This window comes from Nonomuraea sp. NPDC050556, from assembly GCF_044457355.1.
Classification (GTDB): Bacteria; Actinomycetota; Actinomycetes; order Streptosporangiales; family Streptosporangiaceae; genus Nonomuraea.
Map to the genome: position 1 here is coordinate 20,910 of NZ_JBITGU010000002.1, position 114,530 is coordinate 135,439.

Here is a 114,530-nt window from a genome sequence, read left to right on the forward strand (position 1 = left end):
CGCCCTCGTAGACCCGGTACTCCTTGATCGTCCCGCTGTTGTCCGTCGAGGCGTTCCACGCCAGATCGATCGTCGTGTTGGCCTGCGCGGTCGAGCGGAGGTTACCGGGGACGGTGGGTTTGACGGTGTCGCCGCCGGTGTTGGTCGTCGTCGCGGTGACCGAAGCGCTCTTGTCCGACTCGTTGTTCGACGGATCGACCGCGGTGACCGTATAGGTGTGCGACGTGTTCGGCGACAGACCCGTGATCTGCGTCGAGGTACCCGTGACGGTCTTAACGACCGTGGTGCCCTCGTAGACCCGGTACTCCTTGATCGTCCCGCTGTTGTCCGTCGAGGCGTTCCACGCCAGATCGATCGTCGTGTTGGCCTGCGCGGTCGAGCGGAGGTTACCCGGGACCGTCGGCTTGACGGTGTCGCCCGGCGAACTGCCCAGGTTCTTCCACAGGGCGGGCACGTTCGGGGGTTCCCAGCCCGGTTGGGAGGTGTGGGGTTGCCAGCACTCGTAGTCGACACCGTTGTAGGTGACACGCGTGCCCGCCGTGTAGGCCGTCCAGGGCGCCCAGGCGGGATAAGCGGCCATGACGGTGGTCGAGGCACTGGAGGCGTTGGTGGGGGCGGTGGTGAGGAAAAGGCTTGCCAGAACTGTCAGAACGACAAAGGGAATGCTACGCCGCATGATCGCTCCCGTGGGTGGGGAACTCTGGGGGGTGGTCGGCGTCCCGGCTGGCCGGGGCGGCGGAGGTACTGGTGTTTCCGCAGCTTGCAAGGGGGGTCTATGGCGGCTCGCGTGCCATGGCTGTCCTGGTTCATGATTTCTTTTAGGAAAGTTTCCTAAGAGTTGCCGCGATCGTAGCCTTGACACTCACCCCTTACAAGACCCAAAACCCACCTGGCCGCCAACCCGTTTCCGGGCCTCAATCACGCTTGCCGTACGGCTCAGGCCGTGCCGGTGAGGGTGTCCAGCAGGGATCGGGCGAGGACGGTCGCCGCGCCGATCCTGGTGTCCTCCCGCTCGTCCCCGGTGACCTTGCCGATCACGGCGTCGCGCACCGACCCCGAGATGTCCCGCCCGCCGTACAGCTCGGGGAAGGACAGCGCCATCACGCACACGCCCACGTTCGCGGACAGGATCGACTGGGCGGCCAGCTCCGGCGTCGTGCGCAGCCGTCCCACCTCGCGGCAGCGCTCCACGGCCGCCAGCAGCATGGCCTGCGCCTCCTTGATCGCCTGCGGCTTGGTGTCGCCCGTCGGGGTGAACATCAGCCGGTAGAGGTGCGGGTTGCGCAGCGCGAAGGCGACGTGGCTGTCCCAGGCCGTGCGCAGGTCGGCGACCGGATCGGCGGTGAGCGGGTTGCGCCGCTTGTTGTCCAGGAACCGCTGGAAGCCGACGTCGGCCACCGCCGCGAGCAGCCCCTGCTTGTCGCCGAACTGCCGGTAGATCTCGGGCATGCCGACGTTGGCCCGGTCACAGATGGCCCGGGTCGAGATCGCCAGCGCGTCCTTGCCGGCGAGCAGCTCGGCCGTGGCTTCCAGGATGCGCTCTCGTGCGGTCGACATGGGTCCCATGGTAGCAACGCTAACACTGTTGTTAGCATCGCTATCAAGATGTGTTAGCGTTGAACACATCGCCTCTAGAGAAAGAGCTGGTTACACCATGAAGCGTTCGACTTTCCTCCGCGCCGCCTCGGCCACCGTCACCGGTGCGACCCTTCTGGGCGCTAACATCGGCCCGGCCTCCGCCGAGGCCAAGCCCGCCTTCGCCGTCACGCACGTCGGCGGGCCGACCACGATCCTCGAGGTCGCCGGGTTGCGCATCCTGATCGACCCGACGTTCGACCAGCCGAAGAAGTACCCGAGCGGACTGGAGAAGATCCAGGCGCCCGCGCTCGGCGTCGACCAGATCGGCGAGATCGACGTCGTGCTGCTCTCCCACGACCAGCACGACGACAACCTGGACGACAGCGGCCGCGAGCTGCTCAAGCGCGTGCCCGTCGTGCTCTCCACGCCGGGCGCGCACAAGCGGCTGGGCGACCACGTCACCGGCATGAAGAGCTGGGACTCCAAGGACCTCAAGACCCCGCGCGGCACCGTCAAGGTCACCGCCGTGCCCGCGCTGCACGGGCCGGACGGGGTGGACCGCGGCGCCGACGGCGAGGTCACCGGCTTCGTGCTCAGCGGCAAGGGCGTTCCCACGACCTACATCTCCGGCGACAACGCGTCGGTCAAGGTCGCCAGGAAGCTCGGCCACCGGGTCGAGAAGGAGATCGGGCGCATCGACACGGCCATCCTGTTCGCCGGGGCCGCACGCACGCCCGCGATCCTCGACAACGCCCCGCTGACCCTCACCTCGGAGAACGCCGCGAAGGTGGCGAAGGACCTCGACCCGCGCAAGGTGGTCGCGGTGCACACCGACAGCTGGAACATCTACTCCGAGGACATGAAGTCCCTGGTGAAGGCGTTCAAGCGCCAGGGGATCGCGGACAAGCTGGTCGACATGGAGCCCGCGGGTTCTAGGACGGACCTGTCCTAGGCAGCAGCAGGCTGACCGCCGCGATGGCCACGCCGAGCCCTGCGGCCACCAGGAAGACGTGGTCGTAGTCGGCGAACGTCGCGAGCACCGCCAGGCCCACCGACCCGCCCACCTGGCTGGCCGTCTGGGCCAGGCCGCCGACGGTTCCCGCGTCACCCTCGGGAACGTCGGCGGTCGCGGCCGCCATGAGGGTGGGGAAGGTCAGCCCGATGCCGACCGCGATGAGCAGGGTCGGGCCGAGCACGCCGGCGAGGTAGCCGCTGGTCGCGTCGGCCTGGGCCAGCCAGCCGAATCCGGCCAGGAAGCAGGCCGATCCGGCCAGCAGGAGGGACCGCGCGCTCACCCGCGGCACCAGTCGCGCGACCACCATGAAGGTCACCGCGGCCGGGGTCTGCCCAAGTCCCGCCTGGAGCGCGCTGAAGCCGAGCGTGTTCTGCAGGAACATCGAGGAGAAGTACCACATCGCGATGGCGATCCCGCCGAACAGCAGGAGCAGCCCGCCGCCGACGGCGACCCCGCGGATCCTGAACAGCCGCAGCGGCATCATCGGCTGCCTGGCGAACCGCGCCTCCACCACGACGAACGCGGCCAGCAGCACGAGACCCGCTCCCACCGACCAGAGCGCGCCCTGCATGACCCCGTAGATCAGGGCGGCCAGCCCGGCCGTCCCGGTGACGGCTCCGGCGAGGTCGAGGGACTCCCGGCGTACGGCCCGCGTGCCGTACAACGAGGTCATGGCCACGGCGATCAGCACCGCGCCGATCGGCACGTTGATGAGGAACACCCAGCGCCACGACAGGCCGGTGGTGATGGCGCCGCCCGCGAGCGCGCCCGCCATCCCGCCGACGCCGCCTGAGGCGGACCACGCGCCGAACGCCCGCGCCCGCGCGGCGCCCTCGGGGAAGCTGGTGTTGATCACGGCCAGCGTCGCCGGGGCCAGCATGGCGGCCCCGGCTCCCTGGACGAGGCGGGCGGCGACGAGGATCTCCGGCGCGGTCGCCAGGCCGCCGACCAGGCTCGACGCGGAGAAGAGGAACAGTCCTGCGGTCAGCATCCGGCGATGGCCGAACAGGTCGGCCGCGCGTCCGCCGAGCAGCATGAACCCGGCGAAGGTGAGCAGGTAGCCGTTCACCACCCAGGCCAGGCCGGTGGTGGTGAAGCCGAGGTCGCGCTGGACGGTGGGCAGGGCGACGTTCACGATGGACGCGTCGAGGATCACCATGAACTGGCAGGCGCACGCCAGCGCCAGGATCATGAAGCTTGGTCTGGTTTCGGTCTTCATGCGAGCTGCGCGACCCGGTCGTTCAGCCGGATGGTGACCTGGGCCAGGCGGCGGCCCTGGTACCTGGCCGCGTCGAGCGCCGCCGCGTCGGGGCCGCCGTCCGTTCCGCTGGCCACGAACGACGTGCCGTACGGATTACCGCCGGCGGCGTAGACCGCCGGGTCGGTGTAGCCGGGCGGGACGATCAGCGCACCCCAGTGGTAGAACACGTTTCCCAAGGAGAGGAGGGTGGCCTCGCTGCCGCCATGCCTGTTGTACGCAGAAGTGAACGCGGTCACCGGCTTGTCGGCGAGCCCGCCTTCCTTCCACAGCGCGGCGGTCTGGTCGATGAACTGCTTGAGCGGGGCGGCGGGGGTGCCGAACCGCGTCGGCGTGCCGAAGGCGAAGGCGTCGGCCCACGCGAGGTCCTCGACGGTGGCTTCGGGGATGTGCTCGTGCCACTCGTGGATCGCGCTGTCGGGCGCCAACTCGGCGACGCGGCGCAGCCGTACGTCTGCTCCGGTCTCCTTCGCGCCGTCGGCGAGGGCCTGGGCGAGGGCGTGCACGCTGCCTGTGGCGCTGTAGTAGATGACGGCGACCTTCACGGTCATATCCGGCTCCTGTGTTGTAAGATTAGTTATGCGCATAATGTTATGTGCGTAACTAATCTGTCAAGGAGGGGTCCGTGGACTTCGAGCAAGCCGACGCCGTCAACCAGGCCATCCGGCTGTTGAGCCTGCGCCACCGGGCCAGGGCGGCGGCGCTATTGACCCCGCTCGGGTTGCATCCGGGGCAGGAGGCGTTGTTGCTCGAACTGGCTCGGACGGGGCCGATGATCCAGGCGCAGTTGAGTGAGGCGCTGGGGTGTGAGCCGCCGAGCGTCACTTTGATGACCCGCAAGCTGGAGGCCAGCGGGCACATCCAGCGGAGGCCTGCTCCGGGGGACAAGCGCGCGAGCATGGTGGAGCTGACGTCCAGTGGGGAGGTGCTGGCTGAGCAGGTGAAGGACCTGTGGTGCGCGCTGGCCGAGGAGACGGTGGCAGGCCTTCCCAGCGAGACGGTGGCCGAGCTTCCGGGCATCCTGAAGACCCTGACCAGCAACGTCGACACCCGCCGCCCCCGCCGCTAACCCCCGCCGCCTGGCCTGCGTGGTGGTTGTGTTGGGTGATGCGAACCCCTGCGCCTGCGTGAGCCAGCGCCCGCGGGGGTGCAGGCGCAGTCCCCGAAACCCAGCAAGAGCGGGAGCGGCAGCCAGCTGGTTCTGAGCGGCGTGTGGTGTGGCGAGAGCGACCTCGCCTCGGAGCGGGTGCCGAGCGGGACTTGCGCCACGGCCGGGATGAGCGCGATTACGTCCCCTCGCCCTGCCACACGCTGTCTGGTATCTGCGGGCGGCGGGTCGTCTCGGGGGACCAGCCCCGACGCCAACGACGTCGAGAGCGCCGTTGTCCGGCTTGGCAGCAACCACTCACGGAGGGGCACTGCCAGAGGTGGCCAGCCCGTGCGGGACCAAGGGCAGGTGGGTGGGCGGGCGGAGGGCGGGCAGGCGGGCGAGTGGGTGCTGGAGGGAAGGGGAGGTGGGTGGTGGAGGGCGATGAGGGTGGGATGGAAGGGGACGGCCGCCGGGTTGCGGTGGCCGTCCCCTGGTGGGTTCTACTGTTGGAGGATCTTGACGTCGTCTACGCCGGCCTCCACCAGCGAGGCCGTTGACGCGTCCGCTGCCTCGATGACGATGCGGACCGTCTGCCCCGCGAAGGACGAGATGTTGGCCGTCGCCGTAGCCCAGGAGCCGTTGCGGTTCGAAGCCGCACCAAGCTGCTGGAACACCTGGCTCGTGCTACTACCCACCACCTTCACCCGCAGGTAGTCAGCAGTAGACGCGTTGGAGCCATGAGCCAGATACCACGAGAACGACAACGTCAGGGTTCCCGAGGCGGGCAACGTGATGGCGGGCGACTGGATGGACGTCTGGCCGCCGTCTATGTCGTTCTCACCGGCCGAAGCGCCGGCCAGACGACCCGTCACCAGGTCGTTCACGCCGCTCACCGTCGTCCCCAGTTGCTTCGCGCCGCTGGACGTCGTCGCCTCGGGGTCGCCGCGCTCCCACAGACCGGTGGTAGCGGTGTCCGACAACGTCGTCCACCCAGTACCGGTCTCGAAGGTGTCGGAGTACACCGTCGTCCCGCCACCCGTCCCGCAGTACTGCTGCTCCTTACCGATGATCCGGTAAACACAGTCCCCGTACTCCAGGAACCGCAGCACAGCCTCCCTGTTACGCGTGGTCTGCGGCACGATGGCCTCGTCCGGCGGGTAGAAGCCGGGGCTCGCCGACGTCGGGTACATCTCGAACGTGAAGCTGAAGATCTTGTAGACCCCCCACATCCAGTCGTCGATCGTCCCGTCGGTGATGTAGAGGTCGCTGGCCTGTTCAGGGGTGTAGCTGTTGGTCGAGGCCATGTTCTGGCCGAGGGTCGCGTGCGCGTCCCTGTCGTCCTGGGTCAGGCCCGGCGCGGTGTCGTTGAACGTGAACCCGTACGGCCACAACACGAGCTCGCTGTAGGTGTGCCAGTCGATGTGCGCCTTGAGCTGCTGCACGCCGCCGACGACCCTGCTGCGTACCCAGTCCGCGGTCGCCTTGACCTCGGGCGCCGACTCAGCGGACGCGCCGCGGTAGGTCTCGCTGGAGGTGGAACCGGAGGAGCCGCCACAGCATCCCCAGTTGTAGTTCCAGTTGCGGTTCTCGTCGGTGCCGACCGACGAGGAGCCGGCGTTGGGCTGCCGGTTCTTGCGCCAGGAGCGGTAGCTGCCGGTGGCGATGTCGTACTCGCCGCCGTCCGGGTTGAGGTCGGGCAGGATCCAGATCTCCCTGGTGTTCACCAGGCCGGTGATCCTGCTGTCCGTGCCGTAGTTGTCGGCGAGCAGGTGCGCGATGTAGAGCGCCATCTCGACCGTGAGGTGCTCGCGGGCGTGCTGGTGCGCGGTGAAGAGGATCTCCGGCTCCGACTCGTCGGTCCCGACGTTGTCGCTGATCTTGATGCCGACCAGGTCCCTGTTCTCGTACGACTTGCCGTACACGAACTTCTGGACGAGGGCCGGCTTCGCCGCGGCGAGCGCGTTGAGGTCGGCGTTCATCTCGGCGTAGTTGTGGTAGCCGGAGTCCGACGGCGGGAAGTCAAAGGCAGTGACGCCGCCGGACGGGGATAACGGGCGCGGCAATTCCGTGACCTGGTAGCCGAGCTTCTTGATCGCCTGGACCTCGGCGGCCGTGGCGGTGATCGTGACGGAGTCCGCCGCCACCTCCTCGATCGCGGCGCCGGTGCGGGATACCGCGGTGCGCTGCTGGGCGTTGGCCGGTCCTTGGACGCGGTACTGCTTGTTGGCCGGCGGTTCCGCGCCGGCTCCCGCCCCCTGGATGCCGGTCAGGCAGAACAGTCCCAGGACGGCCAGCAGAATGGTTAATCGGCGTCTCACGAGGTGCCTCCTCAGTGCTTGACACGCGCCTGCACCGAGAGTGAAGACTTTCGCTCAGCTGGAGAAGGCCCAATTTATCCGGGCAAGATCCAACGGCTTGCGCACGATGTCGGGCACCTCGGCGTCACCTGCCGCGTAGCCGACGGGGAAGAGGATGTACGGCCGCTCGTTGCCGGGCCGCGCGCAGATGTCGCTGAGGAACGCCATGGGGTTGGGCGTGTGCGTCAGCGTCGACAGTCCCATGCTGTGCAGGGCGGTGATGAACAGGCCGCAGGCGATGCCGACGCTCTCGTTGACGTAGTAGTGCTTGACCCGGGTGCCGTCGGGCCGCACGCCGTACTTCTCCGCGAAGCACACCACCAGCCAGGGGGCGACCTCCAGGTACCCCTTGTCCGAGGTGGTCTCCAGCGGCGCCAGCGCCTCGCGCCACTCGGGCGTCAGCCGTCCGCCCTCGTAGTTCTGCCGCTCCTCCACCTCGGCCGCGTCGCGGATGCGCGCCTTGGTGTCCGCGTCGCCGATCACGACGAACTTCCACGGCTGCTGGTGCGCGCCGGAGGGTGCGGTGTTGGCCGCCATCACCGCCAGGTCGATGCACTCGCGCGGCACGGGTTCTTCGGAGAAGAACCGCACGCTGCGCCGGCTGTCGACCAGCTCGAAGAACTCACGGCCCCGCCGCAGCATCTCCTCGGGCGAGTAACGCACAGGACGGTAAGGGACGAAAGGATATTTGTGCTCCATAGGCCGATAAGTCTCGACACGCCTGCCTGGAGTGACAACACCACGCCTTCTATGCTGCCAAACAGACAGATAAACCGGGCGAAGAGAGTCGAATATGCCAGCCAAACGCACCGGCCTGGACGATCTCGATCGGGACATCCTGCGCCTCGTCGGGGAGCGGCCGCGCACCGGGCTGCTGGAGATCGCGCGGCTCCTGGGCGTCGCGCGGGGCACCGTACAGGCCAGGCTCGACCGGCTCACGGCCGACGGCGTGATCACCGACTTCGGCCCCAACCTGTCCGCCCGCGCCCTCGGCCACCCCGTGCAGGCCTTCACCACGCTGGAGGTCGAGCAGACCTCCCGCGAGGACGTCTCCAAAGCCCTGGACGCCATCCCCGAGCTGCTGGAGGCCTACATCGTCACCGGCCCTGGCGACGTCTGGTGCCGTATAGCCGGGCGCGACCACGAGGACATCCAGCGCGTCATCGACCTGATGCTGTCCATAGACGGGGTACGGCGGAGCAGCACGGTCATCACGCTCTCCACTGTCGTGCCGTACCGGGTGCTGCCATTGGCTGCCAGGAGAATGCCAGAACGCTGACAGCGCCCCCCGCGACCGTAGGGGCATGACCTACGCGATCGAAGCCGAAGGGCTCGTCAAGAAATACGGTGAGAAGGTCGCGCTCGACGGCGTCGACCTGCGCGCCAGGGAGGGCGCGGTCCTCGGCGTGCTGGGTCCGAACGGCGCGGGCAAGACCACCGCCGTACGGATCCTGGCCACCCTGATCGCCCCCGACGCGGGCACCGCCAGGGTCGGCGGCCACGACGTGGTGACCCAGGCGAAGAAGGTCCGGGAGCTCATCGGGCTGACCGGGCAGTACGCCTCGGTCGACGAGAAGCTGACCGGCAGGCAGAACCTCGTCATGATGGGCCGCCTGCTCGGCCTGTCCAGGGAGACAGCGCGTGGCCGCGCGAAAGGGCTGCTGGAGCGCTTCGGCCTGACCGACGCGGCGGACAGGACGGCCGAGGGCTACTCGGGCGGCATGCGCCGACGCCTCGACCTGGCCGTCAGCCTGGTCAGCAGCCCGCGCATCCTCTTCCTCGACGAGCCGACCACCGGCCTCGACCCGCACGCGCGCAACGAGCTGTGGGAGGTCGTCAGGGAGCTGGTCGCCGACGGGGTGACCGTACTCCTGACCACGCAATATCTGGAGGAGGCCGACCAGCTCGCCGACGACCTGCTGCTCATCGACCGCGGCAGGGTCGCCGCCTCGGGCCGCCCCGAGGAGCTGAAGGCCAGGGCGGGCGGCCACCGGCTGGACGTCAGGCCGCTCGACCCGCGCGACCTGGACAAGGCCGCCGTGCTCGTCGGCGCGCCGGCCGACGAGCGGGGCGTGCTCAGCCTGCCCATCCACGACCTCGAAGAACCACCGCGCATCCTGCGCAGGCTCGACGACGCCGGGATCGTGCTCAGCGAGCACGCCCTGCGCCTGCCCAGCCTCGACGACGTCTTCCTCGCACTCACCGGAGCAGCCAGATGACCACAGCCGTCTCCCAAGGACTCACCCTCGCCTGGCGCAGCCTCGTGCCGCTCAAGAACAGCCCGGGCCAGCTCGTCGGGATGCTGATCCAGCCCGTCTTCATGATCGTGGTCTTCGTCTACCTGTTCGGCGGCGCGGCCTCGGGCAACAGGGACGAGGCCGTCCTCTACATGCTGCCCGGTGTGCTGGTGCAGGTGTCGCTGATGGCGACCATCGGCACCGGGCTCAACCTGGCCACCGACATCGGCAACGGGGTGTTCGACCGGTTCAGGACGATGCCGATCGCCAGGTCGGCGCCGCTGGTCGGGCGGATCCTCGCCGACCTGTTCACCATGCTGATCACGATGGCCATGTCGGTGCTCGTCGGGTACGGCGTGGGCTTCCGTGTGCAGACCGACCCGCTGAGCGCGCTGGCCGGGCTCGCCGTCGTACTGCTCTTCACCGCCGCGCTGAGCTGGGCGTCGGCCTGGATCGGGCTGGTGGCCAAGAACGTCACCGCGATGCAGGGCATGTCCACCGCCGTCCTGCTCCCCCTCACGCTCGGCAGCAGCGCCTTCATCCCGTCCACGAACATGCCCGGCTGGCTGCAGTGGTGGATGGGAGTCAACCCGGTCTCCCACCTGGCCGGGGCGCTGCGCGGGTTCATGGTGGGCAACCTGCACGCCGCCGATGTCTGGATCTCCCTGGGCGGGGCCGCCGCCCTGTTCGCCGTCTTCGTTCCGCTGGCGCTGCGCGCCTACAACAGAAGGGTTCGCTGATGTTCACCCGCGATGGAGTCGAGCTGGCCTCGACGGTGTATCTCCCCTCCGGCGGCGGCAGGCATCCCGTCCTGCTGGCCCGCACGCCGTATGACAGGAGGCAGGTGCCTGGACCGGCGCTCAGGCTCGACCTGGACCGCCTGGTCGAGGCCGGGTATGCCGTGGTCGTCCAGGACGTGCGCGGCACCGGTGAGTCCGGCGGCGAGTTCCGCTTCTTCACCGGCGAGGCGGAGGACGGCTATGACGCGGTGCGCTGGGCGGCCACCCAGCCCTGGTCGGATGGAAATGTCGGCATGTTCGGCGACTCCTACCTCGGCTACACCCAGCTCCTCGCCGCCCGCGAGCGGCCCGAGGGCCTGCGCGCCATCGCCCCCTCGGTGACCCCGGCCGGGCTCTACGAGACCGTCTACTCCGGCGGCGTGCCCAACCTCAACGTGGTCCTCACCGTCTGCGCCATCGTCTTCGGCGGCCTCCCGCCGACCGAGCTCGGCGCCATGATGGAACGGCTGCCGCCGGGCGACCAGCCGCTGCTCGACGACCTGGTCCCCTTCTACCGCGCCTGGATGGAGACCACGGACCCGGCGGCCGAGCTCTGGCGGGAGCCGGTGATCGACCACTCCAGGATCGAGGTGCCCGCGCTGGTCAGCACCGGCTGGCACGACTACTTCCGCGACGCGTCCATCGGGCACTACGAGCGGCTGCGCGGCGACTCACGGCTGATCGTCGGCCCGTGGACGCACTTCACCCAGGACCGGGCGATCTTCGACCGCGACTACGGCGACCGGGCCAGCCAGGCGGCGATCGACTGGACGGGGATCCACCTGGACTGGTTCGATCACTGGCTGCGCGGCGAACCGCTGCGCGACGACGCCAGGGTGCGGATCTTCGTCATGGGCACGGACGAGTGGCGCACCGAGCGGGACTGGCCGCTGCTCGACGCCAGGCGCGTGCCGTACCACCTGGGTGAGGACGGCTCGCTCGGCGCGGCCCCGGCCGCCGGTTCCAGGGAGTTCACCAGCGACCCCTACGACCCGGTGCCGACGCTGGGCGGCGCGGTGATGATGTTCGACGCGTTCGGGCCGCTCGACCAGCGGCCGCTGGACGGGCGTCACGACGTGCTGCGGTACGTGGGCGAGCCGCTGGAGCGCCCGCTGGAGGTGACGGGCGAGGTGGAGCTGGTGGCGACCGTGTCGAGCACCGGACCCTCGGACCTGACCGCCAAGCTCGTCGACGTGTATCCGGACGGCAGGGCCGAGCTGATCACCGACGCGGTGGCCAGGTTCGACCGGGACGGCGAGGTGCGGGTCAGGCTCGGTGCGATCTCCAACGTCTTCCGCGCCGGTCACCGGATCAGGCTGGATGTCGCGGCGACGAACTTCCCGAAGTACGCGCGGCACCCGGCCGTGGAGAAGGCGACGGTCACCGTGCACGCCCCCTCCTACCTGGTGTTGCCCGTCGTCGAGCGGGCCAGCGCGTAGACCTCCTGCCTGGAGAGCGCCGCCCCGCGCGCGAAGGCCGCGGCGAACCGCGCCGCGCCGAGCTCGGCGCGGCAGGCGGCCGTCGCCTCCGCCGTGTCCGGGTCGAACGAACCGTCCGTCGCGTAGATCGCGCTCGCGCCGCCGAACAGCTCGGCGGCGCGTTCCGCGTGTCCCGCCGTCTGCGCCTCGATGGCGAAGCCGGACACGACGGTGGCCAGGACGGGCAGGTCGGGGGCGGCGTCGAAGGTGTCCATGGCGGCCAGCAGCTGCTCCCGCGCTGCCTCCCGCTCCCCCGCGGCGATCAACGCCCTGCCGTACGACGTGCGGGCCATGGCGATGAGCTGCGGGATCATCCCCTTGGCCGCGGTGAGCTGCTCGACCGCCTCGGCGAACCCGGCGAGCGCGCCTGGCAGGTCGCCGCACCGCCTGGCCAGGTCGGCCTCGCCGGTGCGCAGCTGGATGAGCGTGTGGGCGTTGGTCTCCCCGGTCACCCGCGACCTGGCCTCTGCCAGGTCGGCCGTGGCCCCGTCCAGGTCGCCGCCCTGGGCGCGCAGCGACGCCATGTGCACGAGTGTGGAGATCGACTCCTCGGGCGCGACCCAGGGGGCGGTGAGCTCGGCCGCCTCGGCCAGCAGCTCGGGCGAGTGCACGCCCTTGGCGGCACGCACGGAGGCGAGGTTCAGCACGGCCTCGGTCAGGCCCCAGCGGTCGCCGAGCCGCCTGAACCCGTCGACGGCGCGCTCCAGGTCCCCCTCTGACCTGCCCTGCCTGGACAGCCAGCTCCCGCGCAACATCAGCGCCGAACTCACCAGCCACGGGTCGTCCGAGGCGACGTAACGTTCGAGCAGCTCGGCGAGGAAGTCGTCCTGCTGGGTCATCGCGGCCAGCACGGCCCTGGCGACGAGCAGCATCGGGTGGGTGGGACCCTCGCGCTCCGCGTCGACGAGCAGCACGTCCATTTCGGTCATCAGCGCCCGCATCGTCTCCGGCTCGTTCATCACCCGGCCCACGTCGGCCATGCCCTGGGCGAACCTGCACGCCGCGTAGGCCCTGACCAGGCCTTCCGGCGGGGTGTCCCCGGCCAGCGCGAGCACCTGCCTGGACCAGTCCTCCGCCTCGGCGTGGTAGCCGCACATCCACCAGTACCAGTTCAGCGCCCCGCACAGGCGCAGCGCGATCTCCACGTCGCTCACGTCGACCGCCCAGCGCATCGCGGCGGCGAAGTTGCCGCGTTCCGCCACGAACCGCTCGATCCACTTCACCTGCTCGCCCGTGCGCAACGCAGGCACGGCCCGCTCGGCGAGGTCGAGGAAATGTACGGCATGCCGCCTTCGGTAGGCCTCGACCTCGTCAGCCGCCAGCAGCCGTTCCATGGCGTAGGCGCGGATCGTCTCCAGCATCGAGTAGCGCCCGTCGGCCTGGACCAGAGACTTGTCCACCAGGGCGCCCAGCGCGTCGAGCGCTGCGGCCCCGCACACCGCCTCCACGCTCTCCAGCGCCGCGCCGCCCGCGAAGACGGCCAGCCTGCGGGCCAGCGTGAGCTCCTCCTCGGTGAGAAGGTCCCAGCTCCACTCGACGACCGCGCGCAACGTCTGCTGCCTGGGCAGCGCCGTACGGCTGCCGCCGGTCAGCAGCCTGAACCGGTCGCCGAGCCGCTGGACGAGCTGTTCGGGGGTCATGCTCCGCAGCCTGGCGGCGGCCAGCTCGATCGCCAGCGGCATGCCGTCCAGGCTGCGGGTCAGCTCCCCCACCTGGCCCGCGTTGCCCTCGTCGAGGACGAACCCGGGGCGTACGGCGGAAGCCCGGTCGACCAGCAGCTGTACGGCGGGCGAAGCAGCGACCCGCTCGGGCCCGACCCCCACCGGTGGCGGTTCGAGCGGCGGGATCGGCGCCAGCCGTTCGCCTGGAACGCCCAGAGGTTCGCGGCTGGTGGCCAGGATGCGCAGGCCGAGGCAGGAGGTGAGGAGCCGCTCGGCCAGCACGGCCGCGGCGCCGATCACGTGCTCGCAGTTGTCGAGGACGAGCAGCGCCTGCCTGCCGCCCAGCCACTCGGCCGGGTCCTGGACCTCGTCGCGCAGGCCCAGCGTGTCGACCAGCGCGCCGGGGACGTCGGACGGGTCGGCCACGCTGGCCAGCTCGACCATCCACGCGGCCGTGTCCGCGCGCAGGGCGGCCTCGGTGGCGAGCCGCGTCTTGCCCGCGCCGCCGGGACCGACGATGGTGACCATCCTGGCGGTGCGGAGCAGGGTGGTGAGCTGGTCGAGCTCGTCCTCCCTGCCGATGAACGAGGTGAGCGGGGCGCGGAGCTGGGACTTCTGGGGTTGGGCGGCCTGGACGCCGGACAGGACGGCCAGGTGGGCGGCGCGGAGGTCGGGGCCCGGGTCGACGCCGAGCTCCTCCGCCAGGGTGTGGCGGGTGCGCTCGAACAGGGTGAGGGCTTCGGCCTGCCTGCCGGTGGCGGCCAGGGCGCGCATGGCCAGGGCGGCCAGCTTCTCGCGCATCGGGTGCTCTTTGACCTCGGCGAGCAGGGTGGCGACCTGGTCGGGGGCCACGCCGCCGGCCAGCCGTACGGTGGCCTGGGCCTCGATCGCGGACAGGCGGTCGTCTTCGAGGCGGGTGGCGATGTTGGCGAGTTGCCCGAATCCGGTGAGGCCGGTGAGAGCGGGGCCGCGCCAGAGGGCGAGCGCCTCGTCGTAGTCGTGCTCGGCGACCCTCCTGGCGAACTCCGCCGCGTCGACGTCCGCCTGGAGCGCGTAGCCGCCCTGGGCGCTGGTCACCGCGCCTGAGCCGATGGCCGCTCTCAGCCGTTTGACGAGGGTTTGGAGGGCGTTGGTGGCGTTGGCCGGTGGGGCTTCCGCCCAGAGGGCGTCGATGAGGCGGTCCTGGGAGACGGGCGCGCCGTTCTCCAGGGCCAGGAGGGCGAGGAGGGCGCGCACGCGGGTGCCACCGACCTCGATCGGGCCCTCGTCGCCCGTGACGACCAGAGCCCCCAGCACACCAACCCGCACCCACCCATCCTGCCCCACCCACCGACCGAACAGCCCTCCCCGCCCCGGCTGCCACCCGTGAACGGCCTGAGAACACCCAACTCCCTCAAAGGAGAGAGAGGTACAGCGGGAGGGTCTCCCCTCTCTGGGCTTTCTGGGCGCTCTCGAGGTGAGATTCCTCCTGTTAGGAGCTCCAAGGCCCGGGTGATCACCTGCCCCGCGGAGGACTTCCGGGATTCCTGCGAGGCACCACCAAGGGGCGCTTGGGCGGGGGGAGGGTCGCGGCGGTGGGGGCGCCGCGACCCTCGGGTTTCCTCGGGGTCAGAAGTCGTCAGGCGTGCGGACCCGGTCGCGGATCCACTTGCCCGCCTCCTTCAGCCGGGTCGTGCCGGTGAACGGGCCGTTCGGGCAGGTGCCCGTGGTGAAGACGGCGCCGGTCCTGTTGTCGTTGGAGTAGTTCCAGTTCGTCCAGCTGATCTTCTTGGCCGCCATCAGGTCGAGGTACTGCTGCGACATCGTGAAGTTGTTCGACCCCTCGCCCTCGTAGTTCTGCGTCCCGAACTCGGTCACGAACATCGGGATGCGGTCGGCGGCCCGGCTGAGCGTGTTCAGGTACTCCGAGCCGTGCGAGGCCGCGTAGAAGTGGAACGTGTAGAGGATGTTCGTCGCGTTGACCGGGTTGTTGATGACCTCGGTCTCGTTGGAGTCCTCGGAGACACCCAGCGAGGACCACCCGCGCGTCCCGACCAGGATCGGGCTCTCCGGGTCGTTGGCGCGGATCACCGGGATGATCTGGTGCGCGTAGTCCCTGATGCGCGACCACGAGACCCCGCTCGGCTCGTTCATGATCTCGTACAGCAGGTTCTTCTTGTTGTTGTGCCGCTGCGCGATCTCGGTGAAGAACGTCTTGGCCTTGGCCAGGTTGTTCATGGCGAACGGGTCGCCCGGGTTCAGCATGTGCCAGTCGACGATGGCGTACATGCCGCGCGCCGAGGCCATCTCGATCAGCTGGTGCACCCGGTCGGTGAACAGCCGCGGGTTGGTGTCGTAGCCGTCCTCCTGGATGTACATCGAGATGCGCAGGATGTCGGCCTTCCAGTCGACGGCCAGCGCGTCCAGCGAGGCGGCGTTGTAGCAGGACCACTCCCACTGCAGCCCGTGCGTGCTCATGCCGCGCAGCTGGATGGCCTTGCCGTGCTCGTTGCACAGGTGCACGCCGCAGACGGTGAGCTGGCCGTTCGCCTCGACCGGGGTCCCGCCGCCGCCGCCCGTCTGGGTGGTGGCCGTCACGGTGGCGCTGCGCGCCGACTCGTTGTTGGAGGGGTCCCTGGCCGTGACGGTGTAGGTGTGGGTGGAGGAGGCGGCCAGGCCGCTGATCGTGGCGGTGGTCGAGGGTACGGTGGCCACGACGGTCTCGCCCTCGCGCACCTGGTAGTCCTTGATCGTCCCGCTGTTGTCCGTGGAGGCGTCCCAGGCGAGGCTGATCGAGCTGGACGTGGTCGCGGTGCTGCGCGGGTTGGCCGGAACGGTCGGCGCCTGCGTGTCCGGCGGACCGGAGACGCTGACGGTGAGCCGGTCGAGGTTGGGCCCGCCGTTGGCGGTGGTCGCCGTGGCTCTGACCGTGTTGGCCCCGGCGTTCAGCGCGGCGCTGACGGTGGCTTCCTGCCAGGTGGTCCAGGCGCCGGTGCCCTGGAAGTCCTTGGCGATCCCGGCCGCGCCGTTCACGCTGATGGACATCGGGCGGTTGGTCGTCGTGCCGTTGGCGAAGCGGAAGGACAGGGTCGCGGTGCCCGCTGCCGCCGCGTTCACGTTGAACTCGACGTAGGACCCGGTGACGTTGGTGTAGTCGACGAACCCGGTCCCGGTGTATCCGGCGTGCTTGGTGTCCACGATGCCCTGCGAGATCGTGGCGTTCTCCGCCTGGTACTCGTTGGACGGCGCGGCCACGTCGACGTCGATGTAGTCGAGGTTGGGGCCGCCGTTGACGGTGGTGGAGGTGGCCTTGACGGTGTTCGTTCCGGCGTTGACCGGCGCGGTGATCGTGGCGGACGCCCACGTGTCCCAGGTGCCGGTGCTCGGGAAGTCCTTGGTGACGGCGGCGCCGCCGTTGACGGCGATGGACATCGGCCGGTTGGTGGTCGTGCCGTTGGCGTAGCGCAGGGTGATCGTCGCGGTGCCCGCGCTGGCGGCGTTGACGGTGGTGGTCACCGAGCTGCCGGTCACGTTGTCGTAGTTGACGAAGCCGGTGCCGCTGTAGCCGGTGTGGTTCGACTCGACCACGCCCTGGGAGATGGCGGCCGACTCTGACTCGTACCTGGTGGCCGCCGCCTGGGCGGACAGGGTTGGTAAGGCGGCCAGGACGAGCGCCGCGAGCGCGGCCACTCGGAGGGAGCGATGCATGGGGGGTGAGCTCCTACTCGTTAGGAAACTTAACTAACCAGTAGGCCCTCAGACATCGGATGTCAAGGCCCAATCTGCGCACGCGAATGGCCGGAGGGCCCACCCCGCCCCTCCGGCCACGCGTCCTCGCAGGTCGATCAGTCGACGTAGATCGACTTCCACTTGCCGCACTTGAAGGTTCTGTCGTTGGCCTCGTCGTAGACGCAGACCTTGATGTCGACGGCCTTCACGCCCGAGTCGTCGATCTCGATCTTGCCGTAGCCCGTGCCGCAGTGGGTGAACTCCTGCTCGTCAGGGCTGTTGGTGGTGACCTTCACGACCGCGATCGCGCAGTACTTCTTCACCTTGTCGTACAGCCTGCCGTCGAGGGAGAGGTCGCCCTTGTCGACCTCGACATGGCCCTTGGCGTAGTTCTTCACGGTCTTGTAGGCGCCGGAGTAGAAGTTGCCCCAGTCGTCCTCGAAGACGGTGTCGGCCTTCTCGTAGATGTCCTTCCACGCGCTGCAGGAGCCCGCGATCGGCGTGGTGTTCGTGGCGGACTTGCTCATGCACACGCGCACGTCGAGGAAGTCGGCGTCGTTGAGCGTGCCCGTCGTGGAGTTGTCCGCGTCGGCGGCGGTCGGCGCGCAGAACGGGAAGTTGGCCGTCTGGGTCGCCCCGCCGGACAGGGAGTAGCGGAACACCGCCAGGCCGCAGCGGGTGGTGTCGGCCGTCTTGTCGGAGATGGTGATCGGGACCGACAGGTTGTCGCCGGTCAGGGTGTAGGTGCCCTTGAGCTCGGCGTGGCCGCCGCTGATGGTCACCGATTTGTACGTTCCCCACGGATCGGCGGCGGTGGCGCTGGCCGCCCCCGCAGGCACCCCCAGAAGGGCCAGCGCGAGGACTGAGATCAGCCCCAGTGCCAGTTTGACGAAGGATTTCATGATTCTCCCCAGGTGATGATCGAGCGCGTGGGCCCCCACGCATTCATGTTCACGACCTGGGGAGATTGCAACAATTGGGGCTTATACGTAGCGGGAGCGGATCGCCCGGCCACCCCTGCCGTGCGATCCGCCCGCTGCCAACCAGCCATTTTCATGGTAATCCAGTAGGAATTCAGGGTAAATAGCTGGGCAGAACTTTCTCGGCGAACAGCTCGGCCTGCCGCACGACGTCGGCGCCGAACGGGGCGAAGACGACCGAGTCGAAGCCCAGGTCGGAGGTGTAGCGGCCGATCACGTCCACCCAGAACTCCGGCGGCCCCTGCACCGGCACGTAGTCCTGCTCGATCCCGCGCCCGCCAGGAGTGATCACGCCGACCACGTTGTAGGAGCGGTGGATCGCCCCGGGATCCCGGCCGGCCGCCAGCGCCGCCTCGTCGATGATGTGCTGCCGTCCCACGACCTCGGCCGGCGGCACGTAGATGCTGGCAGGAGCGATCCAGCCGTCCCCGTACCTGCCGACGAGCCCCAGCGTGCGCGGCTTGTGCGCGCCCACCCAGATCGGCACGTCACGCACCGGCCCCGGCCGCGCGTCGCGCAGCGTGTGGTGGCGCCCCTCGAAGCTCACCGGTCCCGGCTCGCGCATCAGCCTGAGGACCTGCAGCGCCTCCTCCATCGCCCCCAGGCTCGGTACGGCGGCGCCGTACGAGGGGGCGTCTCCCGCCGGGCTGCCCGCGCCGACGCCCAGCAGCACGCGCCCGCCGCTGATCACGTCGAGCGTGGCGGCCGCCTTGGCCAGCATCGCGGGCGGGCGCAGCGCCAGGTTGGCCACGTTCGTCAGCACCTTGAGCCTGGTCGTCGCGGTGGCGACCGCGGTCAGCAGCGTCCAGATCTCCAGGTGGTCCGGCACGTAGGGGTGGTCCTGGGTGGCGGCGAAGGCGAACCCGGCCTCGTCGGCGAACCTGGCGGTGGCCAGCGCGGACACGTGGTCGGCAGGGTCGACGTAGAGGCCGATCACAGCGGCCACCTGTCGAGCTTCGACAGGAGCGGCTCCAGCTGCTCCTCCTCCCAGTCCAGGTGCGCGAGCAGCTCGTCGGCCAGCCGTTCCAGGTCCTCGCGGAAGTCGGCCGCCCCCTCGATCGCGCGCAGGATCCCGGCCACCTTCCTGTGCTCGTCCTCGAGGCGGTCGATCACCGGGGACGAGTCGGGAAAGCGCTCGCGCAGCGCGGTGAACAGGTAGAGCGACTCGACCGTGTGGTGCGTCTCGACGTGGTGGCAGTAGTACATGCACCGCACCCGCAGGTCGCGGGTGACCTCACCGGCGTTGCGCAACTCCTTCAGCTCGCGTCTCAGCCCGTCGTGCACGGTGATCAGCTCGCGCACCAGCGCGTGGTCCCTCGACATTCGTCCTCCCGTGATGGTTATTTCTGGTAACTAACCACACGAACAGTTAGTGTCGACAGAACGCACTTTTTCCTGCCTTAGTGACTTGGAGAGAACCGTGCTGTTCGTGACCGACACCGAGGCCAACTGCCGGGCCCGCGAGGTGCTCGACCGGGTCGGCGACAAGTGGTCCGTCGTGGTGCTGCACCACCTGAGCGCGGGCACGATGCGCTTCTCCGAGCTGCTGCGTGCCATCCCCGGCATCAGCCAGCGCATGCTGACGGTGACGCTGCGCGGGCTGGAGCGCGACGGGCTGGTGCGCAGGACCGTGCACCCGGTGGTGCCGCCGCACGTCGACTACGACCTGACCCCGCTCGGCGAGACGCTGCGCGACATCGTCTCCTCGCTGGTCGTCTGGGCGCACGAGCACCTGGACGAGATCGGCGTGGCCCGCGAGCTCTACGACGCCGGCTGATGGGCGAGATCGACGAGTTACGCGCACGCGCCGGGTCCTTCACGAGCGCCGGTGACGAGATCGGCTGGCGCGCCGAGCTCGGCTGGGCGTTGCTGCGGTCGGCCGGTGGCGATCTCGCGCAGGTCGAGGAGGCGGTCGGGCACGCGCTGTGGCTGCTGGGCCACTGGCGGGTCACGGGCACGCTCTCGCTGGCCGGCACCGCCTACCGGCTGCGCCACGCCCTGACCGGCGCTGCCGCCGACCGGGACGCGGCGATCCTGCTGCTGTCGGAGGTCGAGGAGGGCGAGCTCGGCTGGGCCGACCACGCCGCCCTGGCCGAGCTGCGGTCGCAGCGGTTCCAGGGGCCGCTGCCGTTCGGCGGGAGCCGCGACGACCTGGAGGCCATGATCGCCCGCTGGCGTACGGCCATCGGGGCGTGTGACGTCCCTGAGCACAGGTCGGAGCTGCGTGCGCTGCTCGGGCTGGCCCTGGCCAGGCGCGCCGTACGGTGGCCTGACACAGCCGAGCAGGACGAGCGCGAGGCGGACACGCTGCTCGGCGGCCTCGTCGACGCCTGGCCCGACCTGGTCGGCTACACGCTGGGGCAGATCAGGCTGGCCCGTGGCGGGCGTACCGGCGAGCGGTCCCTCCTCGACAGCGGAATCGAGCTGATCGAGCGCAGCCTGCCCGCGCTGACCGCCGACCCCGAGCAGCACCACGAGGCCCTGTCGTCGCTGGCCGCCGCCCACGCCGCCAAGGGCGACCTGCGCGGCTCCGCCGTACGGCTGCGCGAGTTGTGGGCGCTGCTGCCCGAGGACGACCTGCCCACCAGGGCGGAGGTCTCGGCCCGGCTGGGGCACACGCTGTTCTCACTCGCGGACGAGGATCCGGAGGTGTGCGAGGAGGCGATCGAGGTGCTGCGGACGGCGCTGCGGCTGATCGGCAAGGAGGGCGACGCCACGCTCACCGCCGGGCTCGGCACGCTGCACCTGCGCAGGTTCGTCGCGGACGGCGGCGCAGAGGACAGGGAGACGGCGCTCGGGCTGATGATGGGCGCGGTGGCCACAGGCGAGCTCGACCCGAGGTTCGCCGGGCTGTGCCATCTGGGGATCGGCGCGATGCTCATGGAGCGGGCCGACGACCTGCCCGGCCTGGACGCGGCGATCCATCACCTGGAGCTGTCGGAGCACGCGGGCGTGCTGCTGGAGCGGGCGCGCGATCTGCGTACGGTGCTCACCGGCGGGTTCGCGTCGGACGCCGACAGGGACCGGGTGGCCGAGGGATTGCGCGCCGACCTGGCCGCTCTGCCACCGGGTGACCCGGCGATCCCCGCTTTGAGTGCGCTCCTGGCAAGGGTCGCGTCACCGCGCTCGGCGGCGCTCGACCTGGCCAAGGCGCTCATGGCCGGGGTGGAGCGCGAGCCGGGCGGCGTGGACGTGGACCGGGTGCTCGCGCTCACCGCCGAGGCGGAGCGCGAGCTGGGCGAGGACCACACCGACGTCCGGGTGCTGCGCACGTTCGGGCTCGCGCTGCGCGCCCTCGACGACGACGCGTTCGCCGAGGCGATGGCCTCGCTGCAGGGCCTGCCCGCCGAGGAGCCGTTCTGGCGCGAGCTGGTGCCGACCATGGTCGCCTTCCTGCTCGCCACCCGCTTCACCAGGACCGGCTCGCTGGCCGACGTCGACGCGGCGGCCTCGTACCTGTCCGGGGTGAAGGAGGGCCTGCCGGGCGTCGACCCTGCGATGGTCAGGCTGCTCAATCTGGGTGTCGTGCTCGCCCAGGGCATGCACAGGGAGTCGCCCGAGGCGATCGAGGGCGCGATCGCCGAGCTGGAGGAGATCGCCGCCCGGCTCGGCCCTGGGCATCCCGGGTACAAGGTGGCGACCGCGCTCGCCGCGCAGTCCAGGAACGCGCTCGCCCTCTTCAGGGGCGGGCCGCGCCCGCAGCAGCCGATCGACCTCGCCGACGGGGTCGGCGCGGAGGATCCGTACGGGGTCATGGTCCTGCTGCAGTCCGCACGCGCCCGCATCGACCGCGGCGTGCGGGAACGCGACCTGGCGATGCTCGACACCGGCACGAACCAGCTCAAGGAGGCCATCGCGGGCTCCAAGCACCCGTTCGTGACGCAGGGGCTGCGGCTGCTCCTGGCGAACGCGCTCGTGGAGCGGCACAGGCTCGGCGGCGACGGGCTGCATGAGGGCATCGCGGCGCTGGAGCAGCTGCTGGACGAGGTCGGCGCGCGGCACCCGCTGATGGCGCAGGCGCCGATGGAGCTGGCGCACGCCTACCGGCTCAGGGACGACGTCATGGACGCCAGGCGCGCCCTGGACACCGGGCTCCAGGGGCTGCGCGAGCGTTACCGGCAGGTCCTCGCGCAGACCGGGACGGAGCGGGCGCTGGCGATGTCGAAGCAGACCAGCGTGTTCGCGCTCACGGTGGCGTCGTGGGCGCTGGACGACGGGTTCGCCGGGCTGGCCGTCCACGCCCTCGAGCTGGGGCGCGGGCTGGTGCTCGCGGCGGGCACCGCCGCTTCGTCCGCTGGCGGGCTGCTGCGCGAGCGGGGCGAGGACGAGCTGGCCGCCCAGTGGGAGGAGGCGGTACGGCGGGCCGAGAGCGGCCCGCTGTCCACGTTCGGCACCCTGGACGTGCCCAGCGACCTGCGTACCAAGGTGCTCGACCGGCTCTCGGGGGATGCGCGGCTGCTCGATCCGCCCTCGGCGCGCGAGCTCGCCGGGCTCGACGGGGTGCTTGTGTACCTGCTGCCGCCGGTGGACGGGCGGCCCGGGCGGGCGGTCGTGGTCGACGCGGAGATCAGCGTGATCGACCTGCCGGGGCTCGACGGCGGCGCGATGGAGCGGATCGGGATCTTCGCCACCCTCCCGCAGGCGTCGCAGGCGTGGCCGAAGGTCCTGGAGCGGCTGTGCGAGGTGGCCGCTGAGGCGGTGGTGGATCCTCTGCTCGGGCACCTGGGTGAGGGGCGACACGTGGTGCTGGTGCCGTGGGGCGTGCTCGGGGTGGTGCCGTGGCACGCGGCGCGAGGTGCCCGGGGATACGCGTGCGAGCGGGCCCGGTTCTCGGTGGCGGCCTCGGGGCGGCAGGCGCTGGCGGAGCGGGCCGTGCTGCCGCCCGCGGCCGAACCCGTGATCGTCTCGGATCCCGGCGGCGAGGTGCTGCGGTGGGCCAGGTGGGAGTGCGACGAGGTGTTCCGGCTGCACTACCCGCAGGCCAGGCGGCTGGGGAGGACTGACGCGCCCGCCACGGGCGAGGCTCTGCTGGCGTTGCTGCCGACCGCCTCGGTGGTGCACTTCGGCGGGCACGCGTCGTCCATGGGCACGTCCGGGGACTCGTACCTGCTGATGGCGGGCGGCGAGCGGCTGCCGGTGGAGACGATCCTGCGCCACTCGTGCGGAGCCGGTGTGGTGGTGCTGTCGTCGTGCTCCAGCGACCTGGCGCGCGGCGACCACGACGAGGCGCTCACGCTGGCCACGGCGCTGCTGGCGGCCGGGGCCGCGAGCGTGATCGGGTCGCGCTGGATGGTGGGCGACGACCCGCGCACCGCGATCATGATGGTCGTCTTCCACGAGCGGCTGCTGGCCACGGGGTCGGCCGGGCAGGCGCTGCACGAGACCCGCGCGTGGATGCTCGACGAGGGGCGGACGCTGCCCGAGGGGCTCGCCGCCGAGCTCGCAGAGGCGGCCTCATCGCTCGACTTCACCGACCCGGCCATCTGGGCCGCCTTCACCCACCAGGGCGTCTAGCCGGGGCGCGTAGGTGGCGTGGAAGACCAGGGAGGCGGCGCCGATCGCCGCCGCGTCAGCGGCGATCGGCGAGGTCTCGACGCGTACGGCGTGCAGGCGGCGGGCCAGAGCGCGGGTGCCGACCGCGCGGTCGATCGCCTCGCGGTAGCGCTCCCCCACCTCGCGCAACTCGGGGCCGCCGAGCACGAGCAGGTCGATGTCGAGCATGTTGACGATCGACACCGCCGCGTCGGCGAGCCGGTCGGCGACCTCGTCGATGATCTCGACGGCGAGCGGCCCTGGTGATGCTGGTCATCGGCGCGCTGTTCTCGCTGATCTACCTGCGACTGATCAAAGTGGAGGACTGATGGGCCGCCTGGCCTCGCGGCTGTCGCTGCTGGTGATCACGCTGGCGTTCCTCGGGCCGTTCCTGTGGGTGCAGCCGGGGGCGAACCTCGACGCCCAGGTCACGTGGCAGTTCTCGCTGAAGAACTTCTCGGCGGTGCTGACCTGGGAGACGACGATCCTGCCGGTGATCAACTCGATCGTCATCTCGGCGGGTACGGCGGTGCTGACGCTGGTGGTGGCCGCGCTCGCCGCCTACCCGCTGTCGCGCTACCAGCTCAGGTACAAGCGCAACTTCATGCTCACCCTGCTGTTCTCCACCGGCCTGCCGCTGACGGCGATCATCGTGCCGGTCTACTCGATGTTCTTCCGGTTCAACCTCTACGGCTCGGTGCCCGCGATGATCCTCTTCCTCGCGGCGAGCTCGCTGCCGTTCGCGATCTGGCTGATGAAGAACTTCATGGACGGCGTGCCCGTGTCGCTGGAGGAGGCGGCGTGGGTGGACGGGGCCGGCTGGGTGCAGTCGCTCACCCGGGTGGTCGGTCCGTTGATGGCGCCGGGCATCGCGGTGGTCGGGATCTTCGTGTTCGTGGGGCAGTGGGGCAACTTCTTCGCCCCGTTCGTGCTGCTGGACACGCCGGAGAAGGCGCCGGCCGCGGTGACGATCTACACCTTCTTCTCGCAGTACGGCCAGGTCGCTTATGGCGAGCTGGCGGCGTTCTCGGTCATCTACACGGCCCCGGCGGTGATCCTCTACGTGGCCGTGAACAAGTACCTTGCCGGATCCTTCAACCTCGGCGGAGCCGTAAAGGGATGACATGCGGCCCGATTCGTGGTGAATTCAGGAAATGACGGCACAAGGCACCTGCGACCAGCGGTTCGCCCAGGTCTCGGAGGAGTTCGACAGGAATCTCGGCGAGCGCGGCGAGGTGGGCGCCTCGGTCTGCGTCATCGTCGACGGCGAGGTCGTCGTCGACCTCTGGGGCGGCGAGGCGGCACCCGGCGTCCCGTGGCTGAACGACACGATCGGGCACGTCTGGTCGTGCACCAAGGGCGCGACCGCGCTGTGCGCCCACCTGCTCGCCCAGCGCGGCGAGCTCGACCTCAACGCCCCCGTGACCCGCTACTGGCCCGAGTACGGCACGCGGGGCAAGGAGGGCACGCTGGTGCGCCACCTCCTGACGCACCAGGCCGGGCTGCCCGCGCTCCGCACGCCCCTCCCGCCGGGCGCGTTCTATGACTGGAAGCTCATGGCCGACGCGCTGGCCGGCGAGGAGCCGTTCTGGACGCCCGGCACGATGCACGGCTACCACGGGCTCACCTTCGGCTACCTGGTCGGCGAGGTGGTCCGCCGGGTCAGCGGGCGCTCGCTCGGCACGTTCTTCCGCGAGGAGATCGCCGAGCCGCTCGGCCTGGAGTTCTGGCTGGGCCTGCCCGAGGAGCAGGAACGCCGGGTCGCGCCGACCATCCAGGCCGATCCGCCGCCCGCGATGCCGTCCTTCTACGTCAACGCCTTCTCCGACCCGGCGTCGATGGCGGCGCTGCTCATCGGCAACACCGGCGGCTACATGAACCCCGGCGAGTCCGACACCCGCGACGCGCACGCGGCCGAGTACGGCGCGGTCGGCGGGATCACCAACGCGCGCGGACTTGCCGGGATGTACCGGCCGCTGTCGCTGGGCGGCGACGGGCTGGTCAGCCCGCAGCAGCTGGCCATCATGTCGCTCACCCAGTCGGCGGCGACGGACGCGGTGCTGGCCGTACCCAGCAGGTTCGCGCTGGGATTCATGAAGGCGGTCGACAACAACCACCTGCCCGAGGCCGACCGCGAGGGGGCGCACCTGACGGAGACGGCGTTCGGGCACGCGGGGATGGGCGGGTCCGTGGGGTTCTGCGACCCGGCGGCGCGGCTGGCGTTCGGCTACACGATGAACAAGCAGGGCGCCGGTCTCGGGATCAACCCGCGCGGGCAGGCGCTGGTGGACGCCACCTACCGCACGCTGGGATATCAGCAGGCATATGGGGGCATTTGGTATATATCCTGAGCTCCATGTTCTTCGGCATCACCGACATCTGGACGTTCGTGGCTGGCGCGTTCTTCATCGTCCTGCTCCCCGGCCCCAACTCCCTCTACGTCCTGTCCTACGCCGCCCAGCGCGGGGTCCGCGAGGGCTACCGCGCTGCCGCCGGTGTCTTCGTCGGTGACACGGTGCTCATGGTGCTCGCGTCCGCTGGGGCGGCGTCGCTGCTGCGCTCGAACGCGCTGCTGTTCACGATCGTCAAGTACGCCGGGGCGGGCTACCTGGCGTGGATCGGCTTCCAGATGCTGCGCGGCGCCGTCCGCGCGTGGCGCGCTCCCGCCGTCTCCGACGCGCCGGTCGACGCGCCCGCTCCCGCCGAGCCGCGGCCGTTCCGCAAGGCACTGACGATCAGCCTGCTGAACCCCAAGGCGATCCTGTTCTTCGTGTCGTTCTTCATCCAGTTCGTGGACTCGTCGTACGGCGCGCCCGCCCTGTCGTTCGTCATCCTCGGCGCGATCATCCAGGTGTTCAGCGTTCTCTACCTGTCGGCGCTGATCTTCAGCGGGACGTTCCTGGCGGCGCAGTTCCGCTCGCGCCGCAAGCTGTCGGCCACCCTCACCAGCGGCGTCGGCGCCCTGTTCCTGGGCTTCGGCGCCAAGCTAGCCACCACGTCACTGGGTTAGCGCGGGTTCCGGAGCGCGGGCGAGCTCCACGATCAGCCAGATCCGTACGGCCAGCCCGAAGAGGACCAGCACCCACCCGCCCACGAACACGCCCGCCAGGGCCAGCGCCGTCGTCGCCACGGTCGCCCAGCGCAGCACGTTGAACAGCGAGTCCGTCCTCTCGTCGCCGTTCGCCGAGGCCACCGCCATCACCGCGGTCGCGACGAACCACACGGCGGCGACGTCGGCCAGGCCCAGCAGGAAGCTGATCGGCGCTGGCAGGCCCAGCCCCACGAGGTCGGTCAGCGAGACGAGCCCGGCCACGAGGGCGGCGGTCCGCGCGGGCAGGAAGGCGGGGTGCACCTGGCGGGTGAGCTGGTCCAGCGCCTGAAGGACGATGAACCACCCGATCGCGTCGACGATCAGGTCGAACCCGTTGAGTCTCAGGTCGATCGCGGCGATCAGGAGCCCGAGCGCGATCGACTTATAGGGATGCACGTGGAGAATCGTGGCAGTTCTTCGTATTTATGATCAATAGTGAACGTGTAGAAAGCGGCAGTGGCATTCAGAAGCGTCAGGTACGGTAAGCCACCGGCACGCCCCCCACGCGCGCCAAGGTAAGGATGTCGTCACCCGACGGGTTGATCCGGAAATGCCTGACTATGCGAAGCTCGGGTACTTGCCGGTAGTCGGCTTAGCTGCGGAGCGGTTTTGAACCATCCCCCTGTTGTCCTGCCACGCCTGACCGCTCTCGCGAAACAGGCGGTACCTCGCCTGCTCGAAGGCGTCGTCGCTCCGCTCGCCGTTTTCTACGTCTCCATGGCCGTGCTCGGCTACAAGTGGGCGCTGATCGCCGCGGCCGCCTACGTCTACATCGGCGTGGGGCAGCGGCTGGTCAGGAGGGTGAAGGTGCCGGCCACGATGTTCGTGGCGCTGCTCGCGATCACCGCCAGGACCGCGGTGGGCTTCTGGACGGGCAGCTGGGTCTGGTACTTCATCCAGCCGGAGATCGGCACGATCTTCCTCAGCATGGTCTTCCTCGCCTCCGTGCGGCTGAACCGGCCGCTGGTGCAGAAGCTGACGCTCGACTACATCCACCTGCCGAGCGCGGTGCTCAAGCACGAGCGGGTGCGGCGGTTCTTCGTCCGCATCACGTTGCTGTGGGCGTTCGTGCTGCTGGCGAACTCGACGGTGAGCATCTGGCTGGCGCTGCACGAGTCGCTGGGGACGTTCATGCTGCTGCGTACCTCAATGGTGGCTGCGATCAGCGGGCTGGCGATCGTGTTCTCGCTGTTCGCCTTCAAGCGGGTCCTGCGCAGGCTGCACCACGCCCCAGCCGCCTGACCGCTCCACCACGCTCCGGCTGCCTGACCGCTCGACCAGGAGGAAGGCTCCAGCCAGGGCGACCGCCAGGCCGGTCAGCATCGACAGGACCTCCAGCAGGTCGGGCACGGCCGTCGAGAACGTCACCCCGGCCGTAAGCGGCGGCTTCAGCACCGTGATCACCGTGCTGTAGAAGCCCCAGGCGAACAGTGTGCCGCCACCCAGCCAGGCCGCCACCATCGCCTCGCGCGCCCGGCCGCGGACCATCAGCGCGAACCCCGCCGCGGCCGCCCACGCCAGCACGCCCTTCACACCCATCTGGATGCTGCCCGAGATGTTGGTCGCCTCGACGAGCTCGCGCGCCAGGCCTGCCGTACCACCGAAGGCCCAGTACAGGTAGGTCGCGCCGATCGGCACGGCGAACACCGCCACTCCCCAGGCGATCATCGTATGGAAGGGACGGAACGCCGTGCCGTACAGGTCCTTGGCGAACAGGTGCGGCCAGCGGTCGCGCGCGTAGAGGGCGAAGGCGGCGGTCAGCCCGACGCCCTGGCCGATGAAGCCCGCGTAGACGGTCAGGTAGACCCACTGCTCGATCGGCCCGCCGTCCGGGAAGACCTGCGCACCCTCGATGATCAGCGAGACGGGCACGCTCAGGACGATCAGGCTGAGCAGTCCCGTGCCGACCCAGATCGGCAGGAGGACCAGCCAGGCGGGCAGGCGCATCCCCCAGGGCATCGTGAACGCCAGCGCCAGGACCGCACCTACGGCGGCCATGCCGAAGGTGGCGCCGTTGAGCGCGGTCATGGTGGGGTCGTTCATCATCGCCGGGTCGGTGATGCCTATGGGGTTGCCGGACAGCCACACGATCTTGAGGGTGAGGTAGGGCAGCATGGCGGCGATGGCGATGATCGCGGCGGTGACGCGCCCGATTCCGGCCTGGTGCGGTTCCATACCATCCACCCTGCTCCGGAACCCCCCAACGCCCCTCCCACCCCAAGGGGAACCCCCTCCCCCACACGGGGGAACAACACAGCGGAATCCACGCAGGCGAACCCCCATCTCTCAGGCTCCACCCCACGACCTCCCCTCCACGGCCTCCGCGGGTCCACTCACCGCCCCACTGACCCCGCGGGTCAGCCCGATCAGGCCCCGCCTCCCTGTGAGGTGTGCGGGACCTCACCTCACAGAGCCCTGCGAGAAGAAGCGGCGAGGGTCCCTGGGTGGGCGCGGGGAAGCGGACGACGAGGTCAGGCGGGGCGGCGGGATTGGGTGATGCGGAAGCGGCCCGCCACGAAGGAGTCGTCGGTCAGCGACGCGTTCCCCGCCGGGTTGAGCCCACTCACGTGGTAATCGCTGTAAGCGGCCGAGAAGTTGAGCGGCATAGGCCCCGTGACGTTGGAAGTGAGCGCAGCCCCCGCCCACGCGAAAGCGTCCTCAGCCCGCGCGACGAACCCCTCATCGGTCGAATAACAGAACGCCGTGATCGCCCCATGTGTGGAAGCGTCCGACGCCGCCCGAGCCAGCCCCTCGTCCCGATCGTCCACCGGCACCAGAAACGCGATCGGCCCGAACCGTTCCTCACCGTAGACAGCCCGATCCTCAGTCGCCACCAGCAACGGCCCGCACGTCCGCGCCCCAGGGAACTCAGGATGCTCGTACGGCAAGGCATCCAGCACCACCGACCCGGCCGACCGCATCCGGGACACCAGCGAGAGCGTGGAGTCCGACTGGATCGCGGCCAGCATCGCCGCCGCCCGCCGAGGGACCGTCGAGATCTGCCGCACCGCGCCCGCCAGCCCGTCGGCGAAGTCCGCGAACACCCGCCGGGGCACGAACAGGTTCTGCGGGCTCGTACACATCTGCGCGGAGAACAGGCACAACGACCCGGCCAACGCCCGCAACACCTGCTCGTCAAAGGTGTCGATCACCACCGAGTTCAGCCCGGACGTCTCGGTGTAAGCCACGGCGGGAAACGCGTTGGCCTCCACCCACGACCCGAACGCCGCACTCCCGGTGAAGTCGACGATCCGGCACGCCGGATGCTTGATCAGCTCCTTGGCGATCGGCCGCTCCGCCGAGTCGACCGCGAGAGTCACCAGCCCGGGGTCGAACCCGGCCGCCGAGAGCACCTCGCGGCAGGCAGCGACGGCCATCGCCATCGGCAGCACGGCCGTGGGATGCGGCTTGACGATCACCGGGTTGCCGGTGGCGAGGTTGGCCAGGATGGCCGGGTAGGCGTTCCAGGCGGGGAAGCTGGCGCAGGTGACGACGACGGCGACGCCGCGTGGCACGATCCTGTAGCGCTTGGCCAGCGACACGTCGTGCTTGCCGAACCGCCCGGTCCAGGTCGCGCTCGGCGTGACGCGGCGCATGGCCTCCCAGGCTGCGGCGACGGCTTCGAGGCCGCGGTCGAGCGCGTTGGTGCCGCTTCCCGCGGCGGCCATTCCTGCGCTCTGTCCGGCCGTGTGCATCGTCGCGGGGACGAACCGCGCGGCTCGCGCATGGATGAGATCGCAGACCTCCAGGCACAGCCGTACCCGAACCTCCGGATCCGCCTCCCGCCACGCCGGCCAGGCCCGCGCGGCGGCGGCGTACAGCTCATCCGGGGTGGCATGCGGATAGGCGACCTCCAGCCCCTCCCCCAGATACGGCGATATTTCCCCACCCGCGACCTGCCACAGCCCGGGATGCTCCGGCAGCTCAACGGCGGTCGGCAACTCTTCCTGCGCATGCGAGAGCTCGAAGGCGGACCAGCTCTCTCTGGTACGGCGAGCCTCGGCGGCGCGCTCGACCCTGATCATGCGCGCTGCCAGGTGAGCGCGTGCCTGCGGCCATCCTCCTCGGCGGCGAGCACGAGCGTGTCGCCGTCGAGCGTGGCTTGCCTGATCTGGGTCGTGCCGGGGAAGGCGGGGTTGAGCCCGATCTCGACGTGATGATGCACGTCGGCGCCCACGACCTCGTAGCGCCCGGCGTAGGCGAAGAACGAGTCGAACGCCTCGGCCCGCTCACTCGTCTCGGCCCGCCGGGGGTTGGCCGACGACAGGCTTGGCCGTACGGCTCGCGCGATCGAAGCGCTCATGTGCCCGTCGGGGGTGTAGCACAGCAGCCCTACCGCGTCAGGACCGTAGGGGTGCGCCACCCTCCCGTCCGGATAGCCGATCTCCCAGCTGACGAGCCGCCACGCGCCCACGAGTTCCATGAACGCGAAGCTACGATAAACGAAGTCAGCACGTCAACCCCAAGGCCCTCCCCCACTGCGAAGGAGAGGGCCCAGAGGTGAATCCAGAGACGACCCACAGGGGTGGTCCTCCCGAGAGCGGGCCTCGCAAAGAAGCTGGCCTTGAGGGGGTGACCGCCCCAAAGGACGACCCCCGGTGCGGGGGCCCGAGGGGCGGGGGCCCGAGGAGCGGAGGCCCGAGGAGCGGAGGCCCGAGGAGCGGGCCCTCCCGAGGGAGCACCCCCCGGAGGGGCAGCCCTCGGGGGTGGCCCCTCCCCGAGGGGGTGACCCTCCCGCAGGGTGTGAACCCCTCCTGTGGGGGCGGACCCTCCGGAGGGGGTGGCCCTCCCGGAGGGGTGGCCCTCCCGGGAGTGGGCCCAGGCCCTCCCGAAGGGCAGCCCCCCTGAGGTGGTGGCCCTCCCGGAGGGTGGTCCTCCCGAGAGTCGGGTCGCTGGGAGCGGGGCCCGGGAGCGCCCTTGAGGTCCTGGGGTTAGTGGGTGATGGCGAGTGCGCGGTCGAGGGTGGGTGGGGTCAGGGGGCCCTGGCGCAGGTAGTCGCGGAAGGCCTCGTAGTCGCGGGCGCCACGCACCACGTCGGCGTATCCGGCGAACGCCGTGTACCCGTCCGCGCCGAGCAGCGTGTAAGCCAGGCCCGCCAGGCGGTACTTCTTCGCCGGATCCAAAGGCTGCCCGTTGATCACGACGTCGCCGGGAGCCACGCGGTCACCCACGGGCTTGGACAGGTCGTAGGAGAAGCGGACGTTCCTGGACACCGCCAACGGGGCGAACTTCACGGTCCCGTTGGCCTGCGTCTGCCACTGCTGCTCCAACGCCTGCTCCACCTGCGCCCCCGTCACCGACACCGTCAGCACCGGGTTCGCGTACCCCCACGTCGCCCAAGCCTCCCCGAACAGCACCGCGCCGTCGGAGTCGGCCGGGTTCGTGCCCTTGGCGTACCTCAGGTCCCCCCGCAGCGAGTTGGAGCCCTTCACCGGCGCCACCGCCACCATCGCCAGGTCGGCCCCACCCCCGGGGGTGCGCTGCGAGTCGAAGTACTCGACGTCCGCCACCGCGTTTCCCAGCGTGCTCTCGCCGTCCGCGTCACGGGTCCTGGTCAGGTCGCCGGTGATGGCGCCGACCGGCCTGGCGTAGGTCTCGTCCTTCTTGGCGTTCCAGTAGTCGACCATCTTGACCATCGCGGGGTCGGGGGTGACGTCCCTGGTCACAGGGTGGTTGACCGAGGTGGTCGCGGACCTGATCACGTCCCGGGTGCGCGGGTCGAGCTGCAGGTTGATCTCGTTGATCAGCTTGCCGTGGTACCCGGCCTCGACGACGGGACGCGGGTTGCCCGCCGGGTCGGGGATCGAGCAGTTGAACGACGCGTGCCAGTGGCCGGTGACGATGGCGTCGATCTCCGGCGAGACGGCCTTGGCGAAGTCGATGATCGGGCCGCGCGGGTTGTCGCACCTGTCGAAGACGTCGCGGTCGGTCGTGCCGCCCTCGTGCACGTTGACGACGATGGCCTTCACGCCGCGGCGCTTGAGGACGTCGACGTAGCGGTTGGCGGTCTCCACCAGCGGCAGGTTGTCGAGCGACGGCTGGTAGGAGGTGGAGCCGTCGACCGTGGTGGGGGTGGTCAGGTTGATGAAGCCGACCGGGATGCCGCGGAACCGCTTGATCACGTACGGCTGGAGAACCGGGTCGGTCGAACCCTTCTGGGTGATGTTCGCGGTGGAGATGGGGAAGTCGGCGCCATGGAACGGCAGGCTGTCCGAGTCGGTGAAGCAGCTGTCGGTGCCGACGACGCCGAAGCACTCGCCCTTGCCCATGTGGTCGCGCACGAACTCCAGCGACCGGTCGAACTCGTGGTTGCCGGTGGCGATGAAGTCGGTGCCGATCTTGTTGAGGAACTCGATCGTGGGCTCGTCGGCGTGGTAGGAGACCTCGGTCGGCCAGCCGCTGAAGTTGTCGCCCGCGGTGAAGGTGACCGTGTTGCGGTGCCCCGCGCGCAGGTTGTTCAGGTGGGTGGCGACGTAGGCCGCGCCGCCCACGGTGTAGACGTTGCCCGCGCCGTCCTTGAGCTGGCTGTCGCCGACGCTGGTCTGGGGGGTGATGTAGCCGTGGAAGTCGGTGAGGGACAGTAACTGCACATCCACGGGACGCGGACGCGCTTGGGCCACTCCGGGCAGGGCGGCCACAGCGGCCAACCCGACACCCAGAGCGATGGCGATCCTGCTGCGGTAGGAACGCACACGAACTCCTTGTGTAGTTAGAAACCTGCAACGAAAACCCCTCCCCCAGACGGAGGCCCAGGGGGCTGAGGGGGTTGAGGGGGTTGAGAACTAACCTTTCGAGCCGGTGAAGGCGATTCCGGCGATCAGTTGTCTTTGCATGACGACGAACAGGATGATCACCGGAAGCGACGCCACCACGGCGCCGGCGAAAAGAATCGGATAATTGGTCTGAAACTGCCCGCGAAGGGACGCGAGCCCGGCGGAGAGGGTCATCATCTCCGGATCGGTGTTGACGACCAGCGGCCACAGGAGGCTGCTCCACGACCACATGACGGTCAGCAGACCAAGGGCCAGCAACCCCGGCCTGACCAGGGGAAGCATGATCCACCAGTAGATCTGCAGCGGATTGGCGCCGTCCAGCCGCGCCGCCTCGTCCAGCTCCTTAGGCAGCGTCAGGAAGAACTGCCTGAGCAGGAAGGTGCCGAAAGCCCCGAAGATCCCGGGAGCGATCAACGCCTGCAGGGTGTTGAGCCACCCCAACCCCTGCATGATCTCGTAGCGCGGCAGCAGGAACAGCTCCCCCGGCACCATGAGCACCGCCAGGAAGAGCAGGAAGATCGCCCCCCGCCCCGGAAAGGACAGCCGGGCAAAGGCGAAGGCAGCCAGCGAGCACAGCAGCAACTGCCCCGCCGTCACCGCCACCGTGACCACGACCGTGTTGAGGAACTGCCGCCCGAGGGGCACCGTACGGAACACCTCGGGAAAGTTCGACCACTGCCACGACGGCGTGAACGTCGGCGGCACGCGCAACGACTCGGCCAGCGTCTGCAACGACACGATGATCTGCCACGCGAACGGCGCGAACATGACCACGGCCCCGAGCAGCAGCACCACGTGCGCGGGCCAGGTCCTATTCATAGTGCACCCACCTCTTCTGCAGCCGGAACTGGATCGCGGTGAGCACGAGGATCAGCGCCAGCAGCACCACCGCGATGGCCGCCGCGTAGCCGCGCTCCTGCTGGACGAAGCCCTTCTCGTAGAACAGGTAGACGATCGTCCGGCTCCCGGCCAGCGCCGGGCTCTTCTGCGCGATCATGAGGAACACCAGGTCGAACACCTGCAACGCGTTGATCACCGTGATGACCATGACGAAGAAGGTGGTCGGGGTGAGCAGCGGCAGCGTGATGCTGAAGAACTGCCTGAACCTGCTCGCCCCGTCGATCGAGGCGGCCTCGTAGTAGTGGCGCGGGATGCCCTGCAGCCCGGCCAGGAACAGCACCGCGTTGTACCCGAGCGAGCTCCAGACCCCCACGATGGCGATCGCGTAGATCGCCGCGTCCGGATCGCCCACCCAATAGGGCCCGTCGACGCCGACCAGGCCCAGCAGGTAGTTGATCAACCCGAAGTCGCCGTTGAACAGGTAGCGCCAGGTCAGCCCCACCGCCGCGGGCATGACCACGACGGGCAGGAAGTAGATCGTGCGGTAGAACCCGAGCCCGCGCAGCCCCCGCACGTTCAGGAGCGACGCGATCACGATGGCCAGCGGCACCCCGGCCAGCACGAGCACCGAGTACAGCAGCGTGTTGCCGAGGGCGCCGAGCATCTCCTCGTCACCCAGCAGATCGGCGAAGTTGGCCGGCCCCACCCAGGTGCTGCCGCCGAACACGCCGGACTCTGTGAGGCTCAGGTAGACGGTCTGCCCGATCGGCCACAGGTAGAAGACGCCGAGGCCTAGCGCCATCGGGGCGATGAGCGCGTAGCCCCACCACGTCTCACTCCTTGGCAAGGATCTCGTCCATCTGCGCGGCGATGTCCTTGGCCGCGTCCGCGACCGGCCGCTTGCCCGACCAGGCGTCGGTGAGCAGCTTGTTCTGGACGTCCTGCCACTTGGCCGTGTCCAGCGACACGGGGTACGGCACGCCGTACGGCAGCGAGGCGTCGAACACCTCCTTCAGGTGCCACTCGGGGAAGGAGGCGAACCAGCCGTCCTGGGTGCCGTCGCGCAGGGACAGCGAGCTGCCGCCGCCGTCACTGATGATCTTCTGCGCCTCCGCCGAGGCGACGAAGGCGGCGAACTTGGCGCTCTCCTCCTGGTGCTCGCCCTTCGCGGAGACGGCGTTGGCCAGGCCGAGCAGGATGACGCCCTCCTGCGACGGCCCCTTGGGCAGGGGCGCGGCGTCGATGCGCGCCTTCACCTCGGGGTTGCTCTTGTAGGTCGAGGCGAACCAGGCGCCGCCGTACTGCATGGCGTACTTGCCGGACTGGAAGAGCTGCAGCGGGTCGGTGTCGGCGTAGACCTGCGCGGGCGGGGCGGAGCCCTCCTTGATCAGGTCGGTCCAGAACTGCAGCCCCTGGATCGACCCCGGCTCGGCGAAGCCCGACTTCTTGCCGTCGGCGGAGATCACGTGCCCGCCCGCCTGGATCATCGTGTTGTAGAAGCCGCCCTGGTCCCACATCGGGGCCAGGATGCCGAACTCCTTCTTCGCCGGGTTCGTCAGCTTCTTGGCGGCCGCCTTGACGTCGTCCCAGGTCCAGTCGGCCGTCGGGTATTTCACGCCGGCCGCGTCGAACATCGTCCTGTCGTACCAGAGCGCCGGGATGCTGACGTTGAACGGCAGGCCGTACAGCTTGCCGTCGTAGCGGTAGCCGTCGGCGACGGCGGGCGACAGTCCCTGCGCCGCGCTCTCGTCGAGCGGCTTGATGATGCCGCCCTTGGCGTACAGGCGCACGTTGAGGCTGTTCATCCAGAACACGTCCGGGGCGGCGCCGCCGGAGGCGGCGGTCTGGAGCTTGGTCCAGTACTGGTCCCAGGGGGTGATCTCCAGCTTGACCGTGATGCCGGGGTTGGCCTTCTGGAAGGCGTCGATCACCTTCTGGCTGGTCGGCTGGTCGTTCTTGTCCCAGATCGCATAGCTGATCGTGACGTTGCCGGCCTTCTCGGGGGTGGTGGAACCACAGGCCGCGAGGGCGAACACGAGGAATCCTGCTAGGAGGGGTCGCAAGGGGGGTCTCCAGACATATAGAAGGGGCTCAGAACCCGTCAGCGGGCCAGAAGACCGCTCCGGGCTGTTCGGAAAGTCCGGTGGGATCGCTTAGCAGCGGGCGCGCCATGGCCAGCACCTCGCGCGTCCTGAAGTCGGTGAAGGCCCTGGCCAGCGCGGGCTCGACCAGTGGGTCGCAGGGCACCTCGAACAGCACGCGGTCGTCCCCCGCCCACGCGACCGCATGGCTGATCAGCACCTCGGCCGCCTTGGGCTCGGTGACGGCCAGCTCGGTGATCCGCAGCCCCTGTGGCCCCCTGACCACGGCCGCGTAACCGGTGTCCTCGTAGGCGAACACCCGGCCCAGGCGCTGCCGTACGCCGTGAGCCCAGTCGGTGGCCGACCGCACCGCGCTCAGCGGGCGGCGGGCGTTGAACGCTTCGTGGAGCGGCGGGAGCTCGTCCAGGGAGCCCAGCCGTACCCCTGGGACCTCCTTGCCCATGACCGCGCGAGCCGTGCGGTGGTAGAGCGGGAACGGCCGCCAGCCGAGCGAGCTGTAGACCTCGGGCGTGCCGGTGAACAGCAGCGACCACGCGCACCCGTCGGCCAGCATCGCGTCGGCCGCCAGCACGAGCAGCTCGCGGGCGTGCCCGCGCCGCCGGGCGTCCGGCCTGGTGGCGACGGCCGCGACGCCGCCCACCCGCACCGGCTCACCGCCGGCGTCGCGCAGCAGGCGCGGCGCGTAGACCACGACGGCCGCCACCCCGTCACCGTCAATGGCCACGAAGGTGCGCTGATGCCGGTCGGCGATGCCCTCCCAGTCGGTGCGCAGCCAGTCGAGGGAGGCGGTCAGCGAGGCCGACCAGATCGCGAAGATCCCCGGCTCGTCTGCCGGTACGGCGGTGCGGTAGGTGGTCATGCGTCAGCCCTTGATCGCGGAGAAGGACATGGTGGCGACGAAGTAGCGCTGGGCGAACAGGAAGCCGAGCGCCATCGGCAGGGTGGCCACGACGTTGCCCGCCATCAGCAGCGACCAGTCGGTCCTGTGCGTGCCGGAGAACTGGGCGATGCCGAGCTGCAGCGTGTACCAGGACGGGTCGTTGATCCCGATGAGCGGCCAGACGAGGTCGTTCCAGGTGCCGAGCAGCGAGAAGACGGCGAGCGTGGCGAGGGCGGGCCTGGCCAGCGGCAGGATGATCCGCACGAAGGCCCGCAGGCGGCCACAGCCGTCGATCATCGCGGCCTCCTCCAGCTCGCCGGGGAGCGTGAGGAAGAACTGCCGCATCAGGAAGATGCCGAAGACCGAGCAGAGCCAGGGCGCGATGGCCGCGCCCAGGGTGTTGGCGATGCCGATCTTGGAGAACATGACGAACGCCGGGATCAGCAGGAGCTGCGTCGGGATCATGATGGTGCCGAGCAGCACCAGGAACGAGACGCCGCTGCCCCTGAACTTCAGCCGGGCGAAGCCGTACCCGGCCAGCGAGCACAGGACGAGCTGGCTGGCCATCGCGGTGACGACCACGATCAGCGAGTTCTGGATCCAGGTGAGCACCGGCATCTCGGCGAACAGCCGCTGGTAGCCGTCGAGGTGGATCCCGTCGGGCAGGAAGGGCGGCGGGTACTGCTGGATCTGCCCCGGCGCCATCAGCGAGGTGAGCACCATCCACACCAGCGGCAGCACGAACAGCAGCGCGGTGGGCATGAGCAGGAAGTGCCAGGGGCTGAACGGCAAGCGCATCAGAACGCCTCCTTACGCCGGCGCGAGTAGACGAGGATCGCCAGCGTGATGACGAAGGTGCCGATGAACAGGCCGTAGGCGAGGGCGGAGCCGTACCCGAAGCGCAGCCGTTCGAAGGCGACGCGGTAGATGTAGTAGACGATCGTGGTGGTGGAGTCGGCCGGCTGGCCCTTGGTCGTGACGAAGACCAGGTCGAAGAGCTGCAGCGCCTGGATGGTCTGCCACACGCCGACGAACACCGTCACCGGCGCGAGGTGCGGCACGACCACCGAGCGGAAGGCGCGCCACCGCGAGGCGCCGTCGATCATGGCGGCCTCGGTGAGCGAGCGGGGCACGTCCTGCAGCGCCGCCAGATAAATCACGACGTTGAAGGCGGCGGAGCTCCACAGACCCACCACGGCGAGCACGATCATGGCCTGCGAGGGGCTCTCCAGGAACTGCTGCTGCGGCAGCCCGGCCACCCTCAGGACGTTGTTGGCCATGCCGAACGTCGGGTCGAACACGTAGTTGGCCAGGATGCCCTGGGCCGCGTTCGAGGCGACGAACGGGATGAAGATGCACGTCCTGTAGAAGCCGATGAAGCGGATCTTCCTGTTCAGCGCCACGGCGAGCAGCAGCCCGACGACGATCGAGCCGGGCACGTAGAGCACGGTGTAGAAGAGCGTGTGCCTGACCGCCGCCCAGACGGACGGGTCGGCGACCATGCGCTCGTAGTTGCGCCAGCCCACGTCCGTCGCCGGAGCGATGTTGTCGGTCTTCTGCCGCGAGATCAGGAAGGCCCACCCGGCAGGGAACAGGTGCATGGCGGCCACCACGAGGAGGCCAGGCAGCACGAATCCCCAGCCGACGAGTCCCTTCTTGGCCATGAAGGTCAGCCGTCCATCGAGGAGGTGGCCTTCTGCGCCGCCTCGGTCAGTGCCTGCTTGGGGTCGGCGCCCTCGACCAGGACCTTGACCAGCCCGGCCGCCGCCTCCTGGGCCAGCTCGGGATAGCTCTCGATGGCCGGGCGCAGGTTCTTGCTGTTCTTCAGGTTGTCGAAGAAGACCTGCAGCGTCGGGTCGTCGGCCAGCCGCTTCCTGAACTCCGGCGTCTCCCCTTCGGAGGCGCGCAGCGGCAGGGATCCGGCCACGGCGCTCCACCGGGAGTCCTGCTCCGCCTCGGTCACGAACGCGACGAACTCGTAGGCCCAGTGCGAGCGGGTGGCGTCCTGGTGGTCGAGCAGCGCCCAGAAGTCGGGACCGGCGATCGTCTGGTGGTCACCGTTCTGGCCGGGCAGGAAGGAGACGCCGAAGTCGACGCCGCCCTTCTTGCTGGGGTTGCTCGACCACGGGCCGGTCAGGAACATCCCGACGTTGCCCGCGTTGAACAGCCCCTGGATCTTGGTGCCGCTCTGGTCGAGGTAGACGCTCCTGTCGGTCCTGGCCATCTTCTGCAGCAGCGTCGCCGCCTGAACGGCGCCGTCGGAGTCGAAGGTGGCCTTGGTGCCGCCCTCGTCGACGATCTGGCCGCCGAACTGCCACATCATTGGCCAGAACGGGTAGACCGTCCCCTCAGTGCCGTCGACGCTCCAGGCCAGGCCGTACCTCTTCTTGGCCGGGTCGGTGAGCTTCTTCGCGGCCTCGGCGAACTGCTCCCACGTCCAGTCGTTGGTGGGGTAGGCCACCTTCGCCGCGTCGAAGAGCTTCTTGTTGTACATGATCCCGATGTCGTCGATCAGCGCGGGCATCCCGATGACCTTGTCCTTGACGGTCACCGTCTTGCGCGCCGCCTCGGGGAAGTCCTTCCAGTCGACCTTCGCCGCGATGTCGACGGCCTTGCCGCTGGCGGCGATCCTGCTGGCCCAGGCGCCGAAGGCGTAGGAGATGTCGGGGTAGTCGCCGCTGGCGAAGCCCGCGCTGATCTTCTCCAGCAGCTTGTCGGTGTTGGGCGCGCCGGAGGAGGCCTTGATCGTCACGTTGGGGTGCTTGGCCTGGAACTCGGCCGCCAGCTTCTCCAGCAGCGCCTGACCCTCGGTGGCCTGGCCCGTCCACCAGGTGAGCGTGACGGGCTTGTTCAGGTCGAGCGCCACGGAGGCGGGCTGGGCAGAACCGTTGGAACACCCGGCGACCAGGACGAGAGCGCCTAAGGCCAGAGCGATGGATCCACGCATCATGTTCTCCTTGACAGGTTGGCGGTCCAGCCGGCGAGCTTGCGCCCGATCTCCGCGCTGGTCCTGGGGTTGCCCGGCGCGTCCGGGCGCTTCTGCCAGGGGTGCGGCCCGCTCGCGGGCCTGAACTCCACCCCCAGCGCCGCCAACCGCCGCTCGTGTACGGCGAGCCGGTCGGCGAACTCCCCGAAGTCCCGCGCTCCGCTCCACACGGCCTCGGCGAACGCGCTCAGCCGCGGGAAGGCCATGTAGTCCAGCAATCTGGGCGAGTCGATGTGCTCGGTCCACAGTGCGGCCCCGGCTCCGAGGACCCGCCGCCGCTCGTCCTCGTCCAGCCCCGCGGGGACGGGATCGAAGGCGTGCACGTCGCGCAGCGTCGTCACGCTCCCGATCGGCACGGGCTCTTCGTGCCCGTCCGCCTGGCGGAAGTCAAGGTAGAGGCGGTCGAACGGGGAGACGACCACGTCGTGCCCCGCCTTGACCGCCAGCGTCGCGCACAGCTCCCCGCGCCACGCCGACACCGTCGTCCCGGGCGGCACGCCGCCCTCCAGCAGCTCGTCCCACGCGTACGGCCTGCGCCCCCTGGCGAGCAGGTGGTCGGTGAACTGCCTGACGAACCAGGTCTGCAGCTCCTCGGCCGACTCCAGGCCCAGCTCGCGCATCCGCTCCTTGGCCTGGACGCTGTCGTTCCACTGGGTTTTGGGGCACTCGTCGCCGCCGACGCACACGTACTCGCCGGGGAAGATGTCGAGCACCTCGTCGAGCACGTTCTTGAAGAACGTGATGGTCTCGTCGGCCACGTTGAGCACGTTGGAGCCGATGCCCCAGGTGGTGCCGACCTCCAGCGGCTCGTCGAGATTGCCGAGCGAGGGGTAGGCGGCGATGGCCGCCTGGGTGTGGCCGGGCAGGTCGATCTCGGGCACGACGGTGATGTGGCGGGCGGCGGCGTAGGCGACGATCTCCCTGAGGTCGTCCTGGGTGTAGTAGCCGCCGTGCGGCCGCCCGTCGGACACGCCGTGCACGACAGCGCCCACCGGCGACTCCCTGCGCCAGGCGCCGACCTCGGTGAGCCTGGGGTAGCGCTTGATCTCCACCCGCCAGCCCTGGTCGTCGGTGAGGTGCAGGTGCAGCACGTTGAGCTTGTGCACGGCCATCAGGTCGACGTAGCGCAGCAGGTCGTTCTTGGGCAGGAAGTGCCTGGCCACGTCGATGAGGAGGCCGCGCCAGCCGTACGCGGGGCGGTCGGCCACGGTGACGGCGGGGACGGTCCACTCGCCCTGACGCACGGGGGCCGCGCGGAAGGCGGCCGGGTCGAGGAGCTGGCGCAGGGTCTGCGCGCCGTAGAAGGCGCCCGCCCCCTCCGACGCCTCGATGAGCACGCCGTCCTCGGCGACCTGGAGCAGGTACTCCTCGGGGCCGAGGCCGTCGCGGCTGCGTAACTCGATGCGCGGGTGACCGGCGGCGGGGGCGCCGTCCAATGCGTAGCCCGTCGCGCGGCCCAGCACGTCGCGCAGCCACCTGAGGGTGGCCGAGAACGGCGGGTCGGCGACGAGAGCCGTGTCCTGGGTGATCGTGAAGGCGCCGGACCCTTCGCCGACCCGAGCCGGTGCGGGGATCACAGGGACACCACGCTCCTGGTGGTGCGGGCGCGCTCGGCCGCCCAGACCACCAGGTGACCGGCGAGGGCGTCGCGGGCGTCGCCGCCGAGCGCCTTCTGCTCGCCCGTCTCGACCGCCTCGATGAACGCCCTGGTCAGTCCGCCGTCGCCGCCGCCGTGCCCGTCGCCTGCCGAGGCGCCCGCGCGGTTCTTGGAGTCGAGGACCTCCTGCTCGCCGGTCCTGAAGTCGACGATCCTGAGCTTCTCTCCGTCGCCCTCGACGAAGCCGTGCGAGCCGAAGACGCGGGTCTTGCGGTGCTCCAGCGGGGTGAACGCGGTCATGGTGAACGACGCGGTGACGCCGCCCTCGAACTCGAGGATCACGACCTGCTGGTCGACCACGTCGTTGTCGGTGGCGTACACGCACTTGCCGTAGGGTCCGTCGGTGAGCGCGGCCGTCACGCCCTCGGCCGTCTTGTCGCTGGTGACGGCGCTGAGCGGCCAGAACTCGCGGTTCTTGTTGCCCAGGCAGCCCAGGTAGAAGCTCTTGGCCGAGTAGGGGCAGTCGGGCTCGACGGCGCAGGACACGCAGCGGGTGCCGGCGCCCTCCGGCCGGTTCTCGTGGGTGAAGTGCACCAGGCTGCCGAACGAGGCGACGTTGCGCGGCGGCAGGCCGATGACGTGCAGCAGCCAGTCGATGTCGTGGCAGGCCTTGGTCAGGAGCATCGGCCCCGACTCGTCCTCCCTGCGCCAGAGGCCCCGCACGAAGGAGTGCGCCATGTGCCACCAGCCGACCGGCTCCAGGTGCTGGACGCTGGCGACGGCGCCGAGCCTGCCGCTGGCGATCACCGACTTCAGCAGCCTGGTGTACGGGGTGTAGCGCAGCACGTGGCCGACGCCGAAGATGACCCCGTTGCGCTTGACCGCCTCGACGATCGTGCGCGACTCCGCCTCGGTCGGCGCCATCGGCTTCTCCAGCAGGATGGCGTAGCCCAGGTCGGCGAAGGCGACGGCCGGCTCGACGTGCAGGCGGTCCTGGGTGGAGATCACCACGGCGTCGGCCAGCCTCGGCCTAGCCGCCATCTCGGCCCAGTCCGCGAACAGGCCCTCGTCGGGTACCCCGAACTCGGCGGCGAAGGCCGCCCTTCTCGCCGGATCAGGCTCGGCGACAGCCACGATCCGCGCGCGTCCGCCTTCGACGGCGTTCCTCGCGTAGATCTGGCCACGCAGTCCCGCCCCCGCGACGGCGATGGAGACAGACATTCCTCAACTCCCACTTATGTTGGAGTCCATTAATATTCACCCAGAAGGTCGCAGGGTCAAGGGCTGTTTTCTCCGAGGCCAGGTGATACATACTGTGGTCTCCATCAATAAGAGGGGTTGAGCGCGTGCAGGTCAGCGGCGGAGATCTTCAGCGGCTACGCCAGCTGAACTCGCTCAGCAGCATCCGGGCGCTGCGGGAGGCGCCCCAGCCGCTCACCCTGACCGAGCTGGCCACCCGCACCGGGCTGTCGCGCGGCTCCATCGGCGACGTCGTCACCGACCTGCAGAGCCGGGGCTGGATCGCGGAGGTACGGCCGGCCCCAGGCACGATGGGCCGCCCGGCCCGCCGCTACCGCTTCCGCGCCGACGCGGGACACGTGCTGGGCCTCGACATAGGGGTGCACAAGGTGATGGCCGCGATCACCGACCTCGACGGCCGGGTCATGGCGAGCGGACGCATCGCGGTGGACCGCAACACCTCGGTCGCCGACCGGCTGGACGCCATGACCAGGGCCATCGGCGCCGCGCTGCTCGCCGCCGGGCTCCCGGCGTCCGACATCTGGGCGCTCGCGGCCGGAAGCGTCGGCGTCGTCGACCGGTCCGGCCGGATCGCCCGCGTCGAGGCCGTGCCCGACTGGGCGGGCGTGGACCTGGTCGGCCACCTGCACGAGATCTTCTCCTGCCCCGTGCTGGTCGAGAACGACAGCAAGCTGGCCGCGCTGGCCGAGCAGCGGCTGGGCGTCGCGGCCGGGGTGCGCGACGTGGTGTACCTGCACGTCGGCCGCCGCCCTGGAGCGGCGCTCATCATCAACGGCGTGCTCCACCACGGGTTCAGCGGCGCGACCGGCGAGGTCGGGCTGATGGACATCACCAGGTGGCGCACCATGCGCGGCCACCTGGAGCAGTGCGCCGTGGCCAGGGGCGTGCCGGAGGAGGAGGCGGCCGCGCTCGTGTTCGCCGCGGCGCGCAAGGGCGACCGCGACGCGCTGGCCGCCATAGACGCCTACGCCGCCGACCTGGCGCTGGGCACGGCTGCCATGGTGCTCACCCTCGATCCCGAGCTGGTCGTGCTCGGCGGCGGGCTGTCCCGCTCCGGCGACGTCCTGCTCGACCCGTTGCGTCGGGCGCTGGAGCCGCACTGCCTGCGCCCGCCGGAGATCAGGACCTCCACCCTCGGCGAGGAAGGCGTCGTGCTCGGCGCGGCGTGCCTGGCCATCGACCACCTGGACCAGCAGTTCTTCTCACCGGAAGGCGAGATCGCGCCACCCGTGGCGCCGCAACGCACTCACTAACCCCCCTGGAGTCGCGAGCATGCACACCCCCCTTCTGCTCCTGCTGCCCTTCCTCGTCGCCTTACCCGCGGCCTCGGCCGGCGAGGCGCACCCGTCGATGGGCGCGAGCCGTACCGGATGGAGCGCCGTCGCCTACGAGTCGGGCTCCGAGGTCCACCTGCGCCAGTTCAACCAGGGCGTCCTCCAGCGCGACGTCAGGGTCTCCGCCGGAGGCAGCGCCGGGTTCTCCCACGTCCAGCCGTCCGTGGGCGTCGCGGACAACGGCGACGCGGTCGTCGTGTGGGCCGAGGACAGCGAGGGCGACGGCGTGCGCGACATCGACGTGCGCGTGGTCAAGGCCGACGGCACCATGTCGGCGATCACCACGGCCAACGGCCCGTCGGAGTGGCGCGGCGACCAGACCAGACCCAAGGTGTCCGTACGGAGCACCGGCGCGTTCGTCGTGACCTGGGAGGACCACCCCGACGCCGCGACCACCACGGTCAGGGCCGCGGGCTACTCCTCCGTCACTTCACGCACCTTCGGCCCGATCCAGGTGAACGCGGGCAACGGCGCCACCAACCCGGCCGTCTCCGTGGACAGCGCGGGCTCGGTGGTCGTCTGGGAGCAGAACACCGACGTCTACTACGCCAAGCTCTCCTCCACCGGTGCGGTCACCCGCGCCTCTGCCCCGGCCAACGGCGACAGGACGCTGACCCACCAGTCGCCCGCCGTTTCCTCGATGCCGGGCGGCGACTTCGTGGTCGCCTGGAGCGGCAACGCGGCCGGCCCGTGGGAGGTGAAGGTGCGCGGCTTCAGGGCCGACCTGTCGCAGCGCGTCGCGCAGAAGACCCTCGCGCCCGGCACCGCCCCGGCGATCGGCATGGACGACACCGGCGGGTTCGCCGTGTCCTGGACGCAGGGCGGCGGCTCCTCCGTGGCGGGCTACAACTCCGACGCCTCCGCCCAGCGGCGGTTCCCGGCCACGCCGTTCGGCCGCGCGGCGTCGATCGGGGTCTCCCCCGCCGACGGGACGTTCGGCGTCGCCTACGAGGACGGCGCGGGCAGCGTCCTCACCAGGTTCGGCCTGAAGAACCTCACCGCGCCCGACACCGTGGTCACCGGCCCGCTGGTGGCAGCGCCCGGCACCCCGCTGACCATGACCTACGACGGCGCCGACCTCGCCAGGGTGCGTCAGGCGGAGCAGTCCTACCCGCAGCTCGCCCCGCAGCCGGTCTCGTCGGTGCTGGCCAGCGCGAACAGCACGGCCAAGCCGCTGTGCCACCCCACCTACGCCAGGTTCCCCGCGACGGGCTTCTGCTGGGACGACCGCTACGGCGACGACTCCTCGATGACCTACGTCCCGCAGGGCATCGCGTCGAACGGCGGCTCGCTCCTGCTCACGAGCTGGTACAACTCCTCCCACCCCGACTTCCCCGCGCAGAAGCTGACCAGGCTCACCTTCACCGATACCGGCACGCTGGCCTACCGGCACGCGCTGCTGGTCAGGCCGACCGGCACCTCCTCGGTGTTCGCGCCGGTCGCCGGGCACGCGGACGCGATCGTGCTGTCGGGCACCTACCTGTTCCTCAGGACGTTCGAACCCGCGGCGACCGGCACCAACGGCTACGAGGGCTTCGACGTCTTCGACCTGCGCCACATCTGGAAGATGAACGGCTCGGGCGGAAGCGTGGGCATGTCGGGCGGCGTCGCCAACGCCAGCTACCACCTCTGGGCGCTGCCGCGCGTGGCCACCTACCACTTCCCCACCCAGGGCTGCGGCACCTACCAGCCGGACAAGCCGGTCCCGTGCATCACCGCCGCCTCCCTGGACGTCGGCGCGAACGAGCTGGTGACCTTCGAGGCGGGCCTGTCCAGCGGGCCGGCCGAGTTCACCACCGCGCCGAACTCGAAGGGCGACATCGTGCGCTGGCCGATCGACCAGGCCACCGGGCTGCTGGTCGCACCCGGCGGCGTGGCGACCGCCTCGGCCAGGCTGACCACGACGATTCCCGGGCTGCAGGGCGGCGCCTCGCACGACGGGCGCTACGTGCTGGCCGGGCCGTGCCCGGAGTGGGTGGGGGGCATGTACAACATCCCGAGCTGCCTCTACACGACCTCGACCGGGGAGGACACCAAGCTCTGGACGCGCGGGGCCGTCAACTTGGAGAACCTCGCCTACGTGCCGTCGGCCAACCGGCTCTGGATGCTCAACGAGGCTCCTGGGCAGCGGGTGGTGTACTCCCATCCCTGGCCGCAGTGAGCTCGTAGCCGTCGCCTGATGGGCCTGACGCCAGGGTCCATCCGGCCAGCCGTACCCGCTCGCGCAGGCCCGTCAGGCCCAGGCCGCCCGGCTTCACCGACGGGCGCGCGAGCGGCCGCCCGTTGCGCACGCGGACCAGGTCGGGCGTGACGGTCACCGCCACCGGGGCGCCGGGGGCGTGCTTGGCCGCGTTGGTCAGCCCCTCCTGGACCACCCGGTGGGCGATCTCCGGCTCGCCGGACAACTCCAGCGTGATCGTCATGCCCGAGGCCCTGGCCCGGTCGACCAGGTCGGCGACGCCCTCGCCGACCGGGACCAGGGGCGCGGCTGCCGCGTCCTCGCGCAGCAGGCCGACGATCCGGCGCAGCCGTTCCGTCGCGTCGGCCGCAGCGACGCGCAGCTCGCCCGCCGCCTTCGCCTGCGCGGGCGCCAGCCCCGGCGAGACCTCCAGGCCCGCCGCCCTGACCGCGATCAGCGCCAGGTCGTGGCCCAGCGAGTCGTGCATGTCGTGCGCGATCCTGGTCCGCTCGCGCAGCCTCGCCTGCGCCTCCGCCGCCTGCCTGGCGCGTTCCCGCTGCAGCACGATGCGCCGCCGGATCAGGCCCATCAGGTACGGCACGGCGTAGAGGCCGGCCAGAGCGCTGCCCATCGTGATCCACCGGGCCACGCCGCCGCCCTGGACGAGCACGACCGCCGACCCGGTCACCGCCACCGCGCAGAGGACCGCAAGCGCGGGCCAGACCCTGACCGTGCGGCGGCCCGTCAGGTAGGCGTAGGTCACCACCGCCGCCCCTCCGCCGCCGAACGGGAGGATCTTCACCCCGGTGGGCAGCCCCATCCAGGCGAGGTCGATCGTCGCCCAGCCTTCGGTGAAGTCCCAGGGGCCGACCGGCAGCAGCAGCACCACGGCGGCCAGCGGCCACGGCCTGCCGAACAGGACGGCCAGCCCGACGAGCAGGACACCGACGACGGACACGGCGAGGAAGGGCCCGGCCCCCTCGGTCGGGTCGGGGCCGGAGGCCACGACCAGCACGGAGAACAGGGCCCACATGCCCAGGTCCCTGAGGACCTCGCGGCGGTTTCGGCGGTGCAGTTGGTTCACGCCACGACGGTATCGGCCCAGCTGGGACCGGCCACACTGCCGAAAGTAACCCCTAGACGGGTCTCAGGGTTCCATCTCAAGGATGAGCCGGACCTGACGAAAGTCGGGGGGTGGGCGTGGCGTTCGTCGGATGTGCCGTCCATGGCCCGCTTCCTACGGTCGGAGGAGTCGAACCCTGAGCCTTCCGGGGGTCAGCCCCGGCCAGGACCGGGGGCATTCCCGATGGTTCCGGACACACCCCGCCGACAAGCTGGGTGAGCTCCCCCAAACGATCGGAGTGCACGTCCATGTCTCACGCCATTCTCGACCTGGTCAACCAGGTCATGTCCTCGCCCTGGTTGTACGTGGCGCTGTTCGGCCTCGCCGTGCTCGACGGGTTCTTCCCCATCGTGCCGGCCGAGACGTCAGTGATCACCGCCGCGGTGTTCGCCGCGAGCGGCCAGACCAACCTGGCGCTGGTCATCCTTGTGGCCGGACTTGGCGCCTTCGTGGGGGATCACATCTCCTACGCCATCGGGTACAAGGGCGCGGGGCGGCTCAGGAACAAGAAGGCCTTCGTCTGGGCGCGCAAGGCCCTGGATGAGCGCGGCGGCCAGGTGTTGGTCGTCGCCCGCTACATCCCGGGAGGCCGCACCGCCACCACGATCACGATGGGCGCCGTACGGTTCCCGCTGCGCAAGTTCACCTTCTTCGACGCGATCGCCGCCTCCTCCTGGGCGGTCTACTCCGGCCTGATCGGCTTCTTCGGCGGCATGGCCTTCGAGAACGACCCGATCAAGGGTCTGCTGCTCGGCCTCGGCATCGCGCTGTCCATCACCGCGGTCGTCGAAGCCGTGCGCTTCTTCAGGAAGCGCTCTCAGAGAAATCACAGGGAGCTCGTCGGAGCGGCACAGGGCGCTCATCGAGACTCCTGATTGTTCGACCCCGCTTCGCCCCGGTTTGGGCTAGCGGACACATCCCCCTGGCTTCATCAAGGTGAAAGGAGTGCGCATGACTGTGCTGGCAGCGGTGATTGCCCTCGTCGGCTCGCTGTTCTTCGCACTCGGCGCCGCACTGCAGCAGTTCGAAGCGATGGGGACGGCCAAGCCGCACCTGCGCGACCTGCTGAGGAAGCCCCGCTGGCTGCTCGGCGGCCTGTCCATCGTGGGCGGCGCCGGACTCCACATCGTCGCCCTCGGACTCGGCCCGCTCACGGTCGTCCAGCCGATGGGCGTCGCGTCCCTGCTGTTCGCCCTGCCCATCGCCGGCGCCCTGCACAAGCGCAAGCCCACCCGCAGGGAACTGGCGGCGGCGGGCCTCGTCGCGATCGGGCTCATCGGCCTGGTCCTGCTCGTCCCCGCCCACGACGGCCCCACCGTCCTGACCCCGGCGGGCGCGGCCACGCTGCTGGCCGTCTCCGGGATCGCCGCCGTCCTGCTCTGGGCGGGCTCCAAGGTGGCCTCGGCCGCCGGGAAGGCCGCCCTGCTCGCCACCAGCGCCGGGGTGCTCTACGGCGCGACGGCCACGCTGATGCGGGTGCTCGTCGACGGCACCTGGAACTGGTGGTACGTGCTGGCCCTCCCCCTGCCGGCACTGCTCGCCCTGATGTTGCTGCAGCGCGCCTACGCCGTCGGCCACTTCGGCGTCTCGTTCGCCGCGCTGCAGATCGCCGACCCCCTGACCGCCGTCGCCTTCGGCGCATTGCTCCTCGGCGAGCCGCTCCCCACCGGCCTCGCCCCGATCTTCGCCGCCGCGCTCACCGCGGCAGGCACCGTCGCACTCGCCAGAACCACCCCCCTGGAGAAGAGGACCACCTGATGGCCATGCCCATGCCCCTGATGAACGTCACCGAGCTCGCCCCCGCCCCCACCAGGGCGCGCCGGGTGCTCATCTCGACCGACACCTACCCTCCCGACGTGAACGGCGCGGCCTACTTCACCCACCGCCTGGCCACCGGGCTGGCCGAGCGCGGCAACGAGGTCCACGTGGTCTGCCAGTCGGAGGACGGCCCGGCCAGCGCCTCGGTCATCGACGGGGTCGTCGTGCACCGGCTGCGCTCGGCCCCGCTGCTGGTGCACCCCACGATGCGGGTGACCGTACCGACCAGGCTGGACCGGCTCGTCGAGGCGATCGAGCCCGACGTGCTGCACACGCAGGGCCACTTCGTGGTCGGGCGGGCCGCGATCGCCGCCGCCCGCCGCCGCGGGGTGCCGGTCGTGGCGACCAACCACTTCATGCCGGATAACCTCTTCCAGTTCGCGCACATCCCGGCCAAGCTCCGCGAGAAGGCCGGGCGCATGGCGTGGCGCGACTTCAACCGGATCTTCAACCGCGCCGACCACATCACCACGCCGACGCCGCTGGCCGCCGGGCTGCTGGCCGACCAGGGCTTCGCCCGCGAGGTCGAGGCGGTCTCCTGCGGCATCGACCTGACCAGGTTCCATCCGCACGCCGAGCCCAAGGCGTGGGCGCGCAAGGCGTTCGACCTGCCCGACCGCGAGACGATCCTGTTCGTCGGGCGGCTGGACGAGGAGAAGCGCATCGACGAGATCGTGCGGGCGCTGCCGATGGTGCTCAACGAGACCGACGCGCAGATCGCGTTCGTCGGCAAGGGCAACCAGCGCCCGCACCTGGAGAAGCTGGCCAGGCGCATCGGCGTCGGCGACCGTACGTTCTTCCTCGGGTTCGTGCCCGACGAGGCGATGCCGCAGGCGTTCGCCGCCGCCGACGTGTTCGCCATGCCGGGCATCGCCGAGCTGCAGAGCATCGCCACCCTGGAGGCCATGGCCAGCGGGCTGCCCGTGGTCGCGGCCAACGCGATGGCGCTGCCGCACCTCGTGGAGGGCAACGGCTTCCTCTACGAGCCCGGCGACGTGGTGTCCCTGGCCAAGCACCTGACCGCGCTGCTCACCTCGGACGAGCTGCGCGAGCGGATGGGCAGGGCCAGCCGCGAGCTGGCGCTGACCCACGACCACCAGACGTCCCTGGCCCGGTTCGAGGCGATCTACGATGAGGTGACCGCATGAAGTGGCCCGTGGTGGTCAGCACGGTAGTGGCGATCGTGTCGCTGGGCTACGTGCACGTGGCGCTCCCGGCGCAGACGCTGATCAGCGACTACGCGCTGGTCTCAGGCGGGCTTGCGCCGGTCATGCTGGGCATGCTGGCGCTCGGCGCGGGCTGCGTCTTCCTGGCGTACGGCCTGGCCGTGCGCGAGCCGTCGCGGTCGGCGGCCACCAGGGTCCTGCTCGTGTTCGCGGCGGCCGGGCTGATGCTGAGCGCGGTCTTCCCGACCGACCCGGGCACCGGCGTCGGGTCGCTGGCCGGGGAGATCCACCGCTGGGGGTCCGCCGTGGTGTTCACCGCGCTGCCGGTGGCCGGCTGGGTGCTGGCCAGAGGCCGTACGGCGGCGCCGCGCTGGCACCTGGTCCGGTCGCTGAGCCTCACCTCCGCCCTCACCCTGGGCCTCTACCTCGCCGCGCACCCCGCCTCGATCACCTCGGGGCTGATCGGCGGGGTCGCCTACTACGGGCTGCTGGAGCGCGGCCTGGTGGTCGCCGAGATCGTCCTGGTGGCCGTCATGGCGGTCGCCGCCTCCCGCGAGGCCGTGCCCGTCCTGCGTGCCGTCCCCTCGCCGTCCGAGGAGTCCCGGGAGCGGCTGGCCGCGTGAACCCTTCGTCCTTCGTCGAAATGAATCGCACCTAACGTGGGCACCATGCAGATCACTCGTCATGCCGAAGCCAGGGCGGTGCTCTCCGACAGCCGTTCCGCGCCGCCTCCGGTGCGTCAGGACGCTGCCGAGGGCACGCTCGCCTGGCTGCGCGCCCAGGTTTCGCGGTTCAGCACCGGCCAGGTCCACGCGGAGCGCCGCGCCGAGCTGGAGCGGCTCCTGTCTGACCTTGACCCTTCCTCGCTGCGCGCGGCCGCTCGGGCGCGGGTGCGTGGTGGTGTGTGGGCAGGCGTGCCGACGGCGGTGTTGTGCGAGGCGCTCGGGCTCGACGATCTCACCCCGCAGGTCGCCGAGGCGGCCAAGGGCTACCTGTCCGGCGAGGAGAGCCCCGACGGCGACGCCGCCGTGGCCTTGCTGCTGAAGGCGGCCACGATCCCGCAGATCACCCTGCTGCTCCAGGGGCACGCGGCCACCGAGGGCCTGATCGCCAACGCCCTGAAGCACGAGGGGCCCGTCGAGGGTGTGCTGCACGAGACGTTGCGCCATGATCCGCCGCTGCTGGTCACCCGGCGCGTGGTGGAAGGCTCCCCGGTGGAGGTCGACCTGGTCGCGGTCAACCGCGACCCATCCGTCTTTTCCGACCCGCTGGCTTTCGACGCCGGCCGTGGTCCTTCGCCCCATCTGACCTTCGGGTACGGTGTCCGACCGTGTCCCGCATCGGCGCACGCGTTCGCGATCGCCGCCGGCGTCCTCGAAGGGCTTTCCGCATGACTTTTCATGACCTGCACCGGCCGGGCGACCCGCTCCTGCTGCCCAACGCCTGGGACTACGGCTCGGCCGCGATCCTGGCCGCGCACGGCTTCCCCGCCGTCGGCACCACGAGCCTGGGCGTCGCCGCCGTGTACGGCAAGCCGGACGCCGCGGGCGCGACCAAGGCGGAGACCCTCGCGCTGGCGCGCACCCTGTGCACGCTGGGCGTCCACGTGACCGTGGACATCGAGGGCGGCTTCAGCGACTCTGCAGCCGAGGTTGGTGAGCTGGTCCAGGAGCTGGCCGCGATGGGCGTGGCGGGGGTCAACCTGGAGGACGGCAGGCCCGACGGGACGCTGCGCGACGTCGGGCTGCAGCGGGAGATCCTGGCGGCCGCCCTCGGGCACGGCGTGTTCGTCAACGCCCGCACCGACACGCACTGGCTCGGCACCGGGGACACGTTCTCGCGCCTCGACGCCTATGCGGACGCGGACGGGATCTTCGTGCCGGGCGTGTCGGACCTCGCGGAGATCGCCAAGATCGTCTCGGCTACGGCGTTGCCGGTCAACGTGCTCTACCAGCCTTCCGGGCCGTCGCTCGACGAACTGGCCTCCGTGGGGGTGGCGCGGGTCAGCACGGGGTCGTTGCTGTACCGGGCCTCGGTGCAGGCGGCGCTGTCGGCCGCGCTGGCCGTACAGGGGAAGGCCGCGGTGGGTGTGCCGTCATATGCCGACATCGTGCGGTTGCTGCCGGAGGCTTGATAATCGCATCATGCGCGTGGAGATCCTGGGATCCGCCCGGGTGTACGACGGCGACGGGCGGCCCGTCGCGCTCGGCGGGCCGCGCGTGCGCGCGCTGCTCGTCCTCCTCGCGCTGGACGCGGGGCGGGTCGTCGGGGCCGAACGGCTGGTCGACGGGCTTTATGGGGACGATCCGCCGGACGGGGTGGCCAACGCGCTGCAGTCACAGGTCTCGCGGCTGCGTCGGTCGCTGGGCAGGGAGGTGGTGGAGTTCCACCCGGCGGGCTATCGGCTGGCCGTACCGGCGGACGCGGTGGACGCGCACCGCTTCGAACGCCTGGCCACCGAGGGCTCCCAGGCCCTGACCTCCGGCGACCACGCGGCCGCCGCTTCCGTCCTGCGGCAGGCGCTGGCCGAATGGAAGGACCATGGGTCTGCCCTTGTCGACGCGCCTTTCGCGCGGGCGGCGGCCTCTCGGCTGGAGGAGCTGCGGTTGACCGCTGTCGAGGACCGCATCCAGGCGAATCTCGGGCTCGGCCATCATCGCGAGCTGGTCGCCGAGCTGCGCACCCTCACCGCCGCGCACCCCCTGCGCGAACGGCTGCGCGCCCAGCTCATGCGCGCCCTGTACGTCGGCGGCCGCCAGGCGGACGCGCTCGCCGTCTACGAGGACGCCAGACGCGCCCTCGACGACGAACTCGGCATCCTCCCAGGCCGCGAACTCGTGGAGACCCACACAGCCGTCCTCCGCGCCGACCCAATCCTGAACGTGCCAGGCCCGCCGACCGCGCATGACACACCCGCGGCGCCGGGTGCCAGGTTGGGGATCCGGGCTCCGCTCACCAGCTTCGTCGGCAGAACCGCCGACCTCGACCACCTCACCACCCTCCTCAAGGCCGCCAGACTCGTCACCCTCATCGGCCCCGGCGGCGCGGGAAAGACGCGGCTGGCCAGCGAGGCCGCCGAGCGCTCGGCAGGAGACGTGTGCTTCGTCCCCCTGGCCCCCGCCACCGGCGGCGTCGCCAGAGCGGTGCTCGACGCCCTCGGGGTGCGCGAGGCGGCCCTGATCCCCGCGGCCGACCGCCCCGCCGCCGACCCCCTGACCCGGCTGACCGGCGTCCTGGCCGGGCGCGAGCTGCTGCTCGTCCTCGACAACTGCGAGCACCTCGTCGCCGAGGCGGCCGAGGTCGCCGACCGCCTCCTGGCCGCCTGCCCCGACCTGCGCGTCCTGGCCACCAGCCGCGAGGCGCTGGGCATCACCGGCGAGACGCTCGCCCCCGTCGCCCCGCTGGCGCTGCCCAGGCACGACGCCACCGTGGCCGAGGCCCTGGCCAACCCGGCCGTCCGGCTGCTGAACGACCGCGCGTCGGCCGTCCACCCGGGTTTCGCGGTCGACGAGGGCAACGCCGCCCACGTGGTGTCCATCTGCCGGGCGCTCGACGGGCTGCCGCTGGCGATCGAGCTGGCCGCGGCCCGGCTGCGCACCCTGACCGTGGAAGAGGTCGCCGCCCGGCTCGGCGACCGGTTCAAGCTGCTGACCCGCGGCAGCCGTACGGCTCTGCCCAGGCACCAGACCCTGCGCGCGGTCGTCGCCTGGAGCTGGGACCTGCTGGAGGAGGACGAGCGGGTCCTGGCGGCGCGGCTCACCGTGTTCGCCGACGGCGCCACGCTGGAGGGCGTCGAGCGCGTCTGCGGGTTCGACGAGGACGTGCTCGCCTCCCTCGTGGACAAGTCGCTCGTCTTCGTCGACCGCGGCCGCTACCGCATGCTCGACACCATCAAGGCGTTCTGCGCCGAGCACGCGGACGGCGACCTCCGCGAGGCGCACGCCGCCTACTACCTCGACCTGGCGACCACCGCCGACCCCCACCTGCGCACCGCCGACCAGCTGGTCTGGCTGGAGCGGCTCGACGGCGAGCGCGAGGACCTGCACGCCGCGCTGCGCTGGGCGATCGACGGCGGCCGGGCCGCGTTCGGCCTGCGGCTGCTGTCGGCGCTCGCGTGTTACTGGTGGATGCGCGGGCAACGGCTGGTCAGCTCCGAGCTGGCGGGCGACCTGCTCGGCGTCGTCGGGCCCGGTCCCGTCGAGGGGATGGACGAGGAGTACGCCATGTGCGTGCTGCTCGCCGCCTCGGCAGGGGCGGTCTCCCCCGAGCTGAGCGCCCACGTGGAGGCGCTGAACGCGCCGCTGCCGTACGACCGGTTCCCCTACCGGCTGGAGTTCCTCACCCTGATGTTGCCGATGTTCACCGGCCCGCCGTCCGACTTCGACATACTCAACGACCTGCTGCCGCAGCAGGAGGAGGCGCTGACGCCGTGGATCCGCGCGCTCACCCACGCGGGTGGCGCCTTCACCTGGCAGATACGCGGGCAGGTGGACAGGGCGGCGGCCGAGTTCGAGAGGTCCATCGCCGCGTTCCGCGAGCTCGGGGAGCGCTGGGGCAGCGCCGTCGTGATCGCCGGGATGGCCGACCTCGCCAATACCGAGGGCGACCACGCCAGGGCGCTGGAGCTGTTCGACGAGGCGCTCGCGCTGGCCGGCCAGCTCGGCGCGGTGGCCGACGTGGCCGACTACCTGGGCCGGCGTGCCGAGTCCCTGGTCGCGCTCGGCGACCTGGCGCTCGCCGAGGCCGAGTACGAGCGCGCCGCCGAGCTGGCCAGGCGCACCGCGGCCGACGACGCGGCGGCCAGGGCGCACCTGGGGCTGGGCGAGCTCGCCTGGCGGCGCGGCGAGACCGGGCGCGCGCGGCTCCTGCTGGAGCAGGCGCTGGCCGAGTGCCCCGAGGACTGGTACAGCGCGGAGGACACCAGGATCCGCATCAGGCTCGCCCTGGACCGGCTGTCAGCCGCTGGTGCGTGAGCGGTCAGCGGGTGCGGCCACGCTGCGGGCATGAAGAGGAAATGGGCCAGCCTGGCCGTCGCGTGCGCCGCCACGCTCCTGCTGTCGCTCGACCTGACCGTGCTGCACCTGGCGCTGCCCAAGCTGGTGGCCGACCTGGACGCCTCGGCCACCCAACTGCTGTGGATCGGCGACGTGTACGGCTTCGCCCTGGCCGGGCTGCTCATCACCATGGGCAACCTCGGTGACCGCATCGGACGCAAGAAGCTGCTGCTGATCGGCGCCGTGGCCTTCAGCGCCGCCTCGGCGCTCACCGCCTACGCGCCGAACCCCGAGCTGCTCATCGCGGCCAGGGCGCTGCTCGGCGTGGCCGGCGCGACGATCATGCCGTCCACACTGTCGATCGTGAGGAACGTCTTCACCGACCCGGCCGAGCGCACGGCGGCCGTCGGGCTCTGGAGCGGGATGAGCGCGGCGGGCTTCGCCGTCGGGCCGGTCGTGGGCGGGCTGATGCTCGACCACTTCTGGTGGGGCTCGGTGTTCCTCATCAACCTGCCGATCATGGCGGTGGTGGTCGTCGCGGGGGCCGTCGTGCTGCCCGAGTCGCGCGGCGTCGCCGCCCGGCGCATCGACCTGGCGAGCGTGGCGCTGTCCATGGTCGGCGTCATCGCGGTCATCTACGCGGTGAAGGAGGCGTCGGTCGCGCCAGGCGTGCTCGGGGTGGCGGCGCTGGCGCTGTTCGCCTGGCGGCAGACCAGGCTCGACGAGCCGCTGATCGACGTGCGGCTCTTCCGCCGCAGGGCGTTCAGCGCCTCGATCCTGACGAACCTCCTGGCGATGTTCGTGATGATGGCGATGAGCCTGATGTTCGCCTGGTACTTCCAGCTCGTCCTCGGCTGGTCGCCGCTGCAGGCGGGCCTGGCCGGGCTGCCCGGCGGCCTGTCCGGCGCCCTGGGCGGCGTGCTGGCCGCCAGGTTGATCCCGGCGCTGGGGAGGAACGGCGTCGTGGCGTTCGGGCTGGTGCTGACGTCCGTCGCCTTCGGCTCCTACTACTTCCTGGGCACGGAGACGGCCTACCTGCCGCTGTTCCTGGCGATGCTGGTCGGGGGCGCGGGCATCGGGCTCACCTTCACCGTGAACAACGACAACGTGCTGGCCACCGCGCCCAAGGAGCGGGCGGGAGCGGCTGCCGCGGTCTCGGAGACCGCGTTCGAGCTGGGCGGGTCGCTCGGCATCGCGATCCTGGGCACGGTGCTGAACACCGTCTACGGCCGGGCCATGAACCGTCCTGGCGAGACCCTGGCGGAGACGCTGCAGGGCACCACCTCGCCCGAGGTGATCCGCCAGGCGCGGTCGGCCTTCGTCGAGGGCGTGCACGTCACCGCGCTCACGACGGCCGGCACCCTCCTCGTCGTGGCCGCGCTCGCCCTGTTCTGGCTGCGCGGGGTGCCCAAGGTCATCGAGGAAGAGGCTCTCGTACGGTGACCACGGGCTCGGGCGCCGGGCGCAGCCGCTTCATCCTGGCCAGCACCAGCACGGCGGCCGCGGCCGTCATCGACGGGGCGACGAAGAAGGCCAGGCCGGGGCCGAAGTTGTCGACGAGCTGGCCGGCGAGCGAGGCGCCCGTGGCGATGCCGAGGCCGATGGCGCCGGTCAGCAGGGTGAACGCCTCCGTGCGCACCTCGGCGGGGGTCAGCCGCTCGATGATCGTGTAGCCGGTGATCACCACGGGGGCGATGACGAACCCGGCGAGCCCGGCAGCGCCGTACAGCAGGGGCAGGGAACCGGCGAACAGCAGCGCGCCGGTCGCCAGCGCCAGGAGGCCGAGCCCGGCGGCGAGACGGACGGGCGCGGAGATCCGCCAGCGGACCGCGCCGTAGAGCAGGCCGCCGACCACGCTGGCGCCGGAGAAGGAGGCGTAGACGGCCCCGGCCGCCGCCGGTACGCCGAGCAGCGTCGTGTACGAGGTGATGCCGACCTGCAGGCTGCCGAAGACCGAGCCCATCGCCAGGAACGCGGCGGCCAGCAGGGCCACGCCGCGCAGGCCGAGCACGCCGCCGCCGGAACGCACCTTGACCGGCATCGGCTCGGGCGCCGCCGTACGGACGGTGGCGAACACCACCGTGCCGGTCACGATCAGGGCCAGCGCCACGAGCAGCGCGACCACCGGCGAGAAGCCGGTCGACAGCGCCACGAGCAGCACCGGGGCCATGGTGAAGGTCAGCTCGTCGGTGATCGACTCGGCGGCGAAGGCGGTGCCGAGCTTCTGGGAGCTGCCCAGCGAGTAGGCCCAGCGGGCCCTGACCATCGCGCCGACCTGCGGCACAGACGCGCCGGCCAGCGCGGCCGTGGCGACGAGCAGCGGGATGGAGGCGTGCGAGGAGGCCAGCAGCAGGAGCGTGCCGAGGGCGAACGCGTGCACGCCGATCTGCGGCAGCAGCACCCTGGCCTGGCCGTAGCGGTCGGCCAGGCGTCCGGTCTGCGGGCCGATGACGGCCTGGGAGATCGCGGCGGCGGCCGAGGCGATGCCGGCCGCGCCGTACGAGCCGGTGGACCACTGGACCAGCAGCAGAATGCCGAGCTGCAACATCGCGTACGGCAGGCGGGCCAGGAGGGCGGGCAGCAGGAAGCGCCACGCGCCAGGAGTGGAGAGCACGCTCAGGTAGGACTTCATCGGACACCTCCGGTAGGACCGGGGTGATACCGACATGCGGCCGCCGAGCGGTCTAGCTGTTTTGTCCATTGTATGTCAGCGCATAATTCACCCGTTGTTGACTTCAACGCTGTTGAGATTTAGCGTGTGGGACATGGACCTGATCCTGGAATTCTCGGAGATCGACGGCTCGATGCTCCCGATCGTCGGCGGCAAGGCCGCCAATCTCGGCGTCATGACCAGGGCGGGTCTGCCCGTTCCGCCCGGCCTGTGCCTCACCACCGAGGCCTACCGGCGGGTGGCCTCCGGGCTCTCCGGCGACCCTTCCACGATGCGCAAGCAGGTGCTTGAGGCGCCGGTGCCCGACGATCTCGCCGAGGTGATTCGCGCCACAGCCACCGGCCCGGTCGCCGTGCGATCGTCGGCCACGGCCGAGGACCTGCCCTACGCCAGCTTCGCCGGCCAGCAGGACACCTTCCTCAACGTCATCGGCGCGGACGCCGTGCTCGCCGCGGTGCGCAGGTGCTGGGCGTCGCTGTGGACCGACAGGGCGATCAGCTACCGCGAGGCCAACGGCATCGACCACGGCTCGGTGCGGCTCGCCGTCGTCATCCAGTCCATGGTGGACGCGCACGTCGCCGGGGTCATGTTCACCGCCAACCCGGTCACGGGGACGCGGCGGCAGGCGGTGATCGACGCGGCCCCCGGGCTCGGCGAGGCGGTCGTGTCCGGGTCGGTCAACCCCGACCACTTCGTCGTCGACCTCGACACCGGGCGGGTGCTGGAGCGGCGGCTGGGCGACAAGCTGACCTCGGTCCGCTCGCTGCCGGGCGGCGGGGTCGAGCACGTCGCCTCCGCGTCCGACGACGCGTGCGTCACCGACGAGCAGCTGCGGGCGCTGGCGGCGCTCGGGGCAGAGGTCGAGGGCGTGTACGGCGCGCCGCAGGACACCGAGTGGGCCATCGACGCCGACGGCAAGCTGTGGCTCACCCAGGCCAGGCCGATCACCACGCTCTTCCCCATTCCGGAGGGGCCCTCGGGGATGCGGGTCTTCTTCAACTTCTCCCTGGCCCAGGGCGTCTACCCGCCGCTCACCCCGATGGGCATCTCCGCTTTCCGCGCGCTCTCCTCCGGCATTTCCGGCATGTTCGGGTCGCCGGTGGCCTCGCCGCTGGGCGGGGCGCCGGTCTTCACCGAGGCAGCGGGCCGTGTCTTCGCCGACCTCACGCCCGTCATCCGCAGCAAGGCGGGGCGGGCGATCGTGCCGCGGGTGTTCGACCTCATGGAGGCCAGGTCGGCCGAGGTGATGCGCGGTCTGTTCGACGACCCGCGCTTCAGCGTCACGCAGCCGTCCATGCGGCCGTTCCTGCGGCGGGTGGCCCGCATCGCGTTCCGCTACCGCATCCCGCCGCGTGTCCTCAGGGCGCTCGTCGATCCTGCGGGCGCCCGGCGGCGCGCGTCGTCCGCCTGGCCGTTCATGAAGGAACGGCTGACGCCGCCGCCCGCCTCCGCCTCGGTGCGCGAGCGGGTGGACCACGTGGCGCGGATGTTGTACGGGCCGACGATGCCGTCGATCATCCCGCGGATGGCGCCCGCGCTGGCCGCCGGACTGGTGTCCTTCGGGCTGGCGGCGCGCCTGCTCCGGGGTACGGCGGGCGGGGACGAGCTGCAGGCGGTGTTGCGCGGCCTGCCGTACAACGTGACCACGGAGATGGACCTCGCCCTGTGGCACCTGGCGGAGGAGATCCGCCAGGACCCGGCGCTGACGGCCCGCTTCCTGTCGACCCCGCCCGCCGAGCTGGCCAGGGAACCCCTGCCCATCCTGTCCGACTTCCTGCGGACCTACGGCGACAGGGCGGTCGCGGAGATCGACATCGGCGTGCCGCGCTGGTCGGAGGACCCCACGCACGTCATCGGCATGATCGCCAACTACCTGCGCCTGGAGGACGCGTCCCTGGCTCCGTCGGCTCTCTTCACCCGGGGCGCCACCGAGGCCGAGGCGGCCATCGCGACGCTCGCACGGCGCACCGGTGGAGCGCGTGGCCGGCTGGTCCGCTTCCTGCTGGGCCGCACCAGGGAGCTGGCCGGAGTCCGCGAGCTCCCGAAGTACACCATCATCAGGGTCCTGGCCGCCCTGCGCGCCCAGCTCCTGGACATCGGCGCCACCCTCACGGCGGAGGGCGAGCTGGACGCGCCGGCCGACATCTTCTACCTGACGCTGCAGGAGGCCAGGACCCCGGCGGACTACCGCTCCCTGGTCCAGTCACGCAAGGACACCCAGGCCCAGGAGCGCCGCAGGAGGCACCTCCCGAGGATCCTGCTCTCCGACGGCACGGAACCCGAGGCGGTGGCCACCGCCTCGGCCCCCGCGGACGGCGCCCTGACCGGCACCCCGGCCTCCCCCGGCGTCGTCACCGGCGTGGCCCGCGTGGTCATGGACCCGATGGGCGCCCACCTGGAACCCGGCGAGATCCTCGTCTGCCCGTCGACCGACCCGGGCTGGACCCCGCTGTTCCTGACGGCCGGTGGCCTGGTGATGGAGATGGGCGGCGCCAACTCGCACGGCGCGGTAGTGGCCCGCGAGTACGGCATCCCCGCCGTGGTGGGCGTCGCCGGTGCGACGGACCGCATCGAAACCGGCCACACCATCACCCTCGACGGCACGTCCGGGACCGTGACCTCAGCGGTCGCTCTCGTAGGGGATGATCTCGGCGAGGGCTGAGGCTCCGCCCATGCCGTAGTCCGCGCGCAGGCGTACGTACCTGGCCGACACGCCCTTCAGGTCGACGTCGTTCGGTGCCGTCATCCTCGGCCACTGGACCTGGGTGACGTCCCTGAAGGTCGTGCCGTCGTCGCTCACCTGCACCACGCCCTTCAGGATCGTGCCGTTCATCCCGACCCGCAGCTTCGGCTGGAAGCGCACCGCGGACAGGTTCCTGATCCGGCCCGTGTCCACGGTGATGTAGTGCGGCTGCGGCACGACCTCCGGGTAGTACGAGTGGTAGTCGGTCGTCAGGTTCCCGTCGACGGCCCGGCGCGGGTCGCCGATGCCGGGCTTGAACGTGCTCGCCGTCGCGGTCAGCTCCGACGGCGGGATCCTCCTGCCGGGCGGGGGTGCGGGCCAGATCTCGCGGCCCAGCCCCGGCTCCTCGGTCACGGGCGTGCGGTCCGGGCCCGTGCCCTTCCCGCGGATCACCACGTCGGTGATCACCGCGCCGTGGTCGGAGTAGAACGGGTACGTCTGGTCCAGCGGGCTCCCCTGGTGGCGGGGCAGGCGGCGGACGTCCGCACGGGAGCCGAGCACGCGCACGTCCTTGCCCTTGGCGAAGACGTAGTCGATGCGCGCCGGCACGGCGCCGAAGCCGCTCAGCGGGCTCCACGTGCGCCCGGGGTAGAGGCCGGCGTCGGGGTTGGCGTAGCGGAAGGTGTCGAGGAAGCCCGCGTCGGTGTACAGCTTCGTGTACGGCCACGGCAGCACGACCCCGCCGTGCCCGGGAGCGTTCGCGAACTGCTCGCTCCAGTCCAGGTGCGACTGGGCGTTGAGGTCGCCGCCCATGAGCACCGGGGCGTCGTCGTCGCCGATGAAGGACGGCAGCGCCTTCTCCAGGATCGCCTTGCCCATGCCGTACCGCCGCAGGTTGTCGCCGTCGAGGATCTGCTCGATCGTCTTCGTCCTGGGCAGCCTGTGGGTGTTCTGCACGGCCGCGTCGTGGGTGTCGCCGAAGGCGTAGCCGTCGTGCCAGGTCCACATGCTGAACGCGTTGACGTGCTGGCCGTTCGGCAGGCCGAGCCGGGCGCCGCCGAGGTTGAAGGAGGAGATGTCCGCGTCGGCGTAGCGCGGGTAGACCTTCTGGATCTCGAGCTTGGTGTAGAGCCACAGGTTGTCGCCGTTGACGCTGTAGTCCTCCGGCTGGGTGAGCTGCACGCCGGAGAACCGGTCACCCTCGGCCCGCCCGGCGTTCAGGCCTTCAAGGATCTTCTGCCCGGAACCGTACCCCTCGACCACGAACAGCACGTCCGGGTTGACCTCGTTGAGGTAGTCGATCATCTGCCTGAGGTTCTCGCCGGTCGTCTCCTGGCGGTTGATCGTGCCGCCGACGAACAGGTTCCAGGCCATCAGGCGCAGCGGCGTGCCTGCGAGCTTCTCCGGCAGGGACGTGACGGCGACGTCCACCGTCACGTCCCCGGCCGGCCGGGGGAAGGGGCGGCTGCGGGCGCTCCCGTCCCGGCTGTAGACGGTGTCCCGCGCCCACACCTGGTCACCGGTCCTGACGGTGGTGACGAACTCCTCCACGTGGTGCGGGCGCCGCTTGCCCGTCGCCAAGACGGTGCAGGTCCCGCCCTGGCAGTCCAGCCGGTACGCGCCCGGCCTGGGGCCGGGATCGGCAGCGGCCGGTGCGGGTGCTGTCAGTACGGCGAGCGCCAGGACGGCGGCCATCGGGAGGATCGATCTACGCATGCGGAGTCCTCTTCGTCAGAGGCGGCAGGCGCACTATCACCGGTATGTAACTTATCTAGGCCGCCGCCACCCAGCATCATCCGCAAAGAAGATCGCGAATGCAAGAGTACGGGCGATGACTATTCATGGAATCCACGATAAAGGGCGTCAGTCGTCCAGGGTGCCCATCGTGAGGTTGAGCGTGGTGCCGGTCAGGCCGCTCGCCCGGTCGGAGGCCGCGAAGACCGCCGCGTTCGCCACCTCGTCCAGCGTCATCACCCGCCGTGTGTGCGTCATCCCGGCGAGGTACTCCTGGAACTGCTCCCAGCTCAGCCCGGTCGGCTTGGCGTCGAAGGCCTCCCGCATCGTGCCGGTCTCCGGCAGCCCGTGCGGCCGCAGCCCGACCACGCGGAGACCCTGGGGCGACAGCTCGGCCGACAGGTCGCGGGTGAGCGCCTCCTTGGCGGCCTGCGAGGCGCCGTAGCCGCCGTTGAGCCGCGTGCCGTACCGGGAGGGGAGCGCGCTGACGGTCATGATGACGCCCGACCTGTTCGGGATCATGCGCCGGGCCGCCGCGCGAGCGGTCAGGAAGTACGACGTGGTGTAGGCGGTGATCGGCAGGGCGAACCGCGCGGCGTCCATCTCGGCCAGCGGCACCCCGACGACCTGCGCGTCCGGGACGCCGACCGCGTTGAACGAGACGTCGATCCGTCCCGCCTGGTCGATCACGGACCGCAGATGCGCCTCGACGGCGTCGGCGTCGAGCGCGTCGACCTCGGCCGCCTCGGCGGAGATCTCCTTGGCGACCACCTCGACCGGCGACAGGAGGCGGCCGGTCAGGAAGAGCCTGGCCCCCTCCTTGGCGAAGGCGCGTGCCGTCGCGGCGCCGATCGCTCCGGCCGCGCCGTAGATCACCACTACCTTGTCCTGCAGCAACATCTCTGTTCCCTTCGATGGTGTGTGTCGACGGAAGAGACACCGTGCTCCGGGAAAATCGGGCGCACGCGGACCGCCCATTCGGCCGCGAGAAGGGTGTCTATAGAGGGGTGGAATCACATCTGATCTCGCGAGCGCGCTCGGGGGACGGCGAGGCGTTCCGTGAGCTGGCCGAGCCGTACCGCAGGGAGCTGCACGTGCACTGCTACCGGATGCTCGGCTCCTACCAGGACGCCGAGGACGCCCTCCAGGACACGCTTCTGACCGCCTGGCAGGGGCTCGGCGGGTTCGAGGGGCGCGCCTCGCTGCGCACCTGGCTCTACCGGATCGCCACCACCCGGTGCCTCAACGCGCGCCGCGCGGCCGGACGGCGCCCGCCGAGGGAGTGGAACATCCCGGGCATGGAGCCACCGGAGCCGACCGGGCTCAGCGAGGTCGTCTGGCTGGAGCCCTTCCCCGACGGGCCGGAGGCCCGCTACGAGCGGGCGGAGTCGATCTCGCTGGCGTTCGTGACCGCGCTGCAGGTCCTGCCGCCGCGCCAGGTCGCCGTCCTCGTGCTGCGCGACGTGCTCGGGTTCCCGGCGAGCGAGGTGGCCGAGACCCTGGACACGACGGTGGAGTCGGTCAACAGCGCGCTCAAGCGGGCGCGGGCGAGCCTTCAGCGGCGGTTGCCGCGGGACCGCGAGCCGCCGCCGCCCGCCGGGTCGCCGGTGGAGGAGGCGATCGTGGCGCGGTTCGTCAGCGCGTACGAGTCGGCGGATCTCGACGCGCTGGTGGCGCTGCTGACGGACGACGTGTTCATGTCGATGCCGCCGATGCCGCTCGAGTACCAGGGGCTGGAGGTCGTGGGGAGCTTCGTGGCGGGCATCTTCGGCGCTGGGCGGAGGTTCGACCTCGTGCCGGCGCGGGCGAACGGGCAGCCGGCGTTCGGCGCCTACCTGCGGAGCACGTCCGGCGTGCGGCACGGGACGGGTCTCATCGTGCTCGGGCTCGCGGGTGACCGGGTGTGCGCCATGACCAGGTTCGACAACAGCGTCCTGCCCTGGTTCGGGCTGCCGCGATCGCTCCCCTAGCGGGTCAGGGCGACGGGGCGGTGAGGTAGCGCTGGAGGGTGGGGGCGAGCCACTTGATGATCGCTCCCCGGTCCATCGCCACCACCGGCGGCAACTCCAGCACATAGCGGGTCAGCGCGAGCCCCAGCGTCTGGGTGGCGACCAGCCCCGCGCGGGCGGCGGCGTCGGTGGGAGCCAGGCGCGCGGCGACCGGGCCGAGTTGCTCGGCGAACAGCTGCCGCATCCGCTCGGCGGCCACCGGGTGGGTGACGGCCGCCCGCAGCAGCGCGCGCAACGTGTCGTCACCCTCCCACCGCTCCACGAAGTGCGTCGCCAGCACCACGCCGATCTGCTCGGCCGGCACGTCGGACAGGTCGGGCAGGCGCAGGTTGAACTCGGCCGCCGCGGCGAAAAGCTTCTCCTTGTTGCCGAAATAGCGCATCACCATGGCCGGGTCGATGCTCGCGTCCGCGGCGATGGCGCGGATGGTCGCTCGCTCGTATCCGTCGGCGGCGAAGCGCTCGCGGGCGGCGGTGAGGATCGCCGCCCTGGTGGCGTCGGAGCGGCGCGGCTTGTCTGCAGACTCCATGTCAACAAGTGTAGGCCAACAGGTGTTGACTTCCAATTCGCCGCGGGTTTTACTTATGCCAACAACCGTTGACATCAGGAGCGGACATGGATGAGGTCATCGTGGTGGGCGCCGGTCCCACCGGACTGCTGCTCGCGGGCGACCTGGCAGAGGCGGGCGTCAAGGTGACGGTGCTGGAGCGGCGCGACGGCGACGTGTCGAACATGTCGCGCGCGTTCGGCGTCCACGCCAGGACCCTGGAGGTGCTCGACGCCCGCGGGCTGGCCGACGAGCTCGAGACGACCAGCGTGGCGCACGTCCAGAACGCCCGGCTGTTCGACAAGGTGCACGTCGACTTCGGCAAGCTGAAGAGCCGGTTCCCCTACCTGCTGATCACCGCGCAGTACAACGTGGAGCGGGTGCTGCTGGAGCGCGCGGTCAAGGCGGGCGTGACCTTCGTCTACGGCGCCGAGGTCACCGGGCTGACCCAGGACGCGGAAGGCGTCACGGTCGAGCTCAAGGACGCGCCCAGCAGGAGGGCCGCCTACGTCGTCGGCGCCGACGGGATCAAGAGCGCGGTGCGCAAGGCGCTCGGCTCGCCGTACCCGGGACGCTCGGTCCTCAAGTCGATCATGCTGGCCGACGTGCAGCTGTCCGAGACCCCGCCGGACACCCTGACGGTGAACGGGCACGGCAGCGAGTTCGCCTTCCTGGCGCCGTTCGGCGACGGGTGGTGGCGCATCTTCTGCTGGGACCGCACCCGTGACGTGCCCGACGACGCCCCCATCGAGCTCGACGAGATCCGCGAGGTGACCAGGCGCGCCCTGGGCAGCGACTTCGGCATGCACGACGCGCGCTGGATGTCGCGCTTCCACAGCGACGAGCGCCAGGTGCCCGAGTACCGGATCGGCCGCGTCTTCCTGGCCGGGGACGCGGCGCACTGCCACTCCCCCGCGGGCGGCATGGGCATGAACACCGGTCTCCAGGACGCGGCCAACCTGAGCTGGAAGCTCGTCTCGGTGCTGCGCGGCGCGCCCGACGAGCTGCTGGACACCTACCAGGCCGAGCGCCACCCCATCGGCAAGGAGGTGGTGCGGCTGAGCGGCACGATCATCAGGCTCGCCATGATCCAGTCGCCGGTCCTGCGCTGGGTGCGCGGCCTGGTCGGTGGCCTGGTGTCGCGGATCCCCGCGGTTCAGAAGCAGATGCTCGGCAGGATGAGCGGCGTCGGCTTCACCTACCCCGGCCACCCGCGCGCGGCCGACGTGGACCTGCCCGACGGCACCAGGCTCTACGAGGCGCTGCGCGGGGGCCACTTCGTCCTGCTGACGGAGGGCACCCCGGAGATCACCGACGACAGGCTGACCGTCAAGCGGGTGCCCGGCCCCACGACCCTGGTCCGCCCCGACGGCTACACCGCCGACCCGGCGACCCTCAGGACGTTGCTCGGTCGTAGCTGACCCGCGAGGTGGCGACGTACTCCCGGTGCTCCTCCGCCCACCCGATCAGCGAGCTGACCTCGACCGACAGCGTCTCGCCCACCGGCGTCAGCGCGTAGTCGACCCGGGGCGGCGAGGTGGGGGTGACCGTACGGACCACCAGCCCGTCACGTTCGAGGCTGCGCAGGGTCAGCGTGAGCATCCGCTGCGAGATCCCCTCGATGCTGTGCTGCAGCTCCGAGTAGCGCATGGACCGGCCGCCGAGCAGCGACATGACCAGCACGCTCCACTTGTCCCCCACCCGGTCGAGCACGTCGCGCAACTGGCAACGAACATCGGTGTGCGGTACGCGGGGCGAAGTGCCTTCTTCCCTCATCTCCGCATTGTGACCCACACTCGAGGCACGCACAAATCGTGTGGTTAGGAGAAAAAATGCGTGCTGTTGCTTTTGACGACTTCGGCGGGGAACCCACGCTCACCGACCTGCCGGTCCCCCAGGCGGGACCCGGCGAGGTGCTGGTCAAGGTGGTCTCGTCCTCGGTCAACGGGTTCGACCTCGGCGTGATCGGCGGCTACCTCAAGGGGATCTACGAGTACGAGTTCCCCGTCGTGGTCGGCAAGGACTTCGCCGGTACGGTCGCCGCCACCGGCCCTGGCGTGACCGCCTTCGCCCCCGGCGACGAGGTGTTCGGCGTCGTCATGCGCCCCACCCTCGGCCAGGGCGGTTTCGCCGAGTACGTGGTGGTTCCCGAGGGGTACGGCATCGCCAGGCTCCCCGAGGGCCTGGACCACTCCAGGGCGGGCGCGCTGGGCCTGGCGGGCACGGCTGCGCTCAACGCGGTCGACGCCGTCTCGCTCGAAGAGGGCGAGACCGTGCTCGTGTCCGGCGCGACCGGCGGCGTGGGAGCGTACGCGATCCAGCTCGCTGCGGCGCGCGGGGCGACGGTCATCGCCACCGCCAGGCCGGGCGAGGAGGCCGCGTTCGTGCTCGGCCTGGGCGCGGCGCACGCGGTCGACCACGCCGACCTGGCCGCGCAGGTCCGCGCGCTCGCCCCGAACGGGGTGCACGCGGCGCTGCACCTGGCCGGCGACGGCGCGGAGGTGGCCGGGCTGCTGGTCGAGGGCGGCAGGTTCGCCACGACCATCCACTTCACGCCGGAGACCCCGGGCGTCAAGGCGACCGCGATCATGGCGGACCCGTCCGAGGCGACGCTGTCGAAGCTCGCGGCCCACGTGACCGGCGGGACGCTGCGGGTACCGGTGGCCCGGGTGTACCCGCTGGCCGAGTCCGGCCGGGCGATCGCCGACTTCGCCGCGGGCACGCTCGGCAAGCTCGCCGTCAGCGTGTGACCGATTCCTGCAAGACCCCGGCCGGGAGTCGTCGCAGGATGGAGACATGAACGCTGCTGACTTCATGGCCGGGCACGCGCGGCTGCTCGACCGCCGCCGGTTCCAGCTCCTCATGGGCGAGATCGACGCCGCGGGGGTGCTCGCGGCCCTGAACGGCTACCGCAACCCGGACGGCGGTTACGGCTGGGGGCTGGAGCCCGACCTGCGCGCGCCGGAGAGCCAGCCGGGCGCCGCGCTGCACGCCTTCGAGGTGTTCGCCGAGCTGCCGCCCGCGCGGGAGGCGGTCGAGCTGTGCGACTGGCTCGACTCGGTGTCGCTGCCCGACGGCGGCCTGCCGTTCGCGCTGCCCGTCTCCACCGCGGCCGGGACCGCGCCGTGGTGGAGGGGGCCGGACGCGGGCGAGTCCTCGTTGCAGATCACCGCCATCTCGGCCGCCTGGGCGTACCGGGTGCCCGGCCTCGCCGACCACCCCTGGCTGGCCCGCGCCACCCGCTACTGCCTGGACGCCGTCGACGCGCTGAACGAGGCGCCGCACGCCTACATCCTGCTGTTCGCCGTGCGCCTGCTCGACGAGCTGGGCGACACCGAGCGCCTGGACCGGCTGGCCAAGCACATCCCTGCCGACGGACGGGTGCGGGTGCAGGGCGGCACGGAGGCGGAGTCGCTGCACCCGCTCGACTTCGCCCCCTACCCTGGCACTCCGGCCCGCGCCCTGTTCACCCCCGAGGTCGTCGAGGCGGACCTCGACCGCCTCGCCGCGCTCCAGCAGGAGGACGGCGGCTGGGTGGTCGACTACGCGGTGATCTCCCCGGCGGGCGCGCTCGACTGGCGCGGCGCCACCACCGTCAGGGCCGTCGAGATCCTCAGGGCGAACGGCCGTCTCTGAGGCTGGCCGCCGCCTTGAGCGTACGGAGCACGGGTGCGGTCTCGATGCGGGTGATCGCGTCGAAGGCGAGGCGGCGGGTGAGGTAGTGGTGCAGCGCCTCGGCGTCGCGGCAGAGCACGTGCGCGAACAGGTTCGACGACCCGGTCGTCGAGGCCACCACGGCGAGCTCGTCGTGCGTCGCCAGCTCCACCGCCACCTCGTCCAGGCGCGCTGGGGCGACCGACATCCACAACATGGCCGACACGGTGATCCCGAAGAGCGCCGGGTCGATGTCGACGTCGAAGAAGAGCGTCCCGGCGGCGCGCAGCTCGGTGAGCCGCCGCGCGACCGTGGACGCCGACCACCCGGTGGCCGCGGCGAGCTCGGTGTAGCTGGCCCGGCCGTCCTTCCTGAGTACGGCCAGCAACGCGTGGTCCGCCGCCCCGAGCGTCGCGCCCGCGCCCTCTGCCGGGACCCGCAGCGCTTCCTGCTGCTCCGGGGTCAGGACGTCGACCCGGCCGCGCCAGGCGATGGGACCGCCCAGGTACAGGTGCAGCAGGTAGTGGGCGGAGACGGCGGTGATGCTCGACGTGCGCGGGATGTCGCGAAGGAGCAGGGCGTGCGCGTCTCCGGGTGCGGTCTGGATGATCGCGGCGATCTCGGTGCCGCCCGAAGTGAGCCGCACCCATGAGGTGTCCTGCCGCCTGGCGAGCGTGTGGGCGATGTCCTGCGCCGTGGCCGCCGCCGCGGTGATGCGCACGAGCCAGAGCTGGCGGCTGGTGAGCGCGGCGTCGGCCAGCCCGACCACGCGCAGCCCCGCCGAGGCGTGCAGGCGGCGGTAGCGCCGCAACACGGTCTGCGGCGAGGTGCCCAGCACGGCTGCCACGGTCGTGAACGGGGCCCGCGCGTCGATCTGCAGCGCGTGCACCAACGCGCGGTCGAGATCATCGAGCATGTACATATCCCGCAGAATATCCACTCTTTTTGGCATATATCCGCGCCTAGGCCGTCGAGAGTGGAGGCATTGGCGGGCGTCGCCCCAAGGTGTGGGGCATGAAGACCAAAGGGCTCGCGGCGCTGCTCGTCGCCGAAGCGATGAACCTCCTCGACACCACCGTCGTCCAGGTCGCAGGACCGGTGATCCACCGGGAGCTGGGCGGCTCGCTCACCGACATCCAGTGGTTCAGCGCCGCCTACACCATGGCCTTCGCCCTCCTGCTGATCACCGGCGGGCGCCTGGGCGACCTGGCCGGGCGCAGGCGGGTGTTCCTGATCGGCGTGTCGGTGTTCCTGCTCGCCTCGCTCGGCTGCGCCCTCGCCCCCTCGGCCGGGGCGCTGATCGGGTTGCGCGCGCTGCAGGGCGGGGCGGCCGCGCTGGTCATCCCGCAGACGTTCGGGCTGATCAAGGCCATGTTCGACGGCAGGCAGCTGTCCAGGGCGCTCGGCAGCATCGGGCCGGTCATGGGCCTGGCCGCGGTGTCCGGTCCCGTGCTCGGCGGGCTGCTCACGCACACCGTGAGCTGGCGCGCGGCGTTCCTGATCAACCTGCCGCTCGGGGTGGCCGTGCTCGTCGCCGCCCGGCACCTGCCGGAGGACCGGGCGCCGGAACGGCCGGGCCTCGACCTGGCGGGCACCGCGCTGGGCATGATCGGCATCGGACTCGTGGTGTATCCGCTCATCCAGCCGGCGCCGAAGTGGCTGGTCGCGGTCGGCGTCGCCGTACTCGCCTGGTTCTGCCTGCACCAGCGGCGGCGGACGCCGGGACTGTTCACCGGGTCGGCATTCCCCGCCGCGCTGGTCACCTCGACGTTGTTCTTCGCCGTCACGACCGGGCTGATGTTCACCGTCGTGCTGCACCAGCAGCTCGCGCTCGGCAAGGACGTGCTCGCCGCCGGGCTCACGCTGCTGCCCTGGTCGCTGGGGCTGGCCGTGTCCTCATGGGTGGCCGGGGCCTATCTGGTGCCCAGATACGGCTCCCGCGTCATGTTCGCCGGACTGGCCTGCCTGCTCCTCGCCCCGTGGACGCTGCTCGTGGCGGGCGTCGGCGTCGGGCTGTTCACCGCGCCGTTCTTCACCGCCGCGCTGGGCGAGGTCAAGCCGCAGGACACCGGGGCGGCCGCCGGGCTGCTCAACGCGGTGCAGCAGGTGGGCGGCACGCTCGGCGTCGCCGTACTCGGCGGGGTCTACCTCGCCGGGTCGCTCACCGCGGCCTTCTGGACGGCCGCCGCACTGCTGGCGGCCACCGCGGTGAGCGCTGCCGTCATGTCCTAGAGCTGGGCCCCGCGCAGCCCGGCGCACGGCCTGGTCCTCATCGGGCGGAGCGCGTCGAGGCGCTGTCCGATGAGCCTGGCCAGGCCCTCGATGGCGGCGATCCCGCTGCCCTCGCCAGCCTGGAGGTCCGTCTGCACCGACATGAGCAGGTCGCGGTCAGGTCCCGTGATGCGGCCGTAGCTGGTGACCGCCCAGGTGTTGTGGATGAACGGCCGCGGCGTCCAGCCGTTCTTCAGCGCCACCCGGTCGCCCGGCCTGGCCGCCGCGCTGACACCCCACCGCTGGTCGGGCTCCACCCGGCCCATGAGGTCGAGCACCAGCCGCCGCTCGGCCGTGCGCAGCCCGGAACCACCGCCCCTGACCAGCACCTTGAGCAGCCTGATCCGGTCGGCGGGGCTGGTGTTGGTGCCGCCCCAGTATTTGCTCGGCCCGGGAACCGTCTCGCGCAGCCCGGCGCTGCGGTAGAAGCGGCCCATGCCCGAGCCGGCGCCGACCCGCCACCACAGCGCGTCGGCCGCCGAGTTGTCGCTGTGCCTGATCATGCGGCTGGCCAGGTCGCTCTCGCCGCCGGACAGCCCGCTGCGGCGCTGCAGCAGCGCGGTGAGGATGTCGACCTTCGCGCCGCTGGCGGTGATCATGCCGTTCTCGTGCTCGCGGTGGCCCAGCCTGATCCCGGTCACGAGGTCCTGGGCGCTGTAGACGATGCGGCCGCTCTGCCTGGCGATGTAGCGGCCGATGTCGCGCTCCAGCTTCCCCAGCGCACCCGCACTAGCCACCTTGTCCCGATATTTCACGAGACAGGGTGGGGTGAGGGCCGCGGCCTTCACCGGGAGCACGATCTCCGGCTGCTGGGCGGCGCACCCGGCCGCCATCAGGGCCACAGCGGCCCACCATCCACGACGCATACCTCCAGTGGATCTCGCTGGACGGGATCACCGCAGGTCAGCGCGCCGATCTTGCCCGCATCTTGGTCAGAGGTATTCGCGCAGGAAGCCGACCGTGGCCGACACGGCCTGGGAGACGTACGGCTCCACGTCGTAGAGGTCGACGTGTTGCTTGGCGTCGAGCCAGACCAGCCGCTTGGGCTCGTCGAGCCGCTTGAACGCCTCCTCGGCTCCCTCGGGCGAGCAGAAGCGGTCGATCACGCCGTGCACGATCAGCGCGGGCTTGGGCGACAGGAAGTCGGCGCCCATCATGTTGTCGACCGTGATCAGCTCGCGGATGCTGGCCCTGGTGACCTCGTTGCTCCAGTGCGGCGAGGCCGACCGCTCGGTGCCGTAGTAGGCGAACGGCTCGTCGCCCGGCATCGCCGCCTCCCCCTCCTCGGCCACGACGGGCAGGTATTCCACCGCCCCGCCCAGGTCCTCGCGCTCCTGGATCTCGGCGAAACCGGCGAGCACCGCCGGGTAGTCCATGCCCGACCGCATCGAGTAGGGGTTGTTGTAGGCGCCCGCGATGCCCGCGAACACCTTCACCCTCGGCTCGAAGGCCGCGAACTTCAGCGCGTAGCCGCCGCCCAGGCAGATGCCGACCGCGCCGATCCGCTCGCCGTCCACCTCGGGCCTGCCGCGCAGGAACGACACGGCCGAGCGCAGGTCGTGCAGCTTGCCCTGCGGGTCCTCGTGGCGTCGCGGCTCGCCGCCCGACTCGCCCCAGTTGCGGTGGTCGAAGGCCAGCGTGGCATATCCCTCGGCGGCCAGCCGCTCCGCGTAGAGACCGGTGACCTGGTCGCGCACGCCGGTGAACGGCCCGGTGAAGACCAGCGCGGGCGCGGGCCCGTCGCCCTCGGGCAGGCGCAGGTCACCGACCAGGGTGACGCCGTCGGACGGGAACTCGACTCTCATGCGCTCAAGTCTGTACGGCCCGCGTCCCCCTGGCCAACCCGGAGACCAGGCTGTCGTCCGACTCGCGCTACCAGCCGGCGCGCCTTCCCGCCGACGAACGGTGGGTCGGTCCCGACCCCAGCGCGCACGGCCCGGACAGCAAGGTCGCGTTCATCTGCTGATTCGACGTAACGTAATCGGCCGATGTCGCTATGTATCCATCGTGGGGGAACACACGAGGGAAACGAACTGGCGCAGGCGCGGACTCATCAGCGTGGGTGTGCTCACCGGGCTGGCCGTGGCGCTGTGGAGCATCAACCTGGTCAGGGCGTCGCAGGCGTGCGCCGCCGAACCCGAACCCGAGCAGACGGGCAGCGCGCTGGTGTACGGCGGGCACGTCGACGGCAACTGCTCGCTGACGGGGGCCACGCGGGGCGAGCTTTTCGCGTCGGTGTCGACGCGGGAGTACGCGGGGTCGCTGGCCTGCGGGTCGTACCTCGAGGTCAAGGGGCCGCGGGGGACGGCGAGGGTGCAGGTGGTCGACCGCTGCCCCGGGTGCCGTGAGGGGCAACTCGACCTCAACCGGGCGGCGTTCGCGCGGATCGGGGACATCGGGAAGGGGTTGGCGGAGGTGACGTATCGCCAGATACGCGACCCGAAGCCGGTCAGGCCGCTGGCCTTCCGGGTCAAGGCGGGCTCCACCACGGGCTGGGCGGCCGTGCAGGTGATCGACCACGGCAACCCGCTGCGGTCGGTTGAACTGCGCGACGGCAAGGACTGGCACGGGTTGCGGCGCGGCTATGACAACTACTGGGTGACCACTTCAGGCGCCGATGACCGCTTCGACGTCAGGGTCACCGACGTCCAGGGGCGGACCAGCACCGTCAAGGGCCTGCGCCTCAGCCCCGGCCACATCCAGAAGACCAAGCTCAAGCTGTACGGCACGACGCCCAAACCAACCCCGACGCCGACCCTGACCCCGACGATCAGCCCGACCCCCACACCGGACCCACTCACCGCCCCTGAACACGCCCCGCTCCCACCCACCCCGAAGAGCAGCTGCTGACCTCAGACGCCATGGACCCTTCGGAGATCATGACCCCTTGAGTCCACCGCCCCTTTCGGGGATCACAGACCTCCCGGGGCGGTGACCTTTCGGGGGTCATCTGCTCCCTCCGAGGGGCCGCGGCCCCTCCAGGGACCACCGCCCCAGCGGGCCCGAAACCCCGAAGGGACGGAAACCCGCAAAGGGCGAGGATCCGAAAGGGTGAGGGGGTCTTCTCAACCCCCTCACCCAGGGTGGGTCAGGAGTCGAAGCCCAGCCCGAACTTGTCCAGGGTGCGCAACCACAGGTTGCGCCGCCCCTGGTGCAGGTCCGCCTGCGCGATCGACCACCGCGTGAACTGGATCACCCCGGACCGCACCGGCTCAGGCGGGAACGGCACCGGCTTCTCCCTCACCATCCGCAGCTCGGTCCGCTCCGTCCGCTCCCCGGACAGCAGGTCCAGCATGACGTTGGCGCCGAACCGCGTGGCCCCCACCCCCATGCCCGTGTACCCCACCGCATAGGCCAGCCGCCCCCCGTGCGCCTGCCCGAAGAAGGCGGAGAACCGGCTGCAGGTGTCGATCACCCCGCCCCACCTGTGCGTGAACCCCAGGTCGGACAGCTGCGGAAAGGTTGTATAGAAGTGACTCGCCAGCTTGACGAACGTCTCGTCCCGCTGCTCGTACTCCGGCCTGACATGCCCCCCGTTGTAGTAGACGGCGTCATATCCGCCCCACAGGATGCGGTTGTCATCGGTCAGCCGGTAGTAGTGGAACTGGTTGGCCGAGTCCCCGACACCCTGACGGTTCTTCCACCCGACCGAGGCCAGCTGCGCGTCCGACATGGGCTCGGTCATCAGCGCGTAGTCGTAGACCGGCACCAGGAAGTGCTTGAGCCGTCGCAGCAGCGGCGGGAAGACGCCGGTGCCGAGCGCGACCCTGGGTGCGTTGGCCGTGCCGTACGGTGTGCGCAGGTCGATCGTGACCCCGTTGTCGTCGATCGAGCGCACCGGTGTCCGTTCGTAGATGCGCACGCCCAGCTTGAGGCAGGCGTCGCGCAACCCCCAGGCCAGCCGCGCCGGGTCGAGCATCGCGCAGCCGCTGCGCTCCCACAGCCCGCCGAGGTAGGTGGGCGAGTTGACCTCCGCCCGCACCTGGTCCTGGTCCATGGGCACGTAGTCGAGCCCGTAGTCCTGGATCAGGTCGAGGTGCCCGTGCAGCTCGTCGAGCTGCCACGGCTCGGTGGCCACGTGCAGCTCACCCGTGCGCTCCAGCGAGCAGTCGATGTCGTACTTCTCCAGGGTCTGCTGGATCTCGTCGAGATTCTGCACACCCAGGTGTTCGAGGCGCTCGATGTCCTCCGGCCAGCGGTCGAGCCCGTTGGGCAGACCGTGGGTGAGGGTCGCCATGGCGAAACCGCCGTTGCGCCCCGAGGCCGCCCACCCGATCCTGCGGGCCTCCAGCAGGACGACGTCCTGCGAGGGGTCCCGTTCCTTCGCCATCAGGGCCGTCCACAGCCCCGAGAAGCCTCCACCCACGACGACGAGGTCGGCGCGGGTGTCTCCAGCGAGCCGCGGCTGCGGCTCGGGTCTGGCTGGACTGTCCAGCCAGTACGGCTTGCGCTCCGCATCAGCAAGCGCCTTCAGCGGATCCACAAATCCCACATCCCTACGTGATGTCATATGCAGTTCGTTGATTGCCCGATCAGTCAGTGATCAAGCGCGGGTTCCCCCCGCCTGGATCCGATCTCGCCTCCCTATTCCTTGCCGAGAAAACCTTGCCGAGAAAGTCTTGCCGGAACAGCCCTGCCGAGAAAGCTTAGGCGCGCCTGCGCCCGGCGACCGCGTTCGCGATCGCGATGAGGACGCCGATTCCAAAGATAAGGGTGCCCATCACGTTCACCTGTGGCGGGATACCCGTCTTGACCGAAGCCACGATCCACAGGGGGAAGGTCATCGTGCCGCCGTTGACGAAACTGGTGACCACGTAGTCGTCGATGGACAGCGCGAACGACAACATCGCGCCCGCCAGCACGCCCGGCATGATCGACGGCAGCGTCACCTGCCGGAACGTCGCCCAGGGCCCGGCGCCGAGGTCCCTGGCCGCCTCCTCCAGCGACGGGTCGAGCGTCACCACCCTGGCCCGAACGGTCACCACCACGAACGACAGCGAGAACAGCACGTGCGCGATGATGATGGTCGTCGCACCGGTCTGCATGTTCGCCGAGACGAACAGCGACAGCAGCGACGCGCCCATGACCAGCTCGGGCGTGGAGATCGCGGCGAAGATCAGGAAGTTGGTCAGGCCCTGCCCGCGGAAGCGGTAGCGGCCGACGGCCAGGCCGAGCATGGTCCCGATGACCACCGTGACCAGCGTGGCGATCACCGCGATGCCCAGCGAGTTGAGCAGCGCCGTGGTGAGGCCGTCGATCTCGAACAGCTTGCCGTACCACTTGAAGGTGAAGCCCTGCCAGCTCGTGTTCGACTTGCTCTTCTTGTCGTTGAAGCCGAACAGGATCATCACGGCGATCGGCGAGGACAACCAGACGATGATCAGCCAGGTGTAGCCGTGCAGGAGCTTGTCGCCGAACTTGGTTCTCATCGGGCAGCCGCCTCCAGCACGTTCTCCGTACCCAGGGCCTTGGCGTACACGAAGATGCCCACGAGCAGGACGGCCATCAGCGTGAACGACAGGGACGAGGCCGTCGGGTAGTCGAGGTTCGTCAGATACTGCGTCTGGATGACGTTGCCGATCATCGTGTTGGCCGTGCCGCCCAGGATCTGCGCGTTGACCGGGTCAGCGGTCGCGGGCACGAACGTCATGAGCACCCCGGCGAACACCCCGGGCAGCGACAGCGGCAGGACCACGCTGCGGAAGGCCGCCCAGCGCGAGGCGTACAGGTCGTAGGCGGCCTCGATGACCCGCGGGTCCACCCGCTCCAACGCCACGTAGATCGGCAGGATCATGAACGGCAGGAAGTTGTAGGTCAGACCGGCCACCACGGCGAACGTGGTGGCCAGGATGTGGAAGTCGGCGGGCAGGACGCCCCACCCCTTCAGCGTGCCCAGCACGATGCCGTCGTCCGCCAGCAGGAAGCCCCACGAGATCGTCCGCAGCACGAACGACACGAAGAACGGCAGCAGCAGGAGGAACAGGTACATCGACTTGCGCGCCCCGCCCTTGAAGGCGATCCAGTAGGCGACCGGGTAGCCGATGATCATCATGGCGACCGTGGCCAGCCCGCCGTACAGCAGGGAGCGCATGAACTGGGTGCTGTACCTGCCGACGGCGTCGGTGTAGTTGGAGAAGGCGAAGCTCTGGACGTAGCCGTCGATGCTGTTGCCCGTCTGCGTCGACACCGAGGCCATCGCCACCATCGGCACCACCATGAAGATCGCCAGCCAGAGCCAGCTCGGCAGTGCGAGCAGGTAGGGGGTGAGGCGTTTCATGCCGCTACGCCTGGGTGATGTTCTGGAAGATGCGGTTGAAGACCTGCTCCTGCGCCGTGGTCAGCTTGGTGTAGCTGCGCAGCTTGGCGTAGTCGGCGTCGCTCGGGAAGATCGCCGAGCTGGCCACGAGCGCCTCCAGGGTGGTCTTCTCCTCACCCTTTGCCGTGGCGATCTTCTCCTTGAGGATCTCGTTCACGCCGTTCACCGGGGTGACGTACTGGATGTACTCCTCCAGCTCCGCGGCGGTCGCCGGCTGGTAGAGGTAGTCCATCAGCATCAGCGCGTCGACCGGGTTGGCCGCGCCCTTGGGGATGAGCATGTTGTCGGTCCAGATCGTGCCGCCCTCCTCGGGCACCACGAACTTGACCGGCTCACCGGCGAGCTGGCGCTGGAAGACGTCGCCCGACCAGGCCATCGTCAGCCACACGTCGCCCTTGGAGACGGCGTCGATGTAGTCCTGGTCGTAGTACTTGCGCACGATGCCGGCGTCGCGCTGCTGCTTGAGCTTCTCGCCCGCCTTCTTCCAGTCGGCCTCGGTCGACTGCTCCGGGTTGGCGCCCGTGGCGTACATGCCGAAGTTCCCGATCTCCTGGGCGTCGGCCATCATGCCGACCCTGCCCTTGTACTTGGGATCGAAGAGGGCGTTGATGCTCTTGATGTCGTCCTTCACGTACTTGGTGTTGTACGCGATGCCGGTGATGCCCGACGTGTAGGGGACGGTGTAGGTGTTGCCCGGGTCGTAGGCGCGCTGCTTGTACTTCTCGCCGGCGTTGGCGTTGAAGTTGGGCAGCTGGGAGTGGTCCAGCGGCACGCAGTAGCCCAGCTCGATCATGTGCTGGAGCTGGACGCCGTTCGTCATGACGACGATGTCGTAGCCCAGCGGCTGGCCGGCCCGCAGCTGCGGCTCCGACTTGCCGAAGAACGAGGCGTTCTCCTGGATGACTTCCTTGTACTCGTAGGAGATGCCGGTGTCCTTCTGGAACGCCTTCAGCGGTCCCTGTTCCGGCGGCATGTACTCGGGCCAGTTGGCGAAGACGACCTGGCCGTTCTTCTTCTGCTTGGCCCAGAATTCCTTGACCGCGTCGGCCTTGGGCGGGGCGGCCTTCTTGCCCTGGACCCCGCACGCGGCCAGGGCGAGCCCAGCGGCGGAGAATCCGGCGATCCGGAACACGTCACGACGGGTGCGGGGCTGAGTCATGCCCCGGAGCAGCAGCGGGTCCATCAACGTCCAATCACATATGAGTGCTGCGGCCGCCATGACAGCCACACGGAGTCGCCCCGCTCCGCCGTGGTCGTCGCGTCGACCGCATTCTGCTGGAACACCGTGATCTCGGCCCCGTCAGCGAGACAAACGGTGTAATTGTTATATGTGCCCAGGTAGACCACTTCAGTCACCGTGCCACGGACCGAGCTGAGGTCTCCCGGCTGCTCCTCCGTCCAGATCGCGATCTTTTCCGGCCGTACGGTCACCGTCACCTCGCCGTCGTGACCGGGCACCAGCACCCGCCCACCGCTGATCTTGAGCACGCCCTCGGTGGCCGTGCCCGCGATCAGGTTGGAGGTGCCGATGAACCCGGCGACGAAGGTGGAGGCCGGCTGCTCGTAGATCTCGCGCGGCGTGGCGAGCTGGTCGACCAGGCCGTCGTTCATGACCGCGATGCGGTCGCTCATCGTCAGCGCCTCGCTCTGGTCGTGCGTCACGTAGACGAACGTGATGCCGACCTCGCGCTGGATGCGCTTGAGCTCCAGCTGCATCGCCTGGCGCAGCTTGAGGTCGAGCGCGCCGAGCGGCTCGTCGAGCAGGAGCGCGCGCGGGTGGTTGACCAGCGCCCTGGCCAGGGCCACACGCTGCTGCTGCCCGCCGGACATCTCGCGCGGCCGCCGCTTCTCCCTGCCGGTGAGCGCGACGATCTCCAGCATCTCGGTCACCCGCTGCCGGATCTCCGCGGTGGGGACCTTCTTCTGCTTCAGCCCGAACGCCACGTTGTCCCAGACGCTCATGTGCGGGAACAGCGCGTAGGACTGGAAGACCATGTTCACGTCGCGCTTGTTCGGCGGCACGTCGGTGACGTCCTTGCCGTAGAGGCGGACGGCGCCGCGCGTCGGCTCCTCGAAGCCGGCGATCATGCGCATGGTCGTGGTCTTGCCGCACCCGGAGGGGCCGAGGAGGGAGAAGAACTCCCCCTCGGCGATGTCCAGCGTGACGCCCTTCACAGCTTGGACGACCTCGCCGTGCGAAACGTATTCCTTGACGACGCCGTCAAGCTGGATCGCGTCCAAGCTACTCTCCGATGTAGTGCATGACGTGCTTGACACGGGTGTAGTCGTGCAGGCCGAAGACCGACAGGTCCTTGCCGTAACCGGAGTGCTTGAACCCGCCGTGCGGCATCTCGCTGACGAACGGGATGTGGGTGTTCACCCACACCACGCCGAAGTCGAGCCGGTTCGACATCCGCATCGCGCGACCGTGGTCGGAGGTCCAGACGGAGCCGGACAGCCCGTACTGCACGCCGTTCGCCTTGGCCAGCGCGTCGGCCTCGTCGCTGAACGTCTGGACGGTGATGACCGGGCCGAAGACCTCGTTCTGCACCATGTCGTCGTCCTGCTGCAGGCCGTCGACGATGGTGGGAGCGAAGAAGTAGCCCTTGTCGCCGACCCGGTGACCGCCGGTGAGCACCTTGGCGTGCGCGGGGACGTTCTGGAAGAAGGCCTCGACCCTGGCGAGCTGCGTCTCGTTGTTCAGCGGCCCGTAGAGCGCGTCCTCGTTGGACAGGTCGCCCGTGACGGTGTTCGTCGCGGCTTCCGTCAGAGCGGCCACGAACTCGTCGTGAACGCTCTCATGGACCAGGACGCGGCAGGCGGCGGTGCAGTCCTGACCGGCGTTGTAGAGACCGGCGGTGGCGATCGACTCGGCGGCCGCCTTGAGGTCCTTGACGTCGTCGAAGACCACGACCGGGGCCTTGCCGCCCAGCTCCAGGTGCACGCGCTTGAGGTCGTCGGCCGCCGACTTCGCGACGGCCATGCCCGCGCCGACCGAGCCGGTTATGGCCACCATCGAGGCGGTCTTGTGGCTGACCACCAGGGCGCCGGTCTCGCGGTCGCCGGTGACGACGTTGAAGACGCCGGGCGGGAGCACCGAGCCGATGATCTCGGCGAGCTTGACGGTGGAGACCGGGGTGGTGTCGCTCGGCTTGAGCACGACCGTGTTGCCCGCCGCCAGCGCGGGGGCGATCTTCCAGACCGCCATCATCATCGGGTAGTTCCAGGGCGTGACCTGGCCGATGACGCCGATGGGCTCGTGCCTGATGACGCTGGTGTGCTCGGCGAGGAACTCGCCTGCCGTGGGGCCTTCGAGCGTGCGGGCCGCGCCGGCGAAGAAGCGGAAGTGGTCGGCGGCGACCGGGGTCTCGTCCTCGGCCATGCGGGCGCGCGGCTTGCCGGTGTTGAGGCACTCGGCCTCGTTGATCTCGTCGGCCCTGGCCTCGATCGCGTCGGCGACCTTCAGCAGCAGGTTGGCCCGCTCTCCCGGGGTGGTCACACCCCACGTTTCGAACGCGGCAGCCGCGGCGGCGTAGGCTGCGTCGACATCCTCCTGGCCGGAGATCGGGGCCTGAAGGTAGGCCTCGCCCGTGCAGGGGTCGATGACGTCGGAGAAACGGCCGCTCTTGGCGTCCACGAACTCACCGTTGATGAAGTTCTGTAGACGGGTCAAGGTATGACCTCCATGTGAAGGTGGCTGAGATGCCGCGACTCTGACAGAGCATGCGCATCTAGACAAGGGATTCCGTAGCAAAGGATACCGAATTGCTACGAATTCGCTTGACAGAGGCGCTAGAACTGACAACATGTCGCACCAACGGCATGTGAGGAGCTCCCCCAATGACGACCCCGCCCAAAGCCCGCCGCGCGCCCGCCGCCGGACTTGGCCCGGTCGCGCTCGACGACCTCTCCAAGCAGATCATCGAGCAGTTGCAGGCGGACGGCCGCATGCCGTACGCGGCGATCGGCAAAGCCGTGGGACTGTCCGAGGCGGCCGTGCGCCAGCGCGTGCAGCGGCTGCAGGATGCGGGCGTGATGCAGATCGTCGCCGTCACCGACCCGCTCACGCTGGGCTTCCCGCGCCAGGCCATGATCGGCATCAACTGCGAGGGCGACCTGGAGTCGATCGCCGACGAGCTGGCCGCGATCGAGGAGATCGACTACGTCGTGCTCACGGCGGGCTCGTTCGACGTGATCGTGGAGGTGGTGTGCGAGGGTGACCCGCACCTGCTGGAGATCCTCAGCAAGATCCGGGCCATTCCCGCCGTGCGCGCCACCGAGTCGTTCGTGTACCTGAAGCTCAGGAAGCAGACCTACTCCTGGGGCACCCGCTAGACCGGGGGCTCCGGGTCGTACTGGATGTAGTGCCTCACCTCGCGCGCCCGTTCCACGCTGCTCAGCCTCGCGACCAGGTGCAGGGCCATGTCGATGCCCGCCGACACGCCTGACGAGGTGACCACGTCGCCGTCGTCGACGAACCGGTCCTGGCCCCTCACCTCGATGGTCGGGTCGAGCTCCTTCAGCGCTTCCAGGCTGCCCCAGTGCGTGGTCGCCGGACGCCCTTCGAGCAGTCCGGCTGCGGCGTAGACGAGGGAGCCCGTGCACACGCTGGTCATCAGCGGCACCTGAGCACGCTGTTCGCGCACCCAGGCCAGGTGCTCCTCGTCCTTCACCAGCGGCCTGGTCCCCATCCCGCCCGGGTGCAGCAGCACGTCGAGCCGCCCCACGTCGGCCCAGCCCCGGTCGGCCACCAGGCCCATGCCCTTGGCCCCGCGCACCACGCCGGACTCGCGGGCGAACGCGACCACGGACGCCTCCTGGGGATACTGCTTGGCCCACATGGCCAGCACCTCCCACGGCCCGACCGCGTCCAGTTCCTCAACGTCCTCGAACAGCAGGATCCCGATCCTCATCACAAACGTCCCCTCATCCGAAATGGCTGCGGTACTGGCCAGGCGTGACGCTGAGGATCCTCTTGAAGGAGCGGTGCAGCGTCTTCACCGTGCCGAACCCGCAGGTCCGTGCGACCGATTCGAGCGTCGCGTCCGTGGTCTCCAGCATCCGCCGCGCCGCCTGCAGCCGCGCTGCCTCCACGTAGGAGCCGGGCGACCGGCCGACCTGCGCGGTGAAGACGCGGGTGAAGTGCCGCTCGCTCATGCCCGCGCGGGTGGCGAGCGCGGGGACGCTGAGGTCGCCCGCCGGGTGCTCGTCGATCCACGCCTGCACCTCACGCAGCGGCTCGCGGGCCGGGAGCTGGGTGGCGAGCTGTACGGAGAACTGGGCCTGGCCGCCGGGCCGCTGGACGAACATGACCAGCCGCCTGGCGATGGTCCTGGCGGCTTCCGCGCCCAGGTCGTCCTCGACCATGGCGAGCGCGAGGTCCATCCCGGCGGTCACCCCAGCCGAGGTCCAGATATTTCCTGACCTGACGAAGATGGGCGCCGGGTCGACCTCGACCTCGGGGTGCCGTACGGCCAGCTCGTCGCAGCTCCCCCAGTGGGTGCAGGCGCGGTGGCCGTCGAGCAGGCCCGCCTTCGCCAGCAGGAACGCGCCCGTGCACACCGACGCGACCCGCCTGGACCTCGCCGCCGCACCCTGCAGCCAGGCGATCAGCCGGTCGTCGTCGCAGGCGGCGAACTTGCCGCTGCCGCCTGCGACGACGAGCGTGTCGATCGGCCCGCCGTACGTGTCGATCGTGCTGTCGGGCGTGACGGCGAGCCCGCCGTCCGCGACCACCGGCCCCCGCGCGGCGGACACCACCGTCACCTTGTACGGCCCGGCCTGCTGGAACACCTCGTGCGGGCCGGTCAGGTCGAGGATCTGGAAACCCGGGTAGACGACGAAGACCACGTGCACGTCACCCATGGTCGCGGGGGGTGTGTCATGGCGGCAAGGACACGAACATGACCTTTTCCGCCATGACCGATCAACGCAGCTGGACGGTGACGATCTCCCAGGCCCGCATCGGAAGGCGCAGCACGCCGCCGGCGGTCTCCAGACTCTCGTCAGGGCGTCCACGTAGGTCCGCGCGCCTGGCCTCGGCGAACGTCCCCTCGACCACGGCCTCCGTGTCGCCGTGTGCGACCATGCGCAGCTCCAGCCAGTCCTCCCTGCGCCTGAGCGAGGTCATCGTGGCGCCGCTCACCGACAGCCCTCTGGCCGGGGCGGGCAGGTCGCCGGATCCCGTGCCCGCCACCGCCAGCAGGTCGTGGCGGAAGATCTCCGCCGCCTCCTGCACCCCTTCACGCTCTCCCGCATAAGGCATCAGCGCGAGCCGTACCGACCGCAGCCCGTGCGACTGCGCCGCCGGAGTGGGGATCTGCGGCCCGGCAGGCTCGGGCCGCAGCCCGTTGCCGTTGCGCGACAGGTACCCGACCGACCGGAGCAGCGTCAGCGCCAGCTCTCCCCCGGTCAGCTCGTACTCCGTGACGTGCTCCACCAGCGCCGCCACACCACCGGCGGCCACCCACGACGACGCGGGGAAGGTGGGCAGCGGCGTCTCGCCGCACCCGCCCTCCGACGTGAGCCCCCGGGTGACGACCGCGAACTGCCCTTCGGCGTGCGACTCTGCGGCGTCGGCCGGGACGTGCAGCCGCACCCGGTGGTCGGAGCAGCGGTTGTCGAACTCCACGTGCAGCCGCACGAACGGCTCACCGGCCCGCAGCTCCACCCGGGTGTCGACGACGACGTCCACGGCGTCCTGCCCGCGCCCGGGGTTCTCGGCGACCGGCTGGGTGACCCGCGCGTGCGCGGGCCCGGTGAAGAGCTCCGTCTCGGTGTACGGCCAGCGGTACGTCCTGCGCACGTCGAGCGCGGCGACCAGCATGCCCGACCACACGGGCGTGACCACGGTCTCGACGGGCGTGTCCACCAGCCGGTCGTCGGCCGGAGGGGCGTAGTTGTAGGTGTCGCCCACGTCGCCGCCGTCGACGATCCGCCCGGCGCCAGTGACCGTCACGCCGTCCTGGGAACGCAGGGTGAGCGTGCCGTCGTCGGCCACCTCGACCCGGAGCAGCCCGTTGTCGAGCACCCGCCCCTCGGCCCTGACCCCGAGGTCCGACGCGCCGGACGTCCCGCCGGGGATGGGCCGGACGCTCGTGTGGCCGAGGGCCGGGACGTCCACGAGGGCGGCGACCGTACGGCGAGGTTCGGCGAGGATGCGGACGTGCGTCACGCCCGCCAGGGGAATCTCCGCCTTGTCGAACGCGACGGACGGCTCGCGCGCCACGGTGAACGTGAGCACGCCCTCGTCCACCGACCAGCCGCTGATGTGCTGGCCGTACAGCTCGGTGCCGTGCACGAACGACAGCGCCACCGCCGGGTCCATCTCCGCGTCGAGCAGCAGCTCGGGCGCGTACTCCAGCGTCTGCACCGGCACCCGCGCACCCGTGGCGTCCACGACGGGGTCGATGCCCGCGAGGTCGAGGGTGACGACGCCGCGCCTGGCGAACGGGCTCGGGTTGACCACGAGCACGCCGCCCGACGGGACCCGGGCGGCGAGCGAGGAGGTGACCATGTCGCGTACGGCCTGGCCCAGGTGCTCGGCCTCGGCTATGCGCGCGGCGACCTGCTGCGCGGTCTCGTCGACGCCGCATCCGGTGACCGAGTCGTGCCCGCTGGCGTCGATCAGCCGCCACCAGGCCATGTCGAGGAAGCGCCCCGGCCACTCGCCGCCCCACAGCGCGGCCAGCGGTTCCGCGTAGCGCTCGACCATGCGTTCGGCGCGGCCCATCGCCTGCTTGACGTGGGCGCGGACGGAGATGACCCCGGGCAGGATGTTGGCGCGCGCGTGCGAGCGCAGCTCACCCTCGACCTGCGGCAACCCCTCGGTTTCGGTGGAGAATGCCGCCAGATATCCGGACAAGGTGTCCATGCGGGCGCCGAGCTCGGCCACCATCCCCGGCAACCCGGCGACGGGCGCGGAGTGGTCGGTGCCGTACATCGCCAGCAGCGCCCCCTCGGGCCCGCGCCACCTGCGCATCTTGGCCACGAAGACCTCGGCCCGCTCGGCGAGCTGGTCCGGCGACTCGAACAGGTGGGCGCCGTTGCCGTAGCCGCCTTCAGGCAGGTACTGCGTCCTGATGGCGGTGCCGTCGGGCGCCACCCACGCGAACGCGTCGGTCACCACCGTTGACGGAACGCCCCGGTACACACATGCGTGCAGCACCCCAGCCCGTTTGAGGATCTGCGGCATCTGCGCGGTGTGCCCGAACATGTCGGGCAGGTAGCCGACCGGCATCGCGCCACCGAGCTTGTCGGCGCGCGACATGCCGAGCTCCAGGTTGCGCACGATGTTCTCGCCGGAGCACAGGAACTCGTCCAGCAGGATCTGCCACGGCCCGATCGCCAGCCGCCCCTCCTTCACCAGGGCGGCGATGCGGTCGCGGTTCTCCGGCCGCACCTCCAGGTAGTCGTCCACGCAGGCGAGCTGCCCGTCGAGGGTGAAGTGGTAGTGCGGCTCCCGCTCCATCCGGTCGAGCACCTCGTCCAGCAACGCGACGAGCCGCAGCCTGAACCGCTGGAACGGCTCGTACCACTCCCGGTCCCAGTGCGTGTGCGGAACGACGACGATCTCAGAGCTCACCGGCTTCTCCCCCAAGGTCAAGACCGTGCTGTACGGCGTAGCGCGCGGCGACGCGCTGGGCGGTGACGATGTCCTCCAGCGCGCCCTCCCGCTCGGTGAGCGGCGCCTTGCCCTCGGTCACGAAGGCGTGGAAGGCGAGCAACTGCGTCTCGAAGGCCTCGGTCACGTCCCGGTACTCCGCGCGCGACTCGGCCCCCGACACCACGGTCAGCACGGTCGGCGCGTTCATCAGGTAGGGCGCGGGGAAGGCCAGCTCCAGCGTGCCGCGGTCGTGGTGGATGGCCACGGTCTCGCGGTAGGCGGGGTAGTCCTCCAGGTAGTGCCACCTGATCGAGTACCGCCCGCGCGCGGGCAGCGGTCCCGAGATCTCGATGGATCCGGGCAGCCCGCCCCACGTCTCCACGTGGTCCACGACCGAGGGCGAGCCGGTGAAGCGGCGCAGCAGCGACAGGTCGTGGCAGATCGAGCCGAGCGCCACGCTGTAGACGGACCGCAGCTCGGGGCTCGCCCCGGCGCCGATCGCCCGGTCCACGATCGCGTTCTCCGCCGCCCGCAGCGGCGCCAGGTCCACGTCGCGCGCCTGGGCGAGGTTGGCGAAGGCGAGCTGCGACTCCCCGCTCGGGTGCAGCACGGTGACCTCGATCGACCTGATGGTCACGTCGTGCAGCAGCTCCTCCGCCCTGAGCACGGCCGGGTCGTACTGCTTCATGTAGCCGACCATCAGCCTGCCCTCGGGCAGCGCGGCCACCTCGGCCTGCGTCAGCGCGAGCGGCTTCTCGCAGAGCACGGCATATCCGGCTTCGAGCGCCTGCCGTACGGCTGCGCCGTGCGAGCCGGACGCGAGCACGAGCAGGGCGTCGAACCCGCCCTCCGCCAGCATCTCGGTGAGGTCGGTGAAGCGCCTGGCCGCCCCGAGCCGGTCGCCGACCGCGTCGGCGAGCGTCTTGGACAGGTCGCACACCGCGATGACCTCGAACAGCTCGCGGCGCCTGGACAGCAGCGGCACATAGACCGCCTGCGTCACGGCCCCGCACCCGAGCAACGCGACCTTCACAGCCCCAGCTCCTTCAGCTTCCGTAGGTTGGCTATCTGATCGGCGACGATGTCCGCGGTGGGCCGGTGGCCGGGCAAGGTGTCCTGCTCGACGACGACCCAGCCGTCGTAGCCGATGTCGTGCAGCGCCTGGACGACGCCGGGCAGGTCGACGTCGCCGTCGCCGAGCGCGGGGAAGACGCCGCGGCCCATCAACGTGCGCAGGTCGCCGCCGTCGTGCAGCGTCTTGAGCGATCCGTCCTTGATGTGGACCTGGCCGATGCGCGGGGCCCAGTCCTTGAGCGCCTTGACCGGGTCGCCTCCGGCCAGCAGCAGGTGGCCGGTGTCCAGGCAGAGCTTGACGTCGGTGTCGTCGAGCAGCCGCTCGATCTCCTCGACGGTCTCCACGGCGTGGCCCAGGTGGTGGTGCAACGCGGCCTCGTACCCGCGCTCCCGGCAGCGATCGGCCGCCGCCTGCACGTTCGCGGCGAACTCCGGCCAGCCTCCGGACCCCGGCCGGGCGTGCAGGCCCGGGACGAGGCCGCCGGGTCGGGCCGAGCGTGCGGGGATGCCGGGCGGCCCAAGGGTGGGAACCGGCTTGAGGCGCGCGGGAGCGGCCGGGGCGCGGTCGAAGACGTCGAGCGTGGCGTCGAGGTCGGCGAAGGCCTCGCCGACCGGCGAACCATCCGGGACGTCGACCCAGCCCCCGGCCAGCAGCAGGCCGTTCAGGCGAGCCATGTCGAGATAGCCGATCGGGCCCAGGTCGATGCCGTCGTATCCGGCCAGCGCGGCGACCATCTCCCCAGCATTCAGCGGAACGCCGGGACTCGCCTCGAAGATGCCGAAACTCACCGGCGCGTTCGCTACCCGCACAGCGCCATCACCTCGTTCTCGTCCGTCTCCAGCCTGTGCGGCCCCTCGCCGGCGGGCACGAGCACGCGCTCGCCGCGCACGACCTGCCGCCTGCCGTCGGGGCGCACCAGCACCAGCCCGTCGGCGTCCAGCGCCAGCAACTCGTCACCCAGCCTGAGCAGCAACGGCTCGTCGGGCCCCGCGGAGACCGCGGTACGTCCCGCCCGCACCCCTTCGAAGACCAGCGACGGGTCCTCGGCCAGCACCCACGTCGTGGGCGCGCCGGGCAGCCCGTCCGAGCCGTGCCGGTGGAAGTCGCTGCCGCCGATGACGATCACGTCGTCCCGCCACGCCTCGGCCCAGGACAGCGGCGCGCCCCAGCGCCGGTCCCACCACCCCGAGTGCCAGATCTCCGCGATGCGCGGCCGCTCCTTGACCGGCTGCAGCCACGCGCAGTCGCCGCCCAGCGGGTGGTTGATCGAGATGAGCCCGGCCGCGTGCTCCACCCAGGAGTCGACCGGCTGCCTGAAGTCCACCCAGCCGACGTCGCCGAAGACGTTGGCGTGCCCGCGGTCCGTGGTCACTTCCTGGCCGGGCAGGAGCGTGATGCCCTCGACCGCGGCCAGGTGCGGGTGGTGGCTGACCGTGTTGTGGTCGGTCACCGCCAGGAAGTCCAGCCCGCGGCTCCTGGCCAGCGCGCCCAGCTCGGGGATGGTCAGCGCCCCGTCGCTGTGCACGGTGTGCGAGTGGAAGTCCCCCGCGTACCACCGCGCGCCGCCGATCTCGGGAATCTCCCTCTTCGGCGGCTTTTCCACGGCCTCTATAGCCTGTACGGGAGGTTGTGCGGGCACGTCGGCCGAGGTCGTGATCTCCAGCTCGTAGTCGAGCCCGTCGAGCGGCACCCGGTGCAGCCTGAGCCACACCTGCCAGGTCCCCGCCTCGACCTCCCCCGGCAGGTACCCGGGCGTCGCCCAGTCAGGGGTGATCGTGTACTCGTCCCGCGCCCCGCCCGACCAGCCGCGGAAGCCGTACGGCGAGGCGGACCCGAGGTCGAGCACCCCCTTGGACCTGTCGTACGAGAGCTTGACGGTCAGCGACCGCGTCCCGGCGGGCACCTCGAACGGCACCTCGCGCAGGATCCGCTCCAGCCGGTCGTCCAGCGTCCAGCGACCCCTGATCACACCAGCTCCCCGTCCCGGTAGACGAGCGCCCTGTCCTGCCTGGGCGTCGCGTACCCGTCGTCGCCGATCTCCGGCTCGCGTCCCTCGGGCACGATCACCTGCACGCCCAGGTCGAGCGTGACCAGGTAGGAGGCCCCGAGGTTCTCCACGATCGACACCTTGCCGCCGAACGACCCCTCGGCCGCTTCGTCGGAGTACGTCATGTACTCGGGACGCACACCGTACACGATCTTCTCTCCGTCGGTGAGCCCGCCGACCGGCGACGGGACCTTGCACCCGGCCACCTCCAGCATGTCTCCCCGCACGACGCCGTCGAGCAGGTTCATCGGCGTGGAGCCGATGAACGAGGCGACGAAGGTGTTGGCGGGCCGCTGGAACACCTCGGCCGGCGTGCCGATCTGCCTGATGTGCCCGGCCTCCATGACCGCCATCCGGTCGGCCATCGCCAGCGCCTCGGCCTGGTCGTGGGTGACGAAGACGGTGGTGACGCCGAGCTCGCGCTGCAACTTCTTCAGGAACGTGCGCGCCTCCAGCCGCAGCCGCGCGTCCAGGTTGGACAGCGGCTCGTCGAACAGGAACGCCTGCGCCTGCGTCGCCATGACGCGGGCCAGCGCGACGCGTTGCTGCTGGCCGCCGGAGAGCTGGCCGGGCCTGCGGTCCATGAGCTGCTCCAGCCCCAGCCGCTCGCCGACCTCGCGCGCCTTGGCGTGCCGTTCCGCCTTGGGCATCTTCTTGATGCGCAGCGGGTAGGCGACGTTGTCCGAGACGTCCATGTGCGGGAAGAGCGCGTAGTCCTGGAACACCATCGCCAGGTCGCGCGCGCCCGGCTGCAGGGTGGTGACGTCCTTGCCGCCGATGACGACCGAGCCGCCGGTGGCCGTCTCCAGCCCGGCGATGGTACGCAGCAGCGTGGTCTTACCGCATCCCGAGGGGCCGAGCAGGGCGAAGAACTCCCCGTCGGCGATCTCCAGATCGAGGGCGTCGAGCGCTCTGACCCCGTTCGGATAGACCTTGGTCAGTTCCTTGAGCTCGATCACCGCTTGATCCCTCCGTGGAAGCGGAAGCCGTACTTCTTGCTGACGAACAGGTACATGAGCACCACGGGAATGGAGTAGAGCAGCCCGAACACCGACAGCAGCGGCAGGTTGGCCTGGCCGCCCTCGGTGTAGAGCGTGTACATGATCACCGCCGCGGGTTGCTTCTCGACGTCGCTCAGCAGCAGGTAGGGCATCAGGAAGTTGCCCCACACGTTGGCGATGGCCCACACCGCGATCGTCGCCAGGCCGGGCCGTACCAGGGGGACGACCACGTGCAGGACGATCTGCAGGGGTTTGGCGCCGAAGACCCTGGCCGACTCCTCGTAGGACTTCGGGGTCGAGTCCATGAAGTCCTTGAGCATGAAGATCGCCGCGGGCAGCAGGCCGCCGGTCATGATGAGGATCAGGCCGAGCTGCGAGTCGATGAGGTTGAGCTCGACGGCGAGCTGGAACAGCGGCACCATCGCGGCCGTGCCGGTGATGATCGAGGACAGCAGCAGCAACGCGTAGAGCAGCCCGTCGCGGCCGGGGATCTTGACCCGGCTCAGCGCGTACGCCGAGAGCGCGGCGAACGCCACCACCAGCACCGCCGTGCCGACGGCCAGCAGCACCGAGTTGACGAGCGACCCCAGCGCGTACGGATGATCCAGGATCGACTGGAAGTTGGCCAGCGTGAAGTCCTTGAGCGACACCTCGTAGGTCGGGTTCGCGGTGAACGGCGCCACGACCAGCCAGAGCATCGGCACGGTGAAGAAGGCCAGGATCACCGCGACCAGCGTGTAGAACCCGATCCTGCCCGCCACAAATCTGGGAGTCACTTCTTCTTCTCCCTCAGCATCCGCAGGTAGAACACCGCGACCACGAGGTTGATCAGCAGGATGACCGTGGAGATCGCCGCGCCGTAACCGAGGTTCCCGCCGAGCAGCGCCTCCTTGTACACGTGCACGGCCAGCACCTCGGTCTTCCCGTCCGGTCCACCGGCGGTGAGCATGAACGGGGTGAAGTCGTTGAACGTCCACAGGCTGATCAGCAGCAGGTTGGTCAGGATGTGCCCCCTGATGTGCGGGAACACCACGTCGCGGAGCTGCTGCCAGCCCGAGGCCCCGGCCATGCGGGCGCTCTCCAGGTGGCTGGGTGGCACGTTCCCGAGGGCCGCGCCGTACAACATCATCGAGAACGCGGTGCCGCGCCAGGTGTTGAACACGATGATCGAGAGCATCGGGTGGTCGAGCAGCCAGGCGAAGCCCGGGATGCCGAGCAGGGCGTTCAGCGTGCCGCCGTCGCGGTCGAGCAGCGCCACCCACAGGAACGACACGACCGCGCTGGGCAGGATCCAGGCCAGGATGACCAGGCCCTCGACCAGCCGCTTGACCGGCCCGCTCCGGTCGCGGAGCATCCAGGCGATGGTGAAGCCGAACACCGCCTGGCCGATGACGGCCGAGCCGAGCACGAACTGCACGGTCAGCCAGGTCGAGTTCCAGAACTCGCCGCTGGAGATCGCCTTGGCGAAGTTGTCGAGGCCGACCAGCTGCGGGTTGATCGCCTGCGGGCCGGTCAGCCGGTAGTCGGTCAGGCCGAGCACGATCACCCAGAGGGCGGGGAAGACCAGGAACACCGCGATGAGCACCATCGCCGGAGCGATGAACGCGGTGGCCCTGGCGTTCCCCAGCCCTGCCGGGTCCTCGGTGACCTTACGAGCTGATGTTGCCAGCGCCACCGACAAGTCCTTCGAGCTTCTTGGCGTAGTCGGCAGCCGCCTGGTCGGGCGCCTTGCCGCTGACCACGTCCGCGGTCGCCTCCTGCAGAGCGGCGGAGACCTGCGGGTAGACCGCCACCGGCGGCCGGTAGGCCGTGGTGGGCAGCACCTTCTCGGAGATGAACATCAGCAGCGGGTCGCCGGCGAGGATCTCCTTGTTGACGTCGGTGCGCGCGGTGATGCGCACGTGCCCCTGCGTCTCCTGCTTCAGCGCCGCCGGGGACAGGGTGAAGGCGGCCAGTTCGAAGGCCTCCTTCGGGTGCTTGCTGTTGGGGTTGACCGTGCGCAGCGCGCCGCCGGACATGCTGACGAAGTCCTGGCCGCGCAGGCCCTTACCGGCGTCGATGGCCGGGATCTGGGCGTAGCCGACGACCTTGTCGCGGTCGGCCATCTTGGCCACCCCGGCGACCGGGTCGACGACGCCGCGCCAGAAGTAGTCGCCTTCGAGCAGGATGCCGATCTTGCCTGCCGCGAACTCGGCGAACGACTTGTCGCGGCCCTTGGCCTCCTGCTGCAGCAGGGGGTCGCCGAGTTTCTGTGAATAGATCTTCTGGTAGAGGCCGAGGGCGTCCTTGAGCGGCTGGGTCGCGCCCGCCCACTTGCCGTCCTTGAAGACCTCGCCGCCCGCCCCGGCCAGCAGCGGCAGTACGCCCTGCATGGTCGTGGCCTCGCCCATCGCGGTGCCCGCGTTGATCTGGATGGGCGTGGGGACGCCTGAGCCCTTGAGCTTGGTAGCCGCGTCGAGGATCTCCTGCCAGTTCTTCGGCTGCCAGTCGGCGGGCAGGCCCGCCTTCTCGAACAGGGTCTTGTTGAAGTACAGGACGCGGCCGTCGGTGCCGATGGGCAGCGCGTACTTCTTGCCGTTGAAGGTGGCCATGCCCTGGACGGCCTCGGGGATCTGCGCCCAGCCGTCCCACTTGGCGGAGTCCGGCGCGATCTCGTCGAGCGGCTTGACGTATCCGGCCTCGGCGAACTCGCCGGCCCAGATGCTGTCGATGTCGATGACGTCGGCGCCCTTGCCCGACTTGAGGTCGAGGGAGAGCTTCGTCTTGTACTGCTCGTCGTCGACGCCGCTGGGGACGAACTTGACCTTGACGTTCTTGTGGGTCTTCTCGAACTCCGGGATGACCCACTTGGTGATGTGATCGGCGGCGGCCGCGTTCTTGCCGCCCGCGATGGCGTTCTGGGTGATGGTCAGCTCGATCGTGTCGCCGCCGGAACCGCCCGATCCGCCGGAGCCGCATGCGGCAAGCGCCAGCCCGGACACCGCGAGCGCGGCGACCGCACCCATCGACCTCTTCCGCAAACCCATGCAAACCCTCCGGATTGTCCTGAAAGGGAGACCTGTAGACGTTTACCAGGGCATCTTTTGCCACGCTATAGCTTCACGCTGAAGAAAAGTGCCTTGTTATTGTCCTGACACAATTGGCACCATATCGGACATCCGTATGTCATGACAATATGCCATAGTGAGCTTCATGAGTCGGTACGCAGAGCTCACCCGGATCCGCACCACCAGGCCCTCGGAGATCGCGCGGGCCGCGCTGCGCCGGGAGCGCAGGGACCTTCCGGGCGACGACGAGCGCCTGCTGATCATCGCCGCCGACCACCCGGCGCGGGGTGCGCTCGCCGTCCGCGACCGGCCGCTGGCCATGGCGAGCAGGCCGGAACTGCTCGACCGGCTGCAGGCCGCGCTGTCGCGGCCCGGGGTGGGCGGGATCCTGGCCGCGCCGGACGTGCTGGAGGACCTGCTGCTGCTCGGGGCGCTGGACGGCAAGCTCGCGTTCGGGTCGATGAACAGGGGCGGGTTGCCCGGCTCGGTCTTCGAGCTGGACGACCGGTTCACCGGCTTCGACGCGGCGTCGATCGCGGCGATGGGCTTGGACGGCGGCAAGATGCTCTGCCGCATCTCGTTGAGCGATCCGGCGACGATCGCGACGCTTGAGGCGTGCGCGAGCGCGGTGTCCGACCTGGCGCGGCACCGGCTGGTGGCCATGGTGGAGCCGTTCTGGCATTCGGACGGCCGGAACGACCTGTCTCCCGAGGCGGTCATCCGCGCGATCAGCGTCGCCCAGGCGCTGGGCGTCACCTCGGCCTACACGTGGCTGAAGATCCCCGCGTTGCCTGACATGTCTAGTGTTTTGGAAGCCACTACTCTGCCCGTGCTCCTGCTCGGCGGCGACCCTTTCGACCTGGATGCGGCTTTCGACGTGTGGGGGCGGGCGCTGGCCTCCCCTGGCGTGCGGGGGCTGGTCGTGGGGCGCTCGCTGCTCTACCCGGCTGACGACGACGTCGTCGGAGCTGTCGACCGGGCCGCCGGTCTCCTGGCGACGTAACGGCGGGTCGTGCGTCCGGCTGTTTGCCGTGACGCACGGACGCCGGCGCGGGTCGGCGGGTGGCTGTCCGCTGGCTCCGCCGTACCCCTAAGGGTTGTTATGCCTGGTCAGGGGGAAGATCGTCTGGCATGACACGAGCATGGCGGATACTCGGGATCATCGCTCTGGCGGCGGTGATCCTCTATTGCGTCTACGTGGTGCGGACCGTCGCGATCTCGGTGATCCTCGGGATCTTCATCACCACGCTGCTGCTGCCGCCCGCGCGCTGGTTGCGTGCCCGTGGCATGAACCGCGGCCTGTCCACCACGCTCGTCTGCGTCGGCGGCCTCATCCTCGGCGTCGCGTTCTTCGCCCTGCTCGTCCCGCCCACCGTCAGCGGCCTCGCCCAGCTCCACACCAGCGTCGGCACCGCCTTCAACGACCTGCACTCCCTCGCCGGACGGCTCGGCATCGACGACACCCAGCTCAACAAGTGGCTCACCCAGGCCCGCGACTACATCAGCAAGCAGGGCCAGCAGATCGCCACCGGCGCGCTCGCCGGGGCCCGCACGATCGGCGAGATCCTCGTCGGCGCCGTGCTCGCCATCATCCTGTCGCTGTACTTCGTGCACGGCGGCGACCGGCTCTACGAGTGGCTCACCGACCTGGCCCCCGTCGGCGTACGGCCGCGCCTGCGCTCCGGCGGAGCCGTCATCTTCGACGTCGTCGGCCGCTACATCCGCGGCGTGGCCATCGTCGGCGTCGTGGACGGGTTCTTCATCGGGCTGGCGCTGTGGATCCTCGGCGTGCCCATCGCGCTGCCGCTGGCCGTGCTGACGTTCGTGGGCGCGTTCCTGCCGGTCGTCGGGGCGTTCATGGCCGGGCTGCTGGCCGCCGTGGTCGCGTTCGTGGCGAAGGGCTGGCTGGTCGCGCTCATCGTCATCGCGGTCACCGTGCTCGTGCAGCAGCTCGAAGGGCACGTGCTCGCCCCGCAGATCTACGGCAGGGCGCTCGACCTGCCCGGCGCGGTGATCCTGCTCGCCATCGCCGTCGGCAGCGTGGTCGCCGGGATCACCGGCGCCTTCCTGGCCGCCCCCGTCGCCTCCGTGATCGTCGCGCTCATCCGGCAGGAGCCCGCTAAGACGTGACGCGCTGCTCCAGCACCTCGGCGATGCTCTCCAGGAACGCGTCGACGTCGGCGATCAGGTACCCGGGCTTGAACATCACCGTGGGGAACGCCGAGTCGCGCACCGCCTGCGCCGTCAGCGGGTTCTGCGTCGTGCCGCGTAACGTCGCCACGATCCGGTCGAGGAAGGCGTCGACGGCGTCCTCGTTGTAACCGGACCCCATCCGGCCAGGACGGAACGCCACCCGCTCCACCCTGGCCGCCTGCGCCTCGAACCACTCCTCGCGCAGCAGGTCGTCGGTCGGCTCGACCATCGCCATGCGCACGGTGCTCTTCATCCGCGTCTCCAGCGCCACCACGAACGCCTCCAACGCGAAGTCGACGGCCGTCTCGTTGTAGCCGCCGCGCTTCGGGCGGAACGTCGCGCGCCGTACCTCATCCGCTGTGACCTGCTGCGCGTCCTGCGGTCCACGGCCCAGCGTGGCCTCGATGCGGGCGATGAGCTCGTCAACCTCGACCGGGTCGTAGCCTGACCGCATACCCATGACGCGTGGAAAGCGATTCAAGCTCGATCCTCCTGTGATGCCCGGTATCCGCGTCCATTGTGGGGCTCTTTACACCGGCTATGCGAGTGGCCCCTATACGGTTACAGGACTATGCGGCTGTCCAACGTCTCTTTCGCATACCGAAGGCGTCAACCTTCCGTCCTCCGCGAGGTCACGGTCACGCTCGACCGTGGTGACATGGTGGAGGTCGCGGGGGTCAACGGGGCCGGCAAGTCCACCCTGCTGCGCCTGCTCGCCGGCGTGACCAGACCCGTCTCGGGCACCATCACCGGCCGCCCTCCCGTGGTGGGCTTCGCGCCCGACCGGCTGCCCATCGCCCAGCCGTTCACCGTGGCCGCATACCTGCGGCACATGGCGCGGGTGCGCGGCGGCGCCTCCTGGAAGCCCTGGATCGAGCGGCTCGGCGCCGAGCATCTGCTGGGGTTACGGCTGCGCGAGCTGTCGAAGGGCAGCGCGCACAAGGTCGGCCTGACGCAGGCGCTGATGGCGGACCCCGGGCTGCTGATCCTCGACGAGCCCTTCGCGGGGCTCGACGCGGACACGCGTTCGGTGTTGCCGTCGATCCTCGGCGAGCTGGCTTCCCAGGGCACGATCGTGGTGGTCAGCGACCATCAGGGCGGGTTGCGCGACCTGTCGCCGATCCGGCAGTGGTCGGTGATCGACGGGCGGGTCAAGGAGTCGACCGTGGCCTCTCGCCGGGCTGTGGTGCGGGTCAGCCTGCCGTACGACGAGCTGGCCGGGTTCCTGGCGAGCATGGAGGCGTCGGGGTACGCCGCGGAGGAGGTCGCATGATCGCCCTCACCCGGTTCCGGATATCTGCCTATATTCGCTCCCACCGCGTCTACCAGGCGTTCCTGCTGCTCCTCATCGTCATCGGGATGGTCTACTCCAACAGGGCGCCTGTCGGCGGGGAGCTGGCCGCGCTGACGGACGCGGCGGTGCTGATCATCCCGGTGCTCGCCTGGTCGGCGCGCAGCCTCCTGGACACCGAACCCGACGACCAGCGGATCATCTCGGCCACCGCGGTGGGCGGGCCCTTCCGCGAGGTCACCGCCGGGCTGGCCGCGGTGCTCGCGGTCAACCTCGTGTTCGCCGGGCTGACGTTCGGGTGGGGCCTGCTGCTGGGGCTGTCCGCGTCCCCCTCTTCCGGGGTTCTGGGTACGGCCGGCGCCCTGCACTTCCTGGCGCTCCTCACCGGAACCGCGCTGGGGGCGCTCACCAGCCGCCCGATCCTGCGCTCACCGGCGTTGTCGATCATGGCGTTGCTGGTGGGGTTCCTGGCGATGCTGCTGCTGAGCATCGGGCCGCTCTACTGGCTCACGGTGCCCGTGACGCTGTGGATGAGGGCGGCGGGCGCGGGCACGCTGGTGGACCAGCTACCCGCGCTCGGCGCGATCTCCCTGGGGTGGGCGCTCCTGGGGCTGGCCGCATATGGCTGGCTCCGCCGTACCCGCCCCTAGGGACTACTCCGCTGCGGCGAGCTGGCCGCAGGCGCCGTCGATCTCGCGCCCGCGCGTGTCTCTTACGGTCACCGCGACGCCGTGGTACTGCAGGCGCCGCACGAACGCGCGCTCGTCCTCCGGCCGCGAGGCCGTCCACTTCGAGCCGGGCGTCGGGTTGAGCGGGATCAGGTTGACGTGCACCAGCTTGTTCTTCAGGAGCTTGCCGAGCAGGTCAGCGCGCCACTCCTGGTCGTTGATGTCCTTGATCAGGGCGTACTCGATCGACACCCGGCGCTTGGTCTTGGCCGCGTAGGCCCAGGCCGCGTCGAGCACCTCCTTGACCTTCCACCGCGTGTTGATCGGCACGAGGCTGTCGCGCAGCTCGTCGTCCGGGCAGTGCAGCGAGATGGCCAGCGTCACCGGCAGCCCCTCGTTGGAGAGCTTCTCGATCGCCGGGACCAGCCCGACCGTGGAGACCGTGACGCCACGCGCCGAGATGCCCAGCCCGTCGGGCGCGGGCTCGACCATGCGGCGCACCGCGCCGATCACGGCCTTGTAGTTGGCCAGCGGCTCGCCCATGCCCATGAACACGATGTTGCTCACCCGCGCGGGCCCGCCGGGCACCTCACCGGCGGCCAGCGCGCGAGCGCCCGAGACGACCTGCTCGACGATCTCGGCGGTCGACATGTTGCGGGTCAGCCCGGCCTGGCCGGTGGCGCAGAAGGGGCAGTTCATGCCGCATCCGGCCTGGGACGACACGCACATCGTGACCCGGTCGGGGTAGCGCATGAGCACCGACTCGACCAGCGCGCCGTCGAACAGCCGCCACAACGTCTTGCGCGTGGTGCCCTCGTCGGTCGTCAGCTCCTTGACCGGGGTCAGCAGCGGCGGGAACAGCACGCCGAGCTGCTCGCGGGCCGCGGCCGGCAGGTCGGTCATCTCCGACACGTCGGCGGTCAGGTGGGAGAAGTAGTGGCGCGAGAGCTGGTCGGCCCTGAACGGCTTCTCCCCCAGCTCGGCGACCGCGGCGCGGCGCTCGGCCATCGTCAGGTCTGCCAGGTGGCGGGCCGGCTTGGCGCGCCGAGGTGCGGCGAACTGCAGCAGCGGGCGCTCGGTCTTCTCGGCGGTCATGCACTCTCTCCTACGGTCGGACAAATGCGTCACGGAGCGCAATCGTCCGAGACTTCTGGACTGTGGTCCCCGGTGATCTAAAGTCCAGATGTATGGCGATATTCCGGGGAGAGGGACATGCGGAGGTCGTCCTCACCGCCGGTAACCCCTATGGCAGCCGCACTCTGGTGGTCGAACGCGACGAGCTCTCCTCGGTAGCTTACCTGTGCTCCCCCGACGGCAGGGTGCATGGAGCCGTTTGGCTGGCCAACCACCGCGAGGCAGCGGAGGCCGTCGACCTCACCAGGATCAACCAGGGGTTGCCCCCGCTGATGCCGCGCGCCAACACGCGCCACCCGTCGGGCAGGCGCCCGCTGGGCGACCTGACGGCGTTGTGGTTCGAGGAGGGCGACGGCGTCACCCTCTATGAGAACGACGAGCTGCTCGCGGTCATTCCGGGCTGGGCGGACATGAGCCGCGGCATGCCCGGCTACGCGCGCGACGCGCTCGGCGAGACGCCGTTCGCGTGGTCGCTGGAGGAGGCGCTGGAGGGGTTGCAGCCTCGGGTGGGCAACGCCAGGTCGTACTGGCAGTGGCGGCACAGCGAGGGCTCGTGGGCGTCGTTCCAGCAGTTCGTCATGGGGCACCTGGACCGCGCCGTCGGACCGGCGGGGCGCTATTGGGACGCGAGCGGCGAGCGGCTGCCCACGGTGGGGATCACGGAGCGGCCACCGCACGGCTCGCGCGGCTTCACCGTGCTCTCGACGGTGGGGATGAGCTGCCAGCGCATGCCGACGGTCGAGCAGTGGATCGACCGTCCTGACGCGTATGCGCGGATCGAGCTGGCCGTGGCGACGCACGACGACCCTCGGGAGGCGGCGCTGCTGCTGGTGTGGCTGGCGCAGTATCCGTGGCATTCGGTCACGTGGCTCGGCCACGGTCATACCGCGAAGTGGTACCACGAGCCCGCGACCTTCCCGTTGGGGGCGCAGTACTCAGGCGTCCTCATGCTCGCCGATGCCCCCGAGATGCCTGACATGTCCGGCTTCGTCTTCGGCGGGGAGGCGGTGCGGTGGCTCTGGCTGGTCCCCGTAACCACCGAAGCCCTGTCCGCGAACAACACCATCTAGCCGCCCAACGCGGGTCCGTTACGGCGCCAAACCCACACGCCCGATACCCGTACCCCTGGAGAGACCCCAGCCCCGGTCGGCGAGCGGCCCATCCCCCGGCCCCGCCGTACCCCCAGGGTTTGCCTCTCTTGAAGGACCCCAGCCCCACGGGACCCGCACGCCCAGACGCGGGTTGCCTCTAAGGACCTTGGGCCCATACGGACCTTGGGCTCTCACACCTCCCCGGCCCGCCTACCCCGGGTTTGCCTCTAAAGGACCTCAACCCTCGCAGGAGCCGCACACCGCAGCCAAGCGGTATCCGTCAGAAGAACACTGTAAGAAGCACCCAAACCGGAATCAACGTAGTGACCAGCGAGTCCAGCCGATCCATCAACCCCCCATGCCCCGGCAAGATCGACCCCAGGTCCTTGATCCCAAGATCCCGCTTGATCATCGACTCGATCAGATCCCCGACAGTGGCCAGCGCCGCGACCAGCACCCCGATCAGCGCCCCCTGCCAGATCTCCCCATCCATCAGCCAGACCACCAACCAAGCCCCCACCCCCACACAGGCAAGGACAGACCCGGCAAACCCCTCCCAGGTCTTCTTGGGACTGATGATCGACATCTTGTGCTTCCCGAACAGCACCCCGAAGATGTACCCGCCGATATCGCTGGCCACCGTGACCGCGATGAAGATCAGCACCCGATCCCGGCCATCCCCCGGCGCCAGCAGCAACGCCACGAACCCCGCCAGCAACGGCGGATATACCAGCGTGAACACCGAAGCAGTGGTGTCCCGCACGAACCCATCCGTACTAGCCGAGAACATCCGCCAGATCAGCAGAACGAACACGAACCCCACAAACGTGGCCAGCAACCACGTAGGCCCGCCCCAATACGCCGCAGCCTGCATGGCCGCCGTCGCAGCCACCAGCGGCACCGTGGGCACCTTGATGCCACGCGTGCCGAAAGCCTGGATCAGCTCCACCACGCCGATCCCCACCGCGGCCACCACCACCAGGAGGAACAACTCCTTGACGGTGAACAGCGACACGATGACCAGCGCGCCGAGGCCGACGCCCACGCCGATGGCGGCCGGCAGGTTTCTACCGGTACGACTGCCGGCCGTACGTTCTTCCACTGACTCTCCATATGCCCACGGCCCCCGCGTCACGCGAGGGCCGTGCGGGTGTGCCGATCAGATGTCGAGCAGCTCGGCTTCCTTGTGCTTGAGCAGCTCGTCGACTTTGGCGACGTGCTTCTGCGTCACGTCGTCGAGCTCCTTCTCAGCGCGGCGGATCTCGTCCTCGCCCGCGTCGCCATCCTTGATCATCTTGTCAAGGGTCTCCTTGGCGGAGCGGCGGATGTTGCGGATCGAGACCTTGGCGTGCTCGGCCTTGGTCCGCGCCACCTTGATGTACTCCTTGCGGCGCTCCTCCGACAGCTCGGGGAACACCACGCGGATCACGGCGCCGTCGTCGGTGGGGTTGACGCCGAGGTCGGACTCCCTGACCGCCTTGATGATCGCGACCACGGAGCCGCGGTCGAACGGCTGGATGAGCACCATCCGCGCCTCGGGCACCGTGAAGGAGGCCAACTGCTGGATCGGGGTCGGCGTCCCGTAGTACTCGGCGTTGATCTTGTTGAACATGGAAGGAGTGACCCGGCCCGTCCGGATGGCAGAGAAGTCCTCCTTTGCCACCCCGAGGGCCTTGTCCATCTTTTCCTCGGCTTCGAGGAGAGTTTCGTCGATCACAGCAGCTCCCTGCCTTCTTGGCGACTCACCCGGCTCGGGTTCGCGACCAGTCTTACTTGCCTGCCGGACTCACCAGCGTGCCGATCTTCTCACCGCGTACGGCGCGCAGGATGTTGCCCTCGCCCATGAGGTCGAATACCACGATGGGCAGGTCGTTGTCCTTGCACAAGCTGATCGCGGTTGCGTCCATGACCGCAAGGTCGCGGACCAGCACCTCGCTGTAGTCGAGGTGGTCGAATCGGACCGCGTCGGGGTTCTTGCGGGGATCGGCGTCATAGACGCCGTCCACCTGGGTGCCCTTGAGCAGCGCCTCGGCGCCGATCTCCAGCGCGCGCTGGGCTGCGCAGGTGTCCGTCGAGAAGAACGGCGAGCCGAGCCCGGCGCCGAAGATGACGACCCGTCCCTTCTCGAGGTGCCTGATGGCACGGCGAGGCAGGAACGGCTCGGCCACCTGCTGCATGGTGATCGCCGTCTGCACGCGGGTCTCGATGCCGCGCTTCTCAAGGAAGTCCTGGAGCGCCAGGCAGTTGATGACCGTGCCCAGCATGCCCATGTAGTCGGCTCTGGCGCGGTCCATGCCGCGCTCGGACAGCGCCGCGCCGCGGAACATGTTCCCACCGCCGACCACGACCGAGACCTGCACGCCTTCGCGCACGGCCTCGGCGATCGAGTCGGCCAGGTGGCCGACCACGGTGGGGTCGATGCCCAGCGGTTCGCCACCGGCGAAAGCCTCGCCGGACAGCTTGAGCATCACCCTCTTGTACGACGAAGCCGCCGACGCAGCTGGTTCCTGGTTCTCCTGCACGACGGCGGCCTCCTCGGTGTGTGATGTCTGGTGCGGCTCGGTTTCCGAGACCCTCGGGCCCTCCGGGACCTTATCGGCCCGGAGCGACACTTTCGGCCCTCCGGGACCTTCCAGCCCCGGGGCCCTCAGCCTCCCCCGAACCTTCAGGTCCTGGAAGACCTCAGCCTTCCCGGAACCTTCAGGTCCTGGAAGACCTCAGCCCTCCCGGAACCTTCCGGCCCCAGGGAGCCTGTGCCCTTCCGGGGCCGTGGTGGTCCCTCGAGCCCTTCCGGGTCCAAGGACCTTTCGGCCCTCGAAGCCCATCGGGTCTCTGATACCGAGACTAAGCCTGGCCGACCTTGAAACGGACGAAGGCCTCGACAGTGACACCGTTCTCGTCGGCGTACTTCGCGATGGTCTTCTTGTTGTCCTTGACGAAGGCCTGCTGCAGCAGCGTGAAGTCCTTGTACCAGCCGTTGACGCGACCCTCGACGATCTTGGCGATCGCGGCCTCGGGCTTGCCCTCTTCGCGGGTCATCTCCTCGAAGAGCGCGCGCTCCTTCTCCACGACCTCGGCCGGGACGGCCTCGGCGTTGAGGAACTTCGGCGCCATCGCGGCGGCGTGCTGCGCGATGTCCTTGGCGACCTCGGCGTTCGGCTTGTCCAGCTGGACGAGCACGCCGACGGCCGGCGGGAGCTGCGGGTCGGTCTTGTGCATGTAGGCGCCGACGTAGCCGCCCTCGAGGACCGCGAAGCGGCGGATCTCGATCTTCTCGCCGAGCGCGACGTTGGCCTCGTCGAGGTGCTCCTTGACGGACTTGCCGTCGAGCTCCGACGCCAGCAGGGCGTCGACGTCGGCCGGCCTGGTGGCCAGGATGTGCGCCACGACCTCGGCCGCGAGCTCCTGGAAGCGCTCGGCCTTGGCGACGAAGTCGGTCTCGCAGTTGAGCTCGAGCAGCGCGGCCTTGTCGTCGCCGTCCTGCTTGAGCGCGACGAGGCCGTTGGAGGCGGTGCGGGCCTCACGCTTGCCGACGTCCTTGGCACCCTTGAGGCGCAGGATCTCGACGGCGCGGTCGAAGTCGCCCTCGGACTCCTCGAGCGCCTTCTTGCAGTCCATCATGCCGGCGGCGGTCAGCTCGCGAAGCCGCTTGACGTCGGCCATGTTCACGGAAGCCATTGTCTTTTCCTTGTAGGAGTTCGTCGTGGATGCCTGTGTTCTGTACGGCCGAGCCGTATGGAGCTTGCGGGCGGGACGGGAACAGCGGCGACTCACCTGGGCTCTGGCCCTTACGGACCTCGATTCTCAAGAACCTCAGCCACCGACAGACCTTCGGATCTCACGACCCTCAGCCCTCATCGGACCCCAGCCCTTAAGACCCTCAGCCCTCATCGGACCTCGGCTCCCGACCCTGAGGTCAGCCGGGTTCCAGGGGCTCCGCAGAAACCCACGGCCCTGGAGCCCGATCCGCCGCACGCTGTGCTGTTGTGTCCCGCTCTCACCGTGGAAGCGAGAGGTCCGGTACGGCTGTCGCCAGCCGTACCGGAAAAGCCTCAGGCCTGCTCGTCGTCCTTGGCCTCGGCCTCGACGGTCTCGACAGCCTCGACGGGCTCGATCGTCTCGTCCTCGACACCGGCCTCGACCTCGGCCGGCGCGGCCTCAGCCTCGGCGACGACCTCAGCCTCGTCCTCGGCCACAGCCTCAGCGGCGACAGCGGCGTCCTCGACGGCCACGGCCGACTCGGCGCCCTCGATGAGCTCGCGCTCCCACTCGGCCAGCGGCTCGGCGGCGGCGGGCTTCTCGTCACCGCGAGCGGCGCCGGAGCGGGCCATGAGACCGGCGGCGACGGCGTCGGCGACCACGCGGGTCAGCAGACCGACGGCGCGGATGGCGTCGTCGTTGCCCGGGATCGGGTAGTCGACCTCGTCCGGGTCGCAGTTGGTGTCGAGGATCGCGACGACCGGGATGTTCAGCTTGCGAGCCTCGCTGATCCCGATGTGCTCCTTCTTGGTGTCGACGATCCACACCGCACTGGGAACGCGCGACATGTCCCGGATGCCACCGAGGGTACGCAGGAGCTTGTCCTTCTCGCGGCGGCGCATGAGGAGCTCCTTCTTGGTGAGCCCCGAGCCGGCGACGTTGTCGAAGTCGAGCTCCTCGAGCTCCTTCAGACGCTGCAGACGCTTGTGCACGGTGGAGAAGTTGGTGAGCATGCCACCCAGCCAGCGCTGGTTGACGTACGGCATGCCGACGCGGGCGGCCTGCTCGGCGATGGCCTCCTGGGCCTGCTTCTTCGTGCCGATGAACAGGATCGTGCCGCCGTGGGCGACGGTCTCCTTGATGAAGTCGTAGGCGCGGTCGATGAACGCCAGCGACTTCTGCAGGTCGATGATGTAGATGCCGTTGCGCTCGGTCATGATGAAGCGCTTCATCTTCGGGTTCCAGCGCCTGGTCTGGTGACCGAAGTGAACGCCGCTCTCAAGCAGCTGTCGCATGGTGACGACGGGGGCCATGAGCTGGTCCTCCAGGTTGTGGCGCCTCGCACCAGTGGCGCGGGCGCGTTTCTCGGTTGGTCGCGGCGGCCTTGTGACCGTCGCCCTGATGCCCCAGATTCCGCGCCAGCCGGGTTCTCACCCGGACCGAAGGAGCGGCTCGTGGCGGGGCATGCGAAGTCGGCCTGCTGCTGTAGCTGACCTCTCCGGGAACCCTGCGGCACCCGGTTCGGCTATTTCTGACAGACAGGCCATCGAAAAGTGTACCTCCTGACCGACCCCCGTAAGCCCAGCCCACACCCCCACCCCGCCCCTCCCCCCCAAACAGCTATGAGACCAGCCACCCAACGAACGAACGATCGACAGGACCGTGCTCGGGGGCGATGGCGCGACGGCCGGACGAAAGAAGGCCAAGAGCCGGACGCCCGAGGGCCGGAGACGAGCCGACACGCGACTCTTCCCAGCCGCCCGGGACACCCGCCCCACGCAACCCTCGTGGATGCCCAGACACCCCAACCCACCGTTCCCCCTGACGGCCGCCGACGCCGCCCCTCGCGCAACCCCCAGGCGCCCCCAAACCCGTCCCGCACACCCCACACCCCACACCCCACACCCCACACCCCACACCCCACACCCCACACCCCACACCCCACACCCCACACCCCACACCGACAGGCAACCCGATCGGAAGCCAACGCAACCGCGCCCTCTCGACGCCCCGCCCTGAGCACCCGCTCTCCCCCTCCGCGCCCCTACGGAGGCGGCCCTCGACCCCCACCCTTCGCAAACACTCCCCCCACGCACGCCCTCGAACGCGACACCCCGGGTGCCCTAAACCCGTCACGCTCACCCCACATCCGGCGACCAAACCGCCCCGGCGCTCCGTACACCCCGAAGCGGGCTACGCGTCGTGGTCCTCTGTGGGGATGCCCGGCGCGGGCCGTTCGGCGCGCGGAAAGAGGTACACCTGCGCCTCCGCCACCCGAGCCCCCTCAGGCAGCTGGCTTTTGTCCCGGTCCGTAGCCCGATACCGCGCGGTCAGCTTCTCGATCTCCTCCCCCAGCACCCGCATCTCCTCCCCCGTGAGCAACAACATCGTCCGGCTCATCTTGGTAGCCGTCCGCCAGTCCTCAGGCTCCTGCTCCTGCGCGAACCGAGCCCGCCGCGCCTCCTCGGCCGCGTCCTTCCACACCGCGTCGATCAGCAGGTCCTTGGCCGCCCGCACCTCCAACGGCTCCCCGACCTCGGTGCTCACCGTGATCCCGCCCTTGACCGCGCGCCAGACCCGCTCCCTGCCGTCCCCGCTGGACGGCGCGTCCTCCACGAACCCGTACTTGGCCAGCATCCGCAGGTGATAACTGGCCGCGCTCGGCGTCACCCCCACCGCCTCGGCGAGCTGCGTAGCCGTGGCGGAGCCCTCGACCGAGAGCCGGTTGATCATCGCCAGCCTGGCCGGGTGGGCCAGCGCCCTCATCGCCTTCGGGTCGCTCAGCGGTTCGCGCACGTTGCTCATGCCAACAAGATATCCGATCTGAAGGGTTGCCTTCATAACTCTGAAGCATTACTTTCATAGTTGTGAAGCAAACCCTTCATGAATCGGAGACCTCGATGCTTCAGGCCATCCCCCTTCGCAAGCAGCGTGACTATCGCCTCCTCTGGTCGGCTCGCACGACCTCGATCACGGGTTCCGAGGTCTCCAGGCTCGCCGTACCGCTCACCGCCGTCACCATGCTGGCCGCCTCCCCCACCGAGATGGGCCTGCTCACCTCGGCGGCAGCCGTACCGGCCCTGCTCCTGGGCCTGCAGGCGGGCGCCATCGCCGACCGGCTCAAGAGGCACCGCCCGGTCATGGTCGCCTGCGAGCTGGTCTCGGCGCTGGCCGCGGTCAGCGTTCCCGTCGGCTGGTTCCTCGGCGTGCTGACCGTGCCGTGGCTCATCGCGGTGGCCCTGATCATCGGTTCAGCCTCCGTACTCTTCAAATCCGCCAACTTCCAGCACCTCGCAGCCGTCGTCGACCCCACGCAGCGCACCGCGGCGATGGCGGGTTTCCAGGCGTCCTACTCGGCCGCCTCCGTCGCCGGCCCCAGCCTGGCCGGACTCCTGGTGCAACTCCTCACCGCTCCTATGGCCGTACTGGTCGAAGCGTTCTCCTTCCTGGCCTCCGCCCTGATGCTCCGCTCGATCAGAACCCACGAAGACCACACCCCAGCGGTCTCCAAGGGCATGTGGCGCGACATCGTCGAGGGGTTGCGTTTCTCCACCACTCACCCGGTGATCCGCTCACTGCTCGCCGCCGGCACCACGATCAACTTCTTCGCCACCGCGTACATCGCCGTCCACATGCTCTACATGGTCAACACGTTGCAGATCCCGCAGGGCCTGCTCGGCGCCCTCATTGCCGTCTCCGGCGTCGGCGGCCTGCTCGGCGCCTGGGCCACCACCCGCCTGGCCAAGCGTTTCGGTGAGAACCGCATCCTGCTGGCCACCGTTCTGTTCTTCCCCATGGACATCGTTCTCGTTGGTCTGCTGGACGGATCGCTCGCTTTCAAGATCACCGTCCTCGCCATCTCCAGCGCGGCCACCGGCGCCATCGTCGTCTCCTTCGCCACCTGCCTCGGCGCGATCATCATGCGCGAGGCCCCCGCCGAGGTCCGCGGCCGCGTCAACGCCACGATGACCTTCGCGGTGCAGGGCGTCATGGCACTGGGCGGCGTGTTCGGCGGCCTGCTGGCCGAGCAGGTGGGCCTGCGTTCCGTCATCCTGATCTGCGCGGTGGGCATCGCCCTGAGCAGCGTCTGGGTCTGGACCTCCCCACTCCGCCCCCGCCGGCGCCCCCTTACCCAGCAGCCCCACCAGACAAGCCCGACATCCCAGGCAGCCACCGAGGCCCACTACCTCCGCATCCGCACCACCCGCTAACAGCCCCGAACCCCCGCACCCCTACGTCTCTTAGCCCCTAAGCCCTAAAACGCCCCGCACCGAACCACCGGCACTCTCACACCCTCAGGCCGCCCCACACCGAAACCCCAGCACTCCCGCCCCACACCGAACAGCCGAGCACTCTCACACCCTGAGGCCGTGTCGCACTGAACAGCCCAGCACTCTTACGCCCTAAGCCCATGTCGCACTGAACAGCCCAGCACTCTTACGCCCTAAACCCGTTTAGCACCGAACAAGCCAGCGCCCTATTGCCACCTAGACCGTCCCGCCCCGTGGCTCTCCACCACGCGATGACTGGCAAGGCTCAAGCAAGCAGAGGCGACCCACCCACTCAGCCCCGCACCCCGCACCCCGCACCCCGCACCCCGCACCCCGCACCCCGCACCCCGCACCCCGCACCAGGGTCGCCCACCGACCAGGACCGCACATCAAGGTCGGCCAATCAGCTCCACCCACGGGTCAGTTCAACTCCTCCGCCAGCAGATCCAGCAACAGCCCATCGTGAAACTCCCCCGTCGCCGGATCGCGCTCGTAAGCCCGCATGATCCCCACACGACGGAACCCGACCTTCTCGTACGCCCTGATAGCCGTTTCGTTCGTCGCCGCCGGATCGATGGTGAGCCGGTGATGACCCCGCTCATCGATCAACCACCGAGCCAACGTACGCACCGCCTCCTGCCCAAACCCCCGCCCATGCCAGGCCGGATCCAGAAAGATGTCGATACCCGCACTCCGATACATCGGGTCATCCACCTCGTCGTACTGAATGGCCCCGACCACCTCACCATCGACAGTGATCGCCAACATGTCACCGAGGTCGTCGATAGGCCCCCACCACCGTTTGACCTGCGGCGTCGCCAGAATCTCCCGCAACCGCCCCTCGTCCTCGGGGCCAGCGTCACGCAGAATCAGCCGCGTTCCACGAAGCTCCATCGGCCTGCCTCTCAGTCGAAGTTCGACAGCGGGCAGCCAGGATGGCACACGGAATCGCGTTCGCCGAACCCGTTATCCACAGGCCGCGCGACGCCCCTTCTTTATCCCCAGAACCCCGTTCGCCCCGGTCACCCGACCCATCCCCCGACCAAGCTGTCCGCATGCCTCACACGCACGCACCCGCAACCGCCACGCCGTTCACCCTGGCAACCACCCCATCTCCCGCAGCCCCCCAGCCAGCCCTTCTCACAGCACCCCAAAGCACCCACACCCCAAGCCTTAGGCCCCAGCCACTACGCGCCTTCGCCAGGCGGACACCCACCAACCGCCTACTGTTCGTGACACTGCTCGCCCTGGCACTGATCACACTCACCCCATCACCAGCGGCAGCCGCCCCATCACCCTGGCAGTGGCCCCTCAGCGGCACCCCGACGATCCTCCGCCGCTTCGCCCCACCACCGGCCCCATGGCTGTCCGGCCACAGGGGCGTCGACCTGGCCGCCACCCCCGGCACCCCCGTATACGCCGCAGGACCAGGAACGATCACCTACGCAGGCCCGCTAGCAGGCAGAGGCGTAATCACCATCCTCCACACAGCAGGCCTGAAGACCACCTACCTGCCCGTCCAAGCATCAGTACGGCGAGGCGACCAGATCAGCGCCGGAGCCCGCATCGGCATCATCGAAGACGTCCCCGGCCATTGCGCCCAGCAGTGCCTCCACTGGGGCCTCCTCCGCGCGTCCCGCTACCTGGACCCACTCCTCCTACTCGGCTGGGGCCAGGTCCGCCTACTCCCGTACTGGACCACCCCACAACCGACCACCCCCACCTCACGAACCACCGCAGCAAGGCCACTCGCTCTCCCCGTCAGCAACCCACCTGCCGCTCTCCACACCCCCCAAAGCGCAACCCCACCCCGCACCACCCAAGTTGCGGCTGACGATTCCCCATCAACGGCCACACCGCCGTTGACCCCCACAGCCCGTGACACTTCACCGAACCCATCCCCAGCCAACATAGGCGCGGCGGCAACCATCCTCGGAGGCGTACTCCTCTCCACCGCCCTCCATCACCGCAACCACAGGCGAAAACAGGCCAGAAGGCCAAGGGACCAGCCCGGCCATAACCACCAGCCGCCCTGAGCCCCAACGCAATAGAGAACCCGGTGGACTCACCCCAAGGCTCAGGCTCGCGGATGCGCCTGCCGATAAGCAGCCCGCAGCCGCTCAATAGAGACATGTGTATAGATCTGCGTCGTGTTCAACGAAGCGTGCCCGAGCATCTCCTGAACACTCCGAAGATCAGCCCCACCCTCCAGCAAATGCGTCGCTGCAGTATGCCGAAGCCCATGCGGCCCCAGATCAGGAGCCCCGTCGACCGCACGCAGGCGAGCATGCACCACCCGTCGTACGGTCCCCGCATCAATCCGCCCCCCACGCGCCCCAAGAAAGAGCGCGGACCCAGTACCTTCCCGAATCCACAACGGCCGTCCGTGCACACACCACAGATCGATCGCCCGCAAAGCAGGCACCCCAAACGGCACAGAACGCTCCTTGCGCCCTTTCCCCACCACCCGAACCACCCGCCGGTCCCGATCAACATCATCGGAGTCCAACGCGCATAGCTCACTCACCCGGATACCCGTCGCATAGAGCAATTCCATGATCGCCTGATCACGCAGCTCCTTGGGCTCCCCATCCCCCGAGACCTCCAGCGCAGCATGCGCCTGCTCCTGATCAAGTACGGCCGGCAGCGACCGCCCCGCCTTCGCACTACCCAAGAGCAACCCCGGATCATGCCCCATCCAGCCCCGGCGATGGCAGAAGGCGGTGAAGGTACGCGCACATGCCGTACGGCGAGCCAACGTGGCCCGCGACAACCCCGCCGCATACTGCTCAGCCAGCCACTCCCGAAGCACCGCAATATCAACCGCCCCCAACAACGCAGGCCCAAGACCCCCTGTTGACGAGGCAAGTGCCGACTCAGGCAACGACGACCCGCCAGAAGACCGCACAGATGACGGCGCAACTGGCTGGACGGCTGACTGCGCGGTGGTTGACATGGGTGCCTGCGCGGTGGCTGATGTGGGTGCCTGCGCGCTCGTTGACGTGGGTGCCTGAACGGGTGACTGCGCGCTCGTTGACGTGGGTGCCTGCGTGGGTGACTGCGCGGCGGCTGACGTGGGCGACGCCTCAGACATCGACACAGACGGAGACGTACGCGACAACGCGGCATCGGTGGGGGCACCTGAAGGATCAGCACCCAACGAAGCGGGCAGCTCCAGGCCACCATGCGCTGGCGCATCCTCCAGCCCCTGGGCAGATTCCAGGTGGGTGAGGAGCGTGGTGATGTCCGAGAGGTAGGCACGCACCGTGTGAGGCGAGAGGTCGCGTTCGAGCCGCAGGTACCTCTCGAACTCGCTCATGACGTCGTCGATCCCGAGCTCGCCGACCAGTGGCGGCTGTGGATGCATTTCATGATCCGTCACAGTTCCACTATCCCTCTTCCGAGGCGCGTCTGCTGGCAACCCTCGCCCCGTCCACACGTAGTCGCGAAAACGTTCGTGCGAACAGCGGCAGCGCGAGGCTCAGGCACCGTACGACGTTCAGAGCGAGATACGCCGGACGGGCTGGGGCTGGTGGGCTGGGGCTAGTGGGCTGGGGCTAGTGGGCTGGGGCTAGTGGGCTGGGGCTAGTGGGCTGGGGCGGGGGTTCAGGGTTCGGGCTCTTGGAGTCCCGGGTCGGAGTTCGTGCCTGGCGGCCGGGGTTCGTGTCTGGGGGTTGGGGGTTGGCTAGGGCGGGTGGGTTGGCTAGGGACGGGTGAGCTGGGGGTGGGGTTGGGCGGCGGAGGCGCCAGCCGGTTGGGGTGCGGTCGATATAGCCTGCTGCGGCCAGGCCGCCCAGACAGCTGAGGGCGGTGGGGAGGTCTACTCCTGCGGCCACTGCAATCGTTGCTGGGCCTGCTGTGCCTCTTGAGGGGACGGCATCCAGGACTCTTCTGGTTGGCTCGTTCAGTGCGTCCCTTGGGATGGCTGGGCCGCGGGTCTGTGGGGCTAGGTCGGCGCCGATGACGCCTACCAGTTCGATCATTTCCTCTGGGGAGGTGACGCATACGGCGGTGCGTTCGCGGAGGAGGCGGTGGCATCCGGCGGACTGCTCTGAGGTGATCGCGCCTGGGACGGCGGCCAGGTGGCGGTCCAGGGATATCGCGTGGGATGCCGTGTTCAGTGCGCCGCTTCGTTGGGCGGCTTCTATGACTACCGTGCCTCTGGAGAGGGCGGCTATCAGGCGGTTTCTGATCAGGAAGCGAGCTCTGGTGGGGTGGACTCCCGGTGGACATTCGCTGACTATGACGCCCTGGTCGCGTACTGCTTCGAACAGGCTGTGGTGGCCTGAGGGGTAGCAGACGTCGGTACCGCAGGCCAGGACGACGACGGTGGGTGAGCCGCCTGCTAGGGCGCCTCTGTGGGCTGCTCCGTCTATGCCGTATGCGCCGCCTGAGATGACGCTCCAGCCTGCTTCGCTCAGGCCGATGCCGAACTCGGCTGCGACGTGTACGCCGTATGCGGTGGCTGCTCTTGCGCCTACTACGGCTACTGAGCGGAGGCAGGAGTAGCGGAGGTCGGCGCTGCCGTGGAGCCATAGGCCCAGTGGGCTGCCGTTGCCGAGGTCGTTGAGTTGGGTGGGCCATTCGGGCATGCCGGGGATTATCAGGCGGGCGCCTGTCTTTTCGCCTGTGGCCAGGTCGTTGGTGGGGTCGGCGTGCTCTAGGCGGGCTTGCCAGGCTGGAAGCCTTTTGGACAGGTCTGTTGTGGGGTTGCCGGTTGGGTAGTCGGGTGGGAGGGTGCCGCTGCGGATGGCGGCCAGCGCGGCTTGGGCGCCGGATAGGCGTACGAGTTTGCCCATCAGTTTGTCGCCTACGTCGGCGGCGCGCATGAGTGCGGCTCGTGCGAGTAGCTCGGCGTCGGTGGGGTCTGACTCGCTGGGCGGCCCAGTGATGGGCTCGGTGCTGCTGGGCTCGGCGTGGTTGGGCTCGGTGTTGTTGGCCACCGGCTCGTTGGCTTGGGCGTCGTTGGGGTCGGCGCCTGTTGGTGGTGGTGGAGCTGCCGGGCTTGTGAGGGGGTGCTCGTGGGGGTTCATGTGCCTGTTCTCCGGGGGTGGGATCCCGGTGCTGGTGGGCTTGTGGATGGGCTGGGGCGGGCGGGCGAGAGCTGGCCCGGAGGTGCCGGGGAGGTGCCGGGGCGGTGCCGGGGCGGTGCCGGGGCGGTGGCGGTGGCGGGTCGCGGGTCGCGGGTCGCGGGTCGCGGGTCGCGGGTCGCGGGTCGCGGGTCGCGGGTGGCGGCGGTGAGCGTGGCACGGGCGCGCGGGAGCGGCAGTGGGGCCCGAGATAGGACGAGGTGGCTGTGATGCAGATCGGATGTGGTGGACGGAGGCGGCGGGTACCAAGGGCGAGGGGTGGTCATTAGGGGCGGTCGTAAGGGGCGGTCGTCACGGGTGGTCGTGGGGTGCGGTCGTGGGGTGCGGTCGTGGGGTGCGGTCGTGGGGTGCGGTCGTCACGGGTGGTCGCGCGGGGCAGTCGTGGGGTGCGGTCGTCACGGGTGGTCGCGCGGGGCGGTCGCGAGGGAGGTGCTGGGGGTTTGTTGGGGTGGGTGGGTTAGATGCCTACGCCTAGCCACATGGCTAGGGCGCCGGAGGTTTCGTCTTGGTCGGGGTGGTCTTTGTTGGCCAGGTCGGCCAGCGTCCAGGCGACTCGGACTACGCGGTCCAGGCCTCTGGCGCTGAGGGAGCCGGAGTCGAGGCAGGAGGTTATGGGGCGCATCGCGGCTTCTGAGGGGCGGAAGTCGGCGTGCAGGGCGCTGCCGGGGATCTCGGCGTTGGTGTGCCAGGGGGTTCCGGCCAGGCGTTTGGCTGCTCGTTCTCGGGCCTCCAGCACGCGTTCAGCCACTACCTTGCTGCTCTCCACGAGCTGGCGGTCGGCTAGGAGTTCGCGTCTGTTCGACTTGGCTACGGTGACTTTGATGTCGATGCGGTCGAGCAGCGGGCCGGAGAGTCTGCCCAGGTAGCGGCGTTTGATGGTGGTTGAGCATTGGCAGCTGTCCGTCTGGCCCGGGGGTTGGGCGCAGGGGCAGGGGTTGGCGGCGAGGATCAGCATGAAGCGGGCCGGGAAGGTCACCGTGCCTGAGGATCGGGCGACTGTTACGTAGCCGGACTCCAAGGGTTGGCGTAGTGAGTCGAGGACGTGGCGGGGGAACTCCGGTGCTTCGTCCAGGAAGAGGGCGCCGCGGTGGGCCAGGCTTACGGCGCCTGGGCGGACGACGGCGCTGCCTCCGCCGACGATGGCGGGGGTGGTGGCGGTGTGGTGTGGGGCTACAAATGGTGGCCTGGTCATCATGGGGCTGTTGGTGGGGAGCACGCCTGCTACGGAGTGGATCGCCGTCACCTCCAGGGCGTGTTCGAGCTCCAGGTCCGGTAGGAGGGTTGGCAGGCGCTCGGCGAGGAGGGTCTTGCCGGTGCCCGGTGGGCCCAGCATCCAGAGGTTGTGGCCTCCGGCGGCGCACACCTCCAGCGCACGCCGTCCCACGGGCTGGCCCACCACGTCGGACAGGTCTCCCATGGCGCTGGCGTCCGTGGGCACTGGGGTGGGTTCGTCGAGTTCTGGGAGCTCTGGGGGGTCGTCGCCTCGGCGGAGCCACTCGACCAGCTGGCGCAGGTCTTTGACGGGGACTACGCGTACGTCAGGGACGAGTGCGGCCTCTGCTGCGTTCGCCGCTGGGACGACTACCGTGGCTTCGCGTTCCTTGGCTGCGGCCAGGA

At 70.0% G+C, this 114,530-nt stretch carries 99 protein-coding genes and 1 pseudogene (1 of these 100 only partly in view); 37 read left to right on the plus strand and 63 right to left on the minus strand.

The genetic code is table 11. The annotated features are described in order from the left end of the window. Window positions 1-676 (minus strand): carbohydrate-binding protein (locus ACIBG8_RS18190; protein ID WP_397343978.1); only part of this gene is annotated, 676 nt, incomplete at its 3' end. Window positions 677-936: 260 nt separating this feature from the next. Then, window positions 937-1,557, minus strand: a complete 621-nt coding sequence (locus ACIBG8_RS18195; protein WP_397343979.1) for a TetR/AcrR family transcriptional regulator — start codon at window positions 1,555-1,557, stop codon at window positions 937-939. Between the two features lie 97 nt (window positions 1,558-1,654). On the opposite strand from ACIBG8_RS18195, the gene ACIBG8_RS18200 reads away from it, so the two are divergent. Continuing rightward, complete coding sequence (locus tag ACIBG8_RS18200) at window positions 1,655-2,530, plus strand: MBL fold metallo-hydrolase (RefSeq protein ID WP_397343981.1); 876 nt, start codon at window positions 1,655-1,657, stop codon at window positions 2,528-2,530. Here ACIBG8_RS18200 and ACIBG8_RS18205 read toward each other — a convergent pair. Both ACIBG8_RS18205 and wrbA read right to left on the minus strand, forming a co-directional pair. After that, window positions 2,511-3,812 (minus strand): MFS transporter, encoded by a 1,302-nt coding sequence (locus tag ACIBG8_RS18205; RefSeq protein WP_397343982.1) that lies wholly within the window; start codon window positions 3,810-3,812, stop codon window positions 2,511-2,513. The genes ACIBG8_RS18200 and ACIBG8_RS18205 overlap by 20 nt on opposite strands. Continuing rightward, window positions 3,809-4,402, minus strand: a complete 594-nt coding sequence (wrbA, locus tag ACIBG8_RS18210; protein ID WP_397343983.1) for an NAD(P)H:quinone oxidoreductase — start codon at window positions 4,400-4,402, stop codon at window positions 3,809-3,811. The genes ACIBG8_RS18205 and wrbA overlap by 4 nt, the downstream gene beginning before the upstream one ends. A 74-nt stretch (window positions 4,403-4,476) precedes the next feature. Here wrbA and ACIBG8_RS18215 point away from each other — a divergent pair, with 74 nt between their 5' ends. Continuing rightward, window positions 4,477-4,920, plus strand: coding sequence for a MarR family winged helix-turn-helix transcriptional regulator (locus tag ACIBG8_RS18215; RefSeq protein WP_397343984.1), 444 nt, complete (start codon window positions 4,477-4,479; stop codon window positions 4,918-4,920). A 521-nt stretch (window positions 4,921-5,441) separates the two neighbouring features. On the opposite strand, the gene ACIBG8_RS18220 is transcribed toward ACIBG8_RS18215, so the two are convergent. Together ACIBG8_RS18220 and ACIBG8_RS18225 are read right to left on the minus strand one after the other, a co-directional pair. After that, complete coding sequence (locus tag ACIBG8_RS18220; RefSeq protein WP_397343985.1) at window positions 5,442-7,259, minus strand: M14 family zinc carboxypeptidase; 1,818 nt, start codon at window positions 7,257-7,259, stop codon at window positions 5,442-5,444. Window positions 7,260-7,313: 54 nt separating this feature from the next. Further along, window positions 7,314-7,961, minus strand: coding sequence for a nitroreductase family protein (locus ACIBG8_RS18225; protein WP_397343986.1), 648 nt, complete (start codon window positions 7,959-7,961; stop codon window positions 7,314-7,316). Between the two features lie 130 nt (window positions 7,962-8,091). On the opposite strand from ACIBG8_RS18225, the gene ACIBG8_RS18230 reads away from it, so the two are divergent. The 4 genes from ACIBG8_RS18230 to ACIBG8_RS18245 are packed head-to-tail and all read left to right on the plus strand — an operon-like array spanning window position 8,092 to window position 11,753. Then, a complete protein-coding gene (locus tag ACIBG8_RS18230; protein WP_397343987.1) occupies window positions 8,092-8,577 on the plus strand; it encodes an Lrp/AsnC family transcriptional regulator in 486 nt (161 codons plus the stop codon). Between the two features lie 25 nt (window positions 8,578-8,602). Beyond that, entirely contained in the window at window positions 8,603-9,517 is a 915-nt protein-coding gene (locus ACIBG8_RS18235) for an ATP-binding cassette domain-containing protein (protein WP_397343988.1), read from the plus strand. Continuing rightward, window positions 9,514-10,275 carry an ABC transporter permease gene (locus ACIBG8_RS18240; protein ID WP_397343990.1) on the plus strand — a complete coding sequence of 254 codons (762 nt, stop codon included), beginning with the start codon at window positions 9,514-9,516 and terminating at the stop codon, window positions 10,273-10,275. The genes ACIBG8_RS18235 and ACIBG8_RS18240 overlap by 4 nt, the downstream gene beginning before the upstream one ends. Then, window positions 10,275-11,753, plus strand: coding sequence for a CocE/NonD family hydrolase (locus ACIBG8_RS18245; RefSeq protein WP_397343991.1), 1,479 nt, complete (start codon window positions 10,275-10,277; stop codon window positions 11,751-11,753). The genes ACIBG8_RS18240 and ACIBG8_RS18245 overlap by 1 nt, the downstream gene beginning before the upstream one ends. Here the strand turns inward: ACIBG8_RS18245 and ACIBG8_RS18250 are convergent. The 5 genes from ACIBG8_RS18250 to ACIBG8_RS18270 all read right to left on the minus strand — a co-directional run bounded on the left by ACIBG8_RS18250 (window position 11,714) and on the right by ACIBG8_RS18270 (window position 19,464). Further along, a complete protein-coding gene (locus ACIBG8_RS18250; RefSeq protein ID WP_397343992.1) occupies window positions 11,714-14,761 on the minus strand; it encodes a BTAD domain-containing putative transcriptional regulator in 3,048 nt (1,015 codons plus the stop codon). The genes ACIBG8_RS18245 and ACIBG8_RS18250 overlap by 40 nt on opposite strands. A gap of 300 nt (window positions 14,762-15,061) precedes the next feature. After that, entirely contained in the window at window positions 15,062-17,140 is a 2,079-nt protein-coding gene (locus ACIBG8_RS18255; RefSeq protein ID WP_397343993.1) for a cellulase family glycosylhydrolase, read from the minus strand. A 137-nt stretch (window positions 17,141-17,277) separates the two neighbouring features. Then, window positions 17,278-18,063 (minus strand): hypothetical protein, encoded by a 786-nt coding sequence (locus ACIBG8_RS18260; protein ID WP_397343994.1) that lies wholly within the window; start codon window positions 18,061-18,063, stop codon window positions 17,278-17,280. Window positions 18,064-18,235: 172 nt separating this feature from the next. Further along, window positions 18,236-19,087 carry an LLM class flavin-dependent oxidoreductase gene (locus ACIBG8_RS18265; RefSeq protein ID WP_397343995.1) on the minus strand — a complete coding sequence of 284 codons (852 nt, stop codon included), beginning with the start codon at window positions 19,085-19,087 and terminating at the stop codon, window positions 18,236-18,238. Beyond that, window positions 19,075-19,464, minus strand: a complete 390-nt coding sequence (locus ACIBG8_RS18270) for a hemerythrin domain-containing protein (RefSeq protein WP_397343996.1) — start codon at window positions 19,462-19,464, stop codon at window positions 19,075-19,077. The genes ACIBG8_RS18265 and ACIBG8_RS18270 overlap by 13 nt, the downstream gene beginning before the upstream one ends. A 97-nt stretch (window positions 19,465-19,561) precedes the next feature. On the opposite strand from ACIBG8_RS18270, the gene ACIBG8_RS18275 reads away from it, so the two are divergent. Next, window positions 19,562-19,918 (plus strand): winged helix-turn-helix transcriptional regulator, encoded by a 357-nt coding sequence (locus tag ACIBG8_RS18275; RefSeq protein WP_397343997.1) that lies wholly within the window; start codon window positions 19,562-19,564, stop codon window positions 19,916-19,918. Next, entirely contained in the window at window positions 19,918-23,655 is a 3,738-nt protein-coding gene (locus tag ACIBG8_RS18280) for a CHAT domain-containing protein (protein WP_397343998.1), read from the plus strand. Before ACIBG8_RS18275 ends, ACIBG8_RS18280 begins: the two co-directional genes overlap by 1 nt. On the opposite strand, the gene ACIBG8_RS18285 is transcribed toward ACIBG8_RS18280, so the two are convergent. Beyond that, window positions 23,596-23,877 carry a hypothetical protein gene (locus ACIBG8_RS18285; protein ID WP_397343999.1) on the minus strand — a complete coding sequence of 94 codons (282 nt, stop codon included), beginning with the start codon at window positions 23,875-23,877 and terminating at the stop codon, window positions 23,596-23,598. The two genes, ACIBG8_RS18280 and ACIBG8_RS18285, sit on opposite strands and share 60 nt — an antisense overlap. 124 nt (window positions 23,878-24,001) lie before the next feature. Here ACIBG8_RS18285 and ACIBG8_RS18290 point away from each other — a divergent pair, with 124 nt between their 5' ends. From ACIBG8_RS18290 to leuE, 3 genes are read left to right on the plus strand one after another with little or no spacing between them, the layout of a single operon-like run. After that, window positions 24,002-24,796 carry a carbohydrate ABC transporter permease gene (locus tag ACIBG8_RS18290; RefSeq protein ID WP_397344000.1) on the plus strand — a complete coding sequence of 265 codons (795 nt, stop codon included), beginning with the start codon at window positions 24,002-24,004 and terminating at the stop codon, window positions 24,794-24,796. A gap of 31 nt (window positions 24,797-24,827) precedes the next feature. Then, window positions 24,828-26,024, plus strand: coding sequence for a serine hydrolase domain-containing protein (locus ACIBG8_RS18295; RefSeq protein ID WP_397344001.1), 1,197 nt, complete (start codon window positions 24,828-24,830; stop codon window positions 26,022-26,024). Window positions 26,025-26,029: 5 nt separating this feature from the next. Beyond that, window positions 26,030-26,683, plus strand: coding sequence for a leucine efflux protein LeuE (leuE, locus tag ACIBG8_RS18300; protein ID WP_397344002.1), 654 nt, complete (start codon window positions 26,030-26,032; stop codon window positions 26,681-26,683). Here leuE and ACIBG8_RS18305 read toward each other — a convergent pair. Then, a complete protein-coding gene (locus ACIBG8_RS18305; protein WP_397344003.1) occupies window positions 26,672-27,160 on the minus strand; it encodes a hypothetical protein in 489 nt (162 codons plus the stop codon). The two genes, leuE and ACIBG8_RS18305, sit on opposite strands and share 12 nt — an antisense overlap. A gap of 213 nt (window positions 27,161-27,373) precedes the next feature. Between ACIBG8_RS18305 and ACIBG8_RS18310 the strand changes: the two genes are divergently transcribed. After that, the gene (locus ACIBG8_RS18310; protein WP_397344004.1) at window positions 27,374-28,006 is read left to right on the plus strand and encodes a VC0807 family protein; all 633 of its coding nucleotides are present in this window, start codon (window positions 27,374-27,376) and stop codon (window positions 28,004-28,006) included. Here the strand turns inward: ACIBG8_RS18310 and ACIBG8_RS18315 are convergent. The 13 genes from ACIBG8_RS18315 to ACIBG8_RS18375 form a co-directional block, all read right to left on the minus strand. Then, a complete protein-coding gene (locus ACIBG8_RS18315; protein WP_397344005.1) occupies window positions 27,911-28,939 on the minus strand; it encodes a hypothetical protein in 1,029 nt (342 codons plus the stop codon). The two genes, ACIBG8_RS18310 and ACIBG8_RS18315, sit on opposite strands and share 96 nt — an antisense overlap. A gap of 296 nt (window positions 28,940-29,235) precedes the next feature. After that, window positions 29,236-30,789 carry an aldehyde dehydrogenase family protein gene (locus ACIBG8_RS18320; RefSeq protein ID WP_397344006.1) on the minus strand — a complete coding sequence of 518 codons (1,554 nt, stop codon included), beginning with the start codon at window positions 30,787-30,789 and terminating at the stop codon, window positions 29,236-29,238. Beyond that, window positions 30,786-31,187, minus strand: a complete 402-nt coding sequence (locus tag ACIBG8_RS18325) for a lipocalin-like domain-containing protein (protein ID WP_397344007.1) — start codon at window positions 31,185-31,187, stop codon at window positions 30,786-30,788. Before ACIBG8_RS18325 ends, ACIBG8_RS18320 begins: the two co-directional genes overlap by 4 nt. A gap of 508 nt (window positions 31,188-31,695) precedes the next feature. Then, entirely contained in the window at window positions 31,696-33,456 is a 1,761-nt protein-coding gene (locus ACIBG8_RS18330) for a bifunctional metallophosphatase/5'-nucleotidase (RefSeq protein ID WP_397344008.1), read from the minus strand. Between the two features lie 90 nt (window positions 33,457-33,546). Then, entirely contained in the window at window positions 33,547-34,356 is an 810-nt protein-coding gene (locus ACIBG8_RS18335; protein WP_397344009.1) for a carbohydrate ABC transporter permease, read from the minus strand. Beyond that, the gene (locus ACIBG8_RS18340; RefSeq protein WP_397344010.1) at window positions 34,349-35,224 is read right to left on the minus strand and encodes a carbohydrate ABC transporter permease; all 876 of its coding nucleotides are present in this window, start codon (window positions 35,222-35,224) and stop codon (window positions 34,349-34,351) included. The genes ACIBG8_RS18335 and ACIBG8_RS18340 overlap by 8 nt, the downstream gene beginning before the upstream one ends. Further along, window positions 35,211-36,413, minus strand: coding sequence for an ABC transporter substrate-binding protein (locus tag ACIBG8_RS18345; RefSeq protein WP_397344011.1), 1,203 nt, complete (start codon window positions 36,411-36,413; stop codon window positions 35,211-35,213). Before ACIBG8_RS18345 ends, ACIBG8_RS18340 begins: the two co-directional genes overlap by 14 nt. A gap of 55 nt (window positions 36,414-36,468) precedes the next feature. After that, the gene (locus tag ACIBG8_RS18350) at window positions 36,469-37,338 is read right to left on the minus strand and encodes a GNAT family N-acetyltransferase (RefSeq protein ID WP_397344012.1); all 870 of its coding nucleotides are present in this window, start codon (window positions 37,336-37,338) and stop codon (window positions 36,469-36,471) included. Window positions 37,339-37,341: 3 nt separating this feature from the next. Then, complete coding sequence (locus ACIBG8_RS18355; protein WP_397344013.1) at window positions 37,342-38,157, minus strand: carbohydrate ABC transporter permease; 816 nt, start codon at window positions 38,155-38,157, stop codon at window positions 37,342-37,344. Continuing rightward, on the minus strand, window positions 38,157-39,023 hold the full coding sequence (locus ACIBG8_RS18360) for a carbohydrate ABC transporter permease (protein WP_397344014.1): 867 nt from the start codon (window positions 39,021-39,023) through the stop codon (window positions 38,157-38,159). Before ACIBG8_RS18360 ends, ACIBG8_RS18355 begins: the two co-directional genes overlap by 1 nt. A 5-nt stretch (window positions 39,024-39,028) precedes the next feature. Then, window positions 39,029-40,309 (minus strand): ABC transporter substrate-binding protein, encoded by a 1,281-nt coding sequence (locus ACIBG8_RS18365; protein WP_397344015.1) that lies wholly within the window; start codon window positions 40,307-40,309, stop codon window positions 39,029-39,031. Then, on the minus strand, window positions 40,306-41,922 hold the full coding sequence (locus ACIBG8_RS18370) for a beta-N-acetylhexosaminidase (RefSeq protein WP_397344016.1): 1,617 nt from the start codon (window positions 41,920-41,922) through the stop codon (window positions 40,306-40,308). The genes ACIBG8_RS18365 and ACIBG8_RS18370 overlap by 4 nt, the downstream gene beginning before the upstream one ends. Continuing rightward, window positions 41,919-43,163: a Gfo/Idh/MocA family protein gene (locus ACIBG8_RS18375; RefSeq protein ID WP_397344017.1), complete on the minus strand. Its 1,245-nt coding sequence runs from the start codon at window positions 43,161-43,163 to the stop codon at window positions 41,919-41,921. Before ACIBG8_RS18375 ends, ACIBG8_RS18370 begins: the two co-directional genes overlap by 4 nt. 125 nt (window positions 43,164-43,288) lie before the next feature. Between ACIBG8_RS18375 and ACIBG8_RS18380 the strand changes: the two genes are divergently transcribed. Together ACIBG8_RS18380 and ACIBG8_RS18385 are read left to right on the plus strand one after the other, a co-directional pair. Beyond that, window positions 43,289-44,455: an ROK family protein gene (locus tag ACIBG8_RS18380; protein ID WP_397344018.1), complete on the plus strand. Its 1,167-nt coding sequence runs from the start codon at window positions 43,289-43,291 to the stop codon at window positions 44,453-44,455. A gap of 19 nt (window positions 44,456-44,474) precedes the next feature. After that, window positions 44,475-46,697, plus strand: a complete 2,223-nt coding sequence (locus ACIBG8_RS18385) for a hypothetical protein (RefSeq protein WP_397344019.1) — start codon at window positions 44,475-44,477, stop codon at window positions 46,695-46,697. Here the strand turns inward: ACIBG8_RS18385 and ACIBG8_RS18390 are convergent. Continuing rightward, window positions 46,645-47,799 (minus strand): sensor histidine kinase, encoded by a 1,155-nt coding sequence (locus ACIBG8_RS18390; protein ID WP_397344020.1) that lies wholly within the window; start codon window positions 47,797-47,799, stop codon window positions 46,645-46,647. The two genes, ACIBG8_RS18385 and ACIBG8_RS18390, sit on opposite strands and share 53 nt — an antisense overlap. Window positions 47,800-48,086: 287 nt before the next feature. Here ACIBG8_RS18390 and ACIBG8_RS18395 point away from each other — a divergent pair, with 287 nt between their 5' ends. The 8 genes from ACIBG8_RS18395 (at window position 48,087) to ACIBG8_RS18430 (ending at window position 57,259) form a co-directional block, all read left to right on the plus strand. Next, on the plus strand, window positions 48,087-48,713 hold the full coding sequence (locus tag ACIBG8_RS18395) for a DedA family protein (protein WP_397344021.1): 627 nt from the start codon (window positions 48,087-48,089) through the stop codon (window positions 48,711-48,713). Between the two features lie 76 nt (window positions 48,714-48,789). Further along, window positions 48,790-49,596 (plus strand): DMT family transporter, encoded by an 807-nt coding sequence (locus tag ACIBG8_RS18400; protein WP_397344022.1) that lies wholly within the window; start codon window positions 48,790-48,792, stop codon window positions 49,594-49,596. A gap of 5 nt (window positions 49,597-49,601) precedes the next feature. After that, the gene (locus tag ACIBG8_RS18405; RefSeq protein WP_397346138.1) at window positions 49,602-50,804 is read left to right on the plus strand and encodes a glycosyltransferase; all 1,203 of its coding nucleotides are present in this window, start codon (window positions 49,602-49,604) and stop codon (window positions 50,802-50,804) included. Then, window positions 50,801-51,445, plus strand: a complete 645-nt coding sequence (locus tag ACIBG8_RS18410; RefSeq protein ID WP_397344023.1) for a DUF998 domain-containing protein — start codon at window positions 50,801-50,803, stop codon at window positions 51,443-51,445. The genes ACIBG8_RS18405 and ACIBG8_RS18410 overlap by 4 nt, the downstream gene beginning before the upstream one ends. A 45-nt stretch (window positions 51,446-51,490) precedes the next feature. Further along, on the plus strand, window positions 51,491-52,216 hold the full coding sequence (locus tag ACIBG8_RS18415; protein ID WP_397344024.1) for a hypothetical protein: 726 nt from the start codon (window positions 51,491-51,493) through the stop codon (window positions 52,214-52,216). Continuing rightward, on the plus strand, window positions 52,213-52,956 hold the full coding sequence (locus ACIBG8_RS18420; RefSeq protein ID WP_397344025.1) for an isocitrate lyase/phosphoenolpyruvate mutase family protein: 744 nt from the start codon (window positions 52,213-52,215) through the stop codon (window positions 52,954-52,956). Before ACIBG8_RS18415 ends, ACIBG8_RS18420 begins: the two co-directional genes overlap by 4 nt. 10 nt (window positions 52,957-52,966) lie before the next feature. Continuing rightward, window positions 52,967-55,795 (plus strand): BTAD domain-containing putative transcriptional regulator, encoded by a 2,829-nt coding sequence (locus ACIBG8_RS18425; protein WP_397344026.1) that lies wholly within the window; start codon window positions 52,967-52,969, stop codon window positions 55,793-55,795. A gap of 30 nt (window positions 55,796-55,825) precedes the next feature. Then, window positions 55,826-57,259: an MFS transporter gene (locus ACIBG8_RS18430; RefSeq protein ID WP_397344027.1), complete on the plus strand. Its 1,434-nt coding sequence runs from the start codon at window positions 55,826-55,828 to the stop codon at window positions 57,257-57,259. Here ACIBG8_RS18430 and ACIBG8_RS18435 read toward each other — a convergent pair. After that, a complete protein-coding gene (locus ACIBG8_RS18435; protein WP_397344028.1) occupies window positions 57,231-58,448 on the minus strand; it encodes an MFS transporter in 1,218 nt (405 codons plus the stop codon). The genes ACIBG8_RS18430 and ACIBG8_RS18435 overlap by 29 nt on opposite strands. Window positions 58,449-58,581: 133 nt before the next feature. On the opposite strand from ACIBG8_RS18435, the gene ACIBG8_RS18440 reads away from it, so the two are divergent. After that, window positions 58,582-61,149: a PEP/pyruvate-binding domain-containing protein gene (locus tag ACIBG8_RS18440; protein ID WP_397344029.1), complete on the plus strand. Its 2,568-nt coding sequence runs from the start codon at window positions 58,582-58,584 to the stop codon at window positions 61,147-61,149. Here ACIBG8_RS18440 and ACIBG8_RS18445 read toward each other — a convergent pair. Together ACIBG8_RS18445 and ACIBG8_RS18450 are read right to left on the minus strand one after the other, a co-directional pair. Then, entirely contained in the window at window positions 61,108-62,886 is a 1,779-nt protein-coding gene (locus tag ACIBG8_RS18445) for a discoidin domain-containing protein (protein ID WP_397344030.1), read from the minus strand. The two genes, ACIBG8_RS18440 and ACIBG8_RS18445, sit on opposite strands and share 42 nt — an antisense overlap. 147 nt (window positions 62,887-63,033) lie before the next feature. Then, window positions 63,034-63,804: an SDR family NAD(P)-dependent oxidoreductase gene (locus ACIBG8_RS18450; protein WP_397344031.1), complete on the minus strand. Its 771-nt coding sequence runs from the start codon at window positions 63,802-63,804 to the stop codon at window positions 63,034-63,036. Between the two features lie 107 nt (window positions 63,805-63,911). On the opposite strand from ACIBG8_RS18450, the gene ACIBG8_RS18455 reads away from it, so the two are divergent. Further along, a complete protein-coding gene (locus ACIBG8_RS18455; RefSeq protein WP_397344032.1) occupies window positions 63,912-64,874 on the plus strand; it encodes a sigma-70 family RNA polymerase sigma factor in 963 nt (320 codons plus the stop codon). A gap of 4 nt (window positions 64,875-64,878) precedes the next feature. On the opposite strand, the gene ACIBG8_RS18460 is transcribed toward ACIBG8_RS18455, so the two are convergent. Next, the gene (locus ACIBG8_RS18460) at window positions 64,879-65,442 is read right to left on the minus strand and encodes a TetR family transcriptional regulator (protein ID WP_397344033.1); all 564 of its coding nucleotides are present in this window, start codon (window positions 65,440-65,442) and stop codon (window positions 64,879-64,881) included. An 86-nt stretch (window positions 65,443-65,528) separates the two neighbouring features. Between ACIBG8_RS18460 and ACIBG8_RS18465 the strand changes: the two genes are divergently transcribed. Further along, complete coding sequence (locus ACIBG8_RS18465; protein WP_397344034.1) at window positions 65,529-66,881, plus strand: FAD-dependent monooxygenase; 1,353 nt, start codon at window positions 65,529-65,531, stop codon at window positions 66,879-66,881. On the opposite strand, the gene ACIBG8_RS18470 is transcribed toward ACIBG8_RS18465, so the two are convergent. After that, window positions 66,856-67,236 carry a winged helix-turn-helix transcriptional regulator gene (locus ACIBG8_RS18470; RefSeq protein ID WP_397344035.1) on the minus strand — a complete coding sequence of 127 codons (381 nt, stop codon included), beginning with the start codon at window positions 67,234-67,236 and terminating at the stop codon, window positions 66,856-66,858. The two genes, ACIBG8_RS18465 and ACIBG8_RS18470, sit on opposite strands and share 26 nt — an antisense overlap. A gap of 56 nt (window positions 67,237-67,292) precedes the next feature. Between ACIBG8_RS18470 and ACIBG8_RS18475 the strand changes: the two genes are divergently transcribed. Continuing rightward, the gene (locus tag ACIBG8_RS18475; RefSeq protein ID WP_397344036.1) at window positions 67,293-68,210 is read left to right on the plus strand and encodes an NADP-dependent oxidoreductase; all 918 of its coding nucleotides are present in this window, start codon (window positions 67,293-67,295) and stop codon (window positions 68,208-68,210) included. 46 nt (window positions 68,211-68,256) lie between these two features. Then, a complete protein-coding gene (locus ACIBG8_RS18480) occupies window positions 68,257-69,096 on the plus strand; it encodes a hypothetical protein (protein ID WP_397344037.1) in 840 nt (279 codons plus the stop codon). Here the strand turns inward: ACIBG8_RS18480 and ACIBG8_RS18485 are convergent. Beyond that, window positions 69,074-70,036: an Lrp/AsnC family transcriptional regulator gene (locus tag ACIBG8_RS18485; RefSeq protein WP_397344038.1), complete on the minus strand. Its 963-nt coding sequence runs from the start codon at window positions 70,034-70,036 to the stop codon at window positions 69,074-69,076. The genes ACIBG8_RS18480 and ACIBG8_RS18485 overlap by 23 nt on opposite strands. Window positions 70,037-70,128: 92 nt before the next feature. Between ACIBG8_RS18485 and ACIBG8_RS18490 the strand changes: the two genes are divergently transcribed. Next, complete coding sequence (locus tag ACIBG8_RS18490; RefSeq protein ID WP_397344039.1) at window positions 70,129-71,346, plus strand: MFS transporter; 1,218 nt, start codon at window positions 70,129-70,131, stop codon at window positions 71,344-71,346. Here ACIBG8_RS18490 and ACIBG8_RS18495 read toward each other — a convergent pair. Together ACIBG8_RS18495 and ACIBG8_RS18500 are read right to left on the minus strand one after the other, a co-directional pair. Beyond that, a complete protein-coding gene (locus ACIBG8_RS18495) occupies window positions 71,343-72,251 on the minus strand; it encodes a serine hydrolase (RefSeq protein WP_397344040.1) in 909 nt (302 codons plus the stop codon). The genes ACIBG8_RS18490 and ACIBG8_RS18495 overlap by 4 nt on opposite strands. A gap of 66 nt (window positions 72,252-72,317) precedes the next feature. After that, window positions 72,318-73,196: pseudogene (locus tag ACIBG8_RS18500) on the minus strand (alpha/beta hydrolase); the annotation flags it as partial. 196 nt (window positions 73,197-73,392) lie between these two features. Between ACIBG8_RS18500 and ACIBG8_RS18505 the strand changes: the two are divergent. Then, entirely contained in the window at window positions 73,393-74,235 is an 843-nt protein-coding gene (locus ACIBG8_RS18505; RefSeq protein WP_397344041.1) for an expansin EXLX1 family cellulose-binding protein, read from the plus strand. Window positions 74,236-74,473: 238 nt separating this feature from the next. On the opposite strand, the gene ACIBG8_RS18510 is transcribed toward ACIBG8_RS18505, so the two are convergent. The 6 genes from ACIBG8_RS18510 to ACIBG8_RS18535 form a co-directional block, all read right to left on the minus strand. Next, a complete protein-coding gene (locus ACIBG8_RS18510; RefSeq protein WP_397344042.1) occupies window positions 74,474-75,868 on the minus strand; it encodes an NAD(P)/FAD-dependent oxidoreductase in 1,395 nt (464 codons plus the stop codon). A gap of 163 nt (window positions 75,869-76,031) precedes the next feature. Continuing rightward, entirely contained in the window at window positions 76,032-76,814 is a 783-nt protein-coding gene (locus ACIBG8_RS18515; protein WP_397344044.1) for an ABC transporter permease, read from the minus strand. Continuing rightward, on the minus strand, window positions 76,811-77,662 hold the full coding sequence (locus ACIBG8_RS18520; RefSeq protein ID WP_397344045.1) for an ABC transporter permease: 852 nt from the start codon (window positions 77,660-77,662) through the stop codon (window positions 76,811-76,813). Before ACIBG8_RS18520 ends, ACIBG8_RS18515 begins: the two co-directional genes overlap by 4 nt. Before the next feature lie 4 nt (window positions 77,663-77,666). Beyond that, window positions 77,667-78,860: a PotD/PotF family extracellular solute-binding protein gene (locus tag ACIBG8_RS18525; protein WP_397344046.1), complete on the minus strand. Its 1,194-nt coding sequence runs from the start codon at window positions 78,858-78,860 to the stop codon at window positions 77,667-77,669. A gap of 23 nt (window positions 78,861-78,883) precedes the next feature. Further along, the gene (locus tag ACIBG8_RS18530) at window positions 78,884-79,942 is read right to left on the minus strand and encodes an ABC transporter ATP-binding protein (protein ID WP_397344047.1); all 1,059 of its coding nucleotides are present in this window, start codon (window positions 79,940-79,942) and stop codon (window positions 78,884-78,886) included. A 1-nt stretch (window position 79,943) separates the two neighbouring features. After that, a complete protein-coding gene (locus ACIBG8_RS18535) occupies window positions 79,944-81,374 on the minus strand; it encodes a gamma-aminobutyraldehyde dehydrogenase (RefSeq protein ID WP_397344049.1) in 1,431 nt (476 codons plus the stop codon). Window positions 81,375-81,541: 167 nt separating this feature from the next. Here ACIBG8_RS18535 and ACIBG8_RS18540 point away from each other — a divergent pair, with 167 nt between their 5' ends. Beyond that, window positions 81,542-82,036 carry an Lrp/AsnC family transcriptional regulator gene (locus ACIBG8_RS18540; RefSeq protein WP_397344050.1) on the plus strand — a complete coding sequence of 165 codons (495 nt, stop codon included), beginning with the start codon at window positions 81,542-81,544 and terminating at the stop codon, window positions 82,034-82,036. Here the strand turns inward: ACIBG8_RS18540 and ACIBG8_RS18545 are convergent. The 10 genes from ACIBG8_RS18545 to ACIBG8_RS18590 all read right to left on the minus strand — a co-directional run bounded on the left by ACIBG8_RS18545 (window position 82,033) and on the right by ACIBG8_RS18590 (window position 93,455). Beyond that, the gene (locus ACIBG8_RS18545) at window positions 82,033-82,614 is read right to left on the minus strand and encodes a DJ-1/PfpI family protein (RefSeq protein WP_397344051.1); all 582 of its coding nucleotides are present in this window, start codon (window positions 82,612-82,614) and stop codon (window positions 82,033-82,035) included. The genes ACIBG8_RS18540 and ACIBG8_RS18545 overlap by 4 nt on opposite strands. Window positions 82,615-82,627: 13 nt before the next feature. Beyond that, the gene (locus ACIBG8_RS18550; RefSeq protein ID WP_397344052.1) at window positions 82,628-83,566 is read right to left on the minus strand and encodes a GlxA family transcriptional regulator; all 939 of its coding nucleotides are present in this window, start codon (window positions 83,564-83,566) and stop codon (window positions 82,628-82,630) included. 61 nt (window positions 83,567-83,627) lie between these two features. After that, complete coding sequence (locus tag ACIBG8_RS18555; protein ID WP_397344053.1) at window positions 83,628-86,285, minus strand: alpha-mannosidase; 2,658 nt, start codon at window positions 86,283-86,285, stop codon at window positions 83,628-83,630. After that, complete coding sequence (locus ACIBG8_RS18560; protein WP_397344054.1) at window positions 86,275-87,339, minus strand: Gfo/Idh/MocA family protein; 1,065 nt, start codon at window positions 87,337-87,339, stop codon at window positions 86,275-86,277. The genes ACIBG8_RS18555 and ACIBG8_RS18560 overlap by 11 nt, the downstream gene beginning before the upstream one ends. Further along, a complete protein-coding gene (locus ACIBG8_RS18565) occupies window positions 87,336-88,190 on the minus strand; it encodes a sugar phosphate isomerase/epimerase family protein (protein ID WP_397344055.1) in 855 nt (284 codons plus the stop codon). The genes ACIBG8_RS18560 and ACIBG8_RS18565 overlap by 4 nt, the downstream gene beginning before the upstream one ends. Further along, entirely contained in the window at window positions 88,181-89,350 is a 1,170-nt protein-coding gene (locus tag ACIBG8_RS18570; protein WP_397344056.1) for a CehA/McbA family metallohydrolase, read from the minus strand. The genes ACIBG8_RS18565 and ACIBG8_RS18570 overlap by 10 nt, the downstream gene beginning before the upstream one ends. Next, window positions 89,347-90,387: an ABC transporter ATP-binding protein gene (locus ACIBG8_RS18575; protein WP_397344057.1), complete on the minus strand. Its 1,041-nt coding sequence runs from the start codon at window positions 90,385-90,387 to the stop codon at window positions 89,347-89,349. Before ACIBG8_RS18575 ends, ACIBG8_RS18570 begins: the two co-directional genes overlap by 4 nt. Then, a complete protein-coding gene (locus ACIBG8_RS18580; protein ID WP_397344058.1) occupies window positions 90,384-91,205 on the minus strand; it encodes a carbohydrate ABC transporter permease in 822 nt (273 codons plus the stop codon). The genes ACIBG8_RS18575 and ACIBG8_RS18580 overlap by 4 nt, the downstream gene beginning before the upstream one ends. Continuing rightward, window positions 91,202-92,104, minus strand: a complete 903-nt coding sequence (locus tag ACIBG8_RS18585; RefSeq protein ID WP_397344059.1) for a carbohydrate ABC transporter permease — start codon at window positions 92,102-92,104, stop codon at window positions 91,202-91,204. The genes ACIBG8_RS18580 and ACIBG8_RS18585 overlap by 4 nt, the downstream gene beginning before the upstream one ends. After that, complete coding sequence (locus tag ACIBG8_RS18590) at window positions 92,079-93,455, minus strand: extracellular solute-binding protein (RefSeq protein ID WP_397344060.1); 1,377 nt, start codon at window positions 93,453-93,455, stop codon at window positions 92,079-92,081. The genes ACIBG8_RS18585 and ACIBG8_RS18590 overlap by 26 nt, the downstream gene beginning before the upstream one ends. A 166-nt stretch (window positions 93,456-93,621) precedes the next feature. On the opposite strand from ACIBG8_RS18590, the gene ACIBG8_RS18595 reads away from it, so the two are divergent. Then, entirely contained in the window at window positions 93,622-94,479 is an 858-nt protein-coding gene (locus tag ACIBG8_RS18595) for a deoxyribose-phosphate aldolase (protein WP_397344061.1), read from the plus strand. 128 nt (window positions 94,480-94,607) lie between these two features. Next, window positions 94,608-95,606, plus strand: coding sequence for an AI-2E family transporter (locus ACIBG8_RS18600; RefSeq protein WP_397344062.1), 999 nt, complete (start codon window positions 94,608-94,610; stop codon window positions 95,604-95,606). On the opposite strand, the gene ACIBG8_RS18605 is transcribed toward ACIBG8_RS18600, so the two are convergent. Then, entirely contained in the window at window positions 95,596-96,129 is a 534-nt protein-coding gene (locus ACIBG8_RS18605; protein WP_397344063.1) for a DivIVA domain-containing protein, read from the minus strand. The genes ACIBG8_RS18600 and ACIBG8_RS18605 overlap by 11 nt on opposite strands. Window positions 96,130-96,240: 111 nt before the next feature. Between ACIBG8_RS18605 and ACIBG8_RS18610 the strand changes: the two genes are divergently transcribed. Then, on the plus strand, window positions 96,241-96,942 hold the full coding sequence (locus ACIBG8_RS18610) for an ATP-binding cassette domain-containing protein (protein WP_397344064.1): 702 nt from the start codon (window positions 96,241-96,243) through the stop codon (window positions 96,940-96,942). After that, window positions 96,939-97,610, plus strand: coding sequence for a hypothetical protein (locus ACIBG8_RS18615; protein ID WP_397344065.1), 672 nt, complete (start codon window positions 96,939-96,941; stop codon window positions 97,608-97,610). The genes ACIBG8_RS18610 and ACIBG8_RS18615 overlap by 4 nt, the downstream gene beginning before the upstream one ends. Window positions 97,611-97,613: 3 nt before the next feature. Here ACIBG8_RS18615 and rlmN read toward each other — a convergent pair whose 3' ends face one another. After that, window positions 97,614-98,723: a 23S rRNA (adenine(2503)-C(2))-methyltransferase RlmN gene (rlmN, locus tag ACIBG8_RS18620; RefSeq protein WP_397344066.1), complete on the minus strand. Its 1,110-nt coding sequence runs from the start codon at window positions 98,721-98,723 to the stop codon at window positions 97,614-97,616. 92 nt (window positions 98,724-98,815) lie between these two features. Between rlmN and ACIBG8_RS18625 the strand changes: the two genes are divergently transcribed. Further along, entirely contained in the window at window positions 98,816-99,832 is a 1,017-nt protein-coding gene (locus tag ACIBG8_RS18625) for a suppressor of fused domain protein (protein ID WP_397344067.1), read from the plus strand. 301 nt (window positions 99,833-100,133) lie between these two features. Here the strand turns inward: ACIBG8_RS18625 and ACIBG8_RS18630 are convergent, their stop codons facing one another. The 6 genes from ACIBG8_RS18630 to ACIBG8_RS18655 all read right to left on the minus strand — a co-directional run bounded on the left by ACIBG8_RS18630 (window position 100,134) and on the right by ACIBG8_RS18655 (window position 106,357). After that, a complete protein-coding gene (locus ACIBG8_RS18630; protein ID WP_397344068.1) occupies window positions 100,134-100,955 on the minus strand; it encodes a phosphatidate cytidylyltransferase in 822 nt (273 codons plus the stop codon). 57 nt (window positions 100,956-101,012) lie between these two features. Continuing rightward, a complete protein-coding gene (gene frr, locus ACIBG8_RS18635; protein WP_397344069.1) occupies window positions 101,013-101,570 on the minus strand; it encodes a ribosome recycling factor in 558 nt (185 codons plus the stop codon). A 52-nt stretch (window positions 101,571-101,622) separates the two neighbouring features. Then, window positions 101,623-102,321 (minus strand): UMP kinase, encoded by a 699-nt coding sequence (gene pyrH / locus ACIBG8_RS18640; RefSeq protein ID WP_397346139.1) that lies wholly within the window; start codon window positions 102,319-102,321, stop codon window positions 101,623-101,625. 376 nt (window positions 102,322-102,697) lie between these two features. After that, window positions 102,698-103,531 (minus strand): translation elongation factor Ts, encoded by an 834-nt coding sequence (gene tsf, locus ACIBG8_RS18645; RefSeq protein ID WP_397344070.1) that lies wholly within the window; start codon window positions 103,529-103,531, stop codon window positions 102,698-102,700. Window positions 103,532-103,905: 374 nt separating this feature from the next. Further along, window positions 103,906-104,865, minus strand: coding sequence for a 30S ribosomal protein S2 (gene rpsB / locus ACIBG8_RS18650; protein WP_397344071.1), 960 nt, complete (start codon window positions 104,863-104,865; stop codon window positions 103,906-103,908). 880 nt (window positions 104,866-105,745) lie between these two features. Continuing rightward, on the minus strand, window positions 105,746-106,357 hold the full coding sequence (locus ACIBG8_RS18655; RefSeq protein WP_397344072.1) for an ArsR/SmtB family transcription factor: 612 nt from the start codon (window positions 106,355-106,357) through the stop codon (window positions 105,746-105,748). Between the two features lie 62 nt (window positions 106,358-106,419). On the opposite strand from ACIBG8_RS18655, the gene ACIBG8_RS18660 reads away from it, so the two are divergent. Then, entirely contained in the window at window positions 106,420-107,763 is a 1,344-nt protein-coding gene (locus tag ACIBG8_RS18660; RefSeq protein ID WP_397344073.1) for an MFS transporter, read from the plus strand. 480 nt (window positions 107,764-108,243) lie between these two features. Here the strand turns inward: ACIBG8_RS18660 and ACIBG8_RS18665 are convergent, their stop codons facing one another. After that, window positions 108,244-108,717: a GNAT family N-acetyltransferase gene (locus ACIBG8_RS18665; RefSeq protein WP_397344074.1), complete on the minus strand. Its 474-nt coding sequence runs from the start codon at window positions 108,715-108,717 to the stop codon at window positions 108,244-108,246. A 161-nt stretch (window positions 108,718-108,878) separates the two neighbouring features. On the opposite strand from ACIBG8_RS18665, the gene ACIBG8_RS18670 reads away from it, so the two are divergent. Continuing rightward, the gene (locus tag ACIBG8_RS18670) at window positions 108,879-109,859 is read left to right on the plus strand and encodes a M23 family metallopeptidase (protein WP_397344075.1); all 981 of its coding nucleotides are present in this window, start codon (window positions 108,879-108,881) and stop codon (window positions 109,857-109,859) included. Between the two features lie 41 nt (window positions 109,860-109,900). On the opposite strand, the gene ACIBG8_RS18675 is transcribed toward ACIBG8_RS18670, so the two are convergent. From ACIBG8_RS18675 to ACIBG8_RS18685, 3 genes are all read right to left on the minus strand, one after another. Then, window positions 109,901-111,205 carry a tyrosine-type recombinase/integrase gene (locus tag ACIBG8_RS18675; protein WP_397344076.1) on the minus strand — a complete coding sequence of 435 codons (1,305 nt, stop codon included), beginning with the start codon at window positions 111,203-111,205 and terminating at the stop codon, window positions 109,901-109,903. A 175-nt stretch (window positions 111,206-111,380) separates the two neighbouring features. Beyond that, window positions 111,381-112,856, minus strand: coding sequence for a DNA-processing protein DprA (gene dprA / locus ACIBG8_RS18680; protein WP_397344077.1), 1,476 nt, complete (start codon window positions 112,854-112,856; stop codon window positions 111,381-111,383). A gap of 514 nt (window positions 112,857-113,370) precedes the next feature. Further along, on the minus strand, window positions 113,371-114,530 hold the 3' portion of the coding sequence (locus tag ACIBG8_RS18685) for a YifB family Mg chelatase-like AAA ATPase (protein WP_397344078.1). It continues 376 nt past the right edge of the window; the window shows 1,160 of its 1,536 coding nt (coding positions 377-1,536); the start codon falls outside the window, past its right edge; the stop codon is at window positions 113,371-113,373.

Coding starts and splice junctions, on each gene's coding strand:
- ACIBG8_RS18520 (WP_397344045.1), bottom strand. CDS start 77,662: ATGAAACGCCTCACCCCCTACCTGCTCGCACTGCCGAGCTGGCTCTGG.
- ACIBG8_RS18440 (WP_397344029.1), top strand. CDS start 58,582: ATGGACCTGATCCTGGAATTCTCGGAGATCGACGGCTCGATGCTCCCG.
- ACIBG8_RS18450 (WP_397344031.1), bottom strand. CDS start 63,804: ATGTTGCTGCAGGACAAGGTAGTGGTGATCTACGGCGCGGCCGGAGCG.
- rpsB (WP_397344071.1), bottom strand. CDS start 104,865: ATGGCCCCCGTCGTCACCATGCGACAGCTGCTTGAGAGCGGCGTTCAC.
- leuE (WP_397344002.1), top strand. CDS start 26,030: ATGTTCTTCGGCATCACCGACATCTGGACGTTCGTGGCTGGCGCGTTC.
- ACIBG8_RS18590 (WP_397344060.1), bottom strand. CDS start 93,455: ATGGGTTTGCGGAAGAGGTCGATGGGTGCGGTCGCCGCGCTCGCGGTG.
- ACIBG8_RS18625 (WP_397344067.1), top strand. CDS start 98,816: ATGGCGATATTCCGGGGAGAGGGACATGCGGAGGTCGTCCTCACCGCC.
- ACIBG8_RS18280 (WP_397343998.1), top strand. CDS start 19,918: ATGGGCGAGATCGACGAGTTACGCGCACGCGCCGGGTCCTTCACGAGC.
- ACIBG8_RS18290 (WP_397344000.1), top strand. CDS start 24,002: ATGGGCCGCCTGGCCTCGCGGCTGTCGCTGCTGGTGATCACGCTGGCG.
- ACIBG8_RS18445 (WP_397344030.1), bottom strand. CDS start 62,886: ATGCGTAGATCGATCCTCCCGATGGCCGCCGTCCTGGCGCTCGCCGTA.
- tsf (WP_397344070.1), bottom strand. CDS start 103,531: ATGGCTTCCGTGAACATGGCCGACGTCAAGCGGCTTCGCGAGCTGACC.
- ACIBG8_RS18475 (WP_397344036.1), top strand. CDS start 67,293: ATGCGTGCTGTTGCTTTTGACGACTTCGGCGGGGAACCCACGCTCACC.
- ACIBG8_RS18240 (WP_397343990.1), top strand. CDS start 9,514: ATGACCACAGCCGTCTCCCAAGGACTCACCCTCGCCTGGCGCAGCCTC.
- ACIBG8_RS18665 (WP_397344074.1), bottom strand. CDS start 108,717: ATGGAGCTTCGTGGAACGCGGCTGATTCTGCGTGACGCTGGCCCCGAG.
- ACIBG8_RS18610 (WP_397344064.1), top strand. CDS start 96,241: ATGCGGCTGTCCAACGTCTCTTTCGCATACCGAAGGCGTCAACCTTCC.
- ACIBG8_RS18320 (WP_397344006.1), bottom strand. CDS start 30,789: ATGATCAGGGTCGAGCGCGCCGCCGAGGCTCGCCGTACCAGAGAGAGC.
- ACIBG8_RS18375 (WP_397344017.1), bottom strand. CDS start 43,163: ATGTCTGTCTCCATCGCCGTCGCGGGGGCGGGACTGCGTGGCCAGATC.
- ACIBG8_RS18470 (WP_397344035.1), bottom strand. CDS start 67,236: ATGAGGGAAGAAGGCACTTCGCCCCGCGTACCGCACACCGATGTTCGT.
- ACIBG8_RS18670 (WP_397344075.1), top strand. CDS start 108,879: ATGCCTCACACGCACGCACCCGCAACCGCCACGCCGTTCACCCTGGCA.
- wrbA (WP_397343983.1), bottom strand. CDS start 4,402: ATGACCGTGAAGGTCGCCGTCATCTACTACAGCGCCACAGGCAGCGTG.
- ACIBG8_RS18405 (WP_397346138.1), top strand. CDS start 49,602: ATGCCCATGCCCCTGATGAACGTCACCGAGCTCGCCCCCGCCCCCACC.
- ACIBG8_RS18325 (WP_397344007.1), bottom strand. CDS start 31,187: ATGGAACTCGTGGGCGCGTGGCGGCTCGTCAGCTGGGAGATCGGCTAT.
- ACIBG8_RS18245 (WP_397343991.1), top strand. CDS start 10,275: ATGTTCACCCGCGATGGAGTCGAGCTGGCCTCGACGGTGTATCTCCCC.
- ACIBG8_RS18415 (WP_397344024.1), top strand. CDS start 51,491: ATGCAGATCACTCGTCATGCCGAAGCCAGGGCGGTGCTCTCCGACAGC.
- ACIBG8_RS18400 (WP_397344022.1), top strand. CDS start 48,790: ATGACTGTGCTGGCAGCGGTGATTGCCCTCGTCGGCTCGCTGTTCTTC.
- ACIBG8_RS18420 (WP_397344025.1), top strand. CDS start 52,213: ATGACTTTTCATGACCTGCACCGGCCGGGCGACCCGCTCCTGCTGCCC.
- ACIBG8_RS18260 (WP_397343994.1), bottom strand. CDS start 18,063: ATGAAATCCTTCGTCAAACTGGCACTGGGGCTGATCTCAGTCCTCGCG.
- ACIBG8_RS18430 (WP_397344027.1), top strand. CDS start 55,826: ATGAAGAGGAAATGGGCCAGCCTGGCCGTCGCGTGCGCCGCCACGCTC.
- ACIBG8_RS18595 (WP_397344061.1), top strand. CDS start 93,622: ATGAGTCGGTACGCAGAGCTCACCCGGATCCGCACCACCAGGCCCTCG.
- ACIBG8_RS18255 (WP_397343993.1), bottom strand. CDS start 17,140: ATGCATCGCTCCCTCCGAGTGGCCGCGCTCGCGGCGCTCGTCCTGGCC.
- ACIBG8_RS18195 (WP_397343979.1), bottom strand. CDS start 1,557: ATGTCGACCGCACGAGAGCGCATCCTGGAAGCCACGGCCGAGCTGCTC.
- ACIBG8_RS18485 (WP_397344038.1), bottom strand. CDS start 70,036: ATGTACATGCTCGATGATCTCGACCGCGCGTTGGTGCACGCGCTGCAG.
- ACIBG8_RS18365 (WP_397344015.1), bottom strand. CDS start 40,309: ATGATGCGTGGATCCATCGCTCTGGCCTTAGGCGCTCTCGTCCTGGTC.
- ACIBG8_RS18385 (WP_397344019.1), top strand. CDS start 44,475: ATGCACACCCCCCTTCTGCTCCTGCTGCCCTTCCTCGTCGCCTTACCC.
- ACIBG8_RS18600 (WP_397344062.1), top strand. CDS start 94,608: ATGACACGAGCATGGCGGATACTCGGGATCATCGCTCTGGCGGCGGTG.
- ACIBG8_RS18350 (WP_397344012.1), bottom strand. CDS start 37,338: ATGACCACCTACCGCACCGCCGTACCGGCAGACGAGCCGGGGATCTTC.
- ACIBG8_RS18335 (WP_397344009.1), bottom strand. CDS start 34,356: ATGAATAGGACCTGGCCCGCGCACGTGGTGCTGCTGCTCGGGGCCGTG.
- ACIBG8_RS18550 (WP_397344052.1), bottom strand. CDS start 83,566: ATGGGTGACGTGCACGTGGTCTTCGTCGTCTACCCGGGTTTCCAGATC.
- pyrH (WP_397346139.1), bottom strand. CDS start 102,321: ATGCTCAAGCTGTCCGGCGAGGCTTTCGCCGGTGGCGAACCGCTGGGC.
- ACIBG8_RS18515 (WP_397344044.1), bottom strand. CDS start 76,814: ATGAGAACCAAGTTCGGCGACAAGCTCCTGCACGGCTACACCTGGCTG.
- ACIBG8_RS18615 (WP_397344065.1), top strand. CDS start 96,939: ATGATCGCCCTCACCCGGTTCCGGATATCTGCCTATATTCGCTCCCAC.
- ACIBG8_RS18395 (WP_397344021.1), top strand. CDS start 48,087: ATGTCTCACGCCATTCTCGACCTGGTCAACCAGGTCATGTCCTCGCCC.
- ACIBG8_RS18235 (WP_397343988.1), top strand. CDS start 8,603: ATGACCTACGCGATCGAAGCCGAAGGGCTCGTCAAGAAATACGGTGAG.
- ACIBG8_RS18495 (WP_397344040.1), bottom strand. CDS start 72,251: ATGCGTCGTGGATGGTGGGCCGCTGTGGCCCTGATGGCGGCCGGGTGC.
- ACIBG8_RS18490 (WP_397344039.1), top strand. CDS start 70,129: ATGAAGACCAAAGGGCTCGCGGCGCTGCTCGTCGCCGAAGCGATGAAC.
- ACIBG8_RS18480 (WP_397344037.1), top strand. CDS start 68,257: ATGAACGCTGCTGACTTCATGGCCGGGCACGCGCGGCTGCTCGACCGC.
- rlmN (WP_397344066.1), bottom strand. CDS start 98,723: ATGACCGCCGAGAAGACCGAGCGCCCGCTGCTGCAGTTCGCCGCACCT.
- ACIBG8_RS18410 (WP_397344023.1), top strand. CDS start 50,801: ATGAAGTGGCCCGTGGTGGTCAGCACGGTAGTGGCGATCGTGTCGCTG.
- ACIBG8_RS18205 (WP_397343982.1), bottom strand. CDS start 3,812: ATGAAGACCGAAACCAGACCAAGCTTCATGATCCTGGCGCTGGCGTGC.
- ACIBG8_RS18360 (WP_397344014.1), bottom strand. CDS start 39,023: ATGGCCAAGAAGGGACTCGTCGGCTGGGGATTCGTGCTGCCTGGCCTC.
- ACIBG8_RS18315 (WP_397344005.1), bottom strand. CDS start 28,939: ATGGAACCGCACCAGGCCGGAATCGGGCGCGTCACCGCCGCGATCATC.
- ACIBG8_RS18355 (WP_397344013.1), bottom strand. CDS start 38,157: ATGCGCTTGCCGTTCAGCCCCTGGCACTTCCTGCTCATGCCCACCGCG.
- ACIBG8_RS18435 (WP_397344028.1), bottom strand. CDS start 58,448: ATGAAGTCCTACCTGAGCGTGCTCTCCACTCCTGGCGCGTGGCGCTTC.
- ACIBG8_RS18200 (WP_397343981.1), top strand. CDS start 1,655: ATGAAGCGTTCGACTTTCCTCCGCGCCGCCTCGGCCACCGTCACCGGT.
- ACIBG8_RS18545 (WP_397344051.1), bottom strand. CDS start 82,614: ATGAGGATCGGGATCCTGCTGTTCGAGGACGTTGAGGAACTGGACGCG.
- ACIBG8_RS18525 (WP_397344046.1), bottom strand. CDS start 78,860: ATGACTCAGCCCCGCACCCGTCGTGACGTGTTCCGGATCGCCGGATTC.
- dprA (WP_397344077.1), bottom strand. CDS start 112,856: ATGAACCCCCACGAGCACCCCCTCACAAGCCCGGCAGCTCCACCACCA.
- ACIBG8_RS18655 (WP_397344072.1), bottom strand. CDS start 106,357: ATGAGCAACGTGCGCGAACCGCTGAGCGACCCGAAGGCGATGAGGGCG.
- ACIBG8_RS18460 (WP_397344033.1), bottom strand. CDS start 65,442: ATGGAGTCTGCAGACAAGCCGCGCCGCTCCGACGCCACCAGGGCGGCG.
- ACIBG8_RS18540 (WP_397344050.1), top strand. CDS start 81,542: ATGACGACCCCGCCCAAAGCCCGCCGCGCGCCCGCCGCCGGACTTGGC.
- ACIBG8_RS18295 (WP_397344001.1), top strand. CDS start 24,828: ATGACGGCACAAGGCACCTGCGACCAGCGGTTCGCCCAGGTCTCGGAG.
- ACIBG8_RS18465 (WP_397344034.1), top strand. CDS start 65,529: ATGGATGAGGTCATCGTGGTGGGCGCCGGTCCCACCGGACTGCTGCTC.
- ACIBG8_RS18270 (WP_397343996.1), bottom strand. CDS start 19,464: ATGTCGAGGGACCACGCGCTGGTGCGCGAGCTGATCACCGTGCACGAC.
- ACIBG8_RS18230 (WP_397343987.1), top strand. CDS start 8,092: ATGCCAGCCAAACGCACCGGCCTGGACGATCTCGATCGGGACATCCTG.
- ACIBG8_RS18605 (WP_397344063.1), bottom strand. CDS start 96,129: ATGGGTATGCGGTCAGGCTACGACCCGGTCGAGGTTGACGAGCTCATC.
- ACIBG8_RS18425 (WP_397344026.1), top strand. CDS start 52,967: ATGCGCGTGGAGATCCTGGGATCCGCCCGGGTGTACGACGGCGACGGG.